This is a genomic window from Pseudomonas sp. GW821-FHT02A11 (assembly GCF_059421985.1).
Genome location: NZ_JBWKWB010000016.1, coordinates 1 through 113,903, shown reverse-complemented (window position 1 = coordinate 113,903; position 113,903 = coordinate 1). Strand labels below are relative to the sequence as shown.

Annotated in this window: 103 protein-coding genes and 2 tRNA genes (1 of these 105 running past the window's edge); 46 read left to right on the top strand and 59 right to left on the bottom strand. The window is 60.6% G+C overall.

What is annotated here, in order from left to right; all coding sequences use genetic code 11:
• The 16 genes from urtE to AC07V9_RS20895 form a co-directional block, all read right to left on the bottom strand.
• A protein-coding gene (gene urtE, locus AC07V9_RS20970; protein ID WP_495017558.1) for an urea ABC transporter ATP-binding subunit UrtE crosses the window boundary here: on the bottom strand, window positions 1-310 show its 5' portion. Its footprint begins 389 nt before the window's first position; only the first 310 of its 699 coding nucleotides appear in the window; the start codon lies at window positions 308-310; the stop codon falls past the left edge of the window.
• A 147-nt stretch (window positions 311-457) separates the two neighbouring features.
• Entirely contained in the window at window positions 458-1,312 is an 855-nt protein-coding gene (gene urtD, locus AC07V9_RS20965) for an urea ABC transporter ATP-binding protein UrtD (RefSeq protein ID WP_495017557.1), read from the bottom strand.
• On the bottom strand, window positions 1,309-2,388 hold the full coding sequence (urtC, locus tag AC07V9_RS20960) for an urea ABC transporter permease subunit UrtC (RefSeq protein ID WP_495017556.1): 1,080 nt from the start codon (window positions 2,386-2,388) through the stop codon (window positions 1,309-1,311). Before urtC ends, urtD begins: the two co-directional genes overlap by 4 nt.
• Window positions 2,388-3,980, bottom strand: coding sequence for an urea ABC transporter permease subunit UrtB (gene urtB / locus AC07V9_RS20955; protein ID WP_495017555.1), 1,593 nt, complete (start codon window positions 3,978-3,980; stop codon window positions 2,388-2,390). Before urtB ends, urtC begins: the two co-directional genes overlap by 1 nt.
• Before the next feature lie 177 nt (window positions 3,981-4,157).
• Complete coding sequence (gene urtA, locus AC07V9_RS20950; RefSeq protein WP_495017554.1) at window positions 4,158-5,423, bottom strand: urea ABC transporter substrate-binding protein; 1,266 nt, start codon at window positions 5,421-5,423, stop codon at window positions 4,158-4,160.
• A gap of 335 nt (window positions 5,424-5,758) precedes the next feature.
• A complete protein-coding gene (locus AC07V9_RS20945) occupies window positions 5,759-7,132 on the bottom strand; it encodes a PepSY-associated TM helix domain-containing protein (RefSeq protein WP_495017553.1) in 1,374 nt (457 codons plus the stop codon).
• An 84-nt stretch (window positions 7,133-7,216) separates the two neighbouring features.
• Window positions 7,217-7,663, bottom strand: coding sequence for a DUF2946 domain-containing protein (locus AC07V9_RS20940; protein WP_495017552.1), 447 nt, complete (start codon window positions 7,661-7,663; stop codon window positions 7,217-7,219).
• 38 nt (window positions 7,664-7,701) lie between these two features.
• Entirely contained in the window at window positions 7,702-8,175 is a 474-nt protein-coding gene (locus AC07V9_RS20935) for a copper chaperone PCu(A)C (RefSeq protein WP_495017551.1), read from the bottom strand.
• Between the two features lie 53 nt (window positions 8,176-8,228).
• Window positions 8,229-8,645 (bottom strand): DUF2946 domain-containing protein, encoded by a 417-nt coding sequence (locus tag AC07V9_RS20930; protein WP_495017550.1) that lies wholly within the window; start codon window positions 8,643-8,645, stop codon window positions 8,229-8,231.
• A 68-nt stretch (window positions 8,646-8,713) separates the two neighbouring features.
• Window positions 8,714-9,037 (bottom strand): helix-turn-helix domain-containing transcriptional regulator, encoded by a 324-nt coding sequence (locus tag AC07V9_RS20925; RefSeq protein ID WP_495017549.1) that lies wholly within the window; start codon window positions 9,035-9,037, stop codon window positions 8,714-8,716.
• The gene (locus tag AC07V9_RS20920) at window positions 9,037-9,375 is read right to left on the bottom strand and encodes a type II toxin-antitoxin system RelE/ParE family toxin (RefSeq protein WP_495017548.1); all 339 of its coding nucleotides are present in this window, start codon (window positions 9,373-9,375) and stop codon (window positions 9,037-9,039) included. Before AC07V9_RS20920 ends, AC07V9_RS20925 begins: the two co-directional genes overlap by 1 nt.
• A gap of 94 nt (window positions 9,376-9,469) precedes the next feature.
• Window positions 9,470-10,201: a cobalt-precorrin-6A reductase gene (locus AC07V9_RS20915; protein WP_495017547.1), complete on the bottom strand. Its 732-nt coding sequence runs from the start codon at window positions 10,199-10,201 to the stop codon at window positions 9,470-9,472.
• A complete protein-coding gene (locus AC07V9_RS20910; RefSeq protein WP_495017546.1) occupies window positions 10,198-11,295 on the bottom strand; it encodes a cobalt-precorrin-5B (C(1))-methyltransferase in 1,098 nt (365 codons plus the stop codon). The genes AC07V9_RS20915 and AC07V9_RS20910 overlap by 4 nt, the downstream gene beginning before the upstream one ends.
• A complete protein-coding gene (cbiE, locus tag AC07V9_RS20905) occupies window positions 11,295-12,497 on the bottom strand; it encodes a precorrin-6y C5,15-methyltransferase (decarboxylating) subunit CbiE (RefSeq protein WP_495017545.1) in 1,203 nt (400 codons plus the stop codon). Before cbiE ends, AC07V9_RS20910 begins: the two co-directional genes overlap by 1 nt.
• Before the next feature lie 388 nt (window positions 12,498-12,885).
• A complete protein-coding gene (locus AC07V9_RS20900) occupies window positions 12,886-13,176 on the bottom strand; it encodes a hypothetical protein (protein WP_495017544.1) in 291 nt (96 codons plus the stop codon).
• Window positions 13,176-13,655: a DUF2778 domain-containing protein gene (locus tag AC07V9_RS20895; RefSeq protein WP_495017543.1), complete on the bottom strand. Its 480-nt coding sequence runs from the start codon at window positions 13,653-13,655 to the stop codon at window positions 13,176-13,178. The genes AC07V9_RS20900 and AC07V9_RS20895 overlap by 1 nt, the downstream gene beginning before the upstream one ends.
• A 441-nt stretch (window positions 13,656-14,096) precedes the next feature.
• On the opposite strand from AC07V9_RS20895, the gene cobG reads away from it, so the two are divergent.
• From cobG to AC07V9_RS20860, 7 genes are all read left to right on the top strand, one after another.
• Window positions 14,097-15,449: a precorrin-3B synthase gene (gene cobG / locus AC07V9_RS20890; protein ID WP_495017542.1), complete on the top strand. Its 1,353-nt coding sequence runs from the start codon at window positions 14,097-14,099 to the stop codon at window positions 15,447-15,449.
• A complete protein-coding gene (locus tag AC07V9_RS20885) occupies window positions 15,442-16,068 on the top strand; it encodes a precorrin-8X methylmutase (protein WP_495017541.1) in 627 nt (208 codons plus the stop codon). The genes cobG and AC07V9_RS20885 overlap by 8 nt, the downstream gene beginning before the upstream one ends.
• Window positions 16,065-16,799, top strand: a complete 735-nt coding sequence (locus AC07V9_RS20880; RefSeq protein ID WP_495017540.1) for a precorrin-2 C(20)-methyltransferase — start codon at window positions 16,065-16,067, stop codon at window positions 16,797-16,799. Before AC07V9_RS20885 ends, AC07V9_RS20880 begins: the two co-directional genes overlap by 4 nt.
• The gene (gene cobJ / locus AC07V9_RS20875) at window positions 16,799-18,511 is read left to right on the top strand and encodes a precorrin-3B C(17)-methyltransferase (RefSeq protein WP_495017539.1); all 1,713 of its coding nucleotides are present in this window, start codon (window positions 16,799-16,801) and stop codon (window positions 18,509-18,511) included. The genes AC07V9_RS20880 and cobJ overlap by 1 nt, the downstream gene beginning before the upstream one ends.
• A 337-nt stretch (window positions 18,512-18,848) precedes the next feature.
• Window positions 18,849-19,619 (top strand): hypothetical protein, encoded by a 771-nt coding sequence (locus AC07V9_RS20870; RefSeq protein WP_495017538.1) that lies wholly within the window; start codon window positions 18,849-18,851, stop codon window positions 19,617-19,619.
• A gap of 47 nt (window positions 19,620-19,666) precedes the next feature.
• Entirely contained in the window at window positions 19,667-20,344 is a 678-nt protein-coding gene (locus AC07V9_RS20865) for a hypothetical protein (protein WP_495017537.1), read from the top strand.
• Complete coding sequence (locus AC07V9_RS20860; protein ID WP_495017536.1) at window positions 20,341-20,985, top strand: hypothetical protein; 645 nt, start codon at window positions 20,341-20,343, stop codon at window positions 20,983-20,985. Before AC07V9_RS20865 ends, AC07V9_RS20860 begins: the two co-directional genes overlap by 4 nt.
• Before the next feature lie 3 nt (window positions 20,986-20,988).
• On the opposite strand, the gene AC07V9_RS20855 is transcribed toward AC07V9_RS20860, so the two are convergent.
• The 13 genes from AC07V9_RS20855 to AC07V9_RS20795 form a co-directional block, all read right to left on the bottom strand.
• The gene (locus AC07V9_RS20855) at window positions 20,989-21,585 is read right to left on the bottom strand and encodes a MarC family protein (protein ID WP_495017535.1); all 597 of its coding nucleotides are present in this window, start codon (window positions 21,583-21,585) and stop codon (window positions 20,989-20,991) included.
• 67 nt (window positions 21,586-21,652) lie between these two features.
• Window positions 21,653-24,448, bottom strand: coding sequence for a hybrid sensor histidine kinase/response regulator (locus AC07V9_RS20850; RefSeq protein WP_495017534.1), 2,796 nt, complete (start codon window positions 24,446-24,448; stop codon window positions 21,653-21,655).
• Between the two features lie 94 nt (window positions 24,449-24,542).
• Entirely contained in the window at window positions 24,543-25,838 is a 1,296-nt protein-coding gene (purD, locus tag AC07V9_RS20845; protein ID WP_495017533.1) for a phosphoribosylamine--glycine ligase, read from the bottom strand.
• A 161-nt stretch (window positions 25,839-25,999) separates the two neighbouring features.
• Window positions 26,000-27,607, bottom strand: a complete 1,608-nt coding sequence (gene purH / locus AC07V9_RS20840; protein ID WP_495017532.1) for a bifunctional phosphoribosylaminoimidazolecarboxamide formyltransferase/IMP cyclohydrolase — start codon at window positions 27,605-27,607, stop codon at window positions 26,000-26,002.
• Between the two features lie 79 nt (window positions 27,608-27,686).
• Window positions 27,687-28,007 carry a DNA-binding transcriptional regulator Fis gene (gene fis, locus AC07V9_RS20835; protein ID WP_007907419.1) on the bottom strand — a complete coding sequence of 107 codons (321 nt, stop codon included), beginning with the start codon at window positions 28,005-28,007 and terminating at the stop codon, window positions 27,687-27,689.
• Complete coding sequence (dusB, locus tag AC07V9_RS20830) at window positions 28,004-29,017, bottom strand: tRNA dihydrouridine synthase DusB (RefSeq protein ID WP_495017531.1); 1,014 nt, start codon at window positions 29,015-29,017, stop codon at window positions 28,004-28,006. The genes fis and dusB overlap by 4 nt, the downstream gene beginning before the upstream one ends.
• A gap of 281 nt (window positions 29,018-29,298) precedes the next feature.
• Window positions 29,299-30,672, bottom strand: coding sequence for a DUF3426 domain-containing protein (locus AC07V9_RS20825; RefSeq protein ID WP_495017530.1), 1,374 nt, complete (start codon window positions 30,670-30,672; stop codon window positions 29,299-29,301).
• 48 nt (window positions 30,673-30,720) lie between these two features.
• On the bottom strand, window positions 30,721-31,599 hold the full coding sequence (gene prmA / locus AC07V9_RS20820) for a 50S ribosomal protein L11 methyltransferase (protein ID WP_495017529.1): 879 nt from the start codon (window positions 31,597-31,599) through the stop codon (window positions 30,721-30,723).
• Between the two features lie 335 nt (window positions 31,600-31,934).
• Window positions 31,935-33,299 (bottom strand): acetyl-CoA carboxylase biotin carboxylase subunit, encoded by a 1,365-nt coding sequence (accC, locus tag AC07V9_RS20815; RefSeq protein ID WP_495017528.1) that lies wholly within the window; start codon window positions 33,297-33,299, stop codon window positions 31,935-31,937.
• A 17-nt stretch (window positions 33,300-33,316) separates the two neighbouring features.
• Window positions 33,317-33,781 carry an acetyl-CoA carboxylase biotin carboxyl carrier protein gene (accB, locus tag AC07V9_RS20810; RefSeq protein WP_495017527.1) on the bottom strand — a complete coding sequence of 155 codons (465 nt, stop codon included), beginning with the start codon at window positions 33,779-33,781 and terminating at the stop codon, window positions 33,317-33,319.
• 80 nt (window positions 33,782-33,861) lie between these two features.
• Window positions 33,862-34,314, bottom strand: a complete 453-nt coding sequence (aroQ, locus tag AC07V9_RS20805) for a type II 3-dehydroquinate dehydratase (RefSeq protein WP_074751988.1) — start codon at window positions 34,312-34,314, stop codon at window positions 33,862-33,864.
• A 164-nt stretch (window positions 34,315-34,478) separates the two neighbouring features.
• Entirely contained in the window at window positions 34,479-36,287 is a 1,809-nt protein-coding gene (locus tag AC07V9_RS20800) for a protein-disulfide reductase DsbD (protein WP_495017526.1), read from the bottom strand.
• 58 nt (window positions 36,288-36,345) lie between these two features.
• Window positions 36,346-38,004 carry a diguanylate cyclase gene (locus AC07V9_RS20795; protein WP_495017525.1) on the bottom strand — a complete coding sequence of 553 codons (1,659 nt, stop codon included), beginning with the start codon at window positions 38,002-38,004 and terminating at the stop codon, window positions 36,346-36,348.
• 482 nt (window positions 38,005-38,486) lie between these two features.
• Between AC07V9_RS20795 and AC07V9_RS20790 the strand changes: the two genes are divergently transcribed.
• From AC07V9_RS20790 to AC07V9_RS20765, 6 genes are all read left to right on the top strand, one after another.
• On the top strand, window positions 38,487-39,581 hold the full coding sequence (locus tag AC07V9_RS20790; protein WP_495017524.1) for a DUF2333 family protein: 1,095 nt from the start codon (window positions 38,487-38,489) through the stop codon (window positions 39,579-39,581).
• A gap of 3 nt (window positions 39,582-39,584) precedes the next feature.
• Window positions 39,585-40,130: an NUDIX hydrolase gene (locus AC07V9_RS20785; protein ID WP_495017523.1), complete on the top strand. Its 546-nt coding sequence runs from the start codon at window positions 39,585-39,587 to the stop codon at window positions 40,128-40,130.
• A 186-nt stretch (window positions 40,131-40,316) separates the two neighbouring features.
• On the top strand, window positions 40,317-40,688 hold the full coding sequence (locus AC07V9_RS20780) for a translation initiation factor Sui1 (RefSeq protein WP_274134086.1): 372 nt from the start codon (window positions 40,317-40,319) through the stop codon (window positions 40,686-40,688).
• Between the two features lie 205 nt (window positions 40,689-40,893).
• Window positions 40,894-42,807 carry an arginine decarboxylase gene (gene speA, locus AC07V9_RS20775; RefSeq protein WP_495017522.1) on the top strand — a complete coding sequence of 638 codons (1,914 nt, stop codon included), beginning with the start codon at window positions 40,894-40,896 and terminating at the stop codon, window positions 42,805-42,807.
• Between the two features lie 281 nt (window positions 42,808-43,088).
• On the top strand, window positions 43,089-44,273 hold the full coding sequence (locus AC07V9_RS20770) for a contractile injection system protein, VgrG/Pvc8 family (RefSeq protein ID WP_495017521.1): 1,185 nt from the start codon (window positions 43,089-43,091) through the stop codon (window positions 44,271-44,273).
• 52 nt (window positions 44,274-44,325) lie between these two features.
• Window positions 44,326-45,213, top strand: coding sequence for an alpha/beta hydrolase (locus tag AC07V9_RS20765; protein WP_495017520.1), 888 nt, complete (start codon window positions 44,326-44,328; stop codon window positions 45,211-45,213).
• 203 nt (window positions 45,214-45,416) lie between these two features.
• Here the strand turns inward: AC07V9_RS20765 and AC07V9_RS20760 are convergent, their stop codons facing one another.
• Window positions 45,417-46,757 carry an MATE family efflux transporter gene (locus AC07V9_RS20760; RefSeq protein ID WP_495017519.1) on the bottom strand — a complete coding sequence of 447 codons (1,341 nt, stop codon included), beginning with the start codon at window positions 46,755-46,757 and terminating at the stop codon, window positions 45,417-45,419.
• 413 nt (window positions 46,758-47,170) lie between these two features.
• Between AC07V9_RS20760 and AC07V9_RS20755 the strand changes: the two genes are divergently transcribed.
• Window positions 47,171-52,093: an alpha-2-macroglobulin family protein gene (locus AC07V9_RS20755; protein WP_495017518.1), complete on the top strand. Its 4,923-nt coding sequence runs from the start codon at window positions 47,171-47,173 to the stop codon at window positions 52,091-52,093.
• Window positions 52,094-52,294: 201 nt separating this feature from the next.
• Here AC07V9_RS20755 and AC07V9_RS20750 read toward each other — a convergent pair whose 3' ends face one another.
• A complete protein-coding gene (locus AC07V9_RS20750) occupies window positions 52,295-52,588 on the bottom strand; it encodes a hypothetical protein (RefSeq protein ID WP_495017517.1) in 294 nt (97 codons plus the stop codon).
• 98 nt (window positions 52,589-52,686) lie between these two features.
• On the opposite strand from AC07V9_RS20750, the gene pbpC reads away from it, so the two are divergent.
• Window positions 52,687-55,029: a peptidoglycan glycosyltransferase PbpC gene (gene pbpC, locus AC07V9_RS20745; protein WP_495017516.1), complete on the top strand. Its 2,343-nt coding sequence runs from the start codon at window positions 52,687-52,689 to the stop codon at window positions 55,027-55,029.
• A 196-nt stretch (window positions 55,030-55,225) separates the two neighbouring features.
• On the opposite strand, the gene AC07V9_RS20740 is transcribed toward pbpC, so the two are convergent.
• The 6 genes from AC07V9_RS20740 to AC07V9_RS20715 all read right to left on the bottom strand — a co-directional run bounded on the left by AC07V9_RS20740 (window position 55,226) and on the right by AC07V9_RS20715 (window position 59,834).
• Window positions 55,226-55,792: a DUF4136 domain-containing protein gene (locus AC07V9_RS20740; RefSeq protein ID WP_495017515.1), complete on the bottom strand. Its 567-nt coding sequence runs from the start codon at window positions 55,790-55,792 to the stop codon at window positions 55,226-55,228.
• Window positions 55,793-55,826: 34 nt separating this feature from the next.
• Window positions 55,827-56,450, bottom strand: a complete 624-nt coding sequence (locus AC07V9_RS20735) for a DUF4136 domain-containing protein (RefSeq protein WP_495017514.1) — start codon at window positions 56,448-56,450, stop codon at window positions 55,827-55,829.
• Window positions 56,451-56,470: 20 nt separating this feature from the next.
• The gene (locus AC07V9_RS20730) at window positions 56,471-57,220 is read right to left on the bottom strand and encodes a methyltransferase domain-containing protein (protein WP_495017513.1); all 750 of its coding nucleotides are present in this window, start codon (window positions 57,218-57,220) and stop codon (window positions 56,471-56,473) included.
• Entirely contained in the window at window positions 57,217-57,522 is a 306-nt protein-coding gene (locus tag AC07V9_RS20725; protein WP_495017512.1) for a nucleotide pyrophosphohydrolase, read from the bottom strand. The genes AC07V9_RS20730 and AC07V9_RS20725 overlap by 4 nt, the downstream gene beginning before the upstream one ends.
• 66 nt (window positions 57,523-57,588) lie before the next feature.
• Entirely contained in the window at window positions 57,589-58,446 is an 858-nt protein-coding gene (locus tag AC07V9_RS20720; protein ID WP_495017511.1) for a MaoC family dehydratase, read from the bottom strand.
• 32 nt (window positions 58,447-58,478) lie between these two features.
• Window positions 58,479-59,834 carry a 3-oxoacyl-ACP reductase gene (locus AC07V9_RS20715; protein WP_495017510.1) on the bottom strand — a complete coding sequence of 452 codons (1,356 nt, stop codon included), beginning with the start codon at window positions 59,832-59,834 and terminating at the stop codon, window positions 58,479-58,481.
• A 103-nt stretch (window positions 59,835-59,937) separates the two neighbouring features.
• Between AC07V9_RS20715 and AC07V9_RS20710 the strand changes: the two genes are divergently transcribed.
• From AC07V9_RS20710 to AC07V9_RS20695, 4 genes are all read left to right on the top strand, one after another.
• Window positions 59,938-61,215 (top strand): acetyl-CoA C-acetyltransferase, encoded by a 1,278-nt coding sequence (locus AC07V9_RS20710; protein WP_495017509.1) that lies wholly within the window; start codon window positions 59,938-59,940, stop codon window positions 61,213-61,215.
• Window positions 61,216-61,415: 200 nt separating this feature from the next.
• Window positions 61,416-62,222 (top strand): AraC family transcriptional regulator, encoded by an 807-nt coding sequence (locus tag AC07V9_RS20705; protein ID WP_495017508.1) that lies wholly within the window; start codon window positions 61,416-61,418, stop codon window positions 62,220-62,222.
• A gap of 249 nt (window positions 62,223-62,471) precedes the next feature.
• On the top strand, window positions 62,472-63,365 hold the full coding sequence (locus AC07V9_RS20700; protein ID WP_495017507.1) for a PA4780 family RIO1-like protein kinase: 894 nt from the start codon (window positions 62,472-62,474) through the stop codon (window positions 63,363-63,365).
• Window positions 63,366-63,622: 257 nt separating this feature from the next.
• Window positions 63,623-64,573, top strand: a complete 951-nt coding sequence (locus AC07V9_RS20695; RefSeq protein WP_495017506.1) for a halovibrin HvnA — start codon at window positions 63,623-63,625, stop codon at window positions 64,571-64,573.
• A gap of 69 nt (window positions 64,574-64,642) precedes the next feature.
• Here the strand turns inward: AC07V9_RS20695 and AC07V9_RS20690 are convergent, their stop codons facing one another.
• The 5 genes from AC07V9_RS20690 to AC07V9_RS20670 all read right to left on the bottom strand — a co-directional run bounded on the left by AC07V9_RS20690 (window position 64,643) and on the right by AC07V9_RS20670 (window position 69,361).
• Entirely contained in the window at window positions 64,643-65,506 is an 864-nt protein-coding gene (locus AC07V9_RS20690; protein WP_495017505.1) for a hypothetical protein, read from the bottom strand.
• Between the two features lie 64 nt (window positions 65,507-65,570).
• Complete coding sequence (locus AC07V9_RS20685; RefSeq protein ID WP_495017504.1) at window positions 65,571-66,011, bottom strand: DUF2599 domain-containing protein; 441 nt, start codon at window positions 66,009-66,011, stop codon at window positions 65,571-65,573.
• A gap of 442 nt (window positions 66,012-66,453) precedes the next feature.
• Window positions 66,454-66,858, bottom strand: a complete 405-nt coding sequence (gene cueR, locus AC07V9_RS20680; protein WP_495017503.1) for a Cu(I)-responsive transcriptional regulator — start codon at window positions 66,856-66,858, stop codon at window positions 66,454-66,456.
• The gene (locus AC07V9_RS20675; protein ID WP_495017502.1) at window positions 66,855-69,053 is read right to left on the bottom strand and encodes a heavy metal translocating P-type ATPase; all 2,199 of its coding nucleotides are present in this window, start codon (window positions 69,051-69,053) and stop codon (window positions 66,855-66,857) included. Before AC07V9_RS20675 ends, cueR begins: the two co-directional genes overlap by 4 nt.
• A gap of 95 nt (window positions 69,054-69,148) precedes the next feature.
• On the bottom strand, window positions 69,149-69,361 hold the full coding sequence (locus AC07V9_RS20670) for a DUF6124 family protein (protein ID WP_495017501.1): 213 nt from the start codon (window positions 69,359-69,361) through the stop codon (window positions 69,149-69,151).
• 660 nt (window positions 69,362-70,021) lie between these two features.
• Here AC07V9_RS20670 and AC07V9_RS20665 point away from each other — a divergent pair.
• Complete coding sequence (locus AC07V9_RS20665; RefSeq protein ID WP_495017500.1) at window positions 70,022-70,987, top strand: halovibrin HvnA; 966 nt, start codon at window positions 70,022-70,024, stop codon at window positions 70,985-70,987.
• Window positions 70,988-71,016: 29 nt separating this feature from the next.
• Here AC07V9_RS20665 and AC07V9_RS20660 read toward each other — a convergent pair whose 3' ends face one another.
• The gene (locus tag AC07V9_RS20660; RefSeq protein ID WP_495017499.1) at window positions 71,017-71,397 is read right to left on the bottom strand and encodes a hypothetical protein; all 381 of its coding nucleotides are present in this window, start codon (window positions 71,395-71,397) and stop codon (window positions 71,017-71,019) included.
• A gap of 170 nt (window positions 71,398-71,567) precedes the next feature.
• On the opposite strand from AC07V9_RS20660, the gene AC07V9_RS20655 reads away from it, so the two are divergent.
• Window positions 71,568-71,765, top strand: a complete 198-nt coding sequence (locus AC07V9_RS20655) for a heavy-metal-associated domain-containing protein (protein WP_495017498.1) — start codon at window positions 71,568-71,570, stop codon at window positions 71,763-71,765.
• Window positions 71,766-72,014: 249 nt separating this feature from the next.
• On the opposite strand, the gene AC07V9_RS20650 is transcribed toward AC07V9_RS20655, so the two are convergent.
• Together AC07V9_RS20650 and AC07V9_RS20645 are read right to left on the bottom strand one after the other, a co-directional pair.
• Window positions 72,015-73,889, bottom strand: a complete 1,875-nt coding sequence (locus tag AC07V9_RS20650; protein WP_495017497.1) for an Lnb N-terminal periplasmic domain-containing protein — start codon at window positions 73,887-73,889, stop codon at window positions 72,015-72,017.
• 75 nt (window positions 73,890-73,964) lie between these two features.
• Window positions 73,965-74,453: a DUF3015 domain-containing protein gene (locus AC07V9_RS20645; RefSeq protein ID WP_495017496.1), complete on the bottom strand. Its 489-nt coding sequence runs from the start codon at window positions 74,451-74,453 to the stop codon at window positions 73,965-73,967.
• Between the two features lie 281 nt (window positions 74,454-74,734).
• On the opposite strand from AC07V9_RS20645, the gene AC07V9_RS20640 reads away from it, so the two are divergent.
• The 4 genes from AC07V9_RS20640 to bamJ all read left to right on the top strand — a co-directional run bounded on the left by AC07V9_RS20640 (window position 74,735) and on the right by bamJ (window position 79,067).
• Complete coding sequence (locus AC07V9_RS20640) at window positions 74,735-77,167, top strand: Lon protease family protein (RefSeq protein WP_495017495.1); 2,433 nt, start codon at window positions 74,735-74,737, stop codon at window positions 77,165-77,167.
• A gap of 184 nt (window positions 77,168-77,351) precedes the next feature.
• Window positions 77,352-77,684, top strand: coding sequence for a PA4575 family protein (locus AC07V9_RS20635; RefSeq protein WP_495017494.1), 333 nt, complete (start codon window positions 77,352-77,354; stop codon window positions 77,682-77,684).
• Between the two features lie 177 nt (window positions 77,685-77,861).
• Window positions 77,862-78,350, top strand: coding sequence for a TIGR00645 family protein (locus AC07V9_RS20630; protein ID WP_404633988.1), 489 nt, complete (start codon window positions 77,862-77,864; stop codon window positions 78,348-78,350).
• 99 nt (window positions 78,351-78,449) lie between these two features.
• Complete coding sequence (gene bamJ / locus AC07V9_RS20625) at window positions 78,450-79,067, top strand: BamJ family beta-barrel-assembly machinery protein (protein ID WP_495017493.1); 618 nt, start codon at window positions 78,450-78,452, stop codon at window positions 79,065-79,067.
• Window positions 79,068-79,193: 126 nt separating this feature from the next.
• Here bamJ and AC07V9_RS20620 read toward each other — a convergent pair whose 3' ends face one another.
• The gene (locus tag AC07V9_RS20620) at window positions 79,194-79,436 is read right to left on the bottom strand and encodes a PA4570 family protein (protein ID WP_495017492.1); all 243 of its coding nucleotides are present in this window, start codon (window positions 79,434-79,436) and stop codon (window positions 79,194-79,196) included.
• Window positions 79,437-79,727: 291 nt separating this feature from the next.
• Window positions 79,728-80,696: a polyprenyl synthetase family protein gene (locus AC07V9_RS20615; RefSeq protein ID WP_495017491.1), complete on the bottom strand. Its 969-nt coding sequence runs from the start codon at window positions 80,694-80,696 to the stop codon at window positions 79,728-79,730.
• Window positions 80,697-80,939: 243 nt separating this feature from the next.
• Here AC07V9_RS20615 and rplU point away from each other — a divergent pair, with 243 nt between their 5' ends.
• The 5 genes from rplU (at window position 80,940) to AC07V9_RS20590 (ending at window position 84,704) form a co-directional block, all read left to right on the top strand.
• Window positions 80,940-81,254 carry a 50S ribosomal protein L21 gene (gene rplU, locus AC07V9_RS20610; RefSeq protein ID WP_093464734.1) on the top strand — a complete coding sequence of 105 codons (315 nt, stop codon included), beginning with the start codon at window positions 80,940-80,942 and terminating at the stop codon, window positions 81,252-81,254.
• Between the two features lie 37 nt (window positions 81,255-81,291).
• Entirely contained in the window at window positions 81,292-81,564 is a 273-nt protein-coding gene (gene rpmA / locus AC07V9_RS20605; RefSeq protein ID WP_093464730.1) for a 50S ribosomal protein L27, read from the top strand.
• 213 nt (window positions 81,565-81,777) lie between these two features.
• Window positions 81,778-83,001: an Obg family GTPase CgtA gene (cgtA, locus tag AC07V9_RS20600; RefSeq protein WP_495017490.1), complete on the top strand. Its 1,224-nt coding sequence runs from the start codon at window positions 81,778-81,780 to the stop codon at window positions 82,999-83,001.
• Window positions 83,002-83,086: 85 nt separating this feature from the next.
• The gene (gene proB / locus AC07V9_RS20595; protein WP_495017489.1) at window positions 83,087-84,205 is read left to right on the top strand and encodes a glutamate 5-kinase; all 1,119 of its coding nucleotides are present in this window, start codon (window positions 83,087-83,089) and stop codon (window positions 84,203-84,205) included.
• A gap of 28 nt (window positions 84,206-84,233) precedes the next feature.
• Window positions 84,234-84,704 carry a CreA family protein gene (locus AC07V9_RS20590; RefSeq protein ID WP_495017488.1) on the top strand — a complete coding sequence of 157 codons (471 nt, stop codon included), beginning with the start codon at window positions 84,234-84,236 and terminating at the stop codon, window positions 84,702-84,704.
• Between the two features lie 217 nt (window positions 84,705-84,921).
• On the opposite strand, the gene rpsT is transcribed toward AC07V9_RS20590, so the two are convergent.
• Window positions 84,922-85,197, bottom strand: a complete 276-nt coding sequence (gene rpsT, locus AC07V9_RS20585; RefSeq protein WP_108237862.1) for a 30S ribosomal protein S20 — start codon at window positions 85,195-85,197, stop codon at window positions 84,922-84,924.
• 250 nt (window positions 85,198-85,447) lie between these two features.
• Between rpsT and murJ the strand changes: the two genes are divergently transcribed.
• The 6 genes from murJ (at window position 85,448) to ispH (ending at window position 92,942) form a co-directional block, all read left to right on the top strand.
• A complete protein-coding gene (gene murJ, locus AC07V9_RS20580) occupies window positions 85,448-86,992 on the top strand; it encodes a murein biosynthesis integral membrane protein MurJ (protein WP_495017487.1) in 1,545 nt (514 codons plus the stop codon).
• A gap of 118 nt (window positions 86,993-87,110) precedes the next feature.
• A complete protein-coding gene (gene ribF / locus AC07V9_RS20575; RefSeq protein ID WP_495017486.1) occupies window positions 87,111-88,046 on the top strand; it encodes a bifunctional riboflavin kinase/FAD synthetase in 936 nt (311 codons plus the stop codon).
• 13 nt (window positions 88,047-88,059) lie between these two features.
• Window positions 88,060-90,891, top strand: a complete 2,832-nt coding sequence (ileS, locus tag AC07V9_RS20570) for an isoleucine--tRNA ligase (RefSeq protein ID WP_495017485.1) — start codon at window positions 88,060-88,062, stop codon at window positions 90,889-90,891.
• Window positions 90,884-91,399 (top strand): signal peptidase II, encoded by a 516-nt coding sequence (gene lspA, locus AC07V9_RS20565; RefSeq protein ID WP_495017484.1) that lies wholly within the window; start codon window positions 90,884-90,886, stop codon window positions 91,397-91,399. The genes ileS and lspA overlap by 8 nt, the downstream gene beginning before the upstream one ends.
• Entirely contained in the window at window positions 91,392-91,844 is a 453-nt protein-coding gene (gene fkpB / locus AC07V9_RS20560) for an FKBP-type peptidyl-prolyl cis-trans isomerase (protein ID WP_495017483.1), read from the top strand. Before lspA ends, fkpB begins: the two co-directional genes overlap by 8 nt.
• Window positions 91,845-91,994: 150 nt before the next feature.
• Entirely contained in the window at window positions 91,995-92,942 is a 948-nt protein-coding gene (gene ispH, locus AC07V9_RS20555) for a 4-hydroxy-3-methylbut-2-enyl diphosphate reductase (RefSeq protein ID WP_495017482.1), read from the top strand.
• Between the two features lie 5 nt (window positions 92,943-92,947).
• Here ispH and AC07V9_RS20550 read toward each other — a convergent pair whose 3' ends face one another.
• A complete protein-coding gene (locus AC07V9_RS20550; RefSeq protein ID WP_495017481.1) occupies window positions 92,948-93,451 on the bottom strand; it encodes a GspH/FimT family pseudopilin in 504 nt (167 codons plus the stop codon).
• Window positions 93,452-93,619: 168 nt separating this feature from the next.
• Between AC07V9_RS20550 and pilV (AC07V9_RS20545) the strand changes: the two genes are divergently transcribed.
• From pilV (AC07V9_RS20545) to AC07V9_RS20530, 4 genes are read left to right on the top strand one after another with little or no spacing between them, the layout of a single operon-like run.
• Window positions 93,620-94,078, top strand: a complete 459-nt coding sequence (pilV, locus tag AC07V9_RS20545; RefSeq protein ID WP_495017480.1) for a type IV pilus modification protein PilV — start codon at window positions 93,620-93,622, stop codon at window positions 94,076-94,078.
• Complete coding sequence (locus AC07V9_RS20540; protein ID WP_495017479.1) at window positions 94,075-94,776, top strand: PilW family protein; 702 nt, start codon at window positions 94,075-94,077, stop codon at window positions 94,774-94,776. The genes pilV (AC07V9_RS20545) and AC07V9_RS20540 overlap by 4 nt, the downstream gene beginning before the upstream one ends.
• Before the next feature lie 8 nt (window positions 94,777-94,784).
• Window positions 94,785-95,273 carry a pilus assembly PilX family protein gene (locus tag AC07V9_RS20535; RefSeq protein WP_495017478.1) on the top strand — a complete coding sequence of 163 codons (489 nt, stop codon included), beginning with the start codon at window positions 94,785-94,787 and terminating at the stop codon, window positions 95,271-95,273.
• A gap of 10 nt (window positions 95,274-95,283) precedes the next feature.
• Window positions 95,284-95,700, top strand: coding sequence for a type IV pilin protein (locus AC07V9_RS20530; protein ID WP_495017477.1), 417 nt, complete (start codon window positions 95,284-95,286; stop codon window positions 95,698-95,700).
• A gap of 3 nt (window positions 95,701-95,703) precedes the next feature.
• Here AC07V9_RS20530 and AC07V9_RS20525 read toward each other — a convergent pair whose 3' ends face one another.
• From AC07V9_RS20525 to AC07V9_RS20500, 6 genes are all read right to left on the bottom strand, one after another.
• The gene (locus AC07V9_RS20525) at window positions 95,704-96,114 is read right to left on the bottom strand and encodes a type IV pilin protein (RefSeq protein ID WP_495017476.1); all 411 of its coding nucleotides are present in this window, start codon (window positions 96,112-96,114) and stop codon (window positions 95,704-95,706) included.
• 14 nt (window positions 96,115-96,128) lie between these two features.
• On the bottom strand, window positions 96,129-100,550 hold the full coding sequence (locus tag AC07V9_RS20520) for a pilus assembly protein (RefSeq protein WP_495017475.1): 4,422 nt from the start codon (window positions 100,548-100,550) through the stop codon (window positions 96,129-96,131).
• A complete protein-coding gene (locus tag AC07V9_RS20515) occupies window positions 100,547-101,038 on the bottom strand; it encodes a pilus assembly PilX family protein (RefSeq protein ID WP_495017474.1) in 492 nt (163 codons plus the stop codon). Before AC07V9_RS20515 ends, AC07V9_RS20520 begins: the two co-directional genes overlap by 4 nt.
• Window positions 101,039-101,109: 71 nt before the next feature.
• Window positions 101,110-101,895, bottom strand: coding sequence for a prepilin-type N-terminal cleavage/methylation domain-containing protein (locus tag AC07V9_RS20510; RefSeq protein WP_495017473.1), 786 nt, complete (start codon window positions 101,893-101,895; stop codon window positions 101,110-101,112).
• Window positions 101,892-102,443 carry a type IV pilus modification protein PilV gene (gene pilV, locus AC07V9_RS20505; protein ID WP_495017472.1) on the bottom strand — a complete coding sequence of 184 codons (552 nt, stop codon included), beginning with the start codon at window positions 102,441-102,443 and terminating at the stop codon, window positions 101,892-101,894. The genes AC07V9_RS20510 and pilV (AC07V9_RS20505) overlap by 4 nt, the downstream gene beginning before the upstream one ends.
• A complete protein-coding gene (locus AC07V9_RS20500; RefSeq protein ID WP_495017582.1) occupies window positions 102,443-102,976 on the bottom strand; it encodes a GspH/FimT family pseudopilin in 534 nt (177 codons plus the stop codon). Before AC07V9_RS20500 ends, pilV (AC07V9_RS20505) begins: the two co-directional genes overlap by 1 nt.
• A gap of 190 nt (window positions 102,977-103,166) precedes the next feature.
• Between AC07V9_RS20500 and thiO the strand changes: the two genes are divergently transcribed.
• Window positions 103,167-104,288, top strand: coding sequence for a glycine oxidase ThiO (gene thiO, locus AC07V9_RS20495; protein WP_495017471.1), 1,122 nt, complete (start codon window positions 103,167-103,169; stop codon window positions 104,286-104,288).
• Window positions 104,289-104,331: 43 nt separating this feature from the next.
• Here the strand turns inward: thiO and AC07V9_RS20490 are convergent, their stop codons facing one another.
• The 4 genes from AC07V9_RS20490 to AC07V9_RS20475 all read right to left on the bottom strand — a co-directional run bounded on the left by AC07V9_RS20490 (window position 104,332) and on the right by AC07V9_RS20475 (window position 108,658).
• Window positions 104,332-105,672 (bottom strand): sigma-54-dependent transcriptional regulator, encoded by a 1,341-nt coding sequence (locus AC07V9_RS20490; protein WP_495017470.1) that lies wholly within the window; start codon window positions 105,670-105,672, stop codon window positions 104,332-104,334.
• Window positions 105,673-105,674: 2 nt separating this feature from the next.
• Complete coding sequence (locus AC07V9_RS20485) at window positions 105,675-107,267, bottom strand: sensor histidine kinase (protein ID WP_495017469.1); 1,593 nt, start codon at window positions 107,265-107,267, stop codon at window positions 105,675-105,677.
• Complete coding sequence (locus AC07V9_RS20480; RefSeq protein ID WP_495017468.1) at window positions 107,257-107,496, bottom strand: PP0621 family protein; 240 nt, start codon at window positions 107,494-107,496, stop codon at window positions 107,257-107,259. The genes AC07V9_RS20485 and AC07V9_RS20480 overlap by 11 nt, the downstream gene beginning before the upstream one ends.
• Before the next feature lie 145 nt (window positions 107,497-107,641).
• The gene (locus AC07V9_RS20475; protein WP_495017467.1) at window positions 107,642-108,658 is read right to left on the bottom strand and encodes an outer membrane protein assembly factor BamD; all 1,017 of its coding nucleotides are present in this window, start codon (window positions 108,656-108,658) and stop codon (window positions 107,642-107,644) included.
• A gap of 151 nt (window positions 108,659-108,809) precedes the next feature.
• Between AC07V9_RS20475 and rluD the strand changes: the two genes are divergently transcribed.
• From rluD to AC07V9_RS20450, 5 genes are all read left to right on the top strand, one after another.
• Window positions 108,810-109,772 carry a 23S rRNA pseudouridine(1911/1915/1917) synthase RluD gene (rluD, locus tag AC07V9_RS20470; RefSeq protein ID WP_495017466.1) on the top strand — a complete coding sequence of 321 codons (963 nt, stop codon included), beginning with the start codon at window positions 108,810-108,812 and terminating at the stop codon, window positions 109,770-109,772.
• Window positions 109,773-109,780: 8 nt separating this feature from the next.
• Entirely contained in the window at window positions 109,781-110,518 is a 738-nt protein-coding gene (gene pgeF, locus AC07V9_RS20465) for a peptidoglycan editing factor PgeF (protein ID WP_495017581.1), read from the top strand.
• A 294-nt stretch (window positions 110,519-110,812) separates the two neighbouring features.
• Window positions 110,813-113,377 (top strand): ATP-dependent chaperone ClpB, encoded by a 2,565-nt coding sequence (clpB, locus tag AC07V9_RS20460; protein WP_495017465.1) that lies wholly within the window; start codon window positions 110,813-110,815, stop codon window positions 113,375-113,377.
• Between the two features lie 354 nt (window positions 113,378-113,731).
• Window positions 113,732-113,807: transfer RNA gene (locus tag AC07V9_RS20455), tRNA-Asn, on the top strand.
• Between the two features lie 20 nt (window positions 113,808-113,827).
• Window positions 113,828-113,901: transfer RNA gene (locus tag AC07V9_RS20450), tRNA-Pro, on the top strand.
• Window positions 113,902-113,903: the final 2 nt, after the last annotated feature.

Genomic DNA, 113,903 nt, shown 5'->3' with positions numbered 1-113,903 from the left:
AACGCGACAGGCCCATCAAGAGGTTTTCTTCCACCGTCAGGCGGCCGAAGATTTCACGTCCCTGGGGCACGTAAGCGATGCCCGAATGCACACGCTGATGGGGCTTAAAACCGGTGATCGGCTTGCCTTCCCACTGCACCACGCCTTCCTTTGCGGGCAGCAGGCCCATCAGCACTTTCAGCAAGGTGGTCTTGCCCACGCCGTTACGGCCCAGCAGGCAGGTGACTTCGCCGATCTTCACATCAAAAGACAGGCCGCGCAGGATGTGGCTGCCGCCGTAGTATTGGTGAAGCTTTTCAACCTGGAGCATAAAGTCCGTTCTCGTCTGTTGTGGCTACCGCGATCCACTGTGGAGCGAATTCATTCGCGATGCGGTGGTTCAGGCGTTGGAGATGTGCTGGATGTACCCCCGCATCGCGAATGAATTCGCTCCCACAGGGGGGATTCGAGATCTGCGTTACCTGCCCAGATAAACCTCAATCACCCGCTCATCCGCCTGCACTGCTTCCAGCGATCCCTCAGCCAGGACACTGCCCTGGTGCAGCACGGTGACGTGGTCGGCGATGGTGCCGACGAAGCCCATGTCGTGCTCGACCACCATCAGCGAATGCTTGCCTGCCAGGCTCTTGAACAGTTCGGCGGTAAATTCGGTTTCGGCGTCGGTCATGCCCGCCACTGGCTCGTCGAGCAGCAGCAGTTGCGGGTCCTGAACCAGCAACATGCCGATCTCCAGAAACTGCTTCTGCCCATGGGACAAAAGCCCCGCAGGCCGCGCCATCGATGAAGTCAGGCGAATGGTCTCCAGCACCTCGTCGATGCGGTCGCGCTGTTCGCCATTGAGCCTGGCACGCAGGCTGGCCCACACCGATTTGTCGGTCTTCTGCGCCAGCTCCAGGTTTTCGAACACGCTTAGCGCTTCGAATATCGTGGGCTTCTGGAACTTGCGACCGATCCCGGCCTGGGCGATCTGCACTTCGCTCATCCTGGTCAAGTCGAGCGTTTCGCCGAACCAGGCGGTGCCGTGGCTGGGGCGGGTCTTGCCGGTGATCACGTCCATCAGCGTGGTCTTGCCCGCGCCGTTGGGGCCGATGATGCAACGCAGCTCGCCCACGCCGATGTACAGGTTCAGGTCGTTCAGCGCCTTGAAGCCGTCGAAGCTGACGCTGATGCTTTCCAGGGTCAGGATCGTGCCGTGCAGCGTGTTCAGGCCTTTGCCCGCGACTTGCCCCAGGCCGATGGCGTCGCGGCTGGTGCCGGCATCGCTGTTCGGGTCCAACACCGGATCGAATGCGGGAGTGGGTGTGCTTTTCATTGTTCGCCCCTTTTCTTCATCAGGCCAATCACGCCTTTGGGCAGGTACAACGTCACCACAATGAACAGCGCGCCAAGGAAGAACAGCCAGTATTCAGGGAAGGCCACGGTGAACCAGCTCTTCATGCCGTTGACCAGACCGGCCCCCAACAGCGGGCCGATCAGCGTGCCGCGACCGCCCAGGGCGACCCACACGGCGGCTTCGATGGAGTTGGTTGGCGACATTTCGCTGGGGTTGATGATCCCTACCTGCGGCACGTACAGAGCCCCCGCCAAGCCACACAACACAGCGCTCAGCACCCAGACGAACAGCTTGAACCCGCGCGGGTCGTAGCCGCAGAACATCAGGCGGTTTTCAGCATCTCGGACAGCCGTCAGCACCCGGCCGAACTTGCTGCGCGCCAGGCGCCAACCCGCGAACAGGCTGCCGACCAGCAAAGCCACGGTGAGCAGAAACAGCACCGCTCGCGTGCCTTGGGAAGTGATGCTGAAACCCAGAATGCTGCGGAAGTTGGTGAAGCCGTTGTTGCCACCAAAACCGGTTTCGTTGCGAAAGAACAGCAGCATGCCAGCGAAGGTCAGGGCCTGGGTCATGATCGAGAAATACACGCCCTTGATCCGCGAGCGGAAGGCGAAGAAACCGAACACCAGCGCGAGCAGGCCCGGCGCCAACACCACCAGGCACATGGCCCAAAGGAAGTGCTGGGTGCCGACCCAGTACCACGGCAGCTCGGTCCACGACAAAAAGGTCATGAACGCAGGCAGGCTGTCACCCGAGGCTTCGCGCATCAGGTACATGCCCATTGCGTAGCCTCCCAGGGCGAAGAACAGACCATGGCCCAGAGACAACAGGCCCGCGTAACCCCAAACCAGATCCAGCGCCAGGGCGACGATGGCGTAACAGAGAATCTTGCCCACCAGCGTCAGGGTGTAGGCCGACACTTGCAGGCTGTTGCTTTCGGGCAGCAGGGAGAGCAGCGGCAGGGCGATCAGCAGGGCGAGGATGACGGCGCCCAGCGAGATCGTGACTTTGGCGCCAGCGCGTTGCGCGGCAGTAACCATCAATGGCTGATTCATCAGTCGATCACCCGTCCTTTGAGCGCGAACAGACCTTGCGGACGTTTCTGGATAAACAGAATGATCAGCGCCAGGATCAGGATCTTGCCCAGCACTGCGCCGATTTGCGGTTCGAGAATCTTGTTGGCGATGCCCAGCCCGAAGGCCGCCATCACGCTACCGGCCAGTTGACCGACGCCGCCGAGCACCACCACCAGGAATGAGTCGATGATGTAGCTCTGGCCCAGGTCAGGGCCGACGTTGCCGATCTGGCTCAACGCCACGCCACCCAGACCTGCGATGCCGGAGCCGAGCCCGAAGGCCATCATGTCGATGCGCCCGGTGGGCACGCCGCAGCAGGCGGCCATGTTGCGGTTCTGGGTCACGGCGCGCACGTTCAGGCCCAGGCGGGTCTTGTTCAGCAGCAGCCAGGTCAGCAGCACCACGAACAGCGCGAAGCCAATGATGATGATCCGGTTGTACGGCAGCACCAGGTTCGGCAGCACCTGAATGCCACCGGACAGCCATTCGGGGTTGGCCACTTCGACGTTCTGCGCGCCGAACACCACGCGAATCAACTGGATCAGCATCAGGCTGATGCCCCAGGTGGCGAGCAGGGTTTCCAGCGGGCGCCCGTACAGGTGACGAATCACCGTGCGTTCCAGCGCCATGCCGATGCAGGCCGTGACGAAGAACGCCACCGGCAGCGCCACCAGCGGATAGAACTCGATGGCGCCGGGTGCGTAACGTTGGAACATGATCTGCACGACATAGGTCGCATAGGCGCCGAGCATCAGCATCTCGCCGTGGGCCATGTTGATCACGCCCAGCAGACCAAAGGTGATCGCCAGCCCGAGTGCGGCGAGCAGCAGGATCGAGCCCAAGGAAATACCGCTGAACACCTGGCCGATCACTTCGCCAATCATCAGCTTGCGTTTGACTTGCGCCAGGCTGGTTTCGGCGGCAAGGCGCACGGTGGGGTCGGTTTCAACGTTGGGTTCGAGCAGGTTCTGCAGGCGGGTGCGGGCCAGCGGGTCGCCGGTTTCACCCAGCAAGCGCACCGCGGCGAGACGCACGGTAGGGCTGGTATCGACCAGTTGCAGATTGGCCAGCGCCAGGCTCAGAGCGGAATGCACGGCGTCGTCTTTTTCTGCGGCCACCTGCTGCATCAGCAGTTGAAGTTGGGCAGGGCGGGCGCTTTTTTGCAGGGTCAGCGCAGCGGCCAGACGCAGCTTGGCGTCGGCGGCGAGCAATTGGTGACTGGCCAGCGCCGTTTCCACCAGACCGCGCAGGCGGTTGTTCAGGCTGATGGCTTGGGGTTCGTCGGGATTGGGCGCGTCGGCAGAGGCCAAAGCGTTCGGGTCGACCGGGGTGAAGCTGTCGTCGCTGTTCTGAATGAACGCCCGATTGCTGCTGTCGGCGGCCACACGACCTTCCTGCAGGGCAACCAGCAGTTCAACCCGCGCCGGGTCGGGCTTGGCGGCCCAGGCTTCCAGCAGCTCAGCGCGTTCGGAAGATTCGGCCGCGACAAAGTCGCCGGCATCGCTGGCGTGGGCTGCGAAGGGCAGCAACAGGCTCAGGGCGAGGATGAGGCGGTAGAGAGATCTGGGCATATCGTTTGGCCTTGGTGTCGGCGTACAGCAGAGAAACCGCGTTGAGGCATTTCGCGAATGAATTCGCTCCCACAGAAGATCGCATTCCCCTGTGGGAGCGAATTCATTCGCGAAGGATGTTCAGGCGACGCGTCGGGTCGCTCATGCGCTATACGCAAGAGCGACCTTTAACGCGGCTTAGTTACTCTTCACCGCGTAGTCAGGCTTCTTGTCATTGCCTGGAATGAACGGGCTCCAAGGTTGAGCACGGATTGGCTCCTTGGTTTTCCAGACCACGTTGAACTGACCGTCGGCCTTGATCTCGCCGATCATCACCGGCTTGTGCAGGTGGTGGTTGGTCTTGTCCATGGTCAGGGTGAAGCCCGACGGCGCGGCAAAGGTTTGGCCGGCCATGGCTTCGCGAACTTTATCGACATCGGTGGACTTGGCCTTCTCGACCGCCTGCGCCCACATGTGGATACCCACGTAGGTGGCTTCCATCGGGTCGTTGGTCACGGCCTTGTCGGCGTTCGGCAGGTTGTGCGCCTTGGCGTAGGCTTTCCAGTCGGCAACGAACTTGGTGTTCACCGGATTCTTGACCGACTCGAAGTAGTTCCAGGCCGCCAGGTTGCCCACCAGCGGTTTGGTGTCCACGCCACGCAGCTCTTCTTCGCCCACGGAGAATGCAACGACCGGAACATCGGTGGCCTTCAGGCCCTGGTTGCCCAGTTCCTTGTAGAACGGCACGTTGGAATCGCCGTTGACGGTGGAGATCACAGCGGTTTTGCCGCCCGCAGAGAACTTCTTGATGTTGGCCACGATGGTCTGGTAATCGCTGTGGCCGAACGGGGTGTAGACCTCTTCGATGTCACTGTCCTTCACGCCTTTGGAGTGCAGGAACGAGCGCAGAATCTTGTTGGTGGTGCGTGGGTAGACGTAGTCGGTGCCCAGCAGGAAGAAGCGCTTGGCCGCGCCACCGTCCTCGCTCATCAGGTACTCGACCGCAGGAATCGCCTGCTGGTTAGGGGCAGCGCCGGTGTAGAACACGTTCGGCGACATCTCTTCCCCTTCGTACTGCACCGGGTAGAACAGCAGGCCGTTCAGTTCTTCGAAGACCGGCAACACCGATTTACGTGACACCGACGTCCAGCAGCCGAACACCACCGAGACCTTGTCCTGGGTGATCAACTGGCGAGCTTTTTCAGCGAACAGTGGCCAGTTGGACGCCGGGTCCACCACCACCGCCTCCAGCTTCTTGCCATTGACGCCGCCTTTGGCGTTGATTTCGTCAATGGTCATCAACGCCATGTCCTTGAGCGAAGTCTCGGAGATGGCCATGGTGCCGGACAAAGAATGCAGAATGCCGACCTTGATGGTCTCGGCGGCCTGGACGGTCCAGGTCATACCCATAGCGGCGATCGATGCGGACAAGGTGAACGCTTTTAGCAAACTACGACGCTTCATTGGCTAGCTCCATTCTTTGATTTTTTTGAAATGACTGCAGTTGGCGGTGCAGAGGTTGAGGCTAATCAGGCTTTAGCAAAGGCTGGGCCAACGCCTGAAACGTCGCAAAATCGAATGAATGCGTCGCGCGCAGAGGAGGGGGTGCACCAATGTGGGCTGAAGTCGGAGTGGTGGTGCGCAGGGTGCGCTGATGTGGTGCGAGGAAGTTGTCGGGGTCGACAGGTTTTTACAGCGTGCAGCGGGCTGCACAAATGGGAACGGGGCCTGAGACCGGAAATGAGGAGGAATTCATCACTAAACCACTCAATAAGGTCTCAGGCCCCGCAGGACGCAATCTAAGCTGTTGCCGCCGATTTGGCAAAGCGCGAACGGGCTATCCGATCGAGCAACCATACTGCCATCATCGAAATCCCGACGAGCGGGAAGGCGAAGCCCAGCGCAATCATCACCACGGTCGCGATTTTCCAGCGTGGCAGATCATGGCGAAGCGGCGGAACACCCCAGCCATTTTGCGGGCGGCGCTTCCACCAGATGACGATGCCGCTGACCGAACTGAGCAGCACCATCAGGCAGATGAACAGGATGATCAGCTGATTCAGCCAGCCAAACATCTTGCCTTCATGCAGCATCACGCCCAGCTCCGTGGCCTTGGACACCGCGCTGTAATCGGCATAGCGCACGTCCGCCAGCACCTTGCCGCTGTACTGATCGACATGCAGCGTGGCGTCGTTGTGCGGGTCGTCGGCGAACACCGACACCGTGAACACGCCATCGGCGGTTTTCGGCGCACTGATGCTGTAGCCGGGCTCGATCTTGCGCTCTTTGGCGATGTCGACCACACGCTGCAAGGTGAGGGTCGGCGCAGCCGGCGCGCTGGACATGGCGCCATGATTCATATGCTCGGCGTGATCGCCCGTCGACACCGGCATCGGCGTGTTTTCCATCGCCCACGGCACGGTCTGCACGGCGGCAGTGTTCAGCTCGCTCGCCTGTTTGTCGGACTTGGGCACGTCATTCCACATCGCCGCCGGAAAGGTGTTCCACACATCGGCGTACACCTTGCCCCACAGGCCGGTCCAGGTCATGCCGCTGAGCAGCATGAACAGCAGCGCCACCGAACCCCAGAAACCGGTCACGGCATGCAGGTCACGCCACAGCACGCGACCTTTGGCGCTGATCCGAGGCCACAGCACGCCTGCCGAAGAACGCCCCCGCGGCCACCACAGATACAGCCCTGAAACCACCAATACAATGCCCCAGCCTGCAGCCAACTCCACCAGACGATCACCGACCGTGCCGATCATCAGCTCGCCGTGCAGCTCGCGGGCCATGGCTTGCAGATTGTTTTTGGCGTCCTGAGCGCCGAGGATTTTGCCGCTGTAAGGGTCGATGAACAGGTTCACCTCACGACCCTCCTGCTTGACCACGAACTGCGCGCTGCTTTCAGCGTTCACCGGCGGCAGGTATTTGCTGATCAGCACCTTGGGGTAGGCCTCGAGCACCCGCTGTTGCTGCACATCGGCGGTGAGCAGGTGATGGGCCGGTTTGACTGTCAGCAGGTCGTGGTACATGAATGAATCGAGTTGCGGCTTGAACAGATACACGATCCCGGTCAGCGACAGCAGGATCATGAAGGGCGCAACGAACAGGCCGGCATAGAAATGCCAGCGCCACGCCAGGTTGTAGAACGACACATTAGGTTTGGACATGGTGCAACGCTCCCGTCAGGGAAAAACACGGCGCAGCGCGTCAACGGCCAGTTCGCCGTCAACGGATACGGATCTTTTTAGGGTTCAGACGACGGCAGCGAAGGGCGGAGCGCGACTGCGGGCGTTGAGGAAGACGTTGCGCTGAGCGTGGCCCGGTTGTGGGGCCGCGTTATAGAAGTGCGCAGGTTTCGGCGGGACAGGCGCTGCGACGGCCAGCGTCTGCGTCAGCGCCGGGCAACTGAACAGCAGGGTGCAATAGCCGCACTTGGCCCAGATGACATGATCGACGCCCGCCCCATCGTCCGCTGCAGCGTGATGCCCGCTGTGATCGCCCGCCGACATGCCCCAGGTTTGCGACATGTCCATGTCGGCAGGCATCGACGCCGACATCGGCATGCCTGCGTGATGCTCCATCGGCATCGACTGCGAAATCAGCGGGCCGATGAAGATCATCAGCATGGCGAACAGGCTCAGCCACGCACCCGACGTCTTGCGGGGTGCGGGGGCGGCGCTGCTGCGGATCGCGGACATGCGGCTCATTGGGCTTCAGCTACGACGGTCAGGGCCAGTCAATGAGTGTGCACGGGCGCGGCGTCGGGTGCCTGTTTCTGCACCATGACCTGAACCGTGACGTCTCCGGTTTTCTCGAAGTGCAGGGTCAACGGGAAGGTCTGGCCGTCTGTCAGCTTCGAGCGGTCTTTCAGCTCCAGCAACATGACGTGGTAAGCCATGGGGGCGAAGGTCACCGCGCCGCCAGCCGGAATGTCCACCGTCTGTACCTGCTGCATCTTCATCAGGCCGTCCTGGGTCACGTGCTCGTGCAATTGAGCGGCGCCGGCGATGGGACTGTCGACGCCGGTGAGACGATCGGCGTCGGGGCCCGCATTGCTGATCACGAAATACGCCGCAACCGTCGGCGCATTCGGCGGCAGCTCCATCGACCACGGATGGGCGATTGCGAGATGGCCCTTTGCATACTCATGAGCTTCAACGTAGCAGGCAGGCGACAGCAGCGCTGCCAGCAACAGTAGTTTCTTCAACATCGACAGGAGTCTCCAATCCATTCAGATACGCGGCGTACAGCGTGAACGAACGATCAGACTCGAGGGGAGGCGCGGGGATTGAGGTTGGGCCACAGAATGCGCGGCGGCGCGTGGAACACCAGCACGGCTTCCGGCAGATGAACCTGCTGAACGAACACCAGGAAACCCAGCTGATTGCCGGACGGCACCGCCACCATCGAAAGCGCCCCGGAACAGCACGGGCAGTGCTGCATCAGCACATGATCATTGCGCCTGGGCGCGCCCTGATCGGCAGGCGCGATCGACGTCGCCACCAGCCGCGTGCCACTGCTCGTACAGAAACTGCCCCACACCAGTTGCTCGCCTTGCGTGCGCGGCATGGTTGGAGTCATGGGCATGGCCAACATCGCGAACAGCAACCCGAACAGCGCCACCCAGGCAAAAGCCCGGCGCCGTTTGAGATTGATGAAGGTGCGTTGTTGTTCTTTCATGTCGGCCATTTAGCCTGAATGGCCGTGAGATGTAAAAAGTGTGGGTGCGGCGTTATGTCGCGGTAGGGCTATTGGGCTGGAACCGCAGTCACCTGAATGTCTACCTTCAACCAGGAACGCATGGCACCAAGAATGGCCGCCAGATTGTCCATGCTTGGATTCCCGTGGGCTGAAAGCATTCGATGAAGACTTTTGCTTGGCCTTTCGGTCTCTCGCGCCAGCGCCTCAAATCCTCGCGTGGCATTGACAAGGTCGCGAAGAATCACTCGCGCAATCTCTGGCTCGCCATTGAGGAAAAGAGTCACAGCCTCATCCAGCAAGCCTTGCGCGAACTCAGGATCACGTTGGACTCTCTCGGTGATCGTATGTTTGTAGCTGCGGGTAAGAGCCATCAGGCACCTCGCTCATGTTTTTGCTTTTTTTCGGCTTTGTAATCTGCAATCAGGGTGCGGGCACGCTTGATGTCTGCGGATTGCCCCGATTTTGTGCCGCCACCGAACAGAATGATCAGTCTTTCACCTTCCTGGATCAGATAAATCCGATATCCCGGTCCCCAGTTGATTCGGTACTCGCCCAATCCCTCCAACCATTTAATGTTAGAGGTGTTACCAGACTCCATTCTGACCAAGGCCGTGCTCACTTTCACCGCTGCGGCAGAGGGCAAGGTGGAGAACCACTGATGAAACGGGCGTTTCTGATCTTTGGATAGATATTCTTGAACGGTGATCATTGGGGATGATGGTAACTATTAGGTTACCTTATGGCCATCAGCTTTTAGGAAAGCTGATTTTCCTGCTTATCAGTTGAGCCGGTGCGTTACATATTTATGCGCCCGCCTGATAGGTCTCCAACGCTGCTAAAGCCTCATCTGCAGTAAAAAACTCCCGATCCACCCCCACCAACACCGGCCGTTTCAACACCAGCACCGGTACCCCACGCTCCCGCGCCACTTCCAGCTTCGGCTCGGTCGCGCTGCTGCCGCTGTTCTTGCTGATCAGCACGTCGATGTTGCGGCGCTTGAACAACGCCCGCTCATCTTCAATCTGAAACGGCCCGCGCGCGCCGATGACTTCGCAACGTGGGTTGCCGGGGTAGCTGTCGAGGGCGCGCAGGGTCCAGAACTGGTGTTCGGGGATTTCGTGCAGATGCTCCAGCGGCTCGCGGCCCAGGGTGAACAGGGGGCGCTTGAACGGGGCGAGAACGGTGATCAGTTCGGACCAGTCTGCGACCTCGCGCCAATCGTCGTCGGGGCCTGCCTGCCACGCGGGGCGACGCAGGGCCCAGCAGGGGATGCCGGTGAGTTTTGCGGCCGTGGCGGCGTTCTGGCTGATCTGCGCGGCGTAGGGGTGAGTCGCATCGAGAATCAGATCAATCCCTTCAGCCCGTACGAATTGCGCCAGCCCTTCAGCGCCGCCGTAGCCCCCGACACGCACCTGACAACGCAGATCGCTCGGGACCCGCCCCACACCCGCCAGGCTGTAGATGTGCTCGGGGCCGAGGGTTCGGGCAATGGCCAGGGCTTCGGTCACGCCGCCCAGCAGCAGGATGCGCTTCATGCAAAAGCTCCGGCATGGCCGACGATCCCGCCTTGGCGATCGATGGCGAAGACTTCGATCTGCACCTGCGCAGGCACCACGCTGCGAGCGAAGTCCAGAGCGTGCTGACAGACCGCATCGCCCAGCGCCACGCCGGCTGCCGCCGCCATGGCCAGCGCCTGTTGGCTGGTATTGGCCTCACGCATCATCTGCTGCAGCTCGGCATCGGCGCCGACATCCGCCGCCCATTGCGCCAGTTGCTCAAGATTGATGCTGGAATGGCGGCTGTGCAGGTCCATGTGCCCGGCGGCGAGTTTGCTGATCTTGCCGAAACCGCCGCACAGGCTGAGTTTGCCCACAGGCACCTTGCGCAGATGCTTGAGCACGGCGCCGACGAAGTCGCCCATCTCGATGAGGGCGATGTCCGGCAGGCCGTAGACCCGGCGCATAGTGTCTTCGCTGGCGTTGCCAGTGCAGGCGGCGATGTGTGAGTACCCATTGGTCTTGGCGACGTCGATGCCCTGATGAATCGAGGCGATGTACGCCGCGCAGGAGAATGGCCGGACGATACCGCTGGTGCCGAGAATCGACAGGCCGCCGAGAATGCCCAGGCGCGGGTTCATGGTCTTGAGCGCCAGTTCGCTGCCGTTTTCGACGCAAACAGTGACTTCAAACCCGCCTGCGTAGCTGACTTCTGCGGCCAGCCGCGTCAGGTGTTCGGTCATCATGCGCCGGGGCACCGGGTTAATGGCCGGTTCGCCAACGCCCAACACCAGGCCGGGACGGGTCACCGTTCCAACTCCGGGGCCAGCAACGAATCGCACGCCCAGTTCGGAAATCAGCCGCACCTGCGAGTACAAGAGCGCGCCATGGGTGACGTCCGGATCATCGCCGGCATCCTTGATCGTCCCCGCTTGCGCGCCGCCTTCGAGCAGGCGGCAGAACTCCAGGCGCATCTGCACCTGCTTGCCTTTGGGCAGGGTGATCTCGATGGCGTCGTTCACCTCACCCGCCAGCAGCAAACGCGCCGCCGCCAGCGAGGTGGCCGTGGCGCAGCTGCCCGTGGTCAGGCCGCTGCGAAGGGGCGCGGGTTGCTCGGCGGTTTCCTCGCGCATCAGGGCTTGATCGCCTCGAGCAGGGTGATGGGCAGCGCCTGACGCCAAGTGTCGAATTTGCCCAACGGTTTGGAGTGCGCCAGATGAATGCGCGTCAGCTCGCCGCCATGTTGCTCGCGCCAGTTGACCAGCGTCGCCTCACTTTGCAAGGTGACAGCGTTGGCAATCAGCCTGCCGCCCGAGCGCAACTGCTGCCAGCAACTGTCCAGCACGCCGCTACGGGTGACGCCGCCACCGATGAAAATTGCATCGGGTTGTTCCAGGCCTTCAAGGGCATCGGGCGCACGGCCACGGACCAGTTGCAGGCCGGGCACGCCCAGCGCATCGCGATTGAATTCGATCATTTGCTGACGCTCTTCATTGGCCTCGATCGCCACCGCACGACACGTCGGGTGCGCGCGCATCCACTCAATGCCGATGGAACCGCAGCCCGCGCCGACGTCCCACAACAGCTGGCCAGGCAGCGGCGCCAGACGGGCCAGCGTGATCGCCCGCACGTCGCGTTTGGTCAATTGGCCGTCGTGGCGGAACGCCTCGTCCGGCAGACCGCCGAGGGGCGACAGGCGGAGGGTGTTCGGCTCGGCGCGGCAGTCGATGGCGACCAGATTCAGCGCGGCGATGTCCGGGTCCGACCAGTCAGCCGCAATGCCGTCGACGCGCCGCTCCGATGGGCCGCCCAAGTGTTCGAGTACAGTGATGTGGCTTGGGCCAAACCCACGCTCGCGCAGCAGCGCTGCAATCGCCGCAGGGCTCGCGCCATCGTTGCTCAACACCAGCAAACGCAGGCCGTGATGCAACTGGGCATTCAGCGCGGCCAGGGGGCGGGCGACCACCGACAGCGTTACCACATCCTGCAACGCCCAGCCCAGCCGCGCTGCCGCCAGTGAATAAGAAGAGGGTGCGGGAATCACGCGCATCTGCTCGATGGGCACCTGACGCGACAGGCTCACGCCCACGCCGAACAGCATCGGGTCGCCACTGGCGATCACGCAAACCGGTTCGCCACGCTGTTCAAGGACTGACTGCAGAGAAAACGGGCTCGGCCACTGACGCCGTTCGGCTTGAATGCACGGCGGCAACAGGTCGAGCTGACGCGAGCTGCCGAACACCTGCCGCGCCTGCAACAGCGCGTGGCGCGCATTGCGGCCCAGCCCCTTGTAGCCGTCTTCACCGATTCCCACGACTGTCAGCCACGGCGACATGTATTGCCCTCAGACCCAATGCTTGCGACAGGCCGGTTTGTGTGGCCTGTGGATAAGGTCGGCATGATACCGCGTCAAGCTCCGGATCGCGCTGATGCGGCGAAAACGAAGCAGTGGGTGGGCACGGACGAGCGGGACTGCCTAGGGGGGATGTTCATTTGATGGAGGGAGGGCGTTTACGAAGTTTAGACGCGCCTGCCATTGTCAGGTAAATGAACGCGATATTCGCCACCAGCGGTAAGAGCACTAAAACACCTTGTTGAATGAGATCCCATGACGCAGTGCTCATCACGGCATAAGTATTAATGAGTAGTTCTCGCTGCCATATGGATTCAATACGGTCGCTGATGATCACATACAGCCCAGCGTAAGACCCCAGATAAAGTAGCTATAATGCAGCTGGTTTCAGAAGGTGGGCGATTTGGCTGGTGGTATTGCCTGAGGATTTTCTGGATGCCGGAAAACGCCAAAACGTGAACGCAAGACTTGCAGTGAGTGATACCGCCAGAGTGATCAGCTCGAATGCCCATGGCTGTGTAAATTCTTCGCTATAGGGTGGGGTGTTTTTCAAGGCATTACCGAACGATGTAATGGAGAGAAATAGTTCGGTCAAAAAAGAGAAGGCAATAAAAAATGCAAAGAATATCGTCCAGTAAAAAGCAAATCTTAAAGGTTTCATCAATACACCTGGACCGTGCCATAGGCGACAAGCGTCGGCGATATTCTGAATGCGGCAGACTGGATCAATGCATTTCTCAACAGGGCGTAGTTGGTGTGACTCGGGAGGGTTATGCAGCCCTCGGATACGCCCGAATAGCCAGCAGGGTGGAGTCGGCACTGCCCTCGCTTGACGCTTTCAATGAAGGTCTCGTCGTCAATGTCGGCGTCGTCTTTATAGAGCCCGAACCACAAGTTGCGATCGGACCCGCTCGTGATCGACCTCGCACGTGCTCTTAGCCTTGAATAAAGACCACCTGTCGGTCTATCTACAATGTAGTACCGCCCGGTAGGAAGAGGCCCGCTGTCCGGAGTCGCCATGTGGTCCGGATTGTTTCGTGTCGGACCTTCATGTCCCGAGTAGGCGGGGAAAAAGCCAATACCAGGACAGACCAGCGTTGAAATGCCTTGTCCATTCAATCTGAAGAGACATCTGATCATATTAATTTCCCAGGTTTAAGTGGGCTGGACTGCCAGCGTGGTATTTGCAGGGGGCTGGTCGGTAAATCTCATCACTCTTCCTCGTGTTCTGAACATTGCCGTTGAACAGGCATTCCATGCGCAATGCAGATTGCTCTCGCTTGGAGGATATGAAAATTAGCGTTTAACGATGGGCCTGACAAAGCGGACATACAGACAGAGACTGTCAGATCGGTCTGATTGCTGTAGTTCGATCCGCCATACGTTTTCGACAGTTAACATCGACACACACAGAGTATTCACAGCGATGCATGGACACCCCGTACGCCAGTCCCACAGTCGGATTGCTCACGATCCCATCCGACCAACCGGCTTTTCACCGTCACTGCCAAAGCAGGCATAATACGGCCCTCGCAGATCCCGGCATCTGTCCATCCCGATCCGATCACGTCAGGTGACCCTTTGACCGAGCCGCTGTCCGCTCGCATTCCCGTTGCGCCCATACGCCCCTCGGCTTGTCCGGGGTTGTTGCGTATCGTCCCGGCGCTGGACGGCGGCATCTGCCGGATCAAGCTGGCGGGCGGGGTGATTTCAGCTGAGCAGGCGCTGGGTGTGGCCGATGCCGCCGAGCGCTTCGCCGGGGGCGTGATCGAAGCGACCAATCGCGGCAACCTGCAAATTCGCGGCATTGGCGCCGATCACGACGCCCTGATCGCGACCTTGCTAAGCGCGGGGCTTGGGCCGAAGAACCCGGCCAGCGACGATGTGCGCAACCTGATGATCAGCCCCACTGCAGGCCTCGATCCGCAACAGCTGTTCGACGCTCGCCCGCTGGCCGGGCAGATTCTCCACTCGCTGGAAAGCCACCCGCGATTCCACGAGCTGTCGCCCAAGTTCGCCCTGTCGCTGGACGCGGGCGAGGGCCTGGCGATGCTCGAACACCCCCATGACCTGTGGTTGTCCGCGCTGGAAGTCGATGGCGAAACGCTGTTGGGCTTCGGGCTGGCGGGCTGTCCTGGGAGTGATTCGCCTCTCGCGGCGGTTTCGCTGGAGGGGGGGCATGAGCTGGTGGTGGCTGTTCTGGAGCTGTTCCTCGAACACGCTCGCCCCGAACAAACCCGTATGCGTCACCTGCTGCAGGACGTTTCGGTTGCCCAGTTTCTCGAATGGCTCAACGCGCGCTTGTCGCAGTCTTTGCGCGCCGGTCCAACAATAACCACCTGGCGGCGTGCGCCGAACCCCTCAAATGCCCACATCGGGGTTTATCCGCAACGCCAGCCCGGTGTCACATCGGTCGGCGGCGTCGTGCCTTTGGGGCGCTTGAGTCCGTCCATGTTGCGCAGCGCGGCGACGCTGGCGGTCAAGTTGGGCGATGGCTCGCTGGTGATGACGCCATGGCAGAGCCTGATGCTACGCAATGTGCCTAATCAACAGGCCTCAACGGTTGCCGAGGGTTTGCGAACGGCGGGGTTGTTGTGCGACGCCGATCAGGCCTTGTCGCAGATGATTGCCTGTACCGGTTCCGCCGCCTGTGGCAAAGGCCTGGCCGACACCAAGGCCGACGCGCAGCTGTTGGCGGCGTATCTGCAACAGCGGGGCGTCACCCGGGCGGTTCACCTGTCTGGCTGCAACCGATCCTGCGCCGTGGCGCACGCTGCGCCGGTCACCTTGCTGGCGACCTCCGCCGGCCGTTACGACCTTTATTTTCGCCATGCAGATCAGCCGGGTTTCGGCGAGTTGCGTGGGCGTGACCTCACTATTGAAGCAGCCGGTGCGTTGTTGACCGCCGACTCATGGAGCAGCACCGATGATTGATTACATCCGCGACGGCCAGGAGATTTACCGCAACTCCTTCGCGATCATTCGCGCCGAAGCCCGGCTCGACACCATCCCGGCCGACCTGGAAAAACTTGCCGTGCGGGTGATTCATGCCTGCGGCATGGTCGATGCGGTCGAAGGCCTGCGCTTCTCGCCGGGTGCAGGCACCGCCGGGCGTCAGGCGCTGGCGGCCGGCGCGCCGATTCTGTGTGACGCGCACATGGTCGCCGAGGGCGTGACCCGTGCGCGCCTTCCGGCCAACAACCCGGTGATCTGCACCCTGAAAAACGAAGGCGTGCCGGAACTCGCCCGCGAGTTGGGCAACACCCGTTCCGCTGCCGCGCTGGAGCTGTGGCGCCCGCATCTGGAAGGCGCTGTGGTGGTCATCGGCAACGCGCCGACGGCGTTGTTCTACCTGCTGGAAATGATCGACGCCGGCGCACCGAAACCCGCGCTGATCCTGGGCTTTCCGGTCGGCTTCGTCGGTGCCGCAGAGTCCAAGGACATGCTCGCTGCTGACAGCCGTGGCGTGCCGTACGTGATCATGCAGGGGCGTCGTGGCGGCAGCGCCATGGCCGCCGCTTCGGTCAACGCCCTCGCCACGGAGATCGAATGATGCAGGCTCGCGGTCGTCTGATGGGTCTGGGCGTGGGGCCCGGTGATCCTGAACTGATCACCGTCAAAGCCCTGCGCTTGCTGCGTGAGTCGCCCGTGGTGGCCTACTTCGTGGCCAAGGGCAAGAAGGGCAACGCCTTCGGCATCATCGAGGCCCACCTGCAAGCCGCGCAAACCCTGATGCCGCTGGTGTACCCGGTGACCACCGAGGTGCTGCCCGAACCGATGTCCTACGAGCAGATCATCAGCGATTTCTACGACACCGCCAGCCAGGCTGTCGCCGCGCATCTGGATGCCGGTCGCGATGTCGCGGTCATCTGTGAGGGCGATCCGTTCTTCTACGGCTCTTATATGTACCTGCACGATCGTCTGGCTGAGCGCTACGAGGCACAGGTGATTCCGGGCGTTTGCTCGATGCTCGGCGGCGCTTCTGTGTTGGGCGCACCTCTGGTGTATCGCAATCAGAGCCTGTCGGTGCTGTCCGGCGTGCTCTCGGCGGACGAACTCAAGCGCAAGCTGGTGGACGCCGATGCGGCGGTCATCATGAAGCTGGGCCGCAATCTGCCGAAAGTGCGTCAGGTGCTGGTCGAAACCGGCCTGGCCGAGCGTGCGCTGTACGTCGAGCGCGCGACCATGAGCAATCAGAAAATCGTGCCGCTGGCCGAGGTTGACCCGATGTCGTCGCCGTACTTCTCGCTGATCATCGTTCCTGGCGAAAGGTGGCAAGGCTGATGGGCGCTTCCAGTCAAACAGCCCCTGCCATCGTCATCCTTGGCAAGGGCGCGCTGAACACCGCGCAGCGCATTCAACAGCTGTACCCGGACGCATTGATTCACGGGCTGGCCGAGCGCGTTGAAGGGGCTGACCGCAGCTATCGCGATTTCGGCGCGACCCTGCGCCAGCTGTATCAACAGGACACGCCAATCATCGCCCTGTGCGCGGCGGGCATCGTCATTCGCACCCTCGCGCCGGTATTGCTGGAAAAGGGCGCCGAGCCGCCTGTGTTGGCTGTCGCGGAAGATGGCAGCGCAGTGGTTCCGCTGCTGGGAGGGCTTGGCGGGGTCAACGTCATGGCCCGGGAGATCGCCGCTGGCCTCAACGCTTCGGCCGCCATTACCACGAGCGGCGAGCTGCGTTTCGGCACCTGTCTGCTGAATCCGCCGACTGGCTATGCGCTGGGCGATCTGGAGCTGGGCAAGCGCTTCGTGTCCGATCTGCTGTCGGGCGAAAGCGTACGCATCGAGGGGGCCGCGCCCTGGCTGGCTCAGGCGCAGCTGCCTGAAGATGATCACGCGCAGTTGGCGATCCACGTCGGTTATGCCGCGCGCGAGCCGTCTGCCAACGAGCTGCTGATCTACCCGCGCAACGTGCTGGTGGCGGTGGACGCTGGCGTCGAGCACTTGGCTGACACTGTCAAAGCGACGCTGCACGATTCACGTATCGCGCTGCAGTCGCTGGCGTGTCTGCTGGCCAGCGAACACGACATGGCCAACCCGACGCTGCACGCAGCTGCCGAAGCATTGGGTGTTGCCCTGCGCTTCACGTCGCCTGCTACGCCAAGCGAGATGACGCAGCAGGTCTTGCCGCAATTGCTGCCGCCGATCACCCCCGTCGAAGGCATTGCTATCGCTGTCGCGCCGCAGCCTCTGGACATCGAGCACATCGGTCGCGGGCGTGGGCGTCTGGCGGTCATCGGGCTGGGCCCGGGCGCTGCCGAATTCATGATCCCTGCCGTAAAGACTGAGCTGGCACGCGCCAACGATGTGCTGGGTTACGAGACCTACGTGCGCATGGCCGGGCCCTTTCGGGCGGATCAAGTGCTGCATTGCACCGACAACCGCGAAGAAATGCAGCGCGCCCGTCACGCCTTCGAACTGGCCGCCCGAGGGCGCTCGGTGGTGGTGGTCTCGTCGGGCGATCCGGGTGTCTTCGCCATGGCGGCAGCGGTGCTCGAAGCGCTGCACGAGTCCGATGACCCGCAGTGGCACGCGGTCGATCTGGAGATCCTGCCGGGGGTTTCAGCCTCGTTGGCCACGGCCGCTCAGGCCGGTGCGCCGCTGGGGCATGACTTCTGCGTGATGTCCCTTTCGGACAATCTGAAGCCATGGGAAATCATCGAAAAGCGTCTGGATCTGGCCTGTCAGGCCGACCTGGCGCTGGCCTTCTACAACCCGATTTCCCGTTCGCGGCCTTGGCAGCTGGGGCGGGCGCTGGAGATCGTGCGCCAGCATCGCGGCCCTGAAACACCGGTCACCCTGGGCCGGGACATCGGCCGTCCGGGGCAGACGTTGCGCGTCATCACGCTGGGCGAACTCACGCCGGAGCAGGTGGACATGCGCACCATGGTGTTGGTCGGTTCATCGCTGACCTGCACCTTCCCCCGTGCCGATGGCTCTCAATGGGTGTATACGCCGAGGTGGTACGGCGCCAAGCCTGGGAACTGATTGATGCACGTCTGCGAAAGGGATTTTGGGAAACCTTCTGTATCGACGTAGGAAAGCGCGTCCCGGTCGTGAGAATTCACGCCTGGATGCACTGGAAATCACATCAGGCCCAGCGGAAATCCCCTCCTGTTGGCTGACCGCCACTGTCAGCCTTTTCCCTCTCCCGTGCTTGCCCCCTTGCCCCACGGGCTCCGCGGGGCGGCTGCTCGTCTGTGCCCATCTTTCATGCCTGCCTGAACCCTTGTCGCCCGCATATTCCATGGGCGCTAAGGACCTGTTCAATTGCGTTAGGGTAACGGCGTCCACGACGGACGCTCTTCACTAAAAGGACTTAGCAATGAACAACGAAGCGTTTCTGAATTATCTGGCCAGCGTGCCTTCGCTGGATTCGATTCCTCCTGCGCCGGACTCTTCCGGTGCACGGGTAAAAGCAACTGAACCTGCCAGCGCGGCAGTCGTCGGTCAGGCGGTGATCGGCTTCGTCGAGGGCATGAGCCAGCAGGCCCGTGAGGATGTCCTGGACACGGTCACCTACGCGACGCTGGCCGCCGACAAACGCTATAACGTCGTCACCCAGAACGGCGAGTGGTACAGCACCTTCCGCGCTGTCATGACACGCGCGCTGCACTGGGCATCCCAGGACATCGCGTTCGTCAGCCATTCCAGCCGCGAGCAGGTGGTGACCATGGACAGGATCGGTCTGGACCTCATCGCATCTTCGATCACCGCTGCGGCCACAGGCGGCGCCGCGGGTCCCTTGCTGTTGCAGATCGCGGGAGACGCCGTCGAGGCCCTGAGAAAGCAGGACGAACCGGTGAGCCTGTTCAATCGCCGGACCCGCAAGCCCGGTGGTGCCCGGTTCGTGATCGGCGGATGCAACGAAAGCCGGGATGGCGTCATCGCGCTGGCTGTGGGTGCGGTCGAGGCCAAGACCGACATCTCGGTGGGCAACGTGCTGTTCTTCAACTGGAACTCTGTAGCCGTTGATCTGAACCGAAGCGCCGATGTGTTCGTCTTCCATCAGTCGCTCTATGCGCTGCGTCGTGAGCGCGTGCGTCAGGCGCTGCTGGCCGCGTCCGATGCGGCGTTTCTCGAGTTTCCGATCTAAAGAATCCGGGCCGTGCGAGCGCGGCCCTCTTTAACAGGGAGAGCAGGATGATTCGGAAAATCGACGACATGTATGTGAATGGTGGGGTGTGCACGCTGGTGGCTGGCGCGGTGGACCCGGATTTCAAGAACGATGCGCTCGACTGCGGCCTGTATGTGCAATTGGCCGCGAGCAAGCAATTCGACCGATTCACGCACTTTCACGACTGGCAGGCCGCCTTGATCAAGGCCTTGACCGCCTTCGGCTGGCTGCGCCTGGACTTCACCAGCCAACTGCAACCGGTCAGCGAGCCAAGTGTGGTGGCCGATCTGATGTGTACGGCCCTGGCGAATGCCCTGGACAGTGTGCGGGTCGAGCGGATGGATCAGGAGTTTGCAACGCAGCTGACGGGGCAGTGCGCTGAGGTGGCGGACGCATTGGTCGAAAACAGCGTGCAACTCTCAAGCAGCGATGGCGTGTCTTCGGTCCTTCTGCAGCTTGCATTGCTGCTGCCGTCGCGGCGAATGGTATTGCTGGGTCTGGCATTCGAGACGCTGGAAACCATCGAGCCCAACCCCTTTGCTCAGCGTCTGGACAAGCAATCGCTGATTGGCGATCTCAAGTCGTTTGTCTTTGTCGGCACGCTCGACGATCTGCGCTACGCGCAGTATCGGCGACGCATCAGCGAGGCGCTCGAACACAGGCGTTCGAGGCTGTGTTTTCCGTTCAAGGGAGCCGTCACATGAGCCCGGCGACCGGCGCTATCGTCGGTTCCAGCCTGGTTTCGCTGTACGAGGGCATTGACCGACAGGACCGCGAAGACCTCTTTGACGGGCTTCTGCACGCCGACGCATTCGCGAGCAAGCATTACGATCAGCGGCTGGATTACGCCAACTGGTTTTTCCGTTATCGCAGGCGGCTGGAGAGTCGCGGCTGGGTCTTGAAGAGCCCGATTCTGCACACGCCCCAAGTGGTCTTCCGGGCGTCTGAACTGGACTCAGTGACCTTCGACCTCGTCGCGTCGGCCGGTGCCCGGGCGCTCGCGGACCTGGTGCAGGCTTCGTGGCGCTCCATGAGGGTTTATCGGTTTGCCGATCATTTCTTCGACAAGGGCCAGCGTACGGGCGAACTTGGGCGTCTGCAGATGGTGCCGTGCATGAACGATGTCGACGGCACGTTGTTGATGTTGATTTGCGGGATCCGGCTTACAGGCTCCATCGACATGCGTGACTTCCAGTTCTGGAGCGAAACCCGAAGGGAAATGCTTTTGCGCATCAGTGGCGGCGTCTACCGCCTCGACCGGGCAGTCTACGCACGCTACCGAGAGCAGATCCGCAAGCAGTTGGGCGGCGATGCCGATCGTGCTATCGAAGAATTCCGGATTTGACGGCTAGGGCACCAGGTAGCCCTTGATACCGGTGAAGATGATCTGCGCCGCCAGCGCGCACACGAACAAACCCATCAAGCGGCTGACGATCTGCAGGCCCTGTTCGCCCAGAATGCGCTCGATGCTGTTGGACAGATACAGCACCACGCCAACGGTGAAGCTGGCCAATGCGATGCTGATGATGGCGGTCAGCTTGTCGTCCCAATGGGGCTGGCTGACGCCCATGACCAACAGGGCGCCGATGGTGCCGGGCCCAACGGTGATGGGGATGGTCAGGGGGACGATGGTCACGTCTTGTTGAACGTTATCGGTCTGCACGCCGGATTTGCCTTGGGCCATGCCCAGCGCCGAGATGAACAGCACGCTGCCGGCGCCGATGCGAAAGGCGTCGGCGGTGATGCCGAACACGCTGAAGATTACCCGCCCGAACAGGTACAGCAGCACGCTGGCCACCAGGGTTGCGAAGGCGATCTTCCACGCCAGCTGACGACGTTCCTTGCGCGAGTAACCGCGGCTCAGGCTGATGAAACACGACAGGACGAAGAACGGGCTGTAGAGCACCAGCATCTTCAGATAAACGCTGAACAGCACATGAAGCATGGTTTGAGCTCGTGGCGGCAGACTCGGACGGGGGCAAGTCTATCAGGGGTCGCAGGGGGACGGCGGCTCAGTTTTGCCGATAGCGTTCCTGATCTTCAGGCTCGTCACCCAGCGGATTGCGCGCCCGCTGCTCGACCCAGTACTCGACCAGCTCGCGCAGTTGCGACAGCTCCACCGGTTTGGACATGTGCCCGTCCATGCCGGACTGCCGCGCGCGGTCCTTGTGCTCGGCCAGAATGTGCGCCGTCAGGGCCACGACCGGGGTGCGGGTGCGTTGGTTGCCGACTTCCCAGGCGCGCAGTTGCTGAGTCGCGGAGAAGCCGTCGAGGATCGGCATCTCGCAGTCCATCAGTACCAGATCGTAGCGCTGGGCTTTCATGGCCCGCAGGGCTTCTTCGCCGTTGCTGGCGGTGTCCGGCTGCAGGTTGAGTTTGCCCAGCATGCCGCGAATTACCTTGGTGGAAATGCTGTTGTCTTCGGCCACCAAGATGCGGAAATCGCTGGGCACGTCGACTTCAGTCACAACGGCAGGGGTTGCGAGGTAGGTGGCCTGTCCTTTGTTGCGCTGGTTGAGTTCGTCGGCCAGGGTGGTTTTCAAGGTGTAGCCTGCCACTGGTTTGGCGAGGATGCGCTTGACCCCGGCATTGCGCGCGATGACCTTGCTTGGCGCGCTGCTGATGCCGGTGAGCATGATCAGCAGAATGTCGTGGTTCAGGCTCGGGTCTTCCTTGATCTTGGCGGCCAGCTGCATGCCGGTCATGCCAGGCATGTTCTGGTCCAGCAGCACGATATCGAAGTAGTCACGCAGGTGCGCCTTGGTGCGCAGCAGGGCCAGCGCCTCCTTGCCCGATGGCACGGCACTGACGTTCAGGCCCCACGCGCTGCACTGCTGGACCAGCACCTTGCGGCAGGTGTCGTTGTCGTCCACCACCAACACCCGCGCGCCCTTGAGTGGGCTGTCCAGGTCGGCCGGTGGCTGCTCGAGGCGATCGGCATCCAGTGGCAGGCTCAGCCACAAGGTGCTGCCCTGATTGCTGCCGCTCTGAATGCCGAACTCGCCGCTCATCAGCAGAATCAGTTGCCGCGCGATGACCAGCCCCAGGTGGCCGCCGACCTTGCTCGCGGCGAGGAAATTCTTGCTGTGCAGTTCCGCGTGGAGCAGGGCGTCGCGCTCCTTGGCCGTCAGTGGCGTGCCGCTGTCCTGTACGGCGATGCGCAGGCGCGGTTTGCCGCCACGGGAGTCGAGGGCGACCACCAGCAGAATCTCGCCTTCGTCGGTTTTCTTCAGGGCGTTTTCCAGCAGGCTGAGCAGCGTCTGGCGCAAGCGAGTCGGGTCACCGCTGATCACGCGGGGCACTTGCGGCTGGATGAAGCTGATCAGCTCGACACGCTGCTGCTCGGCCTTGGCCCGGAAGATGTTCAGGCAGTCTTCGATCATCGCGTTGAGGTCGAACTGCACGTCGTCCAGTTCGATCTGCCCAGACTCAAGCTTGGTGATGTCGAGGATCTCGTTGATCAGCGTCAGCAGCTCGTTACCCGCGCTGTGGATGGTTTGCACGTAGTCACGTTGCTTGACCGACAGCGGCGTGCCCAGCAACAGCTCGGTCATGCCCAGCACACCGTTCATGGGGGTGCGGATCTCGTGGCTGATCTTGGCCAGGAACTCGGCCTTGGCGTTGATCTCGGCGGTGCTGGCGGCCAGTTCTCGGCTGATGCTGAAGTTGTCTTCGGTAATGCTGCGGTGGCGTTCGCTCAGGGCGATGCTCATCAGCAGGCCACACACGCAGAACATGCCCATCACCGCGATGATCAAGGTTTGCGCGGCGATGGTGGTCAGCCAGAGCATGGCCGGCAGGATCACCAGATTGCCGAGGTTGAAGGCGATCATCGCGATCACGAATGGCCGCGCCGGCGCATAGCCTTTTTGCAGGTGATAGATCGACACCAGGGTGACGGTCAGCGTGGTCAGGGCCACCAGCAGGAACGTCAGCACGTTCAGCGGAAGGGTTTCGACGAACAGCACCAGCAAGCCGCCAAAGCCGACCACCAGCAATACGCCCATCAACAGGCGGTTGAGGAATTCGACGCCGCGCTGGACGAAAAAACAGTGGGTGTACATCAGCCCGGTTGCGGCGGCGAGCAGCAGCGCGAGGTGGGCGCTCGGGGTCTGGGCCAGGTGCCAGTTCGGCAGCCACGGCGCTTGCAGGTTAAGCAGCAACAGCGCACTGAGGCCCAGGAACGCCTCGCATGCCGCCAGCCACAGGCTGCTCACCGAGCGAGACTGGGCGTAGCGGGTGATGTTCTGCACGATCAGCATGATCAAAGAGCCGAAGAACAGGCCCAGCAGCAATGGGCGACGTTCATCCGCTGCGCTGGAAACGGCCGACTCCAGGGTGATGTTGGGGCGTAATTCCTGCTCGGACTTGAGGCGCAGGTACAGGTCCAGCGGGGTGTCGCTCTGCGGGACAGGCAGCAAAAAATCGATGGAGGGCAGTGGTTGCTGGGCGCGAGGCACCTTATTGCCCGAGCGCGAATGATCGATCAGGCTTTCACCGTTGAGCACGTACATGTCCACGGTGGCCAGGTCCGGGGCGAAGATGCGCACCAGCTGTTCATGATCAGTCGGGGGAAGGCGATAGTGCAGCCAGAGCGCGGAATCACGGCTGGTGGCGCGAACCTGGTCGAGTTCGACCGGGCTGAATTGTGACTCGTAGTGGGGGGAGCGAATGTCGCTGAGTTGCAGATTGGCCTGATCGTCGACGAGGGTCGACCATCCTGCACTGACCTCCGCGAATGTCGGGGGCATACAGAGCAGGGTCATCATGGCGATGATCAAACAAGTGGCAATCCTGAGCCAGCGCACGGCGAAATCCCTTCGTGAATGAAGCCAGTTACCCTGGTGCGGCCCAGAATGATCGGACAGCTGCCTGGTTTCAGGCGACTGTCCGGTCCCGGACTTACTCCAGATGTTCGCCGCGTTCCCGGGCAATGGCGCGGTAGCCAATGTCCTTGCGGTAAAAACAGCCTTCCCAGTCAATCTTTGCCGCCAGTTCGTACGCATGCTTCTGCGCATCACCGACGCTGTCACCCAGTGCCGTCGCACACAGTACGCGACCACCTGCGGTGACCACCTGGCCATCCTTCAGCGCGGTACCGGCGTGGAACACTTTGCCCGGCAGTGCTGCGGCAGCATCCAGACCGTTGATCGCAGCGCCCTTGGCGTAGTCGCCAGGGTAGCCGCCAGCGGCCAGCACGATGCCTAAGCTTGGGCGCGGATCCCATTGGGCTTCCACTTTGTCCAGAGCTTGCGCCAAAGCAGCCTCGACCAGCAAGACCAGGCTCGATTGCAGACGCAGCATCACCGGTTGGGTTTCCGGATCGCCGAAGCGGCAGTTGAATTCGATAACCTTCGGGTTACCGGCCTTGTCGATCATGAGACCAGCATAGAGGAAGCCGGTGTAAACGTTGCCTTCGTCGGCCATGCCTCGGACGGTCGGCCAGATGACCTGATCCATTACGCGCTGATGCACGTCGGCAGTCACGACCGGAGCAGGGGAGTACGCACCCATGCCGCCGGTGTTCGGGCCGCTGTCGCCGTCGCCGACGCGTTTATGGTCCTGGCTGGTGGCCATCGGCAGCACGTTCTTTCCGTCGACCATGACGATGAAGCTGGCTTCTTCGCCGTCCAGGAACTCTTCGATCACCACGCGCGAACCGGCGTCACCGAAGGCGTTGCCGGCAAGCATGTCGCGCACTGCTTCTTCGGCTTCCGCCAAGGTCATCGCGACGATCACGCCTTTACCAGCGGCCAGGCCGTCGGCCTTGATCACGATTGGGGCGCCCACCTTGTTCAGATAAGCCAGTGCTGGCTCGATCTCGGTGAAGTTCTGGTAGTCGGCGGTCGGGATCTTGTGACGCGCCAGGAAATCCTTGGTGAACGCCTTGGAGCCTTCCAGTTGCGCGGCACCCTTGGTCGGACCGAAGCAGTCCAGGCCACGTGCGCGGAACAGGTCAACCACACCGGCAACCAGCGGGACTTCAGGGCCGACGATGGTCAGCGAGACGTTCTTCTCGGCGAAGTCAGCCAGCTGCTCAAGGGCCAACACGTCGATGGCGACGTTTTCGCACTTGGCTTCGATGGCCGTCCCGGCGTTACCCGGCGCGACGAAGACCTTCTGCACGCGAGGGTCCTGCGCGACCTTCCAGGCCAGAGCGTGTTCACGGCCACCGCTGCCGATGATGAGTACGTTCATTTTCAAAAACCTCGATGACGCTAATTCTGGGGGGTGGCATTCGCTAGTGACGGCGAAAACCTGTAGGAGCGCGCTTGCCCGCGATTCAATCAGCGCGGTGTTTCAGATGCACCGCGTGATGGCCATCGCGGGCAAGCGCGCTCCTACAAAATCGTTTCGTATCAATGGCGGAAGTGGCGCATGCCCGTAAAGACCATCGCGATGCCTGCTTCGTCAGCGGCCGCAATGACTTCTGCATCACGCATCGAGCCGCCTGGCTGGATCACCGCGGTGATGCCGACCTTTGCTGCGTTGTCCAGACCGTCGCGGAACGGGAAGAACGCATCCGATGCCATCACCGAACCTGCGACCTGCAGGCCAGCGTGTTCAGCCTTGATGGCGGCGATACGCGCCGAGTTCACGCGGCTCATCTGGCCAGCGCCGACACCGATGGTCTGGCGGTTCTTGGCGTAGACGATGGCGTTGGATTTGACGTACTTGGCCACTTTCCAGGCGAAGATCAGGTCGTTGATTTCCTGCTCGGTCGGGGCGCGTTTGGTCACGACTTTCAGGTCGTCGGCGCTGATCATGCCGATGTCGCGGCTCTGAACCAGAAGGCCACCGTTGACGCGCTTGTAATCCCACGCCGGCGCACGCTCTGCAGCCCACTGGCCGCTGGTCAGCAAACGCACATTGGCTTTGCTGGCGACGATGGCCTGAGCCTCGGCGCTCACGCTTGGGGCGATGATCACTTCGACGAACTGACGCTCAACGATCGCTTTAGCGGTCTCGGCATCCAGCTCACGGTTGAAGGCGATGATGCCGCCGAAGGCGGATTCGCTGTCGGTGGCGTAGGCCAGTTCGTACGCCTGGCGAATGCCGCCTTCGGCGTCGGGGCTGACCGCAACGCCGCACGGGTTGGCGTGCTTGACGATGACACAGGCCGGCTTGACGAAGCTCTTCACGCATTCCAGCGCGGCGTCGGTGTCGGCCACGTTGTTGTACGACAGCTCTTTACCTTGCAGCTGGGTCGCGGTGGCGATGCCGATTTCGGCGGGCTTGGCTTCAACGTAGAACGCCGCGCTCTGATGCGGGTTCTCGCCGTAGCGCATTTCCTGCGCCTTGATGAACTGGGTATTGAAAGTGCGCGGGAATTCGCTGCGGCCTTCGGTGGACAGGGTTTCAGCGCTCTGATCGACGCTGCCCAGGTAGTTGGCGATCATGCCGTCGTAGGCGGCGGTGTGTTCGAAAGCCTTGAGCATCAGGTCGAAACGCTGAGCGTAGGTCAGGCCACCGGCCTTCAGGCTTTCCAGCACTTGGCCGTAATCGCTGGCGTTGACCACGATGGCCACGTCTTTATGGTTTTTCGCCGCCGAACGGACCATGGTCGGGCCGCCGATGTCGATGTTCTCGATGGCGGTCGGCAGGTCACAGCCAGGTTTGGAAACGGTCGCTTCGAACGGGTACAGGTTCACCGCCACCAGGTCGATCGGCTTGATGCCGTGCTCGGCCATGATCGCGTCGTCGGTGCCGCGACGGCCCAGGATGCCGCCGTGGATTTTCGGGTGCAGGGTCTTGACCCGGCCGTCCATCATTTCGGCGAAGCCGGTGTAATCCGCGACTTCTACCGCTGCCACGCCGTTGTCCTTGAGCAGCTTGAACGTGCCGCCGGTGGAAAGAATCTCGACGCCCAGGGCTTCGAGTTCACGGGCGAATTCAAGGATCCCGGTCTTGTCGGAAACGCTGATCAAGGCGCGGCGGATCGGCAGGCGGGTCGTCTGGTCGGTCATCTCAACTTCCATCAAAGCAAAAGGGTTCTGCAAAAAAAACGACCGCATCAACGTGGGTCGCTTTTAGGGTTTTGGATGCTTACAGCAGGTCGTACTGTTTGAGCTTCTTGCGTAAGGTGCCACGGTTCAGGCCCAGCAGCTCGGAGGCTTTGGTCTGGTTGCCCTTGACGTAGTTCATCACGCACTCGAGCAACGGCGCCTCGACTTCCGAGAGCACCAGATTGTAGACATCGGTGACGGCAGCACCTTCCAGGTGAGCGAAATAATTGTGCAGCGCCTTCTCGACGCTTCCGCGCAGGGTCTGACCCTCTTCGCTCGGCGTATTGAGGTGCTGTTTCAAATTGACGTTGTCGCTCACGGGTGTTGTTCCACTCACTAAAGTCTCTGTCATCATCGTCATGCGGCCACCTCTTGTTCGGTCCCTGACTTCGGGCTTTTTTGGCGTTCGGCGAAGAACTCCCGAACGTTGGCGCACTGTGCTTGCGTATCTTCCAAACGATTGAAAAGGGCGCGAAACTCCCTGGCGCCCGGCAAGGTTGCGAGATACCAGCCGACGTGTTTCCGGGCAATCCGCACGCCCATCACGTCGCCATAGAACGTGTGAAGCGCGGCCAGATGCTCTAGCAGAATGCGTTCCACTTCACTCAACGCCAGCGCAGGGAGAATCTCCCCGGTGCGCAGGTAGTGTTCTATCTCGCGAAAAATCCAGGGGCGCCCTTGGGCAGCCCGGCCAATCAACAGCCCGTCTGCGCCGGTCGCGTGCAACACGTGCCGGGCTTTTTCCGGTGAATCGATGTCGCCATTGGCGAACACCGGGATCGACACCGCCTGTTTTATCGCGGCGATCGTGTCGTATTCCGCTTCACCGGTGTAGAGGTCCGCACGGGTTCGTCCATGAACCGCCAGCGCCTGAATGCCCGCTTGCTCGGCGATCCGTGCGACCGTCAGACCGTTCTTGTTCGCCCGGTCCCAGCCGGTGCGAATCTTCAGGGTGACCGGTACCTCGACTGCCGCGACCACCGCGTGCAGGATTTCGGTCACCAACTGCTCATCTTTCAACAGCGCGGAGCCAGCAGCCTTGTTGCAGACCTTCTTTGCCGGACAGCCCATATTGATATCGATGATCTGCGCGCCAAGTTCGACGTTGGCGCGTGCCGCGTCCGCAAGCATCTGCGGGTCCCCACCGGCGATCTGCACCGAGCGCGGCTCGGGATCGCCTTCATGAATCATGCGAAGCCGCGACTTGCGGCTGTTCCACAGGCTCATGTCACTGGTGACCATTTCCGAGACCACCAGGCCTGCGCCTAGCTGGCGACAGAGCTGCCGAAACGGTTGGTCAGTGACGCCCGCCATGGGGGCGAGGATCAAGCCATTTTGCAATGTATAGGGGCCGATGCGTACCGCCGACATAGGGTGACCTGTTGTGGGGCCGTATCACGAAGCCTGGTCCGAAAAGTGCTTTGGCACCCCTTCAGACGGGACCCAGAGTATGAAAAAGGGTGGGCATGATACCCGCTCTCGATGACCGGATAAAGGCTGAATTGGATAAAATCTGAACAGTTGCGTTCTTATCGCGAACGGTTAGGTTCCCGTTCACATTGTCATAAAACTGTCGTCAGCTTTCTGATGGCTCTGTGCCGCATTTTAGGGCGGTTCGTGCCACGCGAGTCCGATCATGCCCGACACGGAGTTTACTCCGGCGAGCGAAAACTCAAACTGTAATTCACCGCCTTCGGGCCCGGGTCGAGAATGTCCAGAGCGATGTGAATAGGCGTCTGCGGCGGCATTTCGTCCTTTCCGGCCAGTTCGCCGCTCAGGTATTCGCCCGGCTTGAACCGACGACTGGCAATCAACTGACCACTGGAGTCGGCGAAGCGCAGCTCCAGCAACGGAAACGGCTGGGAGAACGAGGCGCGGTTATAGATGATCGCGTCGACCACCAGCGCACCCTGAAACTCGGGATGGCTGCGCACCACCAGGTTGCTGCTTTTGAGCAACTTGATGTCGACCTTCGACGGCACTTTGCAGCCGACCTGTGGGCAGATGTCCTGGAACCACGAGCGGTACTGGTCCTGACGCGCCAGTTCGTCGAAGTGATACCAGACGTATTGCCCGGCCAGCCCGAGCAGGGCGATCAATGCCAGCAACATCCACAGCAGGCGACGGCCCCAGCGTGGTTTTGGCTTCTGCCAGGACAGCTGCAACGGGTCATCGGTCAGATCGAGCAGCGCTTGATCGCGCAGGCCTGGCTCGTTGCGCACGCGCTTGCCGTGGGGCTGCGGGCGTTCGTCCTCATCGTCCTCTTCGTCGAGGCGATGACGCGGGTTGTGGTCATCACCGTCCAGTGCCGAGAAGCGTTCGGAAGAGGCGTGCTCTTCGGGATCGGATTCGGCATGCAGGCGGTTCACGGCATGCGGCTCGTCGTCCAGATCGGCAGGCGCCGAAGAAAAAGACGGTTCGGTGCGATGGTCGTCATGCTCCACTTCATCGCGGTCCAGCGGTTCGATCAGCGAGTCCGGCTCGTGGTACACCTCACCCTCTTCGATGACTTCAGCGTGCAGCTCCGGCAACTGGCTTACGTCGTCGTGACTCAGGCCGTGATCCCAGGCTTCGGGGGTGGCTTCAGGCTCGTCGCGACGGGCGCTGAAAGACTCCACCTGATCGCGATCGTGGTGGCTGCGGGCGTGTCCGAAAGACTCCGGCAGCTGAATTTCCCGCTGTTCGAGGCGGGCGAGTTCGACGTCAAGGTCATCGAGGTCGAGGCTGTCCAGATCGACGGTGCGGTCTTCGTGCTTGACCGGCAGCGGTGCCGGTTGCGCGACGACGAGCGATTGCGGTGCGATCACTTGAGGCGCGGCAGGTTCGGGCTCGGGTGTTTGAGGGGGCGTGACGAGTGATTCGGCCGCTCGGGCTTCGGCGCTTTTTTCCAACAGTTGTTTCGCGGCATTGAACACTTGCAGGCAGGAGCCGCAGCGAACCATGCCTCTGGCCACGCTCAATTGAGCGTGGCTGACGCGGAAGCTGGTCTGGCAGTGGGGGCACTGGGTGACGAAACTGTCGGTCATGCGGGTATCCGGATTAACGAGCGCCTAAAGGGTTGCAGTCAGAGGTGATCAGCGACGACGGCCGCTGATTCGTACCCAGCCGTCGCGGTTGGCGATGGGGTCCAGGTCAAAGGCATCGGCGTAGGCGGCTGCCACTTCATCGCCTTGTTCGGCCAGGATGCCGGACAACGCCAGGCGTCCACCGGGTTTGACCAGGCTGACCAACTGAGGTGCCAGCGAAACCAGCGGCCCGGCCAGAATATTCGCCACCAGCACATCGGCTGGTTCCTGAGGCAGGTCTTCAGGCAGGTACAGCGGGAATTTCTCGGCAGGCACGTGGTTGCGCCCGGCGTTGTCGCGCGAGGCTTCCAGCGCTTGCACGTCGATGTCGGTACCCACTGCATGTTTCGCGCCCAACAGCAGAGCGGCGATGGCGAGAATGCCCGAGCCGCAGCCGAAATCCAGCACGTTGGCGTCGCTCAGGTCCTGGCCGTCCAGCCATTCCAGGCACAAGGCGGTGGTCGGGTGGGTGCCAGTGCCGAAGGCCAAGCCCGGGTCGAGCAGCAGGTTCACGGCGTCAGGTTGGGGCGCGGCGTGCCAGCTCGGCACGATCCACAGGCGCTGACCGAAACGCATCGGCTGGAAATTGTCCATCCAGCTGCGTTCCCAGTCCTGGTCCTCGATCACCTCATGAGTGTGCTCGGGCAGCTCTGCCCCGGTCAGCAGCTTCAGGTGGTTGAGGGCCAGGTCGGCGTCGGTGTCGGCTTCGAACAGCGCCAGCAGGTGGGTGTGAGTCCATAGCGGCGTGGTGTTGAGTTCTGGCTCGAAGATCGGCTGGTCTTCAGCGTCCATGAAGGTCACGGACACGGCGCCGACTTCAAGCAGCGCGTCTTCGTAGGTTTCGGCTTGTTCTGGGCTGATGGCGAGACGGACTTGCAGCCAAGGCATGGCGGATTACCTTCGAATTGAAAAAATGACAGGACGGCACAACGCCGCGAAAGACCGGCAAGTTTACGGGGTTCGAGGGGAAACAACAAAGCGGGTGCTGCTGCAGCACGCAAAAAGCGGAGATGACTCGCGCTCGTAGGAGACGTCGGAGGTTACGACGGCAGCGAAAGCGGTGCGCCTTTGCAGGTGTTTGTCTGACACGCCGCCTTCGCCACTGTCGTAACCTCCAGAAGCTCCCACAGGGATTGGTTGATCCTAGTGTTTATTGCGAAATCTTCAGAAACAACAAAGCCGCTCGAAAGCGGCTTTGTTGGTCTGCAACGTCGACTGACGGATCAGTGATTCTCACCGGCCAGTTTGTGTTCCAGGTAATGGATGTTGACGCCGCCTTTGCAGAAGCCTTCATCGCGGGTCAGATCACGGTGCAGCGGGATGTTGGTCTTGATCCCGTCGACCACGATTTCGTCCAGAGCGTTGCGCATGCGGGCCATGGCCTCGTCGCGGGTGGCGCCCCAGGTGATCAGCTTGCCGATCAGCGAGTCGTAGTTCGGCGGTACGGCATAGCCACTGTACAGGTGCGAATCGACGCGAACACCGTTGCCGCCCGGTGCGTGGAAATGCTTGACCGTGCCAGGGCTCGGCATGAAGGTGCGCGGGTCTTCAGCGTTGATCCGGCATTCCAGCGCGTGGCCGTGGATCTTCACGTCATCCTGGGTGTACGACAGCTTGTTGCCAGCGGCGATGCTCAGCATCTCCTTGACGATGTCGATACCGGTGACCATTTCAGAAACCGGGTGCTCGACCTGAACGCGAGTGTTCATTTCGATGAAATAGAACGCGCCGTTTTCGTACAGGAATTCGAACGTACCGGCACCGCGGTAACCGATGTCGATGCACGCCTTGACGCAGCGAGCCAGCACTTCGGCGCGGGCTTTTTCGTCGATACCAGGGGCCGGCGCTTCTTCAAGCACCTTCTGGTGGCGGCGTTGCAGCGAGCAGTCACGGTCGCCCAGGTGGATCGCATGGCCCTGACCGTCGGACAGCACCTGAACTTCCACGTGACGTGGGTTGGTCAGGAACTTCTCCAGGTAGACGATCGGGTTGCCGAAGGCTGCGCCAGCTTCGCTACGGGTCAGTTTGGCCGAGGAAATCAGGTCCTCTTCCTTGTGCACCACGCGCATGCCGCGACCACCGCCGCCGCCAGCGGCCTTGATGATCACCGGGTAACCGACCTTGCGGCCGATGCGCAGCGCTTCTTCTTCGTCTTCCGGCAGCGCGCCGTCGGAGCCGGGAACGGTCGGAACGCCCGCCTTGATCATCGCTTCCTTGGCCGAAACCTTGTCGCCCATCAGGCGAATGGTGTCGGCTTTAGGGCCGATGAAGGCGAAACCGGATTTCTCGACCTGCTCGGCGAAGTCGGCGTTTTCAGCCAGAAAGCCGTAGCCCGGGTGGATTGCCGTCGCGCCAGTGACTTCGGCGGCCGCGATGATCGCAGGAATGTGCAGGTAGGATTGAGCAGCCGATGCCGGACCGATGCAGACGGACTCGTCAGCCAGACCCAGGTGCATCAGCTCCTTGTCGGCCTTGGAGTACACCGCGACGGTCTTGATGCCCAGCTCTTTGCAGGCACGCAGGATCCGCAGAGCGATTTCACCGCGGTTGGCGATCAGCACTTTTTCCAACTTCGCAGGATTCGTCATCAGAGGCACTCCGCGGTTCAAACGATGGTGAACAGCGGCTGGTCGTACTCAACCGGCTGGCCGTCTTCGACGAGGATGGACTCGATCACGCCGCTGGTTTCGGCTTCGATGTGGTTCATCATTTTCATCGCTTCGACGATGCACAGGGTGTCGCCTTTCTTCACGGTCTGGCCGACTTCGGCGAAGGCTGGCGAGGTGGGCGAAGCTTTGCGGTAGAAGGTGCCGACCATTGGCGAACGGGCAACGGTGCCGTTGAGCTTGGGTGCGGCGGCTTCAGCGGCTGGAGCTGCTGCGGCGGGCGCTGCGGCCGGTGCAGGCGCTGCAGCTGGCGCGGCGACAGGGGCCGGCGCGTAATACTGCTGGGCTGGGGTTTTACTGTGGCGGCTGATACGGACGGATTCTTCGCCTTCCTTGATCTCCAGCTCGTCGATGCCAGATTCTTCCAGCAGTTCGATCAGTTTCTTGACTTTACGGATATCCATCAATCATCAACTCCCAAGGGACGGTCAGGGGTATTCGGTAGCCGGTTCGGGCTGTGTGGCTCAGTGCGAGACTGCGCCGTTCAGGCCTTCGAACGGGTGGCCAGTTGTTCCAGGGCAGCCTCCAGGGCCAGTCGGTAACCGCTGGCGCCAAGGCCGCAGATCACTCCTACAGCGACATCTGAAAAGTAGGAGTGATGGCGGAAAGGTTCTCGCTTGTGCACGTTCGAGAGGTGCACTTCGATGAATGGGATGCTCACTCCCAGCAACGCGTCACGTATTGCGACACTTGTGTGAGTAAAAGCAGCCGGGTTGATCAGAATAAAGTCCACGCCTTCATCGCGTGCAGCGTGAATGCGATCGATCAATTCGTACTCGGCATTGCTTTGCAGGTACATCAGATGGTGGCCGGCTTCGCGCGCACGCTTTTCCAGATCCTGGTTGATGTCGGCCAACGTGATCGAGCCATAGATGCCCGGTTCGCGGGTGCCCAGCAAGTTCAGGTTAGGTCCGTGCAGAACCAGGAAAGTCGCCATCGTGTGTTCCTTGTTGTGTGCATTGTCGACGCTCATACACGGGTACGAGCAGCTGATGCGCAGCGACTATGCCGGAAAGCGCAATGGACTGTCCAGTTACCGACCCGGATATCGACAATGTCAGCACGATGTCCGATGTTCGCGAAAAGTTTGTGACTAATCCGCTAAATTTGGTCATTTGCTCTAGAAAGGCGCGCAGAGAAGCCTTCCACGTCGATTTCGCCGACAACTCGTACATTTGTCAGCTCGTTCCCGTCTTTTCCGAAAAACAGCAGGGCGGGTGGACCGAACAATTTGTAATGATCCAGCAGGGCGCGCTGCTCGGAGCTGCTTTCAGTCATGTCGAAGCGAATCAGACGAAAACCCTTGAGTTGGCTGACAATTTTCGGGTCCGGCAGCACCTCATGCTCGATCACCTTACAGCTGATGCACCAGTCGGCGTACCAGTCGACCAACACCGGTTTTTCGCTGCTTTTCGCGTCGGCAAGGATCTGTTTCAGCTCACTGACCTGTTTGACGGTTTCCCACTGATCCGCGGATTTTTCGCCTGTAACTCCGGCAATTGGAGTGGATGAAATCCGGCCCAGAGGCCGCAGCGGATCAGTCTGCCCGCTGAGCGCGCCGTACCAGCAGCAGAGAGCGTAGACGAGCAAAAACAGACCGAGCAGCTGCGCAAGACGGCCACGGGTGTTTTTTTCGATGAACTCCAGAGCGCCGAGAAACACAGCGACGCCGGCCCACAGCAGGCCAATCAGCAGCAGGGTGATCGGCCCCGGAATGACCCGGCTGAGCAAGCCGATCGTCAGCGCCAGTAGCAGGACGCCAATTGCGTTCTTGACCGTGACCAGCCACGGCCCGCTCTTCGGCAGCCAGGCGGCGCCCCCGGTGGCCACCAACACCAGTGGCGCGCCCATTCCCAGGCCCAGGGCAAACAGTTTCAATGCACCGCCCACGGCATCGCCACTGGCACTTATATAAAGAAGAGCGCCTGCCAGCGGCGCCGAAACGCAGGGGGAAACCAGCAGGCTCGACACCACGCCCAACACCGCCGCACCCCATAGCGAACCGCCTTGGGTGTTGCCAGCGATGCGGTCCAGCCGGTCATTGAGTGCGAGAGGCAGGCGTAGCTCGAACACGCCGAAGATGGCCATGGCGAATATCACGAAGAACAGCGCAAACGGCACCAGCACCCAGGCTGACTGCAAACGCGCCTGCAAATTGAGGCTCGCGCCGAACAGGCCCATCAATGCGCCCAGCAGCGCAAAGCAGATCGCCATCGGCAGCACGTAGGCCAACGACAGCGAGAAGCCGCGCACCCCGCCAACCTGCCCGCGCAGTACCACGCCAGAGAGAATCGGCAGCATCGGCAAGACGCACGGTGTGAAGGTCAGGCCGATGCCGGCGAGGAAAAACAGGGCCAGTTGTTTCCAGCTGAACGACACCTCGGTCTTGTCGCCTGCGAGCGGAGGATCACTGGCCAGTGGAGAGGTATTGGATGAGGCGCTGCTACCGCCGATGCTCAGCCGTTCGGTTTCAGGCGGATAACACAGGCCTTTGTCAGCGCAGCCCTGATAGGTCACCACCAGCGTGAAGGGCCGGTTATCGCCGATTTTGCGCGGCAGGTTGATGTCGAGAATGCCGTGATAGACCTCGACGTCGCCGAAATACTCGTCGTGCTTTTTCTCGCCGTCAGGCAGCTGCGCGGCGCCCAGGCCGATGTCGGCGGGTTCGGTGCGGAACTGAAAACGGTGGCGATACAGGTAATAGCCTTCAGTGGCGACAAACTGCAGCTTGATCGATTCGGGCGAGGTGTCGAACAGGTTCAGCTGGAAGGCCTGACGAACCGGCAGGAAGTCCTTGCTGTTATCGATGGCTGCGCTGCCCAGCGTTGCGTTTGGCCGACTGTCCAGAAGACTTGCGCTGAAAGCGGGCAGGGCAAGGGTCAGCAATATCAGGCAAAGCAGGCGGCGCATGGCGGTCTCGCATCACAAAGGTCCGCGCATGATAGCGCAGGATTGATAGAGATCCGGGCTAAACCACGTCCACCGGCACAGGCTTTTTCCCGTGCATGAGGTCTTCGCGCAACGTGTGCACCTGATTGCGCCCGGCCTTTTTGGCGCGATACAGCGCGTCGTCCGCCTGGGATGCCATCATCAGCGCGTCGTCGTGCTCGCCCAGTTCCACCACGCCTGCGCTGAAGGTGCAGAACAGGTCCGCCGGTTGCGCGGGGTAATGGATTTCAGCGAAGCGACGGCGGATTTCGTCGAGCACGCCGTAGGCCGATTTCAGGTCGGTGTCAGGCATGACCACGGCGAATTCTTCGCCGCCGTAACGGCCGATGTAGTCGGTTTTGCGCAGGCGCTGCTTGAGGAACAGCGCCAGGCTCTTGATCACCCGGTCGCCCATGGGGTGGCCGTGGGTGTCGTTCACTTTTTTGAAGTGGTCGATGTCGAGCATGGCAAAGCTCAGCGGCTTGCTCTCGCGGCGGGCGCGGAAGCTGCAGTCTTCGAGCAGTTGCAGGATGTGCGTGTGGTTGTACAGGCCGGTCAGGCTGTCGCGCACCATGCGGGCTTTCAAGTTGCGTGCGCGAGCGGCGCGGTTGCGCACGGTGGTGATCAGGTGGCGAGGCTTGATCGGCTTGGTGAGGAAGTCGTCGCCACCTTCGCTCATCGCATCCAGCTGCTTGTCCAGATCGTCCTCGGCCGACAGGTAAATGATCGGCACGCTGACATAGCGGTCGTTGTGACGAATCACCTTGGCCAGTTCGGTGCCGGTGCAGCCGGGCATGTACATGTCGAGGATGATCAGGTCCGGCTGAAATTCGGCCAGTTCGGACATCGCCTTGATCGGGTCGAACAGCGTGCGGGTGACGATACCGGCATTGTTCAGCAGTCGCTCGGTGTGCGTGGCCTGGGCGCGGGAGTCGTCAATGATCAGCACTTTATAAGGTTCGTACTGGGCGACCCGCGTGAGAATCTCGATTTTTTCCAGCAGGCTGGAGGCTTCCAGTGTGCCGGTCAGAAACTCCTCACCCCCGGCGCGCACGGCGGCCAGGCGCGTGGGTGTGTCGGTTTCGTGATGGCTGAAGAACAGCAATGGCAGCTTCTGCTCCAGGCCTTCCTGCATTTTGGCCGCCAGTTTCAGCCCTTCGCCCTCACCGCCGAAGTCCACGTCCATCACCACGGCGGCCGGCAAGCGCTCGGCCAGGGTGGCGTGAAATGCCTGAATGCTGTCTAACGACTGCGCGGCCAGCCCGAAGAATTCCAGCTGCTTGGCCAGCCGTTCACCCCGCTCGTGGTCCTGAAGCATCACGTAGACGGGTTTGCGCAAAGGAGGAAGTGAGGTGTGCTCCAGTTTGTCGCCATGGCGTAACCCGGTGCGCGAAAGGCGCTGCATCAAACGATTGAGATCGGTGATCAGTGCGCTGCTCAGACGACCGCGATTGGCTTCAACCTGTAACAGGGAGTGGCTGATGCCGCGCGCCAGCTGGGCGTGTTCGGCCTGTTCGAAACGCTCGGCGAAACGCAGCAGGCGCTGGTTGGCGTCGCTGAGTTCGGCAAGATCCGCCGCTGTCCATTCGCTTTGCTGCAGGCGTTGCCAGACCTCAAGAATCTGGCGTGCCTGATGGATAACGCGCTGAGCGAAATGGTGCTTGAGGCGGTCGCGGCTCGGATCTTCTGCTTCGGTCATGTCCTGACTACTTAATAGGGGAAACCCCGATACAAATGCTGGCGCTATGCTAGCACTACTTTTTAGGCTCAAGTGCGCCGTAAGTCATTTTGTTGTCATTTTTTCGCGGTTTTTTGCGTCAAATTTCCATCTTTTCAAGCTAGTAGCGTGCCAGTTCTGACAGAAAAGCGACCAACGGATTCTCTCAACCATCAGGTAATGCCCTATAGACCAAGTCGGTTGCCGACCTTTCCTAGAGAGGCGAATCTCGGGGAGCGCATTCATTCGCGATGCGGTGGTGAGCCAATCGAGATGGATAGGATGTACGGACCCACCGCGAATGAATGCGCTCCCACAGAGTGCTCATCCCTATTCACCCGGAGCATGACGCCTACGGACCTGCCGATTACGCATATGGACCATCCCCCGCGTTCCTGACAAACGCACCTTGCTGTAAGGTTGCGGTCAGAAGCACTGAATTCCGTGATTGAAAGGACAAGGCCATGCTGGATTGGAAGAAACGCTCGGAAACCTCGGGCGCAGGTGAACGTGTTGAAGACAAGCCGATAGGCAAGGCACCCCGCGGCTACTGGGGTGGTCTGTTTTTCAGCCGTGCAGTGGGTGCGGTGGTGGGGATCTACCTGGTGATCACCGTTGCGCTCGGCATCTGGTGGAGCAGCGAGCCTGCGATGTTTCCGGTCCAGCAGAACGCTCAAGCGGCCGCTGAGCGTGAAGGCAAGCAGATGGTGATTGGCTACACCACCGTCGAAACCCTCAAAACCGTCGTGTCGACCTTGCTCGACAAGCCCGGCGGCTACATTTCCAACGATCGCTTCCCGCCTGGCCTGTGGCTGGACAACATGCCGAGCTGGGAATACGGCGTGCTGGTTCAGGTACGCGACCTGACCCGCGCTCTGCGCAAGGACTTCGCCCGTTCGCAGTCGCAATCGGCTGAAGACGGCGATCTGGCCCGGGCCGAGCCGCTGTTCAACTTCGACAACCGCAGCTGGATTCTGCCCTCGAGCGAATCTCAGTACCGCGACGGCATCTCGGCACTGAGCCGTTATCAGGCGCGCCTGTCCGACCCGAACCAGAAAAACGCCCTGTTCTATACCCGTGCCGACAACCTCAACAACTGGTTGGGCGACGTGGGCACGCGTCTGGGTTCGCTGTCGCAGCGCCTGTCGGCCAGCGTTGGCCGCGTGAAGCTCAATACCAGCCTGAAGACTGAATCCCAGGCCACGATTTCCGTGAAACCGGGTGAGGTGCCGCAGGTTGACGAGGAGATCGTTGAAACCCCGTGGATGCAGATCGACAACGTGTTTTATGAAGCGCGCGGTCAGGCCTGGGCGCTGTCTCACCTGTTGCGCGCCATCGAAGTCGACTTCGCCGATGTGCTGGCCAAGAAGAACGCCACGGTGAGTGTGCGTCAGATCATCCGTGAGCTGGAGGCCTCGCAAGAGCCGATGTGGAGCCCGGTGATTCTCAACGGCAGCCCGTTCGGCGTGTTCGCCAACCACTCGCTGGTCATGGCCAACTACTTGTCTCGTGCCAACGCAGCCGTCATCGACCTGCGTCAGCTGCTGTCGCAGGGCTGATCGATGTCGGTGTCCGAGAGCGAAGTCGCGCACCGCGCGGCTTCCGACGTTGAGCTGATCGCCTGGGTCGACCGTCACGATCAACTGTTGGGTGCACTGCCCCGCGCCGAGCTGCGCGAGCGCGGGTTGATCGGGAGAGGCACCTATATATTGCTGTTCAACTCCGCCGGGGAGCTGTGCGTGCATCGTCGCACCCTGAGCAAGGCGATCTATCCCGGCTACTGGGACGTTGCGGCGGGCGGCATGGTTCAGGCCGACGAAAGCTACGCGCTCTCGGCGGCCCGTGAGCTGGAAGAAGAGTTGGGCGTGGCTGGTGTCGAACTGACCGCCCATGAGCAGTTTTTCTTCGACCAACCCGATAACCGCTTGTGGTGCGCAGTGTTCTCGGCAGTCTGGGACGGGCCGCTGAAACTGCAGCCTGAAGAAGTGCTCGAAGCGCGTTTCATCGGTATCGATCAGGTGCTGCGCGAAACCGTCGAAAAGCCTTATTGCCCGGACTCTCTGGCCGCATTGAAGCGCTATTTGGGTCACGTCGCAAAAGTCCCGTAAATTGGCGCATATTTGCACTTAGCAGCGACGCTTTTTGCCGTTACACTGCGCGCCTTTTCACGCCGGACTGTCTGCACGGTCCGGTTGCGCTGCCCCTGCTTGAGTGGGGCTTCGCGGTCGGCTCCGCAGAGCAGGTTCAAACCCGTCTGCCCGACCAGACTTTGGTCCTCAAGAAGAGGATTGCCAGTGGCCAAAAAAGCCGCATCCTTCGCCGCCCTCGGTGGCCTGGTATTTTCCACCGACGCCGGACGGCACTGTCCCGAATGCCGCCAGCCTGTCGACGCCTGCATCTGCAAGAAATCCGTGATCCCCGAAGGTGATGGCATCGCCCGCGTGCGCCGCGAAAGCAAAGGCCGTGGCGGCAAGACGGTCACGACCATCACGGGCGTGCCGCTGCCTGAAGATGCACTCAAGGAGCTGGCGACTACGCTCAAACGACGTTGCGGAACCGGTGGTGCGCTCAAGGACGGCGTGATCGAGATTCAGGGCGATCACGTCGAGACGCTGCTGGCCGAACTGGTCAAACAGGGCTTCAAGGCGAAGAAGTCGGGCGGTTGACCCGTCCCGTCGAATCGCCTCTGGTTTCGTTTTCGGTTGGGCGGTTGCCAGAAGCTACACGGTCAGGCCCGTTTTCAAACAAACTCTGGTCCGTGCCGTGGGTCTACTGAGCCATGCGGGCTGGCGCCAAACCGTCATTTGCACTCTATACACTGCGCCGAGCCGTCAGGGCCTGGGCTTCATGACTTTTATATAGGGGACTTCGATGTCCGTACGACGCACACGCAAAGACGATGGCAGCCAATGGACCGTGGCGGACAGCCGCAGTGTCTATGGGATTCGCCATTGGGGGGCTGGTTATTTTGCAATCAACGAAGCCGGCCGTGTTGAAGTTCGCCCCAATGGGCCAGGCAGTGCGCCGATCGACCTGTACGAGCAGGTCGAGCAGTTGCGCAAGAGCGGCTTGTCCCTGCCATTGCTGGTGCGTTTCCCCGACATCCTGCAAGACCGCGTGCGTCAGCTGACCGGGGCGTTCGACGAGAACATCGCGCGCCTTGAGTACCAGAGCAAATACACCGCCCTCTACCCGATCAAGGTCAACCAGCAGGAAGCGGTGGTGGAAAACATCATCGCCACGCAAAACGTCTCCATTGGCCTTGAAGCCGGCTCCAAGCCTGAGCTGATGGCTGTGCTGGCGCTGGCCCCGAAAGGCGGCACCATCGTCTGCAACGGTTACAAGGACCGCGAGTTCATCCGCCTGGCGCTGATGGGCCAGAAACTGGGCCACAACGTCTTCATCGTCATCGAGAAAGAATCCGAAGTCGAACTGGTCATCGAAGAGGCCGCCGAGCTGAAGGTCGCGCCACAGGTGGGTCTGCGCGTGCGCCTGTCGTCGCTGGCGTCGAGCAAATGGGCCGACACCGGGGGCGAGAAGTCCAAGTTCGGTCTGTCGGCGGCGCAATTGCTGTCGGTGGTCGAGCGCTTCACCAAGGCGGGCCTGGATCAGGGCATTCGTCTGCTGCACTTCCACATGGGTTCGCAGATCGCCAACCTGGCCGACTACCAGCACGGTTTCAAGGAAGCGATTCGTTATTACGGCGAACTGCGCAACCTCGGCTTGCCGGTGGATCACATCGACGTTGGCGGCGGGCTGGGCGTTGACTACGACGGCACCCATTCGCGCAACGCCAGTTCGATCAACTACGACATGGACGACTACGCCGGTGTCGTGGTCGGCATGCTCAAGGAGTTCTGCGACGCCCAGGGGCTGCCGCATCCGCACATCTTCTCGGAAAGCGGCCGCTCGCTGACCGCACACCACGCGATGCTGGTGATTCAGGTCACTGACGTCGAGCGTCACAACGACGAGGTACCGGTGATCGAAGACAAGGAAAGCCTACCGGAAACCCTGCAGTGGCTGATCGATCTGCTCGGCCCGACCGACATCGAGATGGTCACCGAGACCTATTGGCGCGCGACGCACTACATGAGCGACATCGCCACCCAGTATTCCGATGGCAAGATCACCCTGGCCCAGAAAGCCCTGGGCGAGCAGTGCTATTTCGCGGTCTGCCGCCGCCTGCACAACTCGCTGAAAGCGCGTCAGCGTTCCCACCGTCAGGTGCTGGACGAACTCAACGACAAGCTCTCCGACAAGTACATCTGCAACTTCTCGGTGTTCCAGAGCCTTCCCGACACCTGGGCGATCGACCAAGTGCTGCCGATCATCCCGCTGCATCGTCTGGATGAGGAGCCGAACCGTCGCGCCGTGCTGCAGGATCTGACCTGCGACTCCGACGGCAAGATCAACCAGTACGTCGACGAGCAGAGCATCGAGACCAGCCTGCCGGTCCACGCCCTCAACGAAGGCGAAGACTACCTGCTGGGCGTGTTCCTGGTCGGTGCCTATCAGGAAATTCTGGGCGACATGCACAACCTGTTCGGTGACACCGACTCGGTAAACATCTACCAGAACCAGGATGGCAGCGCGTATTCGGCCGGTATCGAAACCCACGACACCATCGAAGACATGCTGCGTTACGTGCACCTCTCGCCGGAAGAGCTGATGACCCACTACCGCGACAAAGTGGCCAGTGCACGCATCTCCCCACGTGAGCGCACGCAGTATCTGGACGCCCTGCGCCTGGGCCTGACGCGGTCTTCGTACTTGTCGTCGTAAGGCGTTGCTCTACTCCCTGTGGGAGCGATTTCATTCGCGAAAAATGGTTCAGCCGATAGAGATTTGTCGGGGGTACGAACCCATCGTGAATAATTTCGCTCCCACAGATGGCCTACCCCGCCGCCTTGTTGGCAAGGGTCAGCGTCCTCCTACAGATTTCCGCTGACCTTCTGTCCAGCGCTGTAGGCCATTTCCTGTTCTGCGTTTACCCCCTCTACTTCACGGATGTTCTGCTCCAGAATCCCGGCCGCCAGAATCTGCCTGCCGAGGTTTCCCCCACCATGCAACCGCTCGCTCACGCCATGCCTCTGCGACTGGAGGTCAGTCGCCCCAGATACTCGTTCGAAGTCCTGGCCTGCGAGAGCAGCGAGGCGCCCAGTCAGCCGTACGTTTTTACCCTCGATATCATCCACCCGACCGGCGCACTGGACGCCCACGAGCTATTGTTCAGCGCGGCGTATCTGCATGCTGGCGAGTCGGCGTCCGGTGTTCACGGGCACATTCAAAGCATCGTGCGCAGCACGACCGAATCGCGGTCGAGCAACCTGCTGCTCGCCGGGCCCTGCCGTTACCGGGTTACGCTGGGGCCGCGGCTCGGGCTGATGGCCTACCGGCACAATCAGCGAATCTTTCAGGGCCTCGACGCCGAGCAGATCATCACCCAGGTGCTTGGCGAGCACGGCATCGACAGCGATGGCTATCTCTGGCAGCGCAAGCGGCCCTGTCTGGAACGCGATTACTGCGCGCAATACTGCGAGAGCGATCTGCAGCTGGTGCAGCGCTTGTGCGAGGAAGAGGGCATGCACTATGGCTTCCTGCACTCGCGCAATCGTCACGTGGTCGTCTTCACCGATGACCCGCAAAGCGAGCCCACCGCCAGCCCTGCCGAGGAGTCAGCTCAGAACAAGACCCAGTCTGCCGTTGCCCCATTGGCCCCCCGAATGAGCATGCAGCGCGCGTGTGTGGTGGGCGGCCTGTTCGAGCCGGTCAAGGCGGACGACGAAGGACGCCTGAAGGTGCGGTTCGACTGGAGCAATCAAGGCGACGGCGCGCGTTTCAACGATTGCTGGATTCCCGTGGATCTGGTGTTGGCCCAGGGGCACCAGCCCTGGTGGGGCGGCATGGAGGTGGTCGTGAGCTTTCGCGATGGCGATCCGGGCCGACCCTACATCAGCGATCGGCTGTGGGACCCGGACATCAATCCCCGCGCCCACGCAGAGTGTGTCCCGGTGCCGCGCCGGGTGATCACCACGCGTATCGACAAGGCGATGTTCCTCGACGAGTCGCAGCAGTTTTCGGTCGACGATCAGTTCATCGTGCGCATGGCGCAGCACAACGAAATGCATTTCAGGGTCGGCAGCAGTCAGGTGACCATCGACGCCAACACCATCTCGTTAAGCGGGTTGCGCATCATGCTGTCGTCCATCGAGGAGGCCGAACGCGAGAGCGTAGCGAGCACGCCCTGAATTAGCGCCGTTGCCCGCAGTCTTAAACCCAGACCGGCCAAGAGAACGAACCATGATCAGGATTGCGATACGCATATTGGTTGTCGCCGGCCTGTTGGGTCTGTTGCTCGGCTGTTCACCCTTGAAGGTGCTCAACGCCTTCACGCCCGGTGGCACCTTCAACAAGGCATCGGACCTGAGTTACGGCAACGATCCGCGCAACCGCCTGGATGTCTATACGCCGGTCAATGCGGCGGCCGACGCGCCGGTGGTGGTGTTCTTTTATGGCGGCAGCTGGAACAGCGGTTCGCGCAGCGATTACAGCTTTGTCGGCGAGGCGCTGGCGTCACAGGGCATCGTCGCGGTGCTGGCCGATTACCGGCTTTATCCACAGGTGCACTATCAGGGGGTTCTCGACGACAGCGCACGGGCGGTGGGCTGGACCCGCGAGCACATTCGCCAGTACGGCGGTGATCCGCAGCGTCTGTATGTGATGGGCCACAGCGCTGGTGGCTACAATGCGGCAATGCTGGCTCTCGACCCCAAATGGCTGGCGGCTTTGAACATGAAGCCTTCGATGATCAGGGGCTGGATCGGCCTGGCCGGGCCTTATGACTTTCTGCCCATCGAGAACCCCGAGGTGAAGCCGGTATTCTTCTTTCCGAATTCACCGCCTGACTCTCAGCCGATCAACCACGTCAGCGCCGCATCGCCCCCCGCGTTGTTGATGGCCGCCAAGGACGACACGCTGGTCAATCCCGAGCGCAATACCGGTGGTATGGCCAGGCGTTTGCGTGAGGAGGGTGTGTCAGTGCGCGAGCTGTATTTCTCCAAACCGGGCCATGGCACGTTGATCGCAGCGTTCTCCCGCCCGATGCGGGGGTTGGCGCCGGTGCTGGACGAGGTGGTGGCGTTCATTCAAGGGCAGGATCGTACGTCGGTCGTTGCTAACGGCAGATGAACCGCTTCTGCCCGGAGGGCGTAGGAGCAAGCTTGCTCGCGATCTGCCGGGAACCGGCAGCAAACACAGGCGATTCCATCAGCCTGGCACGACGCGGTGCCTGATTTTACTGCCGCTGCGCGCCAGATCGCTGGCAAGCCAAGCTCCTACGCCCTCCGGGCAGAATCAAACGCAGCCAGATGTTCGGCATGAATTCAGTATTGTCATTGTCGAAACCACCCGCCACTGCGATTCAAACCTCTGGCGATGTAGCCCAGCGTCACGGCCCGCAACGCCATGAACAGCAGAAACACCATCCACAAGCCATGGTTGCCAAAGGTGTTGGCGAGCCAGGCAAGGGGGGCAGAGATGAGAGCGGTGATGACCATCGCATCGCGCATTTCCCGGGCGCGGGTGGCGCCGATGAACAAGCCGTCGAGCAGGTAACTCCACACCGCTACCAGCGGCAGCACGGCGAGGTAGGGCAGGTAGATAAAGGCGATTTCACGCACCTCCAGGATGTCCGTCTGCATCTCGATGAACAGATGCCCGGCCAGCACAAAGAACACCGCAAACGCCACGCTGCAGATCAGCGACCAGCCCGTCGCCACATTCAGCGAACGGCGCAGCGCTTCCCTGTCCCGCGCGCCGATGGCGTGGCCACACAGGGCTTCGACTGCATGGGCGAGGCCATCCAGGGCATTGGCCGTCAGCAGCAGGCCGTTGAGCAGCAAGGCGTTGGCTGCAACCGTGGCATCGCCCAAACGGGCGCCTTGCACAGTGATGAGGAAGAACACCGATTGCAGCACAAGGCTGCGTATGAAAATGTCGCGATTGACCGCCAGCAGAGGCCGCCAGCTCTGCCAGCGCTTGAGGGCCGCCAGCATCAGTTGCCCCGGATAGTCGCGCAGGCTCTTGCGGGTGAGCGCCAGGCCCAGCAGTGCGCCGATCCACTCAGCCACCACCGAAGCGCGAGCGCTGCCGACCACGCCCCAATCCAGCCCGAGGACGAACCACAGGTTGAGGGCGATGTTCACCAGATTGGTGGTCAACAGAATCGCCAGCGGCGCTCGCGCGTTCTGCAGCCCCAGAAACCAGCCGACCAGCGCATAGCTCGCCAGGGCGGCGGGCAGTCCCAGCAGGCGGGTGTGAAAGAAGTCGCGAGTCAGGTCTTCAAGATCGGGGGAGGGCTGCATCATTTGCAGCGCCAGGTGCTGAAACGGCAAGCCAATCCCCCCCAGCAATACGGCGAAGCCCATCGCCAGCAGCAGGCCTTGCAGCAGCACTTGCCGCAACGCCGCGCCATCGTTGCGCCCTGCGGCTTGCGCGGCAAAGCCAGTGGTGCCCATGCGCAGAAAACTCATGGCCCAGGCGAGAAAACTGTACAGCGTGCCGCCGACCGCTACCGCTCCCAACTGATGGGCATGGGGCAGATGGCCGATGACCGTGCTGTCGACCAGCGTCACCAGCGGTACCGAGATGTTCGACACAATCATCGGCGCCGCCAGCGCCCACACCTGTCGATGGGTCGTGCGCTGGCGCCAGTCGGAGAGGAAATGAGACATGGAGGCTCGATGGGTTCAGGTGAGCGGGAAGGGCGGCATTGTAGCGAGACGCCGATCAAACTGTATGAATTTGGCCGGGCATTGCCGTTTGCTGGTCTACCGCTTCGCTGCCGTCGTAACCTCCGACGTCTCCTACAGACACAGTGGCGTGACGAAGATTGCAGCCCCCACTGACATGCGAGGCGAAAGCGGGTGTACGCCAGATCAAGGCACGACACAAAACCTGTGGGAGACGTTGGAGGTTACGACGGCAGCGAAGCGGTGGCCCAGAAGTCGATCAAGTGCAGGCACGCCGCGATTACCCTGCGAACAAACGCACAATCCCAATGTCTATCTCGGCGCCGCGCTTTACGATCGCGATTGCAGTGCTATAACTGCTGCTCCTCATCACAACTGCCGCCAATGAGTGCCTCATGCTTAACAAAGGATTGTTCCTGGCCTGCGCGCTGGTACTGCTCAGTGCCTGCGATTCCTCCACTTCCGACAAACCCGCTCCTGCCCCCGCACAACCTGCTGCGCCGCAAGCCGCAGCGGTGGACGCGGCCAGGCCCAAACCTGCGATCGATCTGCCCGCCCTGAGCAAGCGCTACGCCGGGCGTGAGCTGACGGTGGTGGACGCCTCGGAAATCCAGCTCGACGGCGCGAGTACGCTGTCGCTGAGTTTTTCCGTGCCGCTGAACCCTGACCAGAAGTTCGCCGAAAAAGTGCACTTGGTGGACAGCGTCAACGGCAAGGTCGATGGGGCCTGGGAGCTGTCGGACAACCTCATGGAGCTGCGCCTGCGCCACCTTGAGCCCAAGCGCAAACTGGTGCTGACCATCGATCCGGGTCTGGTGGCGGTGAACAACAACACCCTGTCGGCAGAATATTCGGCGCGTCTGGAAACTTCCGACCTGCAAGCCACGGTGGGATTCGCCAGTCGCGGCAGTCTTTTGCCGACGCGTCTGGCCGAAGGGCTGCCGGTGATCGCGCTGAACGTGGACAAGGTGGATGTCGAGTTCTTTCGCATCAAGCCTGATTCGCTGCCGGCTTTCCTGAGTGCCTGGGAAGGCTCGTCCAGCCTGCAAAGCTATGAATCCAAGGAGCTGCTGCCCATGGCCGATCTGGTTTATGGCGGCCGTTTCGATCTGAACCCTGCGCGCAACACCCGGGAAACCGTGCTGCTGCCGATTGCCGGGCTCAAGCAGCTGCAACAGCCGGGCGTTTACCTGGCCGTGATGCGCGCCTCGGGCACCTACAACTATTCGCAGCCCGCGACGCTGTTCACCCTCAGCGACATCGGCCTGTCGGCGCACCGTTACAGCAATCGTCTGGACGTCTTTACCCAGGCGCTGGAAGGCGGCAAGGCGCTGAGCGGCGTCGACCTGGAACTGTACGACGACAAGGGCCGCGTGGTCGGTCAGGGCAAGACCGATAACGCCGGTCACGCCGAACTGCCGCTGCCGGCCAAGGCTGAAGTGCTGTTGGCCAAGCAGTCTGAACAGACCAGCATGCTGCGCCTGAACAGCGCGGCCCTGGACCTGGCCGAGTTCGACATCACGGGCCCTCAGGCCCATCCGTTGCAGTTCTTCATCTTCGGCCCTCGCGATCTGTATCGCCCCGGCGAAGTCGTGCTGCTCAACGGCCTGCTGCGGGACAACGACGGCAAGGGTGTGAAACCTCAGCCGATCACCGTGCAAGTGCGTCGTCCGGATGAGCAGGTCAGTCGCAAATTCGTGTGGGAAGCCGACGCCACCGGGCTGTACCAGTATCAGCTGCAATTGTCGGACGAAGCCCCGACCGGGCGCTGGCAATTGGTATTCGACCTAGGTGACGGCAAGCCTCAGCTCTACGAATTCCAGGTCGAGGATTTCCTGCCTGAGCGCATGGCCCTCGAACTCAAAGGCAGCGACACGCCACTGGCGCCTGACGCGCCGTTTGATATTTCCATCAATGGCCGCTACCTCTACGGCGCGCCTGCGTCGGGCAATCGCCTGACCGGCCAGCTGTATGTGCGCCCGCTGCGCGAAGCGGTGCCGGGATTGCCGGGGTATGAGTTCGGCTCGATCACTGAAGAAGACCTCAAGCAGGATCTGGAGATCGAAGACAGCACCCTCGACGCCAATGGTCAGCTCGATCTGAGCATCGACAGCCAGTGGGCCAATGCCCGTTCGCCGCTGCAACTGGTGCTGCAAGCCAGCCTGCAAGAGTCGGGCGGGCGTCCGATCACTCGGCGTCTGACCCAACCGGTCTGGCCTGCGGATTCGATGCCGGGCCTGCGTGGCCTGTTCGACGGCGAGGCCGCCGATGGCGATGGACCGGTGGAATTCGAAGTGCTGATGGCCGACGCCCAAGGCCACAAACTGGCCGCCGATAACCTCAAGGTGCGGCTGATTCGCGAGCGTCGCGACTACTACTGGAACTACTCGGAGAGCGATGGCTGGAGCTATCACTACAACGAGAAGTACCTGAACCTGTCCGAAGAAACCCTGAGCGTGAAGAAGGATTCCACGGCCAAGGTCAGCTTCCCCGTGGAGTGGGGCCCGTATCGCGTCGAGGTCGAAGACCCGGCCACCGGTATCGTCAGCAGCGTGCGTTTCTGGGCCGGTTACCGCTGGCAGGACAACGCCGAGGGCGGCGCCGTGCGTCCCGATCAGGTCAAGCTGGCCCTGGATAAAAAAGCCTACGCCGATGGCGACACGGCCAAGGTGACCGTCACGCCGCCGTCGGCGGGCAAGGGCTATCTGCTGGTGGAATCCAGCGAAGGCCCGTTGTGGTGGCAAGAGATCGACGTGCCTGCCGAGGGCAAGACCTTCGACGTGCCGGTGGATAAAAAGTGGGCGCGCCACGATCTGTACGTCAGCGCGCTGGTGATTCGCCCCGGTGAGCGCAAGGCCAACGTCACGCCCAAACGTGCTGTTGGCGTGCTGCACCTGCCGCTGGACCGCTCGCAACGCAAGCTGGCGCTGACGGTTACCGCGCCTGAGAAGATGCGCCCCAAGCAGCCGCTCAAACTCAAGGTCAACGCCAGGAACGCTGACGGCTCGATCCCGAAAGACGTGCACGTATTGGTCGCAGCGGTAGACGTGGGCATACTCAACATCACTGAATACGCCACCCCTGACCCGTTCGCCAGCCTGTTCGGGCGCAAGGAATACGGCGCCGATCAGCTCGACATCTATGGTCAGCTGATCGAAGCGGGGCGTAACCGTCTGGCCAGTCTTGCCTTCGGTGGTGACGCGGCGTTGGCCAAGGGCGGCAAGCGTCCGGAAACCAGCGTGACCATCGTCGCCCTGCAAAGCGCGCCGGTGACCTTGAACGAACAGGGCGACGCCGAAGTCAGCGTTGACATCCCGGACTTCAACGGCGAACTGCGCATCATGGCGCAGGCCTGGACCGACGAGCGCTATGGCATGGCCGAAGCGAAAACCGTCGTGGCCGCGCCGCTGATTGCCGAGCTGTCGGCACCGCGCTTCCTGGCCGGTGGCGACCAGACCAAAGTGGCGCTGGACCTCTCGAACCTCTCCGGCAAGCCGCAGAAGCTCAACGTGCAGGTCACAGCCGATGGGCAACTGAGTCTGGGTGAGGGGGATGGCAGCAAAGCCGTCAGCCTGAATCAAGGCCAGCGCACCACGTTGCAGATTCCGGTGAAGGCGCAGGGCGGTTTCGGCAAAGGCGTGATCCGGGTGACAGTCAATGGTCTGGATCTGCCGGGTGAGAGCCTGCCGGCGTTCAGCCGCGAGTGGAACATCGGCGTGCGTCCAGCGTACCCCGCAATGCTGCGTCAGTACCGCGCGGTGCTCAAGGATCAGGCCTGGAGCCTGCCGGACGGCGCACTCGATGCGTTCGAGCCGGCGGGGCGTGAGGCGCTGCTGTCGGTGTCGAGCCGTCCGCCGCTGAACCTTGGCGAGCAAATTCGCGCCCTCAAGGCGTATCCGTATGGCTGCCTGGAACAGACCACCAGCGGCCTGTATCCGTCGCTCTACGCCGACGCCGCGACCCTCAAGCGTCTGGGCCTGGAAGGCGAGTCGGATGCCGAGCGCAAACGCAAGATCGAGATCGGCATCGAACGCCTCATCGGCATGCAGCGCTACAACGGCAGCTTCGGCCTGTGGGGCGCGGACGGCGAAGAGGAGTATTGGCTGACGGCGTACGTCACCGACTTCCTGCTGCGTGCCCGCGATCAGGGCTTTGCCGTGCCACCGGATGCGCTGAAAAAGGCCAACGAGCGTCTGTTGCGCTACCTGCAAGAGCGTAATCAGATCGAGGTCAATTACAGCGAAAACGCCGAGCACACTCGCTTTGCCGTGCAGGCTTATGCGGGGTTGGTGTTGTCGCGCAGCCAGCAAGCGCCGCTGGGCGCGTTGCGCAGCCTGTTCGATCGTCGCACCGACGCACGCTCGGGCCTGCCGCTGGTGCAGCTGTCCATCGCGCTGGAAAAAATGGGCGACAAACCACGGGCCGATCAGGCGTTGATGGCGGGCCTGGCGGCAAGTCGCAAGGCCAACGACTGGCTGGCCGATTACGGCAGCCCGTTGCGCGATCAGGCGCTGATCCTGTCATTGCTGGAAGAGAACAAACTGGCGTCGGACAAGGTCGAGGAGCGGCTGTTTGCGCTGTCCGATCAGGTTGCCGCCAGCCGTTATCTGTCCACTCAGGAGCGCAACTCGCTGTTCCTCGCCGGGCGCGACCTGCTCGGCAAGCCAGAGGCCAAGTGGGCAGCGACCCTGAACAGCGGCAGCAACAATCGCGAGCTGAGCAATGACCAGCCGGGCGTGAAGCTCGACAGCTCGGTGCTGGCCTCGCCGCTGACCGTGCAGAACACTGGCGATGCCACGCTGTATCAGCAGATGACCATTTCCGGGTACCCGTCGCAGCCGCCTGCGGCCGGTGGCGAGAACCTGGCGATTCGTCGCGAATACTTGGGGATGGACGGCGAGGCGCTGAACCTCAATGCGTTGAAGAGCGGGGAGCTGGTGCTGGTGCATCTGGAGCTCAAATCCAAGGAGCGCGTACCGGATGCGCTGGTGGTGGATTTGCTGCCTGCGGGCCTTGAGATCGAAAACCAGAACCTGGCGCAAAGCGCGGCCAGCCTGGAAGACGCCAGTGAGTCTGTGAAGCAGTGGCGTGAGTCGATGGAGAACGCCGGGTTGAAACATCAGGAGTTCCGCGGCGATCGTTATGTCGCGGCAGTGGACCTGCAAGGGTTCAACACCGTGCACCTGCTGTATCTGGCGCGGGCGGTGACACCGGGTATCTATCGTGTGCCGCCACCGCAGGTGGAGTCGATGTACCGGCCGAACTGGCAGGCACTGGGCGATGCGCCTGCGCAGTTGGTGGTCAAAGGGAAGAAGTAAAGTAGGTAAAACCGCGATCGTGGTTCGGTCTCGGTTTGCCTGATGTATGCGGTTTGACTGTGGGAGCGAATTCATTCGCGGGAGGGCGGTACAGCCGACAGGTGCGTATCGGGTGCACCGCCCTCTCGCGAATGAATTCGCTCCCAAAGGGTATTGCGGTGTGTCAGTTGAAGTGTGTGAATGTCACCGACCGCATCCCGATCAATGAATAATCCAGCTCAACAACCACAACCCCAGAAACAGCCAGATGATCCCCAGAATGATCGAGGCGCGCATGAATGCGCGGATTGCCGAGTACAGCAGCATCAGGCCGATGATCAGGGCCACGATGCTGATCAGCGAGGTGTCCATGCCTAGGGTGCGCGACAGGCCGTCGACAAAATTGCCACCGGCATGAGTGAACATGTTGAACAACCAGCTCAAGCCGTCGACCACAAAGCGGATCACGGCCCCGATTACCTGGCCCAGCCATTCGAAAACGCTTTCTACCTGCATGTCGGCTTCCTGATGAAGAGGGTGAAACGGATTAGGGATTGTTCGCTTTGGCTGTCGATTGGCGGGGCGAGTTCCCTGAAGCATAAAGGCTCTCTGGCATGATGCGTGGATTTCTTGGCCTGCGCGTTATGCGTTGGCTATTGGTCAGTGTCGTGCTGCTTATGGCGTTGCTCTGGCTGGCCGATCGTATCTGGCCGCTGCCCTTGCCCAAAGACGATCTGGCCCGTGTGGTGCTGGCTGAAGATGGCACGCCGCTGTGGCGTTTTGCCGATGCCAATGGCGTGTGGCGTTACCCGATAACGGTCGATCAGGTCTCGCCTTTTTACCTCGACGCGTTGCTGACCTATGAGGACCGCTGGTTCTATCAGCACCCTGGCGTGAACCCGATGGCGCTGGTGCGCGCGACGTGGCAGAACCTCAGCGGCGGCCACGTGGTGTCCGGCGGCAGCACCTTGTCGATGCAGGTCGCGCGCTTGCTCGACCCGCATTCGCGCACGTTGCCCGGCAAGCTGCGCCAGTTGTGGCGAACGATGCAACTGGAGTGGCATCTGTCCAAGCAGGAAATCCTCGGTTTATATCTCAATCGCGCGCCCTTCGGTGGGACGTTGCAAGGTGTGGCGGCTGCGAGCTGGGCGTACCTCGGCAAGTCGCCGCAACAACTGACTCGCGCCGACGCCGCATTGCTGGCGGTATTACCGCAGGCGCCGAGCCGCTTGCGTCCGGATCGCCATCCGCAACGGGCGCAGGCCGCTCGCGACAAGGTGCTGCGCCGGCTTGCCGAGTTCGGCGAATGGCCGCAGCAGTCGGTCAACGAAGCGCTGGAAGAACCGCTGCTGCTCGCTCCGCGACAGGAGCCAAGCCTGGCGCCGTTGCTGGCCCGTCGCCTGAACAGGCCGAACAGTCCGCCGCTGATCCGCACGACACTGGACGCCGGTTTGCAGCGTCGCCTCGAAGACCTGCTGCTGGGCTGGCGCGCGCGTCTGCCCGAGCGCACCTCGGCGGCGATTCTGGTGGTCGAGGCCGAGAACATGGCCACGCGCGCTTATGTGGGCTCTGTCGACATCGGCGATGACAAACGCTTCGGCCACGTAGACATGGTCAATGCGCTGCGCTCTCCGGGTTCAACGCTCAAACCCTTTCTGTATGGCAAGGCGATGGACGCGGGGTTGATCCATTCCGAATCGCTGATGCAAGACGTGCCGCGACGCTATGGCGACTACCGTCCGGGGAATTTCTCTTCAGGTTTCAACGGTGCCGTGGCGGCCAGTTCGGCGCTGTCGATGTCGCTCAATCTGCCCGCCGTGCAACTGTTGGAGGCGTACGGCCCGAAACGCTTCGCCGCCGAGTTGCGCAACGGCGGGGTGCCGCTGACCTTGCCGCCTTTGGCTGAACCGAACCTGGCGTTGATCCTCGGTGGCGCGGGCAGTCGGTTGGAGGATCTGGTGGGCGGCTACAGTGCGTTCGCAAGGGCAGGGCGCAGCGCCGACATTCGCTTGCAACCGGAAGATCGCCTGCGTGATCGGCCGATGATGTCGCCCGGTGCAGCGTGGATTATCCGGCGCATTCTCAGCGGCCAGTCGCGTCCCGATCTGGACCCTCACGCCGAGCTGGTGCAACGCCCGCAACTGGCCTGGAAAACCGGCACCAGCTATGGCTTTCGCGATGCCTGGTCGATTGGCGTGGGGCCGCGATTCCTGATCGGCGTGTGGATCGGCAGGCCTGACGGTACGCCGGTGCCGGGGCAGTTCGGCCTGGCCTCGGCAGCCCCCTTGATGCTGCAGGTGCACGACCTGTTGGTGAACCGCGATGCCCAGCGCAACATCCTGCCTGCCGTGCAGCCGGTGCCGCTGAGCGTGGGCGTTGCCGCCATCTGCTGGCCGCTGGGGCAAACCATGAGCAAGACCGACCCCAACTGCCGACGCCAGCGTTTTGCCTGGACACTAGACGGCACCACGCCGCCCACCTTGCAGGCCACCGATCAGCCATTGGGATTGGGGCTGCTGGAAAAAGTCTGGGTCAACGACAAGGGCCTGCGTGTTGGCGCCAGTTGTCCACAGGCTGAACCTCGCGACATCGCGCTGTGGCCCGCGCCACTGGAGCCGTGGTTGCCAAAAGCTGAGCGGCGAGAGGCGCGATTGCCTGCTGTCGACCGCTCTTGCCCGCCGCAAAGCTTGAGCCTGGCTGCGCCCATCTCGATCGTGGGCGTGCGCGAAGGCGATCAGCTGCGTTTGCCAACGGGCAGTCAGCAGCAACTGCGTTTGAAGCTGTCGGCGCTGGGCGGCAATGGTCGTCGCTGGTGGTTCATTGATGGCGCGCCGGTGGGCGATACGGCTAATCAGGACAGCTACACCCACACCTTCAGTCGGCTGGGGCGCTATCAACTGAGCGTGCTCGATGAAAGCGGACAAACCGCGCGGGTGGAGTTCAGTGTGGTGGATTGAGCGCTAGCGCCAGACTTCCCTGAATTCTGATCATTCGCGGCGGGGAGGGGACGCGGCTTCCTGTGGGAGCGAATTCATTCGCGAGAGTCCTGTACAGACGTCGCTGATCTGTCGTTTGAACGACCGCTTCGCGAATGAATTCGCCCCCTCAGGGTAGGGGGGTAGACCCACACTGCGCGTGTGGGTCACCCGCTCATCAATGCGGCGGATACTGCTGCAGGATCTTCTGCACAGTCTGACGCAACGCCAGCTCGCGGGCCGCAGGGTTGGCGGTGCTGTCGCTCACGACCTGCTCCGTACTGCCGCGCCACACCAGCTTGCCGTCCTTGCCGTCGAGCATGTCGATCTGCAGGGTCGAGACCTTGTAATCGACGTTACGCGTCTCGGTGCCGATCGGGCCGCCCCAGTAACCGCCCCACGGGTTGCCCCAATAGCCGCCACCGCCGTAGTTGGTGGTGACCATCTGCTGGCGGTTTTCGACGATCAGCCAGGCCTGCACCTGTACATCGGCCCGGGCGCCGGGTGCAGCCATGCGCAGGCCGCGCTGATCGAGTTGCTCGCCGACCGACTGACGAATGCGTTGGTCGGTCAGGTCGCTCTTGATCCGTGGGTCATTGGGTTGATATTGCAGGCCCGGCTCTTTCCAGGCCCAGGTTCGATACCCGCCGAAGTCGCGCTGCGCGTCGAAGTCACGATTGACCCGATCGGTCTGACAGGCGCTGAGCAGCAGGGCAACACACACGACAGCGATACAGCGCAACATGATGGTTCTCCGAGATGACGCAGGGCGCAGAACCCTACGAGGGTGGGTAGGCGGTCAAAGCGCGCTGCACCGCCTGGCGCAACGCTTTGGCGCGATCGGACTGATCGCCGCCACTGCCGGTCTCGGCACTGGCGCTCCACACGGGCTGGCCGCTGCGGGCATCGAACAGACTGATGCGCACCACGACCACTTGCTCTTGATAGGTCCGCACGATCGGCACGCTGGCGTAACCGCCATAGCCGTTGCGATAACCGTTGTAATAGCCGACGCCCGCGCCGCCGTAGTACGGGTCGTAATAGTCGTCGCGAACCTGACGGATACGGGTTTCGGTATGCGTGTCAGCCGCCACGCGCAAATCCGCGGCCTGTGGGTTCTGCGAAGGGCGCAGGCCACGCTGGTCCAGACCGTTGCTCACCGCTTCGGCCACTTGCGCCGAATCGGCCCATTGCGTGCCCGGTGGCAACTGATTGTTGAGCCAGGTCCAGTTGCGATAACGCCCGAAATCCCGGGGCGCCGCCGGATAGGCGCTCATGTCGATCGCGTTATTCGCTTGCGGCGGTGCAGGCGGGATCGCGGCAGAAACGGCAGTGTAGGGGTTGGGGCTCTGGCAGGCGGCGAGGGCCAGGCAGAGCGGGAGCAAAGCGAGACGGCGTTTCATGATGGTCTCCGCAGATAGCCTCAAACAGGTCGGCACATCCAGTGCAGATAACGTCCCAGTCCGGCGAAACTCGGGTGGCGTCGGTGTGCGAGTTCCATTTCCAGCAAATCCGCCAGTTCAGCCTTGGCCTGAAACTCCACCGGCATGTAGTCGTGGAAAACCCGGATGCCACTCTGGGTTTCGACTCGCCACATAGCATCAAGTTGCGCCGCTAATTCGCGCGGATCAAGGGGTTCCTGCGGGGTCAGGCTCTGTTTTTCGCCGGCCAGTGTGTTGCGTCGCAGCTTGCGAAAATGTCCCTTGAGCAGATTGCGATAAATCAGCGCATCACGGTTGTAAAACGCCAGCGACAACCAGCCTTCGGCATTGGTCAATTGACGCAGCACCGGGAGGATAGTGAAGGGCTCGTCCAGCCATTCGAGCACGGCGTGGCAGATCACCAGATCGTAAGGCTCGTCCAGGATATCCGGTAGTGCCTGCCAGGGCGCTTGAATGAAGGCAGCCGACTGCCCGGCCTCAGCGAAACGCTGACGCGCCCCTTCGAGCATAGGCTCGGCGGGCTCGGCCAAGGTGAGGTCATGACCCTGCTGCGCCAGCCACAGCGACATGTGGCCAAGGCCCGCGCCGATGTCCAGCACGCGCAGGGGGCGGTCCGGCAGGCTTTCTTTCAGGTCAGCCTGCAGCACGGCCAGACGAATGGCACCCTTGGCGCCGCCGTAGATTTTCTCGGCAAACCGTGTCGCCAGCTGGTCGAAATGACGATCGCTCATTTCAGGAACCGCCGCTCGCTGTCAGCCAGTTTGGCGCGCACCACCTCGTTCATGTCCAGCCCCAGTTCGCTGCACATCAACAGCAGATACAACACGATATCACCCACTTCCTGACCGGCATGGGTCAACTCGTCCGCAGGCAGCTGACGGGACTGGTCTTCGGTTTTCCACTGGAAGATTTCAACCAGCTCGGCCATTTCCACGCTGGCCGCCATGGCCAGGTTCTTGGGGCTGTGAAATGGCCGCCAGTCGTTGGTATCGCGAATGCGATGCAAGCGTTGAGTGAGTTCGTCGAGGTTCATGGGGCGGGTCTCCTGAAGGTGCGTAGCTTCAGGGGGATCGGCCATGGAATCAAGTGAGCGGTCAACCTATTCCGCCGCTGGCTGCCAGCTGCCGATCATGTGCACGATCCCTTCCTTGCCCTCGACCTTCAGCTGGCCATGGGACCCCGCCGCACTGGCCGACAGCCTCACCTCACTGGGCAGGCGCACGGGTTTGTGAAACTCGACCGAGATATCCACATTCGACGCGGGCAGGTGATCATCCAGCGCCGCCAGCGTGCGGCTCTTTATCCACAGGCCGTGGGCGATGGCCTTGGGGAAGCCGAACAGCTTGGCGCTGCTGTCGCTCAGGTGAATCGGGTTGTAGTCACCGCTGACCTTGGCGTATTGCCGACCGATATCTGCGGGGGCGTACCAAGTGGCCAGTTCGGTCATCGGCAAGGGCGCAGGTTCGTACGCACCTTCGACTTCGCCCTCAATGTGTACACCTCGGCACAGCATGGTGCTGTGTTCCTCCCACAGCAAACCCAGCGCGTCCTCGATCTGGGTGATCAGGCTGAATGTCGCGCCTTTGGCGTGTGGCTTGAGATCGGCCACCCGCACGCTGACCTGCGCCTTGATCACGCTGCCCAACGGCCTGCGAATGCTGATGCGGTTCTGCAGATGCACCAGGCCCAGCAGGGGGAAGGGGAAATCCTTGTCGGTGAGCAGCTTCATTTGCAGCGCAAAAGCCAGCACATGGGGATAGGTCGGCGGCAACAGGCTGCCGGGAACGAATCCACAGACCTTGGCGAAAGCATTGACTTTGTCCGGGTCCACCGACACCCAGCAGCGCAGGCCCTGATCAGGCAGCTGCGTGCCGCTGACTTTGCGCCGCAGCGCCGCCTGCATGAACAGGCCGGGCAGGGCCGGTGGGGTGTCCAGATAGCGCCAGTGTGCACTCATCGCGTTTCTCCCGAATTCGGTTTTCCCAGGCTTCACGCGCCGATGACGCTTTGCCCACACACCCGCAGCACCTGGCCGCTGACCGATCCGCTGCCTGGCTGGCCCAGCCAGGCCACGGCCTCTGCGACATCTTGCGGCAGCCCGCCCTGGCCGAGCGAACTCATGCGTCGCCCGGCTTCGCGCAAGGCAAACGGCATGTGCGCGGTCATGCTGGTTTCGATGAAGCCTGGCGCCACGGCGTTGATGCTGATGCCGCGTTCTTTCAACGAGGGCGCCAACGCCCGTGCCAGCCCGATCAGCCCGGCCTTGCTGGTGGTGTAGTTGGTTTGCCCGCGATTGCCAGCCAGACCGCTGATCGAGGCCATCAGGATCACGCTGCCGTTGTCATGCAGCGCGCCTGCGTCGATCAGCGCCTGAGTCAGCACCTGCGGCGCGTTGAGGTTGACGTTGAGCACCGAATCCCAGAAGTCGGCGCTCATGTTCGCCAGGGTTTTGTCCCGGGTGATGCCAGCGTTATGCACGACGATGTCGAGGCCGCCGGGCAGATGCTCGACAAGCTGCGCAGCGGCGTCCGGCGCGCAGATGTCCAGCACCAGCGGCTGACCACCCAAACGCGCGGCCAATGCGTCGAGATCGGACTTGGCTTGTGGCACATCCAGTAACACAACGTCCGCACCGTCGCGGGCCAGGGTTTCGGCAATCGCCGCGCCGATGCCACGGGCAGCACCGGTCACCAACGCCTTGCGCCCGGCCAGCGGGCGGCTCCAGTCCTGAACCTTCGCGGCACAGGCGCTAAGGCGAATCACTTGCCCGGAAATGAATGCGCTTTTCGGCGACAGGAAAAACCTCAGCGCACCCTCCAGCTGATCTTCGGCGCCCTCCTCGACCTGCAACAACTGAACCGTGCCGCCGTTGCGCATCTCTTTGGCCAGCGAGCGGCTGAACCCTTCGATGGCCTGTTGCGTGCTGGCAGCGAGCGGATCACTCAATGCGTCGGGGGCGCGAGCGAGAATGACGATGTGCGCGCTGTGTTCCAGCTGGCGCAGGATCGGCTGAAAGAAATCGCGCAGCTGACCCAGTTGGGAGGGATGCGACAGCGTACTGGCATCGAACACCACGGCCTTGATCTTCGCGCCTTGCTCGCGGGTCCAGGGGTGCGCGCCGGTGAGGTCGCCGCCAAAGCTGAACAGCAGGTCGGTCATGCGTGGCGCAAAGCTGCCGACCTGATTGGCCAGCGGGCCAGCGCTCAGCAGCAAGGCACCTTCCACAGGCCGCAGACGCCCGGCTTGCCAACGCTCCAGACGCGCCGGCGAGGGCAATCCCACGGCGCCCACCAGTCGACGGCCGATGTCTGAGTTGGCGAAGTCTATGTAGCGATCAGATGCCATGGAACACGCTCCTTGGGTGGGGTTCAAAGCAGTGGACCACACGCTGCTGAAGAAAGTCCTACGCTGTTCAGCAGACCTACTTACGCCAGAAAGGGAAAATTCAATGAGTCAGATACGCCGCGTGGCCATTGTCGGAGGCAATCGCATTCCGTTCGCCCGCTCCAACGGCGCCTATGCCACGGCCAGCAATCAAGAGATGCTGACCGCCGCGCTGGAAGGCCTGATCGAGCGCTACAACCTGCATGGTCTGCGCATGGGCGAGGTGGTGGCGGGTGCTGTGCTCAAGCATTCCCGCGACTTCAACCTGACCCGCGAATGCGTGCTCGGCTCGCGGCTTTCTCCGCAAACCCCTGCCTACGACATCCAGCAAGCCTGCGGCACGGGACTGGAAGCCGCCTTGCTGGTGGCCAACAAGATCGCCTTGGGGCAGATCGAATGCGGCATCGCGGGTGGCGTCGACACCACGTCTGACGCGCCGATTGGCGTGAACGAAGACTTGCGTCAAATTCTGTTACAGATCAATCGCGCCAAGAGCACCGGCGATAAGGTCAAGGCACTCACGCAACTGCGTCCGCACAACCTCAAGCCCGAGCTGCCGCGCAATGGCGAACCGCGCACGGGGCTGTCCATGGGGCAGCATTGCGAGCTGATGGCGCAGACTTGGCATATCCCGCGCGACGAGCAGGATCAACTGGCGCTGCTGAGCCACCAAAAGATGGCCGCTGCCTACGCCGAAGGCTGGCAGGACGACCTGCTTACGCCGTTTCGGGGCCTGACCCGCGACAACAACCTGCGTGTCGACGCCAGCCTGGAAAAACTCGCCTCCCTCAAACCCGCCTACGAACGCAGCGCCAAGGGCACGCTCACGGCAGGCAACTCGACACCGCTTACCGACGGCGCGTCGCTGGTGCTGCTGGCCAGTGAAGAATGGGCCCGCGAGCGCGGCCTGCCGGTGCTGGCGTATTGGCGCGATGGCGAGGCCGCAGCAGTGGATTTCGTGAGAGGCGAAGAGGGACTGCTCATGGCGCCGGTCTATGCCGTGCCTCGGTTGCTGGCCCGCAACGGCCTGACCTTGCAGGACTTCGACTACTACGAAATCCACGAAGCCTTTGCTGCGCAGGTGCTCTGTACGCTCAAGGCCTGGGAAGACCCCGACTACTGCAAGACCCGCCTGGGCCTCGACGCGCCGCCGGGCTCGATCGAACGCAGCAAACTCAACGTCAAAGGCAGCTCGCTGGCCGCGGGCCATCCATTTGCGGCCACGGGCGGGCGCATCGTGGCCAACCTCGCCAAGTTACTGAGTGTGGCGGGGCAGGGGCGCGGGCTGATCTCGATCTGTGCGGCAGGCGGGCAGGGCGTGACGGCGATTCTGGAACGCTGAAACTGTACTGGGGTCGCCCAACACCTGTGGGAGCGAATTCATTCGCGAGAGGGCGGTACATTCGACGCATGAGGTCGCCCATTCCGACGCATCGCGAATGAATTCGCTCCCACAGGAGAATCGTGACCGACCCCAGACCTCAAATGGCGTGGAATCCATACAACACAGTAAACTGCCGCTTCACGACAGAAGACGCGCCTATGCCGAGCAAAGGACATTCCCCTCCCCGCAGCCCAGAAACCGAACGGCTGATCCCGACCCTGACGGATCTCCCGCGCCCTCTCTACGCCCGCGCCGAGAGCCTGAGCGCAGGCTCATGGACGCCGACTCATCGTCACGATTGGGTGCAATTTTCCTACGCCATCAGCGGCGTTTTGGGCGTTCACACCGATCAGGGCAGCTTCTTCGCACCGCCGCAGTGGGGCGTGTGGATTCCCGCCGGGCTCGATCATGAGGTGGTCACCTCGACCCGCGCCGAGATGCGCAGCCTGTACGTGCGCACGCAAGATTCACTGTGGGCGCCGGATCGCTGCCGAGTGCTGGAAGTCACGCCGCTGGCCCGAGAGCTGATCAAGGCTTTCTGCCTGCTGCCTGTGGATTATCCCCCGCACGACAGCCACGAAGCGCGCCTGGTGCACGTACTGCTCGACCAATTGGCCAGCCTGCCGGAAGTCGGATTCTCCCTGCCATTGCCCCGTCATGCGCGCTTGCTGAGCCTGTGCCAGGAGTTGGTCGAAGAGCCGGGTCAGCTCATCACTCTCACCGATTGGGCGCAGCGCCTGAACATGTCGGAGAAAACCCTCATGCGCCTGTTTCAGCGCGAAACCGGCCTGAGCTTCAGGGGCTGGCGCCAGCGCGCTCGGTTGCTCGCCTCGCTCAACGCTCTGGAGGAGGGCGACAGTGTGACCACCGCCGCGCTGACCTGCGGCTACGATTCCACCTCCGCTTTCATCGCCGCCTTCAAGACCCTCTTTGGCTTCACGCCGGGCGAGCTGTTCAGGCCCTGAGCAGGGCTGCACGCTACGAAGGCCCGCGACCGCCGGTCGATATATCCGCTTTCACACTGTCACAAGTGCAGTCCCTTTCCTGGTTTATGCTGCGCCCCGGCATGAAAGGTGCTTGGCTGTATTCAGGGAACGTATGGTCTGCGATTGAATCCATGACTCATTCCACATGCCCCTACTCGCTGGCAGAGGATTGCCGTATAACGAGCAACGATCGCGTGTTTGGCAACGAAGGACCCAGAATAAAAGCTGATGAAGACTCCAAAACGCATTGAACCCCTGATCGAAGACGGTCTGGTAGACGAAGTGCTGCGTCCGCTGATGAGCGGCAAAGAGGCAGCTGTTTATGTGGTGCGCTGCGGCAAAGAGCTGCGCTGCGCAAAAGTTTACAAGGAGGCCAACAAACGCAGTTTCCGTCAGGCGTCGGAGTATCAGGAGGGCCGCAAGGTCCGCAACAGTCGCGATGCACGCGCCATGGCCAAGGGGTCCAAGTTCGGACGCAAGGAAACCGAAGACGCATGGCAGAACGCCGAAGTGGCGGCGCTGTTTCGCCTGGCCGGTGCTGGCGTGCGGGTGCCCAAGCCTTACGACTTCCTCGATGGCGTGTTGCTGATGGAGATGGTCTCGGACGAATACGGCGATGCGGCGCCGCGTCTGAACGACGTCACCCTCGAACCCGATCAGGCCCGTGAGTACCACGCGTTTCTGATTCAACAGATCGTACTGATGCTGTGTACCGGTCTGGTGCACGGCGACCTGTCCGAGTTCAACGTGCTGCTGTCGCCCGACGGCCCGGTCATCATCGACTTGCCCCAGGCGGTGGACGCTGCCGGCAACAACCACGCCTTCAGCATGCTGGAGCGCGATGTTGGCAACATGGCCTCGTATTTCGGACGTTTCGCACCTGAACTGAAGAAAACCCGCTTCGCCAAGGAGATGTGGTCCTACTATCAGGCGGGCACTTTGTCCCCTGCGACAATGCTGACCGGCGAGTTTGCAGATCCCGACGACGTCGCCGACGTCAACAGCGTGCTGCGCGAAATCGAAGCCGCGCAACGCGATGAAGCACGGCGTCAGGCGGCCAAAGCCGCAGATGACGCGCCACCGGACAAAGCTGAAGAACCGCCTCCGCCGTGGTTGCAGTAAACGTTTGAACAAAACCCGGCTCACGCCGGGTTTTTTGTCGCATGTTTCTGATCCATGCCGCTTACTGTTAAAACGACCGCCTAGGGTATTGAGTTAGTTGAATACCGTGGGAAAGAAATCGCAATAAACGCTGCTCCATCTATTTCAAAAAGTACTTGCCGACTGTCATTTGTGACAGTTGTCAGCGGTGCTGCTCATCCTGACGATACAGCTCGTGAACTCCGGTTTTCGGAGGGTTGCCTCATAAGGAGATGGCAATGAAAGTATCGAGCAAGGTATTGCTTCTTTCGTTTTTTCTGGGCGTCGCTTCCTGTACACAGGTTGATCAAGTCTCTGTCCCTCAAGCGCCTGTCCCTCAAGCACCTGTCCCTCAGGCACCTGTTATTCAGGAGAATCTGGGTGAGCAAGTAGCGCGACACATCAACGAACGCTACCGCGACGTCCGCGAAAATTGCGGCTCGCCGTCCCAACCTTCATTTTTGTGTAATGGCGTCATGATCAGGGGGACCGCTAAAAATCCGACCTTTCATGTCTGGAACAATAGCCCGGCAGCAATAAAGCGAGGAGGTGTCTCATTCTCCTATCTTAGAAGAGACGATAACTTCAGAAGGTTTGGTCGTGACTACACCAGCGGGTATATCTTTCAATCGTACAGCCATGTTCCGGCCAAACTGCACCCGGAAGTGTTGTGCTCATTTGTGCTCGATGGGTGGACTGATGGACGTGCTGAATCAGGATGCGGACTGTATACGGGCCGCCCGACCAGCGCCCCTTGCCACACAGTCAATGTTTTAACTGCCGCGCAATGGAGCACGCACTACAACGCTCTTACTGGGAACAAAGAAACAGGGCAGTGTGGGTTTGACGTTCGGGATGATCGAAATACGTTGGCGGGTCCTGCGTTCGATGCAAGCATCAAGGCCAGGGTATACCTCAACGGAACGGCTACCTCTGAAAGGCATAACGAACTTGTCGTGAAGGCATGGGCCGATAATCTGGGCAAAACACTGCCACTTGAGGCTTTCTTTTATCGATACGGCACCGATGGACTTCGCGATGCGCAACGCAATCAAAAGGATTTGAAAACGACTGACGGTATATTGATCCCCATTATCAGCATCCGTTTGGCGAGAAACGAAACAGAGGCCGCTACTTTTTACTTCCTGCCTGAAGACCAGACCGAACCGATGCCGCCAGTTCGGCGTTGAAGTGTGCTGACTCAGCCGCGTCACAGGCCAGAGTTGTAGTGCCTGTGACGCGGCTGATGCAAAGCGAGGTCAAAGTGATTTGATTCGCAGTAGCCGAGAGAAAAGATACTTATCGGTCGGGTTCACCCGGATGCTGGCGTTGAATTTAACGGATTTGTTCAGGTTGCGTTGGAGCCAAGTGTTATCAATGGTGAACGTAAGTGCAGTGTTGGCTTCGAATGTCTTGTGATCCGAAGACCAGATGTCCGAGTCGCCATCACCGCCGATGCAACGTATCGCAGCAGTGGTGCGCTGATTGAATTGACTTTGCCGAGCAACTTTCAGCACCTCATGGGCTCCGTCAATTGTTGGTGCAAGAACATCGTAGGTATGACCATCAACAATCAAGGATACCGATGCTGAGGGATGATCGGTTGTGTCGGGAAGACGTCGCACGGTGTAATGGCTTGACGCATTGCCGCCAATGACATCAATCACCTCGTACCGTGAAATGACGAACGACATCGGTTGCTTGGGGTCGGTCACTGATCTGATATCGGAGCCCAACGTCACGCTAGTGCCGAACCAGTAGAGTTTGACGGTATCTCCAGCCCGCAGATTGTCGTCCTGCACGATAATGTGAATATCATCACCGACCTCGTAATAGTTAAGGCGCTCCTTATCCCCTTCAATGATTGTTGCTTCTTGAACATGTGGGCGAGAAAAAGCTAAACCGGCGTCATTTTCTTCAATTTTTACTGTCCAAGGGCTCGATATTTTATTGCCTGCTCTGGCCGTAAAGGTGTGGTTGCCAACGGCGAGCGGGACCTCATTCCGGAAGACCCAGTGACTTCCTGTGACGGTGGCCGGGCCCAGCAGACGATCACCGTCGAATATGTCCACGCTGTTAGAGTTTTCATCGTCAGCAGCGCGTGTGTGAGTCGGGGGTTGCATAGCGACTTCCTTCTAATGAGATGCCGATGGTTTATTTCGTTGGTGTTTCAGTTAACGGAACCCACTAATGAAACGCAGGATCCGCTGCCGGAACGACGACATTGCATTGCTGCTTGACCGTTTCGTTATGCCCGACATAAGGCCGCCACGGTTCAAGATTCCATTGAGGTTTAGATCGTGCGATGACCAGATGACAGGTCAGCTGGTTGATCATTCCCCGATCATTTGACCAGAAACGACTGCCTGAGAATTTTTTGACGATTTCGTAAAACATTTCAGGTGTCTGAGTAGCGTCTATGAGGCGGCCGCAATCGCTTGGAGTTAACGACAGTGACCATTCGTTGTACCGATACACCCATTGACCCTCTTTAATATAGTCCTCGCCCGGTGCACACTGAACAGAGACGGCAGGTTCAATATTGGGCATTGAAGGGGCGGACGTGCATCCGCTAATAATAAATCCTATAGAGCAAGCGGCTTTTGGCAAAGCCATCCATTTTCGCATAATCAAAACTCCATTTTTGTGCGGGGGGCAATTGCAATGTATAGAACCGACCAGCTACTGCGTCAAGCAGCGTTATGGATGCTGTATGTTCGGTGTGTATTTGAAATAATGACACCGATCCTTTATTTCGAAATGGTATCGATAGTGTAAAAAATGACAGTTGTGAGGCCCGATAAGATCTGCGATGGGTTAGGCGTTCCGTGGAGGCGCTCTTTATCTAGAGGGTTCAGCCCAAGGCATGGCCGACGCCAACTATAATCAGAAAAATTTAAAAGAAACTGATGGCGTCCTGATCCCCATCCTGTAACTGACATTACCGACAACAGACACACGTTCTACATATTGCTCGAATGCTCCCGCACTGTTTATCTTTCTCGAACAAGATCAAACAGAACCCTCGCCTGATCCTGAATCAGTACGCGCTGGGCTACTCGGCGTATGTTTATGTCGCACAACACCCGCCCGATTCCAAATCCTTGAGAATCGGGCAATCCGGCCGATCATTGCCCTGACAATGCTCCACCAAGTCCTGCAAGGTGTCGCGCAACCCCGCCAGTTCTTCGATTTTCTGATTCAGCTCGGCAATGTGTTTGCGCGCCAGGGCTTTCACGTCGGCACTGGCGCGGCCTTTGTCTTGCCATAAGGTCAGCAGTTTTCCGACCTCCTCCAGCGAAAACCCCAGATCTCGCGAGCGCTTGATGAAGGCCAGGGTGTGCAGGTCGTTCGCGCTGTACAGGCGATAGCCGCTGTCAGTGCGGTGGGCGGCGTGGAGCAGGCCGATGGATTCGTAGTAGCGAATCATCTTGGCGCTCAGGCCGCTGCTCTTGGCGGCTTGGCCGATGTTCATGGTCTGTCTCCCTTGTCGTGTGGTTTCCAGGTGTTCAACAGCAGCGCATTGCTGACCACGCTGACGCTGGACAGCGCCATGGCCGCGCCAGCCAACACTGGATTGAGCAAGCCGAACGCGGCCAGTGGAATGCCGATCAGGTTGTAAACGAAAGCCCAGAAGAGGTTCTGGCGGATCTTCGCGTAGGTCTTGCGGCTGATGTCCAGCGCGGCTGGAATCAGCCGTGGGTCGCCGCGCATCAGGGTGATGCCCGAGGCGTGCATGGCAACGTCGGTGCCGCCGCCCATGGCGATGCCGATGTCGGCGGCAGCCAGGGCAGGGGCGTCGTTGATGCCGTCACCGACCATGGCCACGACGCTTGTTTTCTTGAGGGCGATCACCGTCGCAGCTTTGTCGGCGGGCAGCACTTCGGCGTGCACGTCGCGGATACCCAGCGCTTCAGCGACCACGCGGGCACTGCCGCGGTTGTCGCCGGTCAGCAGGTGGCTGCTGATGTGTCGCGCGCTCAGTTGCTCGATGGCCTGGGCCGCGCCGGGTTTAAGGGTGTCGCCAAAGGCGAACAGGCCCAGCACCCGGCGTTGCGGGCTCAGCTCGATCAGCCACGACAGCGTGCGGCCTTCCGCTTCCCAGGCGCTGGCGGAGTGAGCGAGCGTATCGGGGCCCAGACCGTTTTCTTCCAGCAGGCGCCGATTGCCCAGCGCCAGTTCGCGGCCACGCAGAGTGCCTGCAATGCCACGCCCGGCCAGCGAGCGGCTTTGGGTGACGTCTTCAAGGGGCAGATCGCGTTCGCGCGCGACGTCCAGCACGGCTTTGGCCAAGGGGTGTTCGCTGCCCCGTTGCAACGCGCCGGCCCGTTGCAACAAGGTGTTTTCCTCGCCATCCAGCGCGCTCAAGTGGGCGATGCGTGGAGTGCCGGAGGTCAGCGTGCCGGTCTTGTCGAAGACCACTGCGGTAACCTCGTGAGCGCGCTCCAGCGCTTCGGCGTCCTTGATCAGAATGCCGTGACGTGCCGCGACCCCGGTGCCGGCCATAATCGCCGTGGGCGTCGCCAGGCCCAGCGCGCAGGGGCAGGCGATGACCAGCACGGCAACGGCATTGATCAGCGCTGTTTCAATCGAAACGCCTGCGAGCAGCCAGCCGATCAGTGTCGCTACCGCCAGCAGCAGAACGACCGGCACGAACACCTGACTCACCTTGTCGACCAGCTTTTGAATCGGCGCCTTGGCCGATTGCGCGTCCTCCACCAGCCGGATGATGCGCGCGAGCACCGTTTCAGCGCCGAGCGCCAGGGTGCTGACCAACAGACGTCCCTCGCCATTGATCGCGCCGCCAGTGACCTTGTCGCCGGGCTGTTTGGCGACCGGCAGGCTTTCGCCGCTGATCAGTGCTTCGTCGGCATGGCTTTGGCCTTCGATGACGGTGCCGTCCACCGGGAAGCGCTCGCCGGGCTTGACCAGCACCACATCACCGACCGCAAGTGCGCTGATCGCGACCTCCCGCTCCTGCCCCTCAATCACCTGAATCGCCCGCTCAGGCCGCAACGCCTCAAGAGCACGAATCGCGCTGGCAGTCTGGCGCTTGGCGCTGCTTTCCAGGTATTTGCCGAGCAACACCAGGGCAATCACCACCGCAGACGCCTCGAAATACAGGTGCGGCATGCTCCCGGAAGGTGCCGAAAGCCATTGATAAACGCTCAGGCCGTAACCCGCACTGGTGCCCAACGCGACCAGCAGATCCATGTTCCCGGCCCTCGCGCGCACGGCCTTGAATGCCGCGACATAAAAGCGCGCGCCGAGGAAGAATTGCACCGGAGTCGCGAGCAAAAACTGCATCCACGCCGGCAGCATCCAGTGCACGCCGAGCGGTTGCAGCAACATCGGAAGGACGAGGGGAAGCGCCAGGATGATGGCCAGGATCAGGTGCCAGCGTTCGCTGTCGTGGCGTTTGAGCTGGTCGGCTTGTTGTACCGCCGGGTCCTGTTCGAGGCTCGCGCCGTAACCCGCTTTATCCACCGCCGCGATCAGACTCGCAGGGTCGATTGTATCGAGGACTTCGACGTGGGCACGTTCGTTGGCGAGGTTGACGGTGGCGTTCTTCACGCCGGGGACTTTACGCAGCGCGCGCTCGACGCGACCGGCGCAACTGGCGCAGGTCATGCCGGTGATCGGCAGGTCGAAGGTATCGGGACGGGACATTCCGGGCACTCCTTGAAGGCGATTGCCGACAAGGATCAACCTTGCCACGTTGGCAAGGTCAAGTCCCGACTTTTTCTGAGTCGCTCCGCAGTGGGTTAACGGGCTTCCATCTGGTCCAGCGCCCGATCAACAGAGGCTTTGGCCATGTCGACCAGGTGCACGACGGACATGGCGAGATCACGCTTGACGCCGATGAGGTTTTCCGCGCTTTCGCAAGCAGTGGCTGTGGCGCAACGCAGCAGGCCGGAGGCGTGGGCCAGGGCTTCTTCGAGGGATTTGTCAGGTGGATCGGGGGTGATTTTGAGCATTTTCATTCTCTGCGAGTGGGGCCACCAAGCATTCGCTGCTAAACGAGAGAGGGTGGCGGCTTTGACACGGGTTAGCAGACCAGGACACAGAGAAACCCCAGCGCACCCGAAGGTGCCCCGCGCAAAGCCACCATAGAGGTGGTCTCATGTTTCTCGGTGCTTATCCAGGCTGCTAAACCCGATCGCTGATGTTCAGCGACGGCCGCAGACTAGACACCGAGATCACGACGCACAAGCGGCTGAGAGTGTCTCGGAAATGTCCTGCGCAAGAAAGGGAGAAGGCTGTAAGAAAGAGGCTACAAAGCGAGAAATGTGTTGCAGGAAATGGCCTGACAAGCGCTGGCCGCAGAAACGCCTGAGGCCTTTTCGGTCGTTCGGCGAGCTTGGCTGCCGGCTCCTCATAGCAGCGACGTTAGAAAGCGCAGTCACGGCATTCGCGATAACGCGGTGTGCTTTTACTCAAAGTCATTCTTTGAACCTGTCAACTTTGACAGTTGGCGAGCGTTTCCAAATCACACAGCATGCTGCTGAGGTCTGCTGAGGGCATTTGCACCTGAGAAATCCAGTCGAGCCATCTACATCTGTCTGTTATCCACCAAATTTTGCCGACATCAGAATCCGAATTTGGCAAGGGAGCCTGTTCGACCAGGAGGTCAATGTATGAAACGCATCAATGCGCTTTGGGTCTCGTTACTTTTTCTTGCGCTCGCCGCCTGTAGTACGGCCGTCACCGAACAGGCGACATTGCCAACTGCAACGGCTCCGCCGCTGGCACAAACCAGCGGTGTGGAGCAGGTATCCACCACGGCGGAAAACCTTGGGCAACAAGTAGAGCGACATTTGAGGACGCGCTACGCTGATACCTCTGCCAACTGTGGGGCCGATTCGAGACCTGCCTTCTTGTGCAGCGGCATCATGCTCAGGGCCGCGCCGAGGGGCGCCAACTATCCCATTTGGAATAACAGCGAAGCCTCGAAGAAAAAAGGAGGCGTGTCATTTTCTTACTTAAGGGCGGACACTGACTTTGATCGGTTAGTGTTCAACTACAGCGCTGGTTTTATATTTCAGTCTTATCTTCATGCCGCGGGAAATTCGCATCCCGAAGTCATATGTTCGTTTCCCACTGATGCAGCGACCTCGTCACGGCCTACGGATTCCGGGTGCGGACCTTACCCCCTTTCTGGCACTGAGCTTTGCCATTTAAGAGGGATCGTGACGGCTGAGCAATGGTGGGCAGATTTCAGTTCGCATAATCCCATCCGGCACTATTGGCAGTGCGGATTTGACGTGAGGGACACTCGCAACCAACTGGCAGGTCCGGCATTTGCAGCCAGTGTGAAAGCGCGCGGGCTCATGGGACAAATCGGTTTTACCGTCCAAAATGAGATGATCGTCAAGGCCTGGGAGGATAACCTCGGAAAGACACTGCCACTCGAGGCGTTTTTCTACCTGTATGGAACACCTGGCCTGCAGGACGCGCAAACGCAGCAGCGCAAACTTAAAGAAGCCGATGGCGTGGTGATACCTATTATCAGCATCAGATTGGCGCGCAATATTAACGATGCCGCAACCTTTTACTTTCTCCCCGCTGATCAGGTCGAGACGATGCCACCTGCAAGACCTTGATTCGGTTTGTGGTTGCGGGCGGTCGCGATTCAATAATTCAGATCGGCACGCTTGAGGTACATGCCATTGGGCCCGGACGCGATGCGGTATTTCAGAATGTCGCCGGCGTTGATGTGCAGCCTGGTGTTGTTCTGCGCTTCGATGCCTGGTGAGCAACCGGGCGTTTGTCCTGGCAGCACGCGCAAGCGAACGGATACGTCGCCTGCAGGCAGGTTGAAGGAGCGCGATTCCTCCTGAAACAGGCGGCCCACCAGCTGATCCTGCATATAGATGCCGATTTCGCATGGGGTGGCGACTTCCAGCCGCTCGCGGGAAACGATGAGTACGCCGTAGTCTTGATCGGCCTGAGCCCAGGAGGCGCAGGCCAACAGGCCAATAAAACCGAAGAGGCGAGGGACTGACCAGCGCATGGCCGATTCTCCTGAGGGTCGTTGATGAAACACTTTGGCTCAGGGTGGCGCCGAATACCAGCCCGGCCGTTTCATCAGAAACTTGACCTTGTCATGGTGGGAAGGTCGAAGATGCCGACGTCCTGCTGTTTTCAACCCTGTGAGCAGCTATTCAACCGAGGAATCGCGACATGCAAGTATTCAACGTTCAAGGCATGACCTGCGGGCATTGTGTTCGCGCGGTGACCAACGCCATCCAGAGCGATGACCCGGCTGCCGAGGTGCGGGTCGACCTTTCCAAGGGGGAGGTGGCGGTGCAGAGCCGGTTGGCTGCCGAGCAGATCGTTGAGCTGATTGTGGAAGAGGGTTATACCGCGAAACCCGCCTGATCGTGCGCCACGCTCTTGATTCTGGCCGGAGGCCGTAGGAGTAAGCTTGCTCGCGAACCCCCTGGGTCGCGTCCGATCGCAGCGGCAGCAAAACCGCGCGACCGAGGTGTATCAGGTAAACCGCGATTGAAAGTTTTACTGCCAGTTCCTGGCAGATCGTCAGCAAGCTGGACTCCTACGCCCTGCGGGCAGAATCAAAAGCAGATCTGCCGCACCCGGTTCGTTTCCAAGCAGAATCAAAGGCTCGATTTAATAGTGATACCACTTCAACTCCAGCATCACCTCGTTCACCGGCGACGTGAGCTGACTGAACTCACGCTGTGCGCTCAAACGTAGCCCCAGATTTCGCGACAATTCCCACTGCTGATTCAGACTAATCGTGCGACGCACTTCGCCATTGGTGAAGTAATCGCCTTTGGCTTCCAGGCTCAGATTGCCCAGCGGGTTGCGCCACAACACCCCGGTATCAAAACCGGCCGCAGGCGAGACGAGCGCATCGAAATCGTTGTTGTGCTCGATCCGCACGGTGCCCAGCGCAAAGCCCAGCACGTCATCCCCCAGCTTCCAGGTGCCTCCCGCGCCGCCGTTCACGTGACTCACCAGATTCTCGTCGCCATGCTTGCCCAGCACGCGCTCAAGGCCGCCAGCGACTTGCCACGACCACGGCTGCAACAGCTCGTTACGCGGCGTCAGCGAGCGAATCGTCGCCAGGTCCAGACGCTGCACCTGCCATTTATTGTTCTCGTACTGACGCAGCTTCAACTGAAGAATTTCGATCTGCGCCCCCAGCGGGAACCCGTAGGCGTTGTCGTTGAGGTCGTGATAGGCCATGCGCAGGCCGTATTCGGCGAAGGCCTTGTCGTCCCGGGTACCGGCGCCCAGCTGCCAGGTACGGGATGGGTGGCCGTCTTCCGGCAGGCCCGGACGTTCGATTTCCAAGGCCGGTGGCGGGTTGGTGCTGATGGCGCGCAGCAGGTCGTAACTGCGTTGCGCGCTCAGCGGATCACGCTCCTGACCATTGGCGCGATAGCGTTCCAGGCGATAGGCCGCGTCTTGAATCAGCGCCCGACGATCCTTCGCCAGCGCCAAATAGTCGGGGCTCTTCATTTGCTGTTGATCGGCGCTGATCTTGAGCACCTGTTGCTTCTCGTCATGATTCAGCGGCTCGGCGCGGCTGAGCAGTTCACGCTCCTTGGACGGCCGATAATTGATCTTCTCAACCAGCCCCGCCTCTTTCACCGCACGCACGGTGTCGGTGGGAATGGCCGTCAGGCGGAACTGCGGCGTCAGGTTCAGGCTCGGGCGCGCGACCTGCAACAGCTCCAGCAATCGGTAGGAGCAGTTTTCGTCAAAGAAGAAATAACCGAAGCGAATCTGTTTGAGTTCCCACACGTGCTCGACCATGCGCCGGGTTTCTTCTGACGTCAGGTTCAGGCGGTATTCCCACAGGTCGCGGTTTTCCAGACTACGGTATTCGGAGAGTTTGTCCTGATAGGGCACCAATGCGAACAGACCCGGATAGCCGCCCATGAGGCCTTTCCAAGCGTAAAGAATGCTGTTGTCGGAGCCTTCGATGTAGGCGCCGAAGTTGATCGCGTAGCTGAGCAAGGCGGTGTTGTTTTCCTGCACGCCTTTTTGATCGATGCGCAGCAGGGTGTGGCCGAACATCGACGACGGGCTGTTCAGATACGCCGCCGGGAAGATCAGCACCGTGCTGTCAGGCGCAACATCAGAGAACCACTTGTTGAATTCCTTGCAGTCGACCGCGGGCAGATCGGTCAGCTTCAGTTCGTCGCGCAGAAACCGCGTGCGCGAGGGGTAGACGCATTGCGGGTGCGTGTCTTCCTTGCCCTGCACCACCGGGCGATAGAGGGCCTCCAGCGTCGCGGCCAGTTCAGCCTTGGGATCGTGGGCGCCATCAACGGCGAGGAAAAATTTCGGGTCATCGACATAGCTGCGCCAGCCACCCAGCTTGCCGGCTTCGTAGTGACCGATGGAGATCCAGAATCTGGAGTCGGCCAGTTGCTGCAAACGATCATTGTCGACATGCGGTGCGGCAGAAAGCTGCGCGGCGTACAGCGGGGCACAGACCAGGAGCGCCCGCCAGGCAAAGCGTTTGAGCATAGAGTGGCAACTAGTCAGAAAGGGGACGAAGGCGTTAAAGCCCTGCCTTCCGAGGAAGGCAGGTGGTCAATCGTTTTAAGCTTGTGTGGCGTATTTGGCCAGCGTTGGATCGTTCTTCAACACGTCCAGGGTGTTGGTGTGAACGTCTTCGGCAGTGGCATCGGCCTTGTTGAAGATCTGGGTGTAGTGCTCGTGGGTGACTGCGGCGAAATGCGCACGGTCTTGCGGTGCAACGCCCAGTACGACCGCGTAGGTCGTCAGCGCTTCGCCTTGGCCCATGGCCATGTCTTTGGAGAGCTCGTCCATCATGCCGTTCATGGCAAACCAGGACTTGCCGCCGTAGGTCAGCGCGCTGTTAGTGGAGCAACCGTTGGTGCCCGAGGTCATGCCGAACGTGGCGTTACCGGAGGTGCCGTTGGTGGTGGACGCAAGGAAATGCGCCGGGGTGCCGCGTTGCCCTTCGAACAGCATGTTGCCCCAACCGCAATCAGGGCCACCAGGCGCTTGAGCCATGGCGTTCAGGGATGCAGCGGCGAGGAGAGTACCAAGAAGAATCCGTTTCATAGCTTTAGTCTCTGTTGTTTCAACCAAGGGTCGGATGCCTGGCCGGAAGAGCACCAGGGAGGGCCGGTGTTTTGTTTTGTTACCGGCCGCGCAGCTTGGAGTTTAGCCACGATCTGAACGTTCCGTGGGTTATTACACTTTGTTGTAAGTAGGTAAGGGGTTTCGTGCCCTGTAGGCCGCTTCCTCAGAGCGAAAAAGATTCCGGTGGAACTTGCCTTGCCAGTCTGGTGCGGCGAGCGCCAGAATGCCCCCATCTGCCCCGCCTGATGTAAGGATGTCCGATGCCCGATTCTGTAGCTGCCAGCCTGCGACTTGCGCCTGAGGCGCTGACCCGTCCCTTCTCCGCTGAACAGTTCAGCTTCACGACAACCAATGATCTGGAACCCTTTCGCGGCGTGCTCGGCCAGGAACGAGCGGTCGAGGCATTACAGTTCGGGGTCGCCATGCCGCGCCCCGGCTACAACGTATTCGTCATGGGAGAGCCCGGCACCGGCCGCTTCTCCTTCGTCAAGCGCTACCTCAAGGCCGAGGGCAAGCGCATGCAGACCCCGGCGGACTGGGTCTACGTCAACAACTTCGATGAGCCGCGTGAGCCCAGGGCGGTTGAATTGCCGCCCGGCAGCGCCAGTTCGTTCATCGCCGACATAAACGCACTGATCGACAACCTTTTGTCGACGTTTCCTGCAGTGTTCGAGCATCCGTCCTTCCAGCAGAAGAAAAGTGCCATCGACCGCGCCTTCAACCAGCGCTACGACCGTGCGCTGGATGTGATCGAGCGCCTGGCGCTGGAAAAGGACATCGCGCTCTATCGCGACAGCAGCAACATCGCCTTTACTCCGATGCTGGAAGGCAAGGCGCTGGATGAGGCGGAGTTCTCGCAGTTGCCCGAGGCCGAGCGCGAGCGATTTCACGATGATATTTCGGCGCTGGAGGAGCGGCTCAACGAAGAGCTCGCCAGCCTGCCGCAGTGGAAGCGCGAAACCAGCAACCAGATGCGCCAGTTGAACGAAGAAACCATCACGTTGGCCCTGCAGCCGCTGCTGGCACCGCTGTCGGAGCAGTACGCCGAGAACGCCGCCGTCTGCGCCTACCTGCAGGCCGTGCAGGTCAATCTGCTGAAGACGGTCGTTGAACAACTGGTCGACGACAGCAAGACCGACGCTCAGGCGCGCAAGTTGCTGGAAGAGCAATACTGCCCAAGCCTTGTGGTGGGGCACTCGGCCAGCGGCGGCGCGCCGGTGGTGTTCGAGCCGCATCCGACCTACGACAACCTGTTCGGCCGCATCGAGTACAGCACCGATCAGGGTGCGCTCTACACGACCTATCGTCAGCTGCGTCCGGGGGCATTTCATCGCGCCAACGGTGGCTTCCTGATTCTCGAAGCCGAGAAGATGCTCAGCGAGCCGTTCGTGTGGGACGCCCTCAAGCGCTCGCTGCAATCGCGCAAACTGAAGATGGAATCGCCTTTGGGCGAGTTGGGCCGTATTGCCACCGTGACGCTGACGCCGCAGACCATTCCATTGCATGTGAAGGTCATCATCATCGGCGCGCGCTCTCTGTATTACACGCTGCAGGACCTCGATCCGGACTTCCAGGAGATGTTCCGGGTACTGGTGGATTTCGACGAAGACATCCCGATGGTCGACGAGAGCCTGGAGCAGTTTGCCCAATTGCTGAAAACGCGGACGTCAGAAGAAGGCATGGCGCCGTTGACGGCGGACGCGGTGGCGCGTCTGGCCACCTACAGCGCGCGGCTGGCCGAGCATCAGGGGCGTTTGTCGGCACGTATCGGCGATCTGTTCCAGCTGGTCAGCGAGGCGGATTTCATTCGCAGCCTGGCCAACGACGAGCGCACCGACGCAGGCCACATCGAGCGCGCGCTCAAGGCCAAGGCCACGCGCACCGGCCGTGTTTCTGCGCGGATTCTCGACGACATGCTCGCCGGGATCATCCTCATCGACACCGCCGGGGCCGCCGTTGGCAAGTGCAACGGCCTGACGGTGCTGGAAGTCGGTGACTCGGCCTTTGGGGTGCCAGCGCGGATTTCCGCGACGGTGTATCCGGGGGGCAGCGGCATTGTCGACATCGAGCGTGAGGTCAACCTCGGCCAGCCAATCCACTCCAAGGGCGTGATGATTCTCACCGGTTACCTGGGCAGCCGTTACGCGCAGGAATTCCCGCTGGCGATTTCCGCGAGCATCGCGCTGGAGCAGTCCTACGGTTATGTGGATGGCGACAGTGCGTCGCTGGGCGAGGTCTGCACGCTGATTTCGGCGCTGTCGAAAACCCCGCTCAAGCAGTGTTTCGCCATCACAGGTTCCATCAACCAGTTCGGTGAAGTGCAGGCGGTGGGCGGGGTCAACGAGAAGATCGAAGGCTTTTTCCGACTCTGCGAAGCGCGTGGACTTACAGGCGATCAGGGCGCAATCATCCCCCACGCTAACGTGGCGACGCTGATGCTCGATGAGCGCGTGCTGCAAGCCGTGCGCGCCGGGCAGTTCCACGTATACGCTGTGCGTCAGGTGGACGAGGCCCTCAGCCTGCTGGTGGGCGAGCCTGTGGGCGAGGCCGATGACGACGGGCAATTCCCGGAAAACTCGGTCAACGCCCGAGTGGTGGATCGCCTGCGCGACATCGCCGAAATGCTCAGCGAAGAAGAGCTCAAAGAGATCGAAAAAGAGGCGCCACAATTACAGCCCGAGCTGAAAAGTTAAGGGTTTGACGCCAACGAAACAGGGCGCCTGATGGCCAAATGACCATTCGGCGCCCTTTTTGTTTTCGCTCTTTTCCTGTGGGGTATTTCTTCGATATTGTCGTGTTACAGCAGTTGTCAAAGGGACTGACGCGTTTCCTTCGCCGTAGAAGGGAATGAATACTGCAATCAATGAGGAGCTCGCCATGCCGCGCAGCCTCTGTCTTACTCGTCAATGCCTGGGTCTGGTGACCCGTATCGAATGTGTCATTCGCCCGCTGTCTGGCGATAACGGTATGTGGACTTTGCTGTTCGCTGCCGGCATGTCTGGAGAGCAACCTTCCGCGTTAAAGGCTCAGGGGCCGTTTCATGGTCCGATGGCGGCTGAGTCGGTGCTGGACGCAATCGCCGAGAGCCTTGCGCTGCATGGCTATCAAACCGCCGAAGAAATACCGATCTGGAGCCTTCACCTGCAAGGTGAGCTGAGGCGAATCAACGGCGACGCTTCCCACGGTCCTCGAACCTTGCCGATCAACTGACGTTTTGCCGCTCGATGAGCACCGCGTGGTTTTCCTGTGAGCAGGGCAGTAGCGCGGCGTTCTTTGAGTCTTGAAACGTATATCTCTCGGGTTAATTGTTTCAACTTTTGTCGCGATGGGTTGTGCCGCACAGGCTTCGCCCTATACTCGCGAGCTTTCAATTAACTGTGAGCTTCAATGGAACGTTTTATCGAAAATGCCATGTACGCATCGCGCTGGTTGCTGGCGCCGATCTACTTTGGTTTGTCTCTGGGACTGCTGGCGCTGGCGCTGAAGTTTTTCCAGGAAATCTTTCACGTCATCCCCAACGTGTTTTCGCTGGCTGAATCGGACCTCATTCTGGTGCTGCTGTCGCTGATCGATATGGCGCTGGTGGGCGGTCTGCTGGTGATGGTGATGATCTCCGGCTACGAAAACTTCGTCTCGCAGCTGGACATCGACGAGAGCAAAGAAAAGCTCAACTGGCTGGGCAAGATGGACTCCTCTTCCCTGAAGATGAAAGTCGCTGCCTCCATCGTCGCCATCTCGTCCATTCACCTGCTGCGGGTGTTCATGGACGCCAAGAACATCGAGACCCAATACTTGATGTGGTACGTGATCATTCACATGACCTTCGTCGTGTCGGCGTTTGCGATGGGTTACCTGGACAAGCTGACCAAGCATTGAAGACCCTTCGCCCGCTTAGGGCAGATTGACCGAATGTGCTAGGCTGCTCGGCCTTTTGGTTCAGGGCGCCTTCGGGCGCTCTATAAGCGGAGCAGCAGCATGTCCGAAGTCAATCTGTCCACCGACGAAACCCGCGTCAGCTACGGCATCGGCCGTCAGCTGGGCGACCAACTGCGTGACAACCCGCCACCGGGTGTCAGCCTGGACGCCATCCTGGCCGGTCTGACCGATGCCTTCGGCGGCCTGCCAAGCCGTGTCAGCCAGGAAGAAATGGCTGCCAGTTTCAAGGTCATCCGCGAAATCATGCAAGCTGAAGCCGCTGCAAAAGCCGAGGCTGCTGCTGGCGCTGGCCTGCAATACCTGGCCGAGAACGGCAAGCGCGAAGGCGTCACCACGCTGGAGTCGGGTCTGCAATTCGAAGTCATCACCCAAGGTGAAGGCGCTCAGCCAACCCGCGAAAGCAACGTGCGTACTCACTACCACGGCATGCTGATCGACGGCACCGTATTCGACAGCTCCTACGATCGTGGCGAGCCTGCAGAATTCCCGGTTGGCGGCGTGATCGCTGGCTGGACCGAAGCCCTGCAACTGATGAAAGCCGGCAGCAAATGGCGCCTGCACGTGCCTAGCGAACTGGCCTACGGCGCTCAAGGCGTGGGCAGCATTCCGCCGCACAGCGTTCTGGTGTTCGACGTCGAGCTGCTGGACGTTCTTTAACGCAGCGCCAAGCTGCAAGTGGTGAGCTTCAAGTTAAATGCAGTGCGTCGCTGGCTGGCCCTGATCCCTCAGTCAGCGACGAGCAGCTTGAAGCTTGAGGCTTGCCACTTGCAGCTGCAGTGCGGCTCAATGCAGTTCACACGCCGGGCGCAACGCTCGGGCATAGCAGAACAGAAACAGGCTGCGCACCATCTCCTTCTGTACGCCCGGCTCGCACGAGCTGAGGCCGTGCACATCCAGATCCCCTTGATCGCGCAATTCGTCCAGCGCGTCTTCTTCCAGCACGGCGCAAACCTCGCCGGTTTCGCGATGCAGAATGCGCAGGTAAGGGTGTGGCCGATCCAGCCAGGCGTCGATCAGGTAGGTCATGTTCGTTCTCCTTGAAAGGTTTCAATGAGAATAATTCTTATCTGAAGAATAGCAAGGATCTATTTGAGATTAATTCGCATTTTGGTGATGCCATTGATTCAGGTCACCTGACTCGGGCGAACGCAGGATCCTGTAGGAGTGAGCTTGCTCGCGATGGCGTAATGTCAGCGGCGGATGTATCGATTGGCATACCGCTATCGCGAGCAAGCTCACTCCTACGGATCACTCAAAAGTGGCAGGCACAAAAAAGCCCGTCACAAGGACGGGCTTTCTGGTGAAGCAGGGCGTGTATCAGTGCGTGCGGGCGACAGCGAACTCGCTCAGCTCGATCAGCGCATCGCGGTATTCGCTGGCTGGCAGCACGTCCAGGCAGGCGATGGCGCGGGCTACATAATCGCGCGCCAGTTGGGCGGTGTAGTCCAGCGAGCCTGACTGCTCGACTGCTTCACGAATGGCGTCCAGATCTTCCAGGCCGCCTTTCTGAATGGCCTTGCGCACCAGCGCTGCCTGTTCCGGCGTACCTTCGCGCATGGTGTAGATCAGCGGCAGGGTCGGTTTGCCTTCTGCCAGATCGTCACCGATGTTCTTGCCCATGGTGTCGGCATCGCCCCGGTAGTCGAGCAGGTCGTCAACCAGTTGGAAGGCGATGCCCAGGTGATCACCGAAGGTGCGCAGCGCTTCGCTCTGGTCATGGCTGGCGTTGGCCAAGGCGGCGGCGCTGTGGGTCGAGGCCTCGAACAGCATGGCTGTCTTGCCGCGAATGACTTCCATGTAGGTCTCTTCGGTGGTGCTGGCGTCGCGAACCTTGGACAGCTGCAGCACTTCACCTTCGGCGATGACGCGGGTGGCCTTGGACAGGATCTTCATCACCGGCATCGAACCCAGCTCGACCATCATTTCGAACGAGCGCGAATACAGGAAGTCGCCCACCAGCACGCTCGGCGCATTGCCCCACATGGCGTTGGCGGTCGAGCGGCCACGACGCATGCCGGACATGTCGACGACGTCGTCATGCAGCAGGGTGGCGGTGTGCAGGAATTCGATGGTCGCGGCCAGCAGGCGCAGGTTGTCACCGCCGCTGCCCAGTGCCTTGCCGCACAGGAGTACCAGCAGCGGACGCAGGCGTTTGCCACCGGCGGAAGTGATGTAGTCGCCGATTTTCGAGACCAGCGGCACGCGCGATGTCAGCTGCTTCTTGATAATGTGGTCGACGGCTGTAAAGTCGTCCGCCACAGCGCGGTAGAAGGCTTGGGGTTGCATCAGCGAGACGTGCTCCATACAGGGTTGCGCGGCATGCTAGGTGGCAGGCCCCACCCTGTCAAGGCGTGACGTACGGCCGCTTGCAAGGCGCCCGCACCTTGCGTACAATCGCGCACCCTAACTTTCCTGGGCAGCACCTGCCTTACGCAATTGCATGAAGGGCCTTTCCAGCCGCATGCAGCCATGCCAGCCGATACTCTTCTTATAAAGAGCTGGGTGAGCAGGATTTTCGGAGATATACCCATGTCGTACGCAGTAATCGTTACTGGTGGCAAGCAGTACAAAGTCGCCCCAGGTGAATACCTGAAAATTGAAAAACTGGAAGTCGCTACTGGCGAAACCGTTACCTTCGACCGCGTTCTGCTGGTTGCCAATGGTGACGACGTCAATATCGGCGCTCCAGTCGTTGCCGGTGCTACCGTTGTGGCTGAAGTGATTTCCCAGGGTCGTCACGATAAAGTCCGCATCATCAAGTTCCGTCGCCGTAAGCATCACATGAAGCGTATGGGCCACCGCCAGTGGTTCACCGAGATCAAAATCACCGGTATCCAGGCCTGATTTTTCAGCCTGATACCCTAATAGGAGTATTGAACTCATGGCACACAAAAAAGCTGGTGGTAGTACCCGTAACGGTCGCGACTCAGAAGCCAAACGCCTTGGCGTGAAGATGTATGGCGGCCAGGTAATCGTTCCGGGCAACATCATCGTGCGTCAGCGCGGCACCCAATTCCACGCTGGCTACGGCGTTGGTATGGGCAAGGATCACACCCTGTTCGCTAAAGTCGAAGGCGTGATCAAGTTTGAAGTCAAAGGCGCCTTCGGTCGTCGCTACGTAAGCATCGTGCCAAAGGCTCAAGCCGCGGCATAATCTTGCGTTAGCAGATCAAGCCCTGTCTCGCGACAGGGCTTTTTCGTTTGTAGGGACTGTGCAAAATTGGTTGGGTGAGTCTCTTGCAAAGCTGTTTGTGTGGGCCGTTGTGGTGTGAAGCGCTGGTTTTTGATCGGTACCGCAACGCTCATCTTTGCAAGAGCCTTATGAATTTATGTTGTTTGCTCGTCTTTGTGACGGGAGGCGTGCGTTATGAAATTTGTTGATGAAGTATCCATTCGGGTGAAAGCCGGTGACGGCGGCAACGGTTGCATGAGCTTCCGTCGCGAAAAATTCATCGAAAACGGCGGCCCGAACGGTGGTGATGGCGGCGACGGCGGCTCAATCTACATGGTCGCCGACGACAACCTCAACACCCTGGTCGACTACCGATACACCCGCCACTTTGACGCCGAGCGCGGATCGAATGGCGGCAGCACCGACTGCACCGGTCGTAAGGGCGAGGACCTGGTCCTGCGTGTGCCGGTCGGCACCACGGTGATCGACGCCAGCACCCAGGAAATCATCGGCGACCTGACCAAGAACGGTCAGCGTCTGCTGGTGGTGCAAGGCGGTTGGCACGGCTTGGGTAACACCCGCTTCAAATCCAGCACCAACCGTGCGCCGCGTCAGACTACGCCGGGCAAGCCGGGCGAGCAGCGTGACCTGAAACTGGAAATGAAAGTGCTGGCGGACGTCGGTCTGCTGGGCTTGCCGAACGCAGGCAAAAGTACCTTCATTCGTTCGGTCTCGGCCGCCAAGCCGAAGGTGGCCGACTACCCGTTCACCACGCTGGTGCCGAACCTGGGTGTGGTCAGTGTCGATCGCTGGAAAAGCTTCGTCATCGCCGACATCCCGGGGCTGATTGAGGGTGCGTCCGATGGCGCAGGCCTGGGTATTCGCTTCCTCAAGCACCTGGCGCGTACTCGCCTGTTGCTTCACCTCGTCGACATGGCGCCGCTGGACGAGTCCGATCCGGCTGATGCTGCTGAAGTCATCGTCAACGAGCTGGTCAAGTTTAGCCCGGGGCTGTCCGATCGCGATCGCTGGCTGGTGCTGAACAAGTGCGACATGCTGCCCGAAGATCAGCATGAAGCGGTCAAGGCGCAGATTGTCGAGCGTCTGCAATGGACGGGCCCGGTGTACATGATTTCGGCAATTGCCAAGCAGGGTACCGAGCGTCTGAGTCACGACATCATGCGTTATCTCGAAGATCGCGCCGACCGTCTGGCCAATGACCCGGCTTACGCCGAAGAGCTGGCCGAGCTGGATCAGCGTATCGAAGATGAAGCACGTGCCCAGCTGCAGGCGCTGGACGACAAGCGTGCATTGCGCCGCAGTGGCGTGAAGAGCGTGCACGACATGGGCGACGACGATTGGGATGATGATTTCGAGGACGATGAAGACGGTCCGGAAATCATTTACGTTCGTGAGTGATCGACTGAAGTAAACTACAACGCCGCTGAATCAGCGGCGTTTTAGTATCTTGGATTTGTACTCTCTGGCTTAAGGTTGAAAGATCATGCGGAGCAAGGTGACAGGTGCCCAGCGTTGGGTTGTGAAGATCGGAAGTGCGCTGCTGACAGCGGACGGCAAGGGTCTTGATCGCAACGCGATGGGTGTTTGGGTCGAGCAGATGGTGGCGCTGCACGAGGCAGGCGTCGAACTGGTTCTGGTCTCCTCCGGTGCGGTCGCGGCCGGAATGAGTCGACTGGGCTGGGCTGCGCGACCGAGTGCCATGCATGAGCTTCAGGCGGCCGCCGCGATTGGCCAGATGGGCCTGGTGCAGGCCTGGGAGTCGAGCTTTGCCGAGCATGACCGGCACACGGCGCAGATCCTGCTGACCCATGATGACCTGTCCGACCGCAAGCGCTACCTGAACGCCCGCAGTACCCTGCGCACGCTGGTGGAGTTGGGTGTGGTCCCGGTGATCAACGAAAACGACACCGTCGTCACCGATGAAATCCGCTTCGGCGACAACGACACGCTGGCAGCGCTGGTGGCCAATCTGGTCGAGGCTGATCTGCTGGTCATCCTCACCGACCGCGACGGCATGTTCGATGCCGACCCGCGCAATAACCCTGAAGCCCAGTTGATTTACGAAGCTCGCGCTGACGACCCTGCTCTGGATGCGGTAGCAGGCGGTACGGGTGGCGCGCTGGGGCGTGGTGGCATGCAGACCAAGCTGCGCGCAGCGCGTCTGGCAGCGCGCTCGGGCGCGCACACGATCATCGTCGGCGGGCGCATCGAGCGCGTGCTGGCGCGCCTCAAGGCGGGTGAGCGGCTGGGTACGTTGCTGTCGCCTGAGCGTGGCATGCTCGCCGCGCGCAAGCAGTGGCTGGCAGGTCACCTGCAGACTCGCGGCACGCTGGTGCTGGACGACGGCGCGGTCAAGGCGCTTGCTGAAAGCAACAAGAGCCTGTTGCCGGTCGGCGTGAAGGTCGTTCAGGGCAGCTTCCGTCGTGGCGAGATGGTGGTCTGTGTGGCGCCTGATGGTCGCGAGATCGCGCGGGGGTTAAGTAACTACAGCGCCCTAGAAGCCCAGAAAATCATTGGTCAGCCGTCCGACGCCATCCTCAAGGAACTGGGCTACATGGCTGAGCCTGAATTGATTCACCGCGATAACCTGATTCTGGTGTGAGTCCGGTCGCGTATAAAAGGAAATCGCCATGCGAGTTGTGAAAGGATTGCTGGGTGGGTTGCTGATGTTGCCTCTGCTGGCGTCGGCGGAAGAGATTGGTCAGGTGTCGACCGTGTTCAAGTTCGTCGGCCCCAATGATCGGATCGTGGTGGAAGCGTTCGACGACCCCAAGGTCGATGGCGTGACGTGCTACCTGTCCCGCGCCAAGACGGGCGGCCTGAAGGGTGGCCTGGGTCTGGCGGAGGATCGCGCCGAGGCGTCGATTGCGTGTCGCCAGGTGGGACCGATTCACTTCAAGGGTGAATTGAAGGATGGCGACGAGGTGTTCAAGGAGCGCACGTCGCTGGTGTTCAAGACCATGCAGGTGGTGCGTTTCCTCGACAAGAAGCGCAATACGCTGGTGTATCTGGTGTACAGCGATCGCGTGATCGAGGGCAGTCCGCAGAATGCGGTGACGGCGATTCCGATTCTGCCGTGGGCGCCAGCGCCTGCGCCGTAAGTGTGGCTGCGTAGGTTCTGTGGGAGCGAATTCATTCGCGAGATGTCGGCAAGGACGATACATGTGTGTCGAATGTGCCGCCGCCTCGCGAATGAATTCGCTCCCACAGGGGTGGTGCCACCGGTTGTCTTTAGTGTGTTTCGATTATTCTCGTGAGTCATCAAATCCCAGGCAATAAAAAACCGACCCTGGGGTCGGTTTTTTAATAAGCGGTCGCTTAGGCTGCAGCTTGGTTCAGAGCCTTGACGTGACCGTTCAGGCGGCTTTTATGGCGAGCAGCTTTGTTCTTGTGGATGATGCCTTTATCGGCCATGCGGTCGATAACTGGCACAGCCAGAACATAAGCGGCTTGCGCTTTAGCAGCGTCTTTGGCGTCGATGGCTTTAACTACATTCTTGATGTAGGTACGAACCATGGAACGCAGGCTGGCGTTGTGGCTGCGACGCTTCTCAGCCTGTTTTGCACGTTTTTTGGCGGAAGGTGAGTTGGCCACCGTCGAGCTCCTCGAAAGACTTGGGAATTAGCTAACAAAATAGGCCGCGAATCATGCCGATGACTTGAATGCTTGTCAAGGGCAGTTGATGCGTTCCGCTGAGTGGTCGCTGTGTGGTGCCGAGGATATTTCTTTCCGGCGTGCGACCTGTAAACTCGCGGGTTTTGGCTCAGTGCTGTTTTGCGGCGCGGAGTATCGCATAAATGGAACGCGCTTTGGCGCTTCCTTTGGTCGGGCGCACAACCTTTAGATGAATCTACTCAAATCGCTTGCCGCCGTCAGCTCTATCACCATGCTTTCGCGGGTTCTGGGGTTTATCCGCGACACCATCATCGCCCGGGCTTTCGGGGCTGGAATGGCAACGGATGCCTTCTTCATCGCGTTCAAACTGCCCAACCTGCTGCGCCGGATTTTCGCCGAGGGCGCCTTCTCCCAGGCGTTTGTGCCGATCCTGGCGGAATATAAAAGCCAGCAAGGCGAGGAGGCGACCCGCACTTTTGTCGCGTATGTCACCGGTTTGCTGACCCTGGCGCTGGCGCTGGTCACTGTGCTGGGCATCATTTTCGCGCCTTGGGTAATCTGGGCGACGGCGCCGGGTTTTGCCGACACACCAGAAAAATTCCAGCTGACCTCCGATCTGCTGCGCGTGACCTTTCCTTATATATTGCTGATCTCGCTGTCATCGCTGGCAGGCGCGATCCTCAATACCTGGAACCGTTTCTCGGTGCCGGCGTTCGTGCCTACGCTGCTCAACCTGGCGATGATCTTTTTCGCGCTGTTTCTCACCCCGTACTTCCACCCGCCGGTCATGGCGCTGGGCTGGGCGGTGCTGGCCGGTGGGCTTTTGCAGCTTTTGTATCAGCTGCCGCACCTCAAGAAAATCGGCATGCTAGTGCTGCCGCGCCTGAACCTGAAGGACACCGGCGTCTGGCGAGTGATGAAGCAGATGCTGCCGGCCATGCTTGGCGTGTCGGTCAGCCAGATTTCCCTGATCATCAACACCATTTTTGCGTCGTTTCTGGTGGCCGGCTCCGTGTCCTGGATGTATTACGCCGACCGTTTGATGGAACTGCCTTCGGGCGTTCTGGGCGTGGCGTTGGGGACGATTCTGCTGCCGATTCTCTCCAAGACCTACGCCAGCAAGGATCGCCAGGAATACTCGCGGATTCTCGATTGGGGGCTGCGCTTGTGCTTCGTGCTGGTGCTGCCTTGCATGCTGGCGTTGGGCTTGCTGGCTGAGCCGCTGACCGTTTCGCTGTTTCAATACGGCAAATTCGATGGTGATGACGCCGCCATGACCCAGCGCGCGCTCATTGGTTATGCAGTCGGGCTCTTGGGCATCATCGTGATCAAGGTGCTGGCCCCCGGCTTTTATGCGCAACAAAATATTCGCACCCCGGTGAAAATCGCGATCTTCACCCTCATAGTGACTCAACTGTTCAACGTGATTTTCGTCTACGTCGTGCATCTGGCCCATGCCGGTCTTGCGCTGGCGATCAGCGTGGGTGCCTGTCTGAACGCACTTTTGTTGTTCTGGCAGCTGCGCAAACAGGACCTCTATCAGCCACAAGCGGGCTGGCCGGTGTTCCTGGTCAAGCTGTTCGTGGCGGTGTCGGTGATGTCGGCGGTGCTGCTGGGCCTGATGCACGTGATGCCAGCCTGGTCCGATGGGCAGATGCTGGAGCGCTTCATTCGTCTGGGCGGGTTGGTTGCCGCAGGTGTCGTGTCATATTTCGGCATGTTGCTGCTGCTGGGTTTTCGCCTGAAAGATTTCGCTCGCAAGGCGATCATGTAGGATCAATCGTCGGTTTTTGCCGGTTAACGCCGATTGTTGCGGTTTGCCTGGACGTGTCGCCTGTCGTTGACGGCGGTGTGTGGTTATAATCGGCCACTTTATGAGCAAGAAGCGCGTTATGCAGCTGGTTCGAGGCCTTCACAACCTGCGCCCCCAGCATCGGGGCTGCGTCGCCACCATTGGCAATTTCGACGGTGTTCACCGTGGTCACCAGGCTATCCTGGCGCGACTGCGCGAGCGCGCCGTGGAATTGGGCCTGCCCAGCTGCGTGGTGATTTTCGAGCCGCAGCCGCGCGAGTTCTTTGCCCCCGACACCGCTCCGGCGCGTCTGGCACGTCTGCGTGACAAACTCGACCTGCTGGCTGCCGAGGGTGTCGATCTGGTGCTCTGTCTGGCCTTCAACCAGCGCCTGAGCAAGCTGAGCGCCGCCGAGTTCGTCGACACTGTATTGATCGACGGCCTGGGCGTGAAACACCTTGAGGTCGGTGACGACTTCCGCTTCGGTTGCGACCGCATCGGTGATTTCGACTTCCTGCAAAAGGTCGGCGCCGACAAGGGTTTTACCGTAGAAGCCGCGCAAACCGTGGAAATCGACGGCGTACGCGTCAGCAGCACCAAGGTGCGCAATGCCTTGGCCGCCAGCGACTTCATCCTGGCCGAGCATCTGCTGGGGCGACCGTTCGAAATCACCGGTCGCGTGCTGCACGGGCAAAAGCTCGCGCGCCAGTTGGGCACGCCCACTGCCAACGTGCAGCTCAAGCGTCGTCGCGTGCCATTGACCGGGGTGTATCTGGTCAGTGCCGAAATCGACGGCAAGGTCTGGCCGGGTGTTGCCAACATTGGCGTGCGGCCGACCGTGGCGGGGGATGGACGTCCTCACCTTGAAATACATCTTCTGGATTTTGCCGGTGATATCTATGGCCGGCGTCTGACGGTGGTTTTCCACCAAAAGCTGCGTGATGAGCAGCGTTTCGCCTCACTTGAGGCGCTTAAGACGGCGATCGATGCGGATGTCGCTGCCGCCCGTGCCCATTGGGGCACGGTCAACCGCTAATTTAGAGCCTGAAATGACCGACTACAAAGCCACGCTTAATCTTCCGGACACCGCCTTCCCGATGAAGGCCGGCCTGCCCCAGCGCGAGCCGCAAACTCTGCAGCGCTGGGACAGCATTGGCCTGTACCAGAAGCTGCGCGAAATTGGCAAGGATCGTCCAAAGTTCGTGCTGCACGACGGTCCTCCGTACGCCAACGGCAATATTCACATCGGTCATGCGGTCAACAAGATTCTCAAGGACATGATCGTGCGCTCGAAGACCCTCGCCGGCTTCGACGCGCCGTATGTGCCGGGCTGGGACTGCCACGGTCTGCCGATCGAACACAAGGTCGAGGTCACCCACGGCAAGAATCTGCCTGCAGACAAGACCCGTGAACTGTGCCGTGCCTACGCGGCCGAGCAGATCGAAGGCCAGAAGGCCGAGTTCATTCGCCTGGGCGTGCTCGGCGACTGGGCCAACCCGTACCGCACCATGGACTTCGCCAACGAAGCCGGAGAGATCCGTGCGCTGGCGGAAATGGTCAAGAACGGTTTCGTGTTCAAGGGCCTCAAGCCTGTGAACTGGTGTTTCGACTGCGGTTCGGCGTTGGCTGAAGCGGAAGTCGAGTATCAGGACAAGAAGTCGTCGACCATCGACGTGGCCTTTCCGGTCGCCGATGCCGACAAGCTTGCTGCCGCCTTTGGTCTGTCGAGCCTGAGCAAGCCAGCTGCCATCGTGATCTGGACGACCACCCCGTGGACCATCCCGGCCAACCAGGCGCTCAACGTTCACCCTGAATTCACCTACGCGCTGGTCGATACCGGCGAGCACCTGCTGGTGCTGGCCGAGGAGTTGGTCGAAGCCTGCCTCAAGCGCTGGAATCTCGAAGGTTCGGTGCTGGCCACCGCCCCTGGTTCGGCGCTGGAGCTGGTCAACTTCCGTCACCCCTTCTACGACCGCCTGTCGCCGGTGTATCTGGCTGACTACGTCGAACTGGGCGCTGGCACTGGCGTGGTTCACTCCGCGCCTGCCTACGGCGAAGACGACTTCGTGACCTGCAAGCGTTACGGCATGGTCAACGACGATATCCTGACGCCGGTTCAAAGCAACGGCGTGTACGCGCAATCGCTGGAATTCTTCGGCGGCCAGTTCATCTGGAAGGCGAACCCGGCCATCGTCGACAAGCTGCAGGAAGTCGGTGCGCTGCTGCACACCGAAATCATCACCCACAGCTACATGCACTGCTGGCGTCACAAGACCCCGCTGATCTACCGCGCAACCGCGCAGTGGTTCGTCGGCATGGACAAACAACCAGCCTCCGGTGACACCCTGCGCAACCGCGCAGTGAAAGCCATCGAAGAGACCAAATTCGTTCCGGCCTGGGGGCAAGCGCGTCTGCATTCGATGATCGCCAACCGTCCTGACTGGTGCATCTCCCGTCAGCGCAACTGGGGCGTGCCGATCCCGTTCTTCCTGAACAAGGAAAGCGGCGAGTTGCACCCACGCACTGTCGAGTTGATGGAAGAGGTCGCGAAGCGCGTCGAAAACGAAGGCATCGAAGCCTGGTTCAAGATGGACGCCGCCGAGTTGCTGGGCGATGAAGCGTCGCAGTACGACAAGATTTCCGACACCCTGGACGTCTGGTTCGATTCTGGCACCACGCACTGGCATGTCCTGCGCGGCTCGCACCCGATGGGCCACGAAAGCGGTCCTCGCGCCGATCTGTATCTGGAAGGCTCCGACCAGCACCGCGGCTGGTTCCACTCCTCACTGCTGACCGGCAGCGCGATCGACGGCCACGCGCCGTACCGCGAGCTGCTGACCCACGGCTTCACCGTGGACGAGAACGGCCGCAAGATGTCCAAGTCGCTGGGCAACGTCATCGCGCCGCAGAAGGTCAACGACACCCTGGGCGCCGACATCATGCGGCTGTGGGTTTCGGCCACCGACTACTCGGGTGAAATGGCCGTTTCGGAAACCATCCTGCAGCGCAGCGCTGACGCCTACCGTCGTATCCGCAACACCGCGCGTTTCCTGCTCTCCAATCTGAGCGGCTTCAACCCGGCCACCGACATCCTGCCAGCCGACGAAATGCTGGCGCTGGACCGTTGGGCCGTGGATCGCGCCCTGCTGTTGCAGCGTGAGCTGGAAGAGCACTACAGCGAATACCGTTTCTGGAACGTCTACTCCAAGGTGCACAACTTCTGCGTGCAAGAGCTGGGCGGCTTCTACCTGGACATCATCAAGGACCGTCAGTACACCACGGGCGCCAACAGCAAGGCCCGCCGTTCGTGCCAGACCGCGCTGTTCCACATCTCCGAAGCGCTGGTTCGCTGGATCGCGCCGATCCTGGCATTCACCGCCGACGAGCTGTGGCAGTACATGCCGGGCGAGCGCAATGAATCGGTCATGCTCAACACCTGGTACGAAGGCCTGAGCGAGCTGCCGGAAGGCTTCGAGCTGGACCGCGCCTACTGGGAGCGGATCATGGCGGTCAAGACCGCGGTCAACAAGGAGCTGGAGAACCAGCGCGCGGCGAAAGCCATCGGTGGCAACCTGCAGGCCGAAGTGACCCTATACGCGGAAGACGACCTGACCGGCGATCTGGGCAAACTCGGCGATGAGCTGCGTTTCGTGCTGATCACCTCCAAAGCCAGCGTTGCGCCGTTTACGAGCGCTCCGGCCGAGGCCGTGGTGACTGAAGTCGCGGGCCTCAAGCTGAAAGTGGTCAAGTCCGGTTACACCAAATGTGGCCGTTGCTGGCACTTCCGCGAGGACGTAGGCGTTCACGCCGAGCATCCGGAAATCTGCGGTCGCTGCGTCGACAACATCAGCGGTGCAGGCGAGGTTCGTCACTATGCCTAACGCCTCGGCTGGCCGTCTGGGCCGTTTGAGCTGGCTGTGGTTGAGCGTGCTGGTCGTGGTCATTGACCAGGCCAGCAAGTACTATTTCGAGAACCGTCTTGAGCTGTATGAACAAATCGTGGTCATCCCCGGTTATTTCAGCTGGACGCTGGCCTACAACACCGGCGCGGCCTTCAGCTTCCTGGCGGACAGCTCTGGCTGGCAGCGCTGGCTGTTCGCGCTGATCGCAGTCGTGGTCAGTGCGGTGCTGGTGATCTGGCTCAAGCGTCTGGGGCGCAACGAAACCTGGCTGGCCATTGCATTGGCGCTGGTGCTGGGTGGCGCGCTCGGCAACCTGTACGACCGCATCGCGATCGGCCATGTCATCGACTTCGTGCTGGTGCACTGGGACAACCGCTGGTACTTCCCAGCCTTCAACTTTGCCGACAGTGCGATCACCGTCGGCGCGATCATGCTTGCGCTGGACATGTTCAAGAGCAAGAAAACCGGAGAAACCGTTCATGACTGAACACGCCATTCAAGAAACACGCATCGGTCAGAACACGGAAGTCACCTTGCATTTCGCGTTGCATCTGGAAAACGGCGATACCGTCGACAGCACGTTCGACAAGGCCCCGGCGACCTTCAAGGTCGGCGATGGCAACCTGTTACCCGGTTTCGAAGCGCTGATCTTCGGCCTCAAGGCCGGGGACAAGCGCAAAATCGCAGTGCCGCCGGAAAACGCCTTTGGTCAGCCAAACCCGCAGAACGTGCAGATCATGCCGCGCTCGCAGTTCCAGAACATGGAGCTGGCCGAGGGTTTGCTGGTCATCTTCAACGATGCGGCCAATACTGAGCTGCCGGGTGTGGTGAAGGCGTTTGACGACGATCAAGTGACCGTCGACTTCAATCACCCGTTGTCGGGCAAGACGTTGACGTTCGAAGTGGAAATCTTCGAGGTCAAATCGCTGTAACTGACCGCAGAGGTCACCTGTAGGAGTGAGCTTTGCTCGCGAAGGCTTAGCATCATTCAACAACTATGTTGAAGCACAGGCCCTCATCGCGAGCAAGCTCACTCCTACAATTGTTTTTATGTTTCATTGCGCGTAGATACGAGGCACATCATGCAAATCAAACTCGCCAACCCACGTGGCTTCTGCGCCGGGGTGGACCGTGCGATCGAAATCGTCAATCGCGCGCTGGAAGTGTTTGGCCCGCCGATCTACGTGCGCCATGAAGTGGTTCATAACAAATTTGTCGTCGAAGACTTGCGCAGCCGTGGCGCGATCTTCGTCGAAGAACTGGATCAGGTGCCGGACGACGTCATCGTGATTTTCAGTGCTCACGGCGTCTCGCAGGCCGTGCGCACCGAGGCCGCTGGCCGTGGCCTGAAGGTCTTCGACGCCACGTGCCCGCTGGTGACCAAGGTGCACATCGAGGTCGCGCGTTACAGCCGCGACGGTCGCGAGTGCATCCTGATCGGCCACGAAGGCCACCCGGAAGTCGAAGGCACCATGGGGCAGTACGACGCCAGCAACGGCGGCGCGATCTATCTGGTCGAGGACGAGGAGGACGTCGCCAACCTTCAGGTGCACAACCCCGACAAGCTGGCGTTCGTTACCCAGACCACCTTGTCGATGGACGACACCAGCCGTGTGATCGATGCCCTGCGTACGCGTTTCCCGGCCATCGGTGGCCCGCGTAAGGACGACATCTGCTATGCCACGCAAAACCGTCAGGACGCCGTCAAACAGCTGGCCGATGAGTGCGACGTGGTGCTGGTGGTAGGTAGCCCGAACAGCTCCAACTCCAATCGTCTGCGCGAGCTGGCTGAGCGCATGGCGACCCCGGCCTACCTGATCGACGGCGCTGAAGACATGCAGCGCAGCTGGTTCGATGGCGTCGAGCGTATCGGCATCACCGCAGGGGCTTCGGCACCTGAAGTGCTGGTGCGCGGCGTGATCCAGCAATTGCAGGCCTGGGGCGCTACTGGCGCTGACGAGCTGGCCGGTCGTGAAGAGAACATCACCTTCTCGATGCCAAAAGAGCTGCGGGTCAAACAGGTTCAGTAACCCGCTCATGCGCAGGGTTCGCTGCTGAAGCCTTCGCTGCGCAGGCTCACCCGCCCGGTGACGGCTATCGCGATCTGATAGTGACTGGCGGGTGAGTCCTTGAGGCACACAGCCAGCGTGCCGTTGGCGTTGTTCAGCAGCCTGCCCGTGCTTTCGAAACCAACCCTGGCTGTCACTCTCCCGTTCCCGACGACCCTCACGGTTTGATGTCCTGCGCGTTCGGCCAGTACGGCTTCATCTTCGTCCTGAAATTGATTGCGATGGGTGTCGACGAAGACCTTCCAGCCTTCACTCCAGCTGTCGTTGGTGGCCTGAACGATCACCGGCTGGCCACGCTGGATGGCCTCCACACGGGCCAGACGCAGGCTGCTCGCCAACTCCTGCGCGGTGTCCTGCCGTCGTTGCGCTGCGATGAGCGCACTGAATGCCGGAGTGGCCATCGCAACCACAATGCCGATCACCACCAGCCCGGCCAACAGCTCTATCAAGGTCAGTCCTTTCTGCTGCACATCCTTTCCTCCCTGAGCGCCGCGCACTAGCAAACGCTCATCCAGCGGCACTGGCAAGACGACAGATTGTCAGTCGGTGTGTCAGCAAGCTGCGGTTACACAACGCTCGGACAACGTGCTGAACATCGGCTTCACTGTCGTCTGCATGGGGCTGGTGGGAGGTGCGTGATGGCAGCAAGGACAGCGCAAGTAGGTGTCACCCTGATCGAGGTGTTGGTGGCTTTGCTGGTCTTGGCTGTCGGTGTGTTGGGGGCGTCGATGCTGCAGCTCAATGCGCTGAAACATACCGACAGCGCGATGCGCAGCACGCAGGCGGGATTCATCGCCCATGACCTGTTGGAGCGTGCGCGGGCCAATCCCGGCGCGAACTACGCGCTGGCGTCGTTGAGCCAGGCACCGAGCTCTGGGAATCTCAATAACCCGCGGGATCAGGACCTGTTCGATTTCGCTGACCAGTTGAGGCGAATGCTGGGCGAAGATGTTCAGGCTTCGATCCAAGTGGCTGGGGCTCGTGTCACGGTCAATCTGGACTGGAGCGATGCTCGGGCTGAAGGCGAAGGAACGCAGCACAGGCAGACGCTCACAGTGAGCAGCCTGATCGGGCCTGCACAGAGCGTTCAACCATGAAGCGCGGCGTGAGCGGCTTCGGGCTGGTGGAGGTCATGCTGGCGTTGCTGCTTGGGCTGGTGGTGTCACTGGGCCTGACACAGCTGTTCATCAGTTCGAAAAGCACGTATTTGAGCCAGGCAGCATCGGCAGCGTTGCAGGAGGATGCGCGTTTCGTTCTCGCCAAGCTGACTCAGGATGTGCGTCTGGCAGGGATGTTTGGATGTCTGGAAAACATTCGCGATGAAAGCGTGGGGGGACGATTTTCCAGCGCGCGCCGCCAGCCGGTGCAATGGAGCGCCCAGCAGCAATCCCTGACTCTGATCTCCGCGGCAGCAGGCACACAAAACACCTGGCACGACTGGACAGTGCACACCGATTGCGTCTCGTCGGCGACGGCATGGTCAAGGGGGAGGGCGCCCGCGCTGGCTGCAGGGGACTTCGCGCTGCCCATTGCGCAACACCTCTATCGCTTCAACCTACGCCGTGGGGAGCTGACTCTCGATGGTCAGCCCCTGCTCAGCAATGTGCGCGCCTTTAGCGTGCTGTTCGGGGTGGCCGGCTCCGCAGGTGCCTCTGGCGTCGCGCGCTATACCTCGCAGCCAGACCCTGCGCTGATCCGCAGCGTGCGCCTGAGCCTGACCCTTTTCGATCCGGCGGATCGCACCCGCGAGCAGACCTTTCATGTGGTCGCCGCCATCCGCAACAGGCAGGGGTGAAGACCACAATGAACACTCAACGCGGCGCGGTGCTGATCGTTAGCCTGGTGTTTCTGGTGCTGCTGACCTTGCTGGCTACCTCATCCATGCAGAACGCCACGCTTCAGGAAAAAATGACGGGCAGTCTTGCCCTGCGCGATGTTTCGTTTCAGATGGCCGAGTCGGTGTTGCGAACAGCCGAGACGCGACTGCGCAACCCCGGATACTCACAGGCGCAATGCTTAACCACCAAGGCCTGCTTGCCCCCGCCGGAAGCCTTGACCCTTACGGCAGGCGGTGCAGGCGGACCCTCCGGGGTGACGTGGGTGGCGAGCGAGGGCGGGTTCTATGGGATTCAATACTTGGGTGAAACTCTTGATCCGGCAGGCGGCGCACTACCTGAGCAGCCATACCGGCTATATCGCGTGACCGCGATAGGCATTCAGGGTGTGTCGAGAACGGTGCTGGAAAGCATTCATACCGGGGAGAAACGCATCCTGTGGCGGCAGCGGTTATGAGGGAGGGGACATGACAAATCGAGGCTTCACCCTGATCGAATTGCTGATTGCGATAGCGATCATTGCCATTCTCGCGTCAGTGGCTTACCCCGCCTACACCGAGCACACCCGCAAAGCCCGTCGTGCGGAAATCGCAGCCGTATTGATAGATGAGGCCCACAAGCTGGAGCGCTTCTATTCACGAGCCGGGCAGTACTCGAATACCCCAGGCCCGCCTGCCCGAGCGCATGTGGTGAGCAGGGGAAACGGTTTGTATGTGATCGACGCTGAGCGTTCGGAGCAAGCGTTTGTACTGACGGCTACACCGAAAAGTGGAGGTTTGATGAGCGATGACAGCTGCGGCGGGTTCGTGCTGCAACACACTGGCAAGCGCGGCAACGTCGGGGCGTCGGACGATGCCAGTGGGGAGCGGTGTTGGGGGCGGTAGGGGTTATTTGAAGCAGTCAGTGCCCCCAGTCGACGTCTTGTTGCCTGCCTGATCGATCGTGAGGGATCCGCACGCGTCATTGGCCTGCGCACCTTGGGGCGCTGTTGTGAGCGAATAGGTGGTCGCGGTCACGGTAGGCGCTTGCAAGGTGTATTTTCCGTTAGGAGAGTTGGCGTTGGTGATACCAAGCGATGCCAAGGTCGTCGCAGTGGCGTAGGTATTGTTCTGGGCGTAGAAACGCTCCATCCGTGCCACGGCATCGTTCAGCTGAGCAATGCCTTCGGAGCGATAACCCCGCTGGACGTACTTGGTGTAGGCCGGGTAAGCCACAGCGGCGAGGATCGCAACAATCGCGACAGTGATCATCAGTTCTATCAGCGTGAAGCCACGCTGTTGTGGAGATCGAGTAAGCATATTCGACTCTGTGCTCATGGGGATGGGATGACGCGCCATGTCTGGCGACCGTTGTATTGGAAACCTGTGAATGCATCGGGATTGTCGCTCTGGCCTGTCGCGACTGAAGAAAGGCCAGAGGCGCCGGTGCCGGCAACGAGGCTAAATCCGGGCGATGTGATGTCCATGCCACTGATAATCACGCCGCCCTTTGTGTCATCGCTGTTAACGACGCCGTTGCGGTCAAAGTCAAAGACGGGGAATGACGTACCGCCCCCTGTATTAGGATCCAGGGCAAGGATTTTGCTTTGGACCCCTGCTTCGCAGATGCCAGTGATGGGGGTACGAGTGGAGACGGCGAGCACACTGCCCTGAATGCTCATAGGGTCCACAACCCGTTCACCGGTCAACGTTGTGCTGGTAGACAAGTCCAGATACCAGCCATATTTCGCGGTCCAGTCGACGGAGTTCGTGGTTACGGCTCTCAATCCCGTGCTGCTACCGATCGTACCGGCCACTGTGCTCAGGGTCTGCGCTTGCAGGTTGCTTCGCGTGAGATAACCCTGTGCCGAGGCGCCTGTTGGTGCACTAGCTGTCTGCGCGGAAGTGAGAGGATCCCAGACGCCGTAGACGGTTTGCAGGTCGGTACTCGACTTATCGGCAGAAGCGAAGTATCGCCCGGTGCCAAAGATGATCAGCGTGCCTGTACCTGATGGGTGTGGGGCTACAACCGGGGCGACCGTAATCGACTGGGCCGCCGCGCCGGAGGTCGGGGCGGCGGCGATGAACAACGGCTTGCCGCTGAATGAAACCTTGTAGTTGCTCGCCGTCGCGGACGCTGTCAGCGAGTTTCCGACAAGGTCGAAGCGCCACAGATTACCCAAGAGATCGCCTGCATACGCGTAGTCAGCGATCCCGTCGGAGTTGGTATCCAGAATGACTGGCGAAGACAGGCCGTTGTCCACGACAGGCTTGATTGGCTGAGTCGTCGCCAGCTTGGATATCACGGCGCCGGTGCTGGCGTTGAGGATGAACAGACTCGCGTTACCCGCGTTGCCGTTATATCCGCTGCCGAAGATAACTGCCCATTCTCCGGAATGCAGTCGGACGATGGAGGGCGTTGAAAAGGTCGAGCCGAGATCCGTGTCGTTTTGGGAGGTGAATTCCCATAGCAGCTTGATATTGTCCGGCTCAGTGACGTCCAGCGCGAACACCTCACGTCCGCCAGCGCCCAGGGTGCCAACCAGTATCGTGCGCCATGTCCCGTTGATATAAGCGTCTGAAACCACCGGCGAGCCATCGACGTAGAAACGGTGCAGGGACGAGTCCGAGTTGTAGGTCTTGGCTGTCAGCGCGCTGAGGTTCGAGATCACGGCGGTCGGAATGAATGCGAACGTCTCGACGCCTGTTGTCGTATTGAACGCATGGAGCATGCCGTCGTTGGCGCCGACATAAATCTGCGAGCGCCGCGCGCTTACACTTGCCTGAAATTTCGCGTAATCGCCCGCCGCACCGTTCAGAGTGTCAGCGATGGTGGAAATGAATGACGTTGATTCCACCAGCGCCGGTTGCGAGTTGACGATATCGCCCAAGAGGTAGAGTCGGCGACGGAACGTAGAGCCTTCGAGCGTTCGAACACCGCGAATGTAGGACGCTTGGTCCGTGGTGAGCGTGGTCTGCAGGTTCACTCCTGCATAGGTCCTATTCAAGTTCGTGTAGTTGAAGTCTTGCAACGCGGTTCCGGCTGCATTCGCGATTTTGATGTTTCGATTCGCCGCGGCGGGGATGCTGGCAGCCGCTGTCCAGTTAACTGTTGTAGCTTTGGTAATGCCGGTTGATGCCGTTTGATACGTATCGGTGGTCTTGGTTAACTCGCCGCTCCAAAGCGCAACGTTGAAGCTGCTGGCGTATTTGGTCAACGAATAAGGTGTATTAGGCGTTGGAACGGCCGCTGGCGCAGCGACGGTGTTGTTTTTCTGGAGAATCTGACTGAACGCAGCTTGCAGTTGAGCCTTGAGCGTAGAGGCGCTGCTCACCAGGAAGTAGTTATCAGGCGTCCCGGAAACGTTGGAGTCCCACTGACCTGATACCGGGACACTGCTGGAGGTGTTGGTCGAGTCGCCAAAACCGCCCCACTTGGCCGCATACCAGAGTGGGTCTTGGAGATTGGTCACCGCACGTGCGGAGGATGCGGTGAAATTGCGCGTCTTGAACGTTGCACCGTTAACGACAGTGCTGCCTGACCTCATGCCCGGAAGCAGTGTCGCGCTCGTCGTACAGCCAGAGGCGCAAGACCCTGGAGCCTGGGTTCCCGGCGTGTCTAGCGAATAATGCAGGTTGCCGTTACCGCCGCCGGTGACCTCAAGATAGATCCCGTCTGCAGTGGTGCCGGAAATGGTGTAACCCATGTGTGATTCATAACCGGCTTGGGAATACACGGTTTCGAGCCTTACATCCAGCGTACCGACCGCGGTAACCGACACGGTGTAGAGGACAATGGCGTCCATGTCGTAGTCGCCACCCTGACCGCTGTCGTCGAAAACGACGCGGAAAATTGCACGGGCGCGGCCTCCGTTGATCGTCGTGTCCGAGGGCTGGCCAGGCATGTTGTACAGGGAGTCGATGTAAAAACCTGTGATCTGCTCTGTCACCCCGTTAGTGTTGACCACCTTGCCGTAGGGCAGCAGTGTAATCGTGCCGGTACCTACCGGCATCTGAATGCGTGGCAAGGTTGAGGACAGAGCAATGGAGAATGTCTGGACCTTCTGGCTACCAATCGAGGTGATGGGATTGGTATTGCCGAAATACGCCACGGAACCTGCGTTGAACGTGCCCTGTTTGGCCGGCTCTTCCGGCAAGCCGCGGATATTGCCAAAGCTTGAGGCGCTTTTGGCAGTGGGCGCCAAGTCGTCGACAGCGGAAGTGGACAAACTGGTGGGAGTCTGCCCAATGTTGATGTTCTTGTTCCCTGAGCCGACATCGTTGTCCCAGATGGTTTTCCCCAGGGTTGAAGCGCTGAACGTGCTCAGTGCGGTCGTTGCGGACGGTGGACTGACGGTGGTGTAGGCACTGCCGGGCAAGTCTGAGTCGTAGGTGGGGTTGATGTCACTGAATAGCGTCTCAAATGGTTTGGAGCAACTTGGGTACGTTGGATTGGTTGCGTCAGGATTAGGATTGCTGGAGTAAGGGTTAGTCCAGCTTGAAAGGCCCGACAGTCCCAACGCCGTATCGCTTGTACCCGAGAGGTAGGCTGAGGTCGGGGTAGTGGTGCCGCTGAAATAGCGCAGGGTTTCAAACATCATTTCTGCCAGTGGGTTGCCCCAATCCTGACAGGTGCCGTTAGTGATCGAGTTGCCCTGTGTCGTACAGGCACCACGGGAGATTTTCAGATTATCGAGGGTGCCGATGATACCGCCTTTCGTGTAGACCCCCAACGATCCCTTGGTGCCAAAGATGCCAGTAGACGTTTCTACTTCGCCAGCGAAGCTGCTGATGGCCTTGCGGATGGCACCGCCCTGCAAGTTGTTCGAAAAGGTACCGGTCATCAGACCGAAATACATCTGGTTGCCTTCGCCGTAGTCGTGAAGGATGCCGGTGGGTTTGTAGTTGCCGTTTGGGTACTGCTTGCAATTGCTTTCTTGAAAGCCGGTCTTGCACGCTTCGACCCGAACGATGTAATCGGTAGGCGAAACGGCCACGTCGGTAAAAGGTGTCGTCGTCGTATTGGTGGCCAAGCTCCCGCCTTGGGTCGTTTCTCGGGATACCCAGCCGAAAATCCGAACGTTGGCGATGCTGGGGATTACCCGTAATAGTGGTGCGGACGACTGAGTGTTGTTTGCAAACAACGTGCGGTTGCCGCCTGAAGGGTTAGCGATAGGCGTGTAGTCGGACAGGCTGTAACCGTCAACGGTCGGGCTGGTGTATTCCTTGCCCCATGTATGGGCATCGGTCGGGATGTAGGCGCGTTCCAGAATGGTTTGCGTCGTACTGTCGGTGCTTCGGTAGCCGCCATACAGTACTTTGCGCAGGGCGTCAGCGCGGGAGGTCGTCAGGTAGTTGAGATAATCTCCGCTCCACCGACCTGTTTTGGTGGCGCATTTTTTGTCGTCTGTGGTGTCAGTGGCTGTGAAGTAGCTGCCGTTGTAGGTGTAGCAAGTGCCCGAATCAAAGTAGCCCAAGTAATCGATCGAGGGTTTGTAACGGATTTCAATCGAGCCATCGCCATCCAGATCGGAGGCATCGTTATAGGCCGGGAAGAACAGTTTGTGGTCGCGTCCGACCACAAGCATATTCAGCGGTGGTACTGAGTCGCTGACAAACAGTGGCACTTGCGCCGGCACTTGGCTCACTGCTGCTTCTGCACCGGGGGCTATCAGCCACAGTGTCGTCAGGATTGCAGCACCAACGTTGGCGAGAGTGGGCGAGTTCATGGCTGTCCAGCGCTGACGAATACTCATGGGTAATACCGGGCTATGACGGTGCGCAGAATGACGCGGGGAGTGGTGGTGTCACTTGTGCACAGTACCGTCGATGCACAAGCGTTGACTTCATAGTGATGAGGGCCGCAGCCTCGAATCCCACAAGTGCCCATGCTCGAGCCCACCAGATTGCCTAGGTCGACGACGTACCATTGGACCTTGACGTCATAGTTGGTTGTCACACTGGTTACGTTGTTGCCATCAGCGGTGGTGAATCGTTGTGGTGTGTCCTTGGAGGCTGTGACGGTCAGATCCGTCAAACTCCAGCGCATGCACGACGTGGCAGTGCACGTAGTGTCGAGCGAAGCGGCTTTCGTCGTGCTGATGCTGTTTTCACCAATTCGCAGGCCGCCTTCTGCAGCATTGAAAAGGGTTTTCTGCATTTTGAGATTGCCGGTGATCCGCGACTCCAGTGACACGCCACGCATGCTGGACAAGGCAAGCAATGTGATGAGAAGCAGCATCATGATCGCCACGAGCAGCGTGGCGCCCCTTTGGTCTCGGCGCTGAGCGACGGCAAAGCTCGTCCTGAGAGGCGTCATCGCATCTGGTTCCTGATCATGGTGGTTCCCTGCACGACCTGATAAATCTGGTTGGTGTCGGCGGGGAGGGTGCCGAACCGGGTTTTCCATTCTGTTAGTGCGGGTGAGATCGTCGTTGTATCCCGAATCGAGGCGGTGCCTTGGCTTTGCATCAAGAGGGTGTAGCGGACGGCGCCGACAGTGCCAGTGGGGCTGGCGCCGAAACTGGTGACCGACTTCAGATCAGTAGGCCCTGATCCGTAGTCGAAAATCACTGCAGCAACGCCAGTGACCAACTGTTGTGTGGTGCTCCCTGAGGTGCAAGTGATCGCCTTCGCGTCTGAGTCGAACGCAATTTTTTCAATGACAACCGGGTTGGTCTGCTTGTAAGGCATGACGATGCTGCTCTGATCGGACCCGGCAAGGGATGCGCCCAGGCAATTCACGGCAGCGGTATTAGTCGCCTGGTACCGAATGCAGAATGATGTACTGGAGACCGCAATCACGGACGTGCCGGCAGGGAAGGTGCAGCCCTGTCCTGACCCCAACGGGAACGCATTGACCGGAACGCTTCGGTAACCGGCCTTCGACAGCTCTTGGCTCAGCATCGCCAGCGCAAAACGGCCGTTCTCCTGGTTGCCCACCTGACCTTGCTGGAACAGGTAGGTTTTCTGGTTATTGATGAAGATTTGAGTGACCCCCAAGATCAGAATCAGGCCAATCACCATCGCGACCATCAGCTCGATCAGCGAAAGCCCACGCTGACTTTTCGCCACAGACATATTGCACACTGGCGTTTTCATGGCAGGCGTGTCCGAATGCGGTAGGTGCATGTGGTGTTCGCTCCTGTGACGTTGGCGTCCATGCAGTCAGCAGCGGTTTTGACGCTCCAGGCAATCTGGATCTCGATCTCGGAGTTTGTCGTGTTGCTCGTGCCGCAAGCGGATGGGGTGACGTCACCCGGCACGAGGCTTCGGCAAATATAGAAAGAGCTGGCGAGCAAGTCGCCTGCGCCTGGCAGTGCTCTACTGGCTTGACCCGCCCAGCACCCTATTTGTCCAGCCAGTGTGGCGGGTGTGGGGTTGCAACTGCTGGGAACCGATGGAAAGGCTGCGCCCGGAGCGACGACGCACCCGTTAGAAGTGGTGCAGCTTCCTGCCGTACGAATGATATCGACCAGGTCATCCGCCAGCATGATCGCCGTGTTGCGCTGCGTAGAGTCCTGGGTATACGGAATGGCTTTGCTTTGTAGTGCCACCATGCCGAGCACGCCAACGGCAATGATGATCAGGCTAACTAATACTTCGATCATGCTGAAGCCGCGGCTGTAGTTACGTTCAGATAGATTCATCAACAACCGCTCGGCTTGGGGGTGGTCGGAGCGGAGACGCGGCCACTGGTGAGCAGCGTGACGTACTGTGAAGCGATAGCCGTGTCGGTAGGGTAGAGAACTTGAAAGCATGCGCTGAGCGACGCGGTGCCTGTGGGGGAGAAAAAGAGGCTGGTGACTGTCGAGTTGATAGACACACCGGCTTGTAGGCCGCTGGCACCCACTTGGCGAAGTTTGGTGCCATTACCAGTTGCGCCAAGTGCCACAATGATATTAGTAGTCCCTGACGCTGCACTGATGTTTACGTTAGTCCCGCGCGTAACGGCTTCGGCGCGCGCATATTGCAACAAGTCGTAAAACTCATCCGCAGCCGCCCGCACGTTCATCCGATGAATCAGACTGGTAAAGCTCGGCACCGCCATCGCCGCAAAAATGCCGACGATCACCACCACCACGATCAATTCGATCAAGGTGAATCCGTCGCTGTTGCCCCCAGGAGGACCTTGCCAGCTGCGACGCGAATTCGGGCGCGTAAGGCCAGAGCTGAAATCCATCAAGGAAATTCCATTTTTCGTTCGAAATATGGTGATACTACTCAGGTTCGAAGTCGCGATGTAGTGGATGTCCGGGGATATTCGCCGGATCAGCGGCATCGTGCTGTTTTTTGGCCTTTGTCGAGTCGGTGACCTGCGACCTCTAATGCGCAAGACCGACATTTCTTTTCTCTGGGTGATCGGGTTCTGCATGTCCAGGCAACACGTGGTAATCGTCGGTGGTGGCGTCATCGGTCTGTTGACCGCCTTTAATCTTGCGTCGAAAGTGCAGAGCGTCGTCCTGCTCGACCGATCGGGCGTCGGGCAAGAGTCTTCGTGGGCGGGCGGGGGGATTGTTTCGCCGCTTTACCCTTGGCGTTACAGCCCGGCGGTGACCGCGTTGGCGCATTGGTCGCAAGACTTTTATCCACAGCTGGGCGCGCGTTTGCTCGACGCGACAGGGATCGACCCTGAGGTCCACAAGACAGGCCTCTACTGGCTGGATCTGGACGACGAGCAAGACGCGCTGGAGTGGGCGGCTCGGCTGAATCGGCCGCTGGTTTCGGTGGATATTTCGGCGGTCTACGACGCAGTGCCGGTGATGGGGGGTGGTTATTCCCGGGCGATTCACATGGCTGATATCGCCAACGTGCGCAACCCGCGGCTGGTGAAGTCCCTGAAAGCCGCGCTGCTGGCGATGCCCAACGTGACGATTCACGAGAGGTGCGAAGTCAGCGATTTCGTGCGCGATGGCGACAGAATCATCGGTGTGACCACGCCTCTTGGCGACATGCTGGGCGACAGCGTGGTGCTGGCCGCAGGCGCCTGGAGCGGTGATTTGCTCGGCACGCTTGGCCTTGAGTTGCCGGTGGAGCCGGTCAAAGGGCAGATGATTCTGTACAAATGCGCGTCGGACTTTCTGCCGAGCATGATCCTCGCCAAAGGCCGCTACGCAATCCCCCGTCGCGACGGGCACATCCTCATCGGCAGCACGCTGGAACACGAAGGCTACGACAAGACCCCGACCGACAATGCGCTGGAAAGCCTGAAAGCGTCTGCCGTGGAGCTGATTCCGGCATTGGCGGACGCCGAAGTCGTTGGTCATTGGGCGGGGTTGCGTCCGGGTTCGCCTGAGGGCATTCCCTTCATCGGCCCGGTGCCGAATCACGAAGGCCTGTGGCTGAATTGCGGCCACTTCCGCAACGGCCTGGTGCTGGCGCCGGCGTCCTGTCAGTTGCTGACGGATCTGTTGGTGGGGGATGTGCCGGTGATTGATGCAGCGCCGTATGCGCCGCAGGGGCGGTTGTGCGGTCAAGCGCCTTCCCGCAATTAATGTAGGAAGATGATCGTTCCCTGTTTGGGAACTCTTTGAGCGCCTACTCCAACCCCAACTTCTTCAACCGATACCGCATCGACCTGAACGTCAGGTTGAGCCGCTGGGCCGCTGCCGTTCTGTTCCAGCGGGTTTCTTCCAGGGCCTGGAGGATGAGCTTGCGCTCGATGCTTTCCAGATAGTCTTCCAGGTTATCGATGTCGGCGAGGCTCGGGCCATCCTGCTCGTGGGTGGCCACAGGTTCGGCCAAGCGCAGGTCATCGCCGTTGATCTCGTCGTTTTCGCACAGGGTGTAGGCCCGTTCGAGCATGTTTTCCAGCTCGCGGACGTTGCCGGGGAAGCGGTACGCCTTGAGCGCGGTCAGTGCTTGGGGGGTGAGGCGGGCAGGGGGCTGGCTGGCGCTTTCGGCCAGGCGGCGCAGGACATTGCTGGCGATCTCCTCGATGTCTTCGCGGCGTTCGCGCAGGGGTGGAACGCACAGTTCGATGACGTTGAGGCGGTAGTACAGGTCCTGGCGGAAGCGTTCAGCGGCGACTTCGACAGCCAGATCCTTATGGGTGGCGCAGAGCACGCGCACGTCGACCACGTGTTCCTGCTGGCCCCCGACCGCACGCACGGACTTTTCCTGAATCGCGCGCAGCAGTTTGACCTGCATGGCCAGTGGCAGGTCGGCCACCTCATCGAGAAACAGCGTGCCACCATTGGCTGCCTGGAACAGGCCGGGTTTGTCTTCGTGGGCGCCGGTGAAGCTGCCTTTGCGATGGCCGAAGAATTCGCTTTCCATCAGCTCGGTAGGAATCGCGCCGCAGTTGACCGGGACGAACGGTTTGTCGGTGCGAGGGCCCTGTTCGTGAATCAGCCGCGCCACCAGCTCCTTGCCGCTGCCTGATTCGCCGCTGATGTAGATCGGTGCCTGGCTGCGCGCCAGTTTGCCGATTTGCTTGCGCAATGCCTGCATCGGCGGGGAGTTGCCGAGCAGCCGATTGTCGATGCTGTTCTCACTGGAGGGCGCGGTGTGCAGGCGCAATGCGCTGCTGACCAGTTCGCGCAGGCGGCCCAGATCCACCGGTTTGGTGAGGAAGTCGAACGCGCCGGCTTTCAGGGCATGGATGGCGGTGTCCAGGCTGCCAAACGCCGTAATCATCGCCACGGGCACCTGGGTGTGGCGCTTCTGAATGTGCTGCACCAGCTCCAGACCATTGCCGTCCGGCAGGCGCATGTCGGTCAGACACAGATCGAAGGGCTCACGGGCCAGCCAGTCTTGGGCTTCCTTGACGTTGCGCGCGCTGCGCGTGTCCAGTTTCATGCGCCCGAGAGTGATCTCCAGCAGCTCACGAATGTCTGGCTCATCGTCGACGATCAGAATCTTTTGCCGTTGGCTCATCTTCAACTCAATTTGAACGGATGGGCGAAGGTGATCCGCATGCAGCTGCCGCCACCTTCCCGTGGTGTGTAATCCAGGTTCGCCTGGTTGCTTTCGCACAATTCCCGCGAAAGGTACAGGCCAAGTCCCGTTCCTTTGCTTTCAGTGGTGAAAAAGGGCTCGAATATCTTCGTCAGGTGCTCGGTGGCCACGCCGGGCCCATCGTCGAGCACTTCGAGGCTGGGCAAGTCGCTCTGAACATCGTGAAACAATCTCAGCCAGACTTGCGCGCGCTCATGCATCTGACCGCTGTATCGCAATCCGTTCTGCACAAGGTTAGTCATGACTTGCTGCAGCTGTTCGGCGTCCATACGCGTGGTGAGGGTGCCAAAGCCGACATCCAGATGGATGGACTGCTCGGCAGTCAGGTGGCTACGCAGGTCGCTGACAAAGTCTTCGAGCCACTGCCGCAGGTCGAGTAAATGAGGTTTGGTCTGACGTCGGCGGGACAGCTGCAAGACGTTCTCGATCACCAGATTCATCCGTCGCGATTGATCTTGAATGATTTGACTGAGACGCCGGTCCGCGCTGGTCAGTTCCTCGGACTCCAGCAGCAGCTGCGCTGCATGGCTGATCGCGCCCAGAGGGTTGCGAATCTCGTGGGCGATGCCTGCGGTCAGCCTGCCCAGCGCTGCGAGCTTGAGCTGTTGGGCCTGCTGGGAGATTTGCGACAAGTCGTCGAGGAACACCAGCGTGTGGCGCTGATTGCCACGGCTCAGGGCGATGAACCCTGGACGCAGGACCGGGCCGATGGAAGAAGTGGTGATACTGCGCGGCGCCATGGAAGAGTTGATCTGCCATTGGCGCAGGCGCTCGACCAGTTGCGGCGAGTAAGGGTCGATGACGTCGCCCAGCAGGTGCTCATGGCCCAGCAGCGTCAGGGCGCTGTGGTTGGCCAGCAGCACCTTGTGGTTGGCGTCCAGCACCAGGATGCCGGTGCGCATGCGCTCCAGGATCAGGGCGTTGAGTTCTTCGAGGTTGTCGACGTCGGCGGCACGCTGCTCGGCGATGTCTTCGCTGACCTGCAGGCGTTTGGCCAGGGTCTGAACCAGCAACGCGGCCGCGAAGCACAAGGCGCCAAGGGAGCCGGCCTGAACGAAGTGGTTTACCGCCGCTGGCTTGTTGTAGCTGATGTAGAACGTCAGGTAGATGATGCCGATGGCCGAAATGGCGGCGATCAGCAGCCCGGCGCGCTTGCGCAGCAGCACATTACTGATCGCCACCGAGGCCACGATGAGGTTGCCCAGCCCGCTAGGAGCGCCGCCGCCGGCGTAGAACAACGCGCAGAGCATAAAGGCGTCGGTCGTGGCCAGGGTGAAAAGCGGGCCTTGATGGCTGGGCCGCTCAAGCAACACGACCACCAGAATGTTGAACACCAGATACAGCCAACATCCGGTGCGGAACAGTTCGATGTCGGCCAGATCGAGCAGCTCGGCATCCAGGCTGCTGGAAATCAGCAGCACCAGCAGAATGCCGATGCTCAGGCGGTAGAGGTGGTACAGCCGCAGGATACGCTGGGCCTGAGGGGTGGCCAGCGACAGGATTTCAGCGGTCACGTGCCGCAGGGCCCTGTAGGCGGTGCGCTTCGGTGCAATACCATTGCGCGCCCTGGCTCAAGGCGCGATCACGCGGCACATGCACGCCGCACTGGGCGCAGCGCACCATGGGGGCGGCGTCGATTTCAGGCGCAGCCGGTTTCGGGCGTGGCGCAGGGCCTTTGGTCAGGCGTTTGAAGAACCAGATCGCCGCCATGATCAAGGCGACCCACATAATCAAGCGAACCATGTTTATCAGCTTAGTGAGTGAGGATGCCGCAGTGTAGCCAACGCGCTGACGGGCGCACAGTGATGCACGCCGCTATCGGGTGTCGGAAATGAAAAAGAGGCCCCGTAGGACCTCTCTTTGAGTGGCGCAGGCAGTGCGACGGTGATCAGTCGAACAGGCCGAACGTCATGTAGCTGAAGATCGAGCGGCTTTTTGGCGTGCCGTCATCGTCAGTGTTCTTCTCTTCCGCAGGTTGGTTCTCAGGCAGCAAATCGGCCGGAATCGCTTCCTTGGCGTCCTGGTACTGCTTGATCACGTCCTGGTTGGCGCGGGTTTCTCCCGGCGGCAGCGGCGGACGGCTTTCGATCAGCCCCAGTGTCGCTTTGGACAGCCACGAACGGTTATCCGGGTCAGGCGTGCGAGCGGTAAACTTGCCATCGGCCAGTTGCGGGTGGTCCGGGTAGTTGGACTTGAGCACTTGCAGGCTGGTGTCGGCCAGGTCGTCCAGGTGCAGACGCTGGTAGCCTTCGACCATCACCGCCAGGCCGTCACCGACCGATGGGGTTTCCTGGAAGTTTTCCACCACGTAACGGCCACGGTTCACGGCCGCGACGTAGGCCTGACGGGTCAGGTAATAGTCAGCCACGTGGATTTCGTAGGCGGCCAGCAGGTTGCGCAGGTAGATCATGCGCTGCTTGGCGTCCGGGGCGTAGCGGCTGTTGGGGTAGCGGCTGGTCAGCTGGGCGAACTCGTTGTAGGAGTCGCGGGCAGCGCCCGGGTCACGCTTGGTCTGATCCAGCGGCAGGAAGCGCGCGATGATGCCCACGTCCTGGTCGAACGAGGTCAGGCCTTTCAGATAATAGGCGTAGTCGACGTTCGGGTGCTGCGGATGCAGACGAATGAAGCGCTCGGCTGCGGACTTCGCAGCTTCAGGCTCGCCATTCTTGTAGTTGGCGTAGATCAGTTCCAGCTGCGCCTGGTCGGCATAGCGACCGAATGGGTAGCGCGATTCCAGCGCCTTGAGTTTCTCGGTCGCGCTGTTGTAGCTGTTGTTGTCCAGATCGGCCTGCGCCTGCTGGTACAGCTCGACTTCACTGAGGTTTTCGTCGATGACTTCTTTCTTCGAAGAACAGGCAGCGGTAAGTCCGAGGATGGCTATCAGCAGCAGGTGTTTCACTTGCATGGCGGCTTGCGTCCCTATAACGGCCTGCTGTCTTGCGCAGGACCGTCCTGTTATGATGGGCGCCCCGTGGAACCCCCGGGACAAAAGACGCCGTATTTAACCACAAGCGCACAGCCGAAACCAAAGGCCAGTGCCACCTCCTAGTTTGAGCATGTCTGAGATCATTGAACTTCGCGCAGAGGTGCCGTCCGAATTGGGCGGTCAACGCCTCGACCAGGTCGCCGCCCAACTCTTCGCTGAGCACTCGCGCTCGCGCCTTTCCGCCTGGATCAAAGACGGCCGCCTGACTGTGGACGGAGGCGTTCTGCGCCCGCGTGACATCGTGCACGGCGGTTCGGAACTGGTCCTCAAAGCCGAGCAAGAGGCCCAGGGCGAGTGGGTGGCCCAGGACATCGAACTGGATATCGTCTATGAAGACGACCAGATTCTGGTGATCAACAAACCGGCCGGGCTGGTCGTGCATCCGGCGGCGGGCCACGCGGATGGCACTCTGCTGAACGCCTTGCTGCACCATGTTCCGGACATCATCAACGTGCCGCGCGCCGGTATCGTGCACCGTCTGGACAAGGACACCACCGGTTTGATGGTGGTGGCCAAGACCATTCAGGCGCAGACCCAGCTGGTCACCCAGTTGCAGGCACGCAGCGTCAGCCGCATCTACGAGTGCATCGTGATCGGCGTGGTGACGGCCGGCGGCAAGATCAACGCGCCGATCGGTCGTCATGGCCAGCAGCGTCAGCGCATGGCCGTGATGGAAGGCGGCAAGCCTGCAGTCAGCCACTACCGCGTGCTGGAGCGTTTTCGCTCGCACACCCACGTGCGGGTCAAGCTGGAAACCGGTCGTACTCACCAAATTCGCGTGCACATGGCGCACATCAACTTCCCGTTGGTCGGCGATCCGGCTTACGGCGGTCGTTTCCGCATTCCGCCAGCGGCCAGCCAGACCATGGTCGAATCGCTCAAGCATTTCCCGCGTCAGGCCCTGCACGCGCGCTTCCTTGAGCTGGATCACCCGACGACCGGTCAGCGCATGAGCTGGGAATCGCCTCTGCCAGAGGACTTCAACTGGCTGCTGTCGCTGCTCAAGCAGGACCGCGAGGCATTCATCGGATGAGTGAGTTCGTGACGGACTGGCTGATTCCCGACTGGCCCGCGCCGGTCGGTATCAAAGCGTGCGTCACCACTCGCGCGGGCGGCGTCAGCGTCGCACCATTCGACACCTTCAATCTGGGCGATCACGTCGACGACGACCCTGCGGCGGTTGCGCAGAATCGTTCGAAGCTGACCAGCGCCCTGAGCGCCATGCCCGCATGGCTCAAGCAGGTGCATGGCGTCGATGTCGTCCAGGCATCGCCCGATCAGGTGATGCAGGCCGATGCCAGCTGGAGCACAGCACCTGGAATCGCCTGCACGATCATGACCGCTGACTGCCTGCCCGCGCTGTTCTGCAATCGGCAGGGCACTCAGGTCGCGGCTGCTCATGCCGGTTGGCGTGGGCTGGCGGCCGGCGTGCTGGAAGCGACGGTCGACAGCTTTGCCGATGCACCTTCCGAGATTCTCGTCTGGCTGGGACCTGCCATCGGTCCTCAGGCCTTTGAAGTGGGGCCGGAAGTGCGTGAAGCCTTTGTGGCGACCCATCCTGAAACGGTCGAGGCGTTCGTGCCAAGCGTCAATCCGGGCAAGTTCATGGCCGATATCTACCAGTTGGCGCGCCTGCGTCTGGTGGCCCATGGCGTGACGTCGGTGTATGGCGGCGGATTGTCGACTTACAACGACGAGCGTTTCTTCTCCTATCGTCGCGGCGCGCGCACCGGGCGGTTTGCGTCCCTGGTGTGGATCGAGCGCCCTCGGTCGAACTGACTCGCCACTGTTCTCTATTGTGGGAGCGAATTCATTCGAGAAAAACGTCGCAGGCGCTAGAGATGTATCGACTGCGCGGGCCTCTCGCGAATGAATTCGCTCCCACAGGTCTTGTGTTCCAGCGTGACCTTTCGCAATCTTCTCTCAAAAAACCTTCCCTCCAGCTAATGTTGATCTGTGTCAAGCACTCACCGCTTGAATCCTGTGCAATCGGCCACATCTAAAGGCTATCTGGCAGGTTTTCTTTATTAAGGTGTGTTCATTGCTCCGGCCTGCCCATTAGGAAGGTGACCAATGCGTATTGACCGTTTAACCAGCAAGTTACAGCTCGCTTTATCTGATTCCCAATCTCTGGCGGTGGGCATGGACCATCCCGCCATCGAGCCTGCGCACCTCATGCAAGCGCTGCTCGAACAGCAGGGTGGTTCGATCAAACCCCTGCTGCTGCAAGTCGGTTTCGACATCAACAGCTTGCGCAAGGCGTTGAGCAAAGAGCTCGACCAACTGCCAAAAATTCAGAACCCTACCGGCGACGTCAACATGTCGCAGGATCTGGCGCGCCTGCTCAATCAGGCCGATCGTCTGGCCCAGCAGAAGGGCGATCAGTTCATCTCCAGTGAACTGGTGCTGCTCGCCGCGATGGACGAAAACAGCAAGCTGGGCAAGCTGCTGCTCGGCCAGGGCGTGAGCAAGAAGGCGCTGGAAAACGCCATCAGCAACCTGCGCGGCGGCGACGCGGTCAACGACCCCAACGCGGAAGAGTCCCGCCAGGCGCTGGACAAATACACCGTCGACCTGACCAAGCGCGCTGAAGAAGGCAAGCTCGATCCGGTGATCGGCCGCGACGACGAAATTCGCCGGACCATTCAAGTCCTGCAGCGTCGCACCAAGAACAACCCGGTGCTGATCGGTGAGCCAGGCGTGGGTAAGACCGCCATCGCTGAAGGCCTGGCGCAGCGCATCATCAATGGCGAAGTGCCCGATGGCCTGCGCGGCAAGCGCCTGTTGTCGCTGGACATGGGGGCGCTGATCGCCGGTGCCAAGTTCCGCGGCGAGTTCGAAGAGCGCCTCAAAGCTGTGCTCAATGAGCTGTCCAAGCAGGAAGGCCAGATCATCCTGTTCATCGACGAATTGCACACCATGGTCGGCGCAGGCAAGGCCGAGGGTTCGATGGATGCAGGCAATATGCTCAAGCCTGCGCTGGCGCGAGGCGAGTTGCACTGTGTCGGCGCCACGACGCTCAACGAGTACCGTCAATATATAGAGAAGGACGCGGCCCTCGAACGGCGTTTCCAGAAAGTGCTGGTGGACGAGCCGAGCGAGGAGGACACCATCGCGATCCTGCGTGGCCTGAAAGAGCGCTACGAGGTTCACCACAAAGTCGCGATCACCGACGGCGCGATCATTGCGGCGGCCAAGCTCAGCCATCGTTACATCACCGATCGGCAGTTGCCGGACAAGGCTATCGACCTGATCGACGAAGCGGCCAGCCGCATTCGCATGGAAATCGATTCCAAGCCCGAAGTGCTCGATCGCCTAGAGCGTCGCCTGATTCAGCTGAAGGTCGAATCCCAGGCGCTTAAAAAGGAAGACGACGAGGCCGCGATCAAGCGCCTGGAGAAACTTCAGGAAGAAATCGTGCGGCTTGAGCGTGAATACGCCGATCTGGAAGAAATCTGGACCTCGGAAAAAGCCGAGGTGACCGGTTCTGCGCAGATTCAGCAGAAGATCGAGCAGTCTCGTCAGGAGCTGGAAGCGGCCCGCCGGCGTGGCGACCTCAATCGCATGGCTGAACTGCAATACGGGGTGATCCCTGATCTGGAGCGCAGCCTGCAGATGGTCGATCAGCATGGCAAGCCCGAGAACCAGCTGCTGCGCAGCAAGGTGACCGAGGAGGAGATTGCCGAAGTCGTGTCGAAGTGGACCGGGATTCCGGTGTCCAAGATGCTCGAAGGCGAGCGCGACAAGCTGCTGAAGATGGAAAGCCTGCTGCACGAGCGCGTGATCGGGCAGAACGAGGCCGTGGTGGCCGTGGCCAACGCGGTGCGTCGTTCGCGTGCCGGGTTGTCCGACCCGAATCGCCCAAGCGGCTCGTTCATGTTCCTCGGCCCGACCGGCGTGGGTAAAACCGAGCTGTGCAAGGCGCTGGCCGAGTTCTTGTTCGACACTGAAGAGGCGATGGTGCGAATCGACATGTCGGAGTTCATGGAGAAGCATTCCGTGGCGCGGCTGATCGGGGCGCCACCGGGCTACGTGGGTTACGAAGAGGGCGGCTACCTGACAGAGGCTGTGCGTCGCAAGCCGTATTCGGTGATCCTGCTGGACGAGGTCGAGAAGGCGCATCCTGATGTCTTCAATATCCTCTTGCAGGTGCTCGAAGACGGCCGTCTGACCGACAGCCATGGGCGCACGGTGGATTTCCGCAACACGGTGATCGTCATGACTTCCAACCTGGGCTCGGCGCGAATTCAGGAGTTGGTGGGTGATCGTGAGGCACAACGCGCGGCGGTGATGGATGCCGTGAGTTCGCACTTCCGTCCTGAGTTCATCAACCGCGTCGACGAAGTGGTGATCTTCGAACCACTGGGTCATGACCAGATTGCGGGCATTACCGAGATCCAGCTGGGCCGTCTGCGTCAGCGTCTGGCCGAGCGTGATCTGAGCCTAGAGCTGACGCCTGAGGCGCTGGAGAAGCTGATCGCCGTCGGCTACGACCCGGTGTATGGCGCGCGTCCTCTGAAGCGTGCGATTCAGCGCTGGATCGAAAACCCGCTGGCCCAGCTGATTCTGTCCGGTGGCTTCATGCCCGGCACCAGCATCAAAGGCACAATCGTGAACGACGAGATTGCGTTCGTCTGATTCGCGGCTTCTATATAGATAGAGGTGAAAGGGCGCTCCACGGGGGCGCCCCTTTTTTATGGGCATCGGAATGTGGCCTCAAGGCGGCGATTTTCGGGGTCAGGAGGCCGTCTCGAAAAAAAGTCGCAAATCATTGTCTTAAAAGCAATTTAGAGGGTTGACAGCTGTTTCTGGGAATGTAGAATAGCGCGCCTCAGAGACGTGAACGCAGCGATGCAGACAGGTTGAAGAGGCTGAAAATGCAGGAGATTCAGGGCAGTATGTGCAAGACTCGTCTAGCAAAGAAGTACTGAATTTGTTGTGTTAAAGCGCGTCAAACGCTGCATCTGAAATTGATAGATTTGAAAAGATCGTTCCGTGATAGCTCAGTCGGTAGAGCAAATGACTGTTAATCATTGGGTCCCAGGTTCGAGTCCTGGTCACGGAGCCAATTTCCAGAGGTAGTACCGTCGGGGTATAGCGCAGTCCGGTAGCGCGCCTGCTTTGGGAGCAGGATGTCAGGAGTTCGAATCCCCTTACCCCGACC

Bases quoted from the DNA above. Each gene is read 5' to 3' on its own strand.
- urtD (WP_495017557.1), bottom strand. From the start codon at position 1,312: ATGAAAAGCACACCCACTCCCGCATTCGATCCGGTGTTGGACCCGAAC.
- urtC (WP_495017556.1), bottom strand. From the start codon at position 2,388: ATGAATCAGCCATTGATGGTTACTGCCGCGCAACGCGCTGGCGCCAAA.
- urtB (WP_495017555.1), bottom strand. From the start codon at position 3,980: ATGCCCAGATCTCTCTACCGCCTCATCCTCGCCCTGAGCCTGTTGCTG.
- urtA (WP_495017554.1), bottom strand. From the start codon at position 5,423: ATGAAGCGTCGTAGTTTGCTAAAAGCGTTCACCTTGTCCGCATCGATC.
- AC07V9_RS20945 (WP_495017553.1), bottom strand. From the start codon at position 7,132: ATGTCCAAACCTAATGTGTCGTTCTACAACCTGGCGTGGCGCTGGCAT.
- AC07V9_RS20940 (WP_495017552.1), bottom strand. From the start codon at position 7,663: ATGTCCGCGATCCGCAGCAGCGCCGCCCCCGCACCCCGCAAGACGTCG.
- AC07V9_RS20935 (WP_495017551.1), bottom strand. From the start codon at position 8,175: ATGTTGAAGAAACTACTGTTGCTGGCAGCGCTGCTGTCGCCTGCCTGC.
- AC07V9_RS20930 (WP_495017550.1), bottom strand. From the start codon at position 8,645: ATGAAAGAACAACAACGCACCTTCATCAATCTCAAACGGCGCCGGGCT.
- AC07V9_RS20925 (WP_495017549.1), bottom strand. From the start codon at position 9,037: ATGGCTCTTACCCGCAGCTACAAACATACGATCACCGAGAGAGTCCAA.
- AC07V9_RS20920 (WP_495017548.1), bottom strand. From the start codon at position 9,375: ATGATCACCGTTCAAGAATATCTATCCAAAGATCAGAAACGCCCGTTT.
- AC07V9_RS20915 (WP_495017547.1), bottom strand. From the start codon at position 10,201: ATGAAGCGCATCCTGCTGCTGGGCGGCGTGACCGAAGCCCTGGCCATT.
- AC07V9_RS20910 (WP_495017546.1), bottom strand. From the start codon at position 11,295: ATGCGCGAGGAAACCGCCGAGCAACCCGCGCCCCTTCGCAGCGGCCTG.
- cbiE (WP_495017545.1), bottom strand. From the start codon at position 12,497: ATGTCGCCGTGGCTGACAGTCGTGGGAATCGGTGAAGACGGCTACAAG.
- AC07V9_RS20900 (WP_495017544.1), bottom strand. From the start codon at position 13,176: ATGAAACCTTTAAGATTTGCTTTTTACTGGACGATATTCTTTGCATTT.
- AC07V9_RS20895 (WP_495017543.1), bottom strand. From the start codon at position 13,655: ATGATCAGATGTCTCTTCAGATTGAATGGACAAGGCATTTCAACGCTG.
- AC07V9_RS20885 (WP_495017541.1), top strand. From the start codon at position 15,442: ATGATTGATTACATCCGCGACGGCCAGGAGATTTACCGCAACTCCTTC.
- AC07V9_RS20880 (WP_495017540.1), top strand. From the start codon at position 16,065: ATGATGCAGGCTCGCGGTCGTCTGATGGGTCTGGGCGTGGGGCCCGGT.
- cobJ (WP_495017539.1), top strand. From the start codon at position 16,799: ATGGGCGCTTCCAGTCAAACAGCCCCTGCCATCGTCATCCTTGGCAAG.
- AC07V9_RS20870 (WP_495017538.1), top strand. From the start codon at position 18,849: ATGAACAACGAAGCGTTTCTGAATTATCTGGCCAGCGTGCCTTCGCTG.
- AC07V9_RS20865 (WP_495017537.1), top strand. From the start codon at position 19,667: ATGATTCGGAAAATCGACGACATGTATGTGAATGGTGGGGTGTGCACG.
- AC07V9_RS20860 (WP_495017536.1), top strand. From the start codon at position 20,341: ATGAGCCCGGCGACCGGCGCTATCGTCGGTTCCAGCCTGGTTTCGCTG.
- AC07V9_RS20855 (WP_495017535.1), bottom strand. From the start codon at position 21,585: ATGCTTCATGTGCTGTTCAGCGTTTATCTGAAGATGCTGGTGCTCTAC.
- purD (WP_495017533.1), bottom strand. From the start codon at position 25,838: ATGAACGTACTCATCATCGGCAGCGGTGGCCGTGAACACGCTCTGGCC.
- purH (WP_495017532.1), bottom strand. From the start codon at position 27,607: ATGACCGACCAGACGACCCGCCTGCCGATCCGCCGCGCCTTGATCAGC.
- fis (WP_007907419.1), bottom strand. From the start codon at position 28,007: ATGACGATGATGACAGAGACTTTAGTGAGTGGAACAACACCCGTGAGC.
- dusB (WP_495017531.1), bottom strand. From the start codon at position 29,017: ATGTCGGCGGTACGCATCGGCCCCTATACATTGCAAAATGGCTTGATC.
- AC07V9_RS20825 (WP_495017530.1), bottom strand. From the start codon at position 30,672: ATGACCGACAGTTTCGTCACCCAGTGCCCCCACTGCCAGACCAGCTTC.
- prmA (WP_495017529.1), bottom strand. From the start codon at position 31,599: ATGCCTTGGCTGCAAGTCCGTCTCGCCATCAGCCCAGAACAAGCCGAA.
- accC (WP_495017528.1), bottom strand. From the start codon at position 33,299: ATGACGAATCCTGCGAAGTTGGAAAAAGTGCTGATCGCCAACCGCGGT.
- accB (WP_495017527.1), bottom strand. From the start codon at position 33,781: ATGGATATCCGTAAAGTCAAGAAACTGATCGAACTGCTGGAAGAATCT.
- aroQ (WP_074751988.1), bottom strand. From the start codon at position 34,314: ATGGCGACTTTCCTGGTTCTGCACGGACCTAACCTGAACTTGCTGGGC.
- AC07V9_RS20800 (WP_495017526.1), bottom strand. From the start codon at position 36,287: ATGCGCCGCCTGCTTTGCCTGATATTGCTGACCCTTGCCCTGCCCGCT.
- AC07V9_RS20795 (WP_495017525.1), bottom strand. From the start codon at position 38,004: ATGACCGAAGCAGAAGATCCGAGCCGCGACCGCCTCAAGCACCATTTC.
- AC07V9_RS20790 (WP_495017524.1), top strand. From the start codon at position 38,487: ATGCTGGATTGGAAGAAACGCTCGGAAACCTCGGGCGCAGGTGAACGT.
- AC07V9_RS20785 (WP_495017523.1), top strand. From the start codon at position 39,585: ATGTCGGTGTCCGAGAGCGAAGTCGCGCACCGCGCGGCTTCCGACGTT.
- speA (WP_495017522.1), top strand. From the start codon at position 40,894: ATGTCCGTACGACGCACACGCAAAGACGATGGCAGCCAATGGACCGTG.
- AC07V9_RS20770 (WP_495017521.1), top strand. From the start codon at position 43,089: ATGCAACCGCTCGCTCACGCCATGCCTCTGCGACTGGAGGTCAGTCGC.
- AC07V9_RS20765 (WP_495017520.1), top strand. From the start codon at position 44,326: ATGATCAGGATTGCGATACGCATATTGGTTGTCGCCGGCCTGTTGGGT.
- AC07V9_RS20760 (WP_495017519.1), bottom strand. From the start codon at position 46,757: ATGTCTCATTTCCTCTCCGACTGGCGCCAGCGCACGACCCATCGACAG.
- AC07V9_RS20755 (WP_495017518.1), top strand. From the start codon at position 47,171: ATGCTTAACAAAGGATTGTTCCTGGCCTGCGCGCTGGTACTGCTCAGT.
- AC07V9_RS20750 (WP_495017517.1), bottom strand. From the start codon at position 52,588: ATGCAGGTAGAAAGCGTTTTCGAATGGCTGGGCCAGGTAATCGGGGCC.
- pbpC (WP_495017516.1), top strand. From the start codon at position 52,687: ATGATGCGTGGATTTCTTGGCCTGCGCGTTATGCGTTGGCTATTGGTC.
- AC07V9_RS20740 (WP_495017515.1), bottom strand. From the start codon at position 55,792: ATGTTGCGCTGTATCGCTGTCGTGTGTGTTGCCCTGCTGCTCAGCGCC.
- AC07V9_RS20735 (WP_495017514.1), bottom strand. From the start codon at position 56,450: ATGAAACGCCGTCTCGCTTTGCTCCCGCTCTGCCTGGCCCTCGCCGCC.
- AC07V9_RS20730 (WP_495017513.1), bottom strand. From the start codon at position 57,220: ATGAGCGATCGTCATTTCGACCAGCTGGCGACACGGTTTGCCGAGAAA.
- AC07V9_RS20725 (WP_495017512.1), bottom strand. From the start codon at position 57,522: ATGAACCTCGACGAACTCACTCAACGCTTGCATCGCATTCGCGATACC.
- AC07V9_RS20720 (WP_495017511.1), bottom strand. From the start codon at position 58,446: ATGAGTGCACACTGGCGCTATCTGGACACCCCACCGGCCCTGCCCGGC.
- AC07V9_RS20715 (WP_495017510.1), bottom strand. From the start codon at position 59,834: ATGGCATCTGATCGCTACATAGACTTCGCCAACTCAGACATCGGCCGT.
- AC07V9_RS20710 (WP_495017509.1), top strand. From the start codon at position 59,938: ATGAGTCAGATACGCCGCGTGGCCATTGTCGGAGGCAATCGCATTCCG.
- AC07V9_RS20705 (WP_495017508.1), top strand. From the start codon at position 61,416: ATGCCGAGCAAAGGACATTCCCCTCCCCGCAGCCCAGAAACCGAACGG.
- AC07V9_RS20700 (WP_495017507.1), top strand. From the start codon at position 62,472: ATGAAGACTCCAAAACGCATTGAACCCCTGATCGAAGACGGTCTGGTA.
- AC07V9_RS20695 (WP_495017506.1), top strand. From the start codon at position 63,623: ATGAAAGTATCGAGCAAGGTATTGCTTCTTTCGTTTTTTCTGGGCGTC.
- AC07V9_RS20690 (WP_495017505.1), bottom strand. From the start codon at position 65,506: ATGCAACCCCCGACTCACACACGCGCTGCTGACGATGAAAACTCTAAC.
- AC07V9_RS20685 (WP_495017504.1), bottom strand. From the start codon at position 66,011: ATGCGAAAATGGATGGCTTTGCCAAAAGCCGCTTGCTCTATAGGATTT.
- cueR (WP_495017503.1), bottom strand. From the start codon at position 66,858: ATGAACATCGGCCAAGCCGCCAAGAGCAGCGGCCTGAGCGCCAAGATG.
- AC07V9_RS20675 (WP_495017502.1), bottom strand. From the start codon at position 69,053: ATGTCCCGTCCCGATACCTTCGACCTGCCGATCACCGGCATGACCTGC.
- AC07V9_RS20670 (WP_495017501.1), bottom strand. From the start codon at position 69,361: ATGCTCAAAATCACCCCCGATCCACCTGACAAATCCCTCGAAGAAGCC.
- AC07V9_RS20665 (WP_495017500.1), top strand. From the start codon at position 70,022: ATGAAACGCATCAATGCGCTTTGGGTCTCGTTACTTTTTCTTGCGCTC.
- AC07V9_RS20660 (WP_495017499.1), bottom strand. From the start codon at position 71,397: ATGCGCTGGTCAGTCCCTCGCCTCTTCGGTTTTATTGGCCTGTTGGCC.
- AC07V9_RS20655 (WP_495017498.1), top strand. From the start codon at position 71,568: ATGCAAGTATTCAACGTTCAAGGCATGACCTGCGGGCATTGTGTTCGC.
- AC07V9_RS20650 (WP_495017497.1), bottom strand. From the start codon at position 73,889: ATGCTCAAACGCTTTGCCTGGCGGGCGCTCCTGGTCTGTGCCCCGCTG.
- AC07V9_RS20645 (WP_495017496.1), bottom strand. From the start codon at position 74,453: ATGAAACGGATTCTTCTTGGTACTCTCCTCGCCGCTGCATCCCTGAAC.
- AC07V9_RS20640 (WP_495017495.1), top strand. From the start codon at position 74,735: ATGCCCGATTCTGTAGCTGCCAGCCTGCGACTTGCGCCTGAGGCGCTG.
- AC07V9_RS20635 (WP_495017494.1), top strand. From the start codon at position 77,352: ATGCCGCGCAGCCTCTGTCTTACTCGTCAATGCCTGGGTCTGGTGACC.
- AC07V9_RS20630 (WP_404633988.1), top strand. From the start codon at position 77,862: ATGGAACGTTTTATCGAAAATGCCATGTACGCATCGCGCTGGTTGCTG.
- bamJ (WP_495017493.1), top strand. From the start codon at position 78,450: ATGTCCGAAGTCAATCTGTCCACCGACGAAACCCGCGTCAGCTACGGC.
- AC07V9_RS20620 (WP_495017492.1), bottom strand. From the start codon at position 79,436: ATGACCTACCTGATCGACGCCTGGCTGGATCGGCCACACCCTTACCTG.
- AC07V9_RS20615 (WP_495017491.1), bottom strand. From the start codon at position 80,696: ATGCAACCCCAAGCCTTCTACCGCGCTGTGGCGGACGACTTTACAGCC.
- rplU (WP_093464734.1), top strand. From the start codon at position 80,940: ATGTCGTACGCAGTAATCGTTACTGGTGGCAAGCAGTACAAAGTCGCC.
- rpmA (WP_093464730.1), top strand. From the start codon at position 81,292: ATGGCACACAAAAAAGCTGGTGGTAGTACCCGTAACGGTCGCGACTCA.
- cgtA (WP_495017490.1), top strand. From the start codon at position 81,778: ATGAAATTTGTTGATGAAGTATCCATTCGGGTGAAAGCCGGTGACGGC.
- proB (WP_495017489.1), top strand. From the start codon at position 83,087: ATGCGGAGCAAGGTGACAGGTGCCCAGCGTTGGGTTGTGAAGATCGGA.
- AC07V9_RS20590 (WP_495017488.1), top strand. From the start codon at position 84,234: ATGCGAGTTGTGAAAGGATTGCTGGGTGGGTTGCTGATGTTGCCTCTG.
- murJ (WP_495017487.1), top strand. From the start codon at position 85,448: ATGAATCTACTCAAATCGCTTGCCGCCGTCAGCTCTATCACCATGCTT.
- ribF (WP_495017486.1), top strand. From the start codon at position 87,111: ATGCAGCTGGTTCGAGGCCTTCACAACCTGCGCCCCCAGCATCGGGGC.
- ileS (WP_495017485.1), top strand. From the start codon at position 88,060: ATGACCGACTACAAAGCCACGCTTAATCTTCCGGACACCGCCTTCCCG.
- lspA (WP_495017484.1), top strand. From the start codon at position 90,884: ATGCCTAACGCCTCGGCTGGCCGTCTGGGCCGTTTGAGCTGGCTGTGG.
- fkpB (WP_495017483.1), top strand. From the start codon at position 91,392: ATGACTGAACACGCCATTCAAGAAACACGCATCGGTCAGAACACGGAA.
- ispH (WP_495017482.1), top strand. From the start codon at position 91,995: ATGCAAATCAAACTCGCCAACCCACGTGGCTTCTGCGCCGGGGTGGAC.
- pilV (WP_495017480.1), top strand. From the start codon at position 93,620: ATGGCAGCAAGGACAGCGCAAGTAGGTGTCACCCTGATCGAGGTGTTG.
- AC07V9_RS20540 (WP_495017479.1), top strand. From the start codon at position 94,075: ATGAAGCGCGGCGTGAGCGGCTTCGGGCTGGTGGAGGTCATGCTGGCG.
- AC07V9_RS20535 (WP_495017478.1), top strand. From the start codon at position 94,785: ATGAACACTCAACGCGGCGCGGTGCTGATCGTTAGCCTGGTGTTTCTG.
- AC07V9_RS20530 (WP_495017477.1), top strand. From the start codon at position 95,284: ATGACAAATCGAGGCTTCACCCTGATCGAATTGCTGATTGCGATAGCG.
- AC07V9_RS20525 (WP_495017476.1), bottom strand. From the start codon at position 96,114: ATGCTTACTCGATCTCCACAACAGCGTGGCTTCACGCTGATAGAACTG.
- AC07V9_RS20520 (WP_495017475.1), bottom strand. From the start codon at position 100,550: ATGAGTATTCGTCAGCGCTGGACAGCCATGAACTCGCCCACTCTCGCC.
- AC07V9_RS20515 (WP_495017474.1), bottom strand. From the start codon at position 101,038: ATGATGCTGCTTCTCATCACATTGCTTGCCTTGTCCAGCATGCGTGGC.
- AC07V9_RS20510 (WP_495017473.1), bottom strand. From the start codon at position 101,895: ATGAAAACGCCAGTGTGCAATATGTCTGTGGCGAAAAGTCAGCGTGGG.
- pilV (WP_495017472.1), bottom strand. From the start codon at position 102,443: ATGAATCTATCTGAACGTAACTACAGCCGCGGCTTCAGCATGATCGAA.
- AC07V9_RS20500 (WP_495017582.1), bottom strand. From the start codon at position 102,976: ATGGATTTCAGCTCTGGCCTTACGCGCCCGAATTCGCGTCGCAGCTGG.
- thiO (WP_495017471.1), top strand. From the start codon at position 103,167: ATGTCCAGGCAACACGTGGTAATCGTCGGTGGTGGCGTCATCGGTCTG.
- AC07V9_RS20490 (WP_495017470.1), bottom strand. From the start codon at position 105,672: ATGAGCCAACGGCAAAAGATTCTGATCGTCGACGATGAGCCAGACATT.
- AC07V9_RS20480 (WP_495017468.1), bottom strand. From the start codon at position 107,496: ATGGTTCGCTTGATTATGTGGGTCGCCTTGATCATGGCGGCGATCTGG.
- AC07V9_RS20475 (WP_495017467.1), bottom strand. From the start codon at position 108,658: ATGCAAGTGAAACACCTGCTGCTGATAGCCATCCTCGGACTTACCGCT.
- rluD (WP_495017466.1), top strand. From the start codon at position 108,810: ATGTCTGAGATCATTGAACTTCGCGCAGAGGTGCCGTCCGAATTGGGC.
- clpB (WP_495017465.1), top strand. From the start codon at position 110,813: ATGCGTATTGACCGTTTAACCAGCAAGTTACAGCTCGCTTTATCTGAT.